At 61.8% G+C, this 109,691-nt stretch carries 121 protein-coding genes, 19 tRNA genes and 1 pseudogene (2 of these 141 cut by a window edge); 87 read left to right on the top strand and 54 right to left on the bottom strand.

Features of this window, described 5'->3' with window-relative positions; translation table 11 throughout:
- The 8 genes from sufB to JQ600_RS20585 form a co-directional block, all read left to right on the top strand.
- On the top strand, positions 1-486 hold the end of the coding sequence (gene sufB, locus JQ600_RS20620) for a Fe-S cluster assembly protein SufB (protein ID WP_211994964.1). The gene continues 996 nt to the left of window position 1, outside the view; only the last 486 of its 1,482 coding nucleotides appear in the window; the start codon falls outside the window, past its left edge; its stop codon occupies positions 484-486.
- Between the two features lie 5 nt (positions 487-491).
- Positions 492-695: a GlyGly-CTERM sorting domain-containing protein gene (locus tag JQ600_RS20615; protein WP_212261869.1), complete on the top strand. Its 204-nt coding sequence runs from the start codon at positions 492-494 to the stop codon at positions 693-695.
- A gap of 16 nt (positions 696-711) precedes the next feature.
- Positions 712-1,467, top strand: coding sequence for a Fe-S cluster assembly ATPase SufC (gene sufC, locus JQ600_RS20610; protein ID WP_212261867.1), 756 nt, complete (start codon positions 712-714; stop codon positions 1,465-1,467).
- Between the two features lie 20 nt (positions 1,468-1,487).
- Entirely contained in the window at positions 1,488-2,813 is a 1,326-nt protein-coding gene (sufD, locus tag JQ600_RS20605) for a Fe-S cluster assembly protein SufD (protein ID WP_212389729.1), read from the top strand.
- Complete coding sequence (locus tag JQ600_RS20600; protein WP_212389730.1) at positions 2,810-4,057, top strand: cysteine desulfurase; 1,248 nt, start codon at positions 2,810-2,812, stop codon at positions 4,055-4,057. The genes sufD and JQ600_RS20600 overlap by 4 nt, the downstream gene beginning before the upstream one ends.
- Positions 4,054-4,440 (top strand): SUF system Fe-S cluster assembly protein, encoded by a 387-nt coding sequence (locus JQ600_RS20595; RefSeq protein ID WP_192739476.1) that lies wholly within the window; start codon positions 4,054-4,056, stop codon positions 4,438-4,440. Before JQ600_RS20600 ends, JQ600_RS20595 begins: the two co-directional genes overlap by 4 nt.
- Before the next feature lie 60 nt (positions 4,441-4,500).
- Positions 4,501-4,905 carry an iron-sulfur cluster assembly accessory protein gene (locus tag JQ600_RS20590; RefSeq protein WP_212389731.1) on the top strand — a complete coding sequence of 135 codons (405 nt, stop codon included), beginning with the start codon at positions 4,501-4,503 and terminating at the stop codon, positions 4,903-4,905.
- Between the two features lie 172 nt (positions 4,906-5,077).
- The gene (locus tag JQ600_RS20585) at positions 5,078-5,527 is read left to right on the top strand and encodes a TfoX/Sxy family protein (RefSeq protein ID WP_212389732.1); all 450 of its coding nucleotides are present in this window, start codon (positions 5,078-5,080) and stop codon (positions 5,525-5,527) included.
- 73 nt (positions 5,528-5,600) lie between these two features.
- Here the strand turns inward: JQ600_RS20585 and JQ600_RS20580 are convergent, their stop codons facing one another.
- The 3 genes from JQ600_RS20580 to JQ600_RS20570 all read right to left on the bottom strand — a co-directional run bounded on the left by JQ600_RS20580 (position 5,601) and on the right by JQ600_RS20570 (position 9,696).
- Positions 5,601-6,668, bottom strand: a complete 1,068-nt coding sequence (locus tag JQ600_RS20580) for a GGDEF domain-containing protein (protein WP_212389733.1) — start codon at positions 6,666-6,668, stop codon at positions 5,601-5,603.
- 142 nt (positions 6,669-6,810) lie between these two features.
- Positions 6,811-8,340 carry a DEAD/DEAH box helicase gene (locus JQ600_RS20575; RefSeq protein WP_212389734.1) on the bottom strand — a complete coding sequence of 510 codons (1,530 nt, stop codon included), beginning with the start codon at positions 8,338-8,340 and terminating at the stop codon, positions 6,811-6,813.
- A 315-nt stretch (positions 8,341-8,655) separates the two neighbouring features.
- Positions 8,656-9,696, bottom strand: a complete 1,041-nt coding sequence (locus tag JQ600_RS20570) for an AraC family transcriptional regulator (protein WP_312011028.1) — start codon at positions 9,694-9,696, stop codon at positions 8,656-8,658.
- A gap of 159 nt (positions 9,697-9,855) precedes the next feature.
- Between JQ600_RS20570 and JQ600_RS20565 the strand changes: the two genes are divergently transcribed.
- The 5 genes from JQ600_RS20565 to JQ600_RS20545 all read left to right on the top strand — a co-directional run bounded on the left by JQ600_RS20565 (position 9,856) and on the right by JQ600_RS20545 (position 17,517).
- On the top strand, positions 9,856-11,739 hold the full coding sequence (locus JQ600_RS20565; RefSeq protein WP_212389735.1) for a winged helix-turn-helix domain-containing protein: 1,884 nt from the start codon (positions 9,856-9,858) through the stop codon (positions 11,737-11,739).
- A gap of 132 nt (positions 11,740-11,871) precedes the next feature.
- A complete protein-coding gene (locus tag JQ600_RS20560; RefSeq protein WP_212389736.1) occupies positions 11,872-13,401 on the top strand; it encodes a caspase family protein in 1,530 nt (509 codons plus the stop codon).
- A gap of 150 nt (positions 13,402-13,551) precedes the next feature.
- A complete protein-coding gene (locus JQ600_RS20555) occupies positions 13,552-14,811 on the top strand; it encodes an FAD-dependent oxidoreductase (protein ID WP_212389737.1) in 1,260 nt (419 codons plus the stop codon).
- 193 nt (positions 14,812-15,004) lie between these two features.
- Positions 15,005-15,790 (top strand): outer membrane protein, encoded by a 786-nt coding sequence (locus JQ600_RS20550; protein WP_212389738.1) that lies wholly within the window; start codon positions 15,005-15,007, stop codon positions 15,788-15,790.
- Positions 15,791-16,023: 233 nt separating this feature from the next.
- A complete protein-coding gene (locus tag JQ600_RS20545; RefSeq protein WP_212490067.1) occupies positions 16,024-17,517 on the top strand; it encodes an outer membrane protein in 1,494 nt (497 codons plus the stop codon).
- Between the two features lie 82 nt (positions 17,518-17,599).
- Here the strand turns inward: JQ600_RS20545 and JQ600_RS20540 are convergent, their stop codons facing one another.
- The 5 genes from JQ600_RS20540 to parE form a co-directional block, all read right to left on the bottom strand.
- Complete coding sequence (locus JQ600_RS20540; RefSeq protein ID WP_212389740.1) at positions 17,600-18,370, bottom strand: SDR family NAD(P)-dependent oxidoreductase; 771 nt, start codon at positions 18,368-18,370, stop codon at positions 17,600-17,602.
- A 37-nt stretch (positions 18,371-18,407) separates the two neighbouring features.
- Complete coding sequence (locus tag JQ600_RS20535) at positions 18,408-18,593, bottom strand: hypothetical protein (protein WP_212389741.1); 186 nt, start codon at positions 18,591-18,593, stop codon at positions 18,408-18,410.
- Positions 18,594-18,886: 293 nt separating this feature from the next.
- The gene (locus JQ600_RS20530) at positions 18,887-19,699 is read right to left on the bottom strand and encodes an outer membrane protein (RefSeq protein ID WP_212389742.1); all 813 of its coding nucleotides are present in this window, start codon (positions 19,697-19,699) and stop codon (positions 18,887-18,889) included.
- A 231-nt stretch (positions 19,700-19,930) separates the two neighbouring features.
- On the bottom strand, positions 19,931-20,815 hold the full coding sequence (locus tag JQ600_RS20525) for an outer membrane protein (RefSeq protein ID WP_212389743.1): 885 nt from the start codon (positions 20,813-20,815) through the stop codon (positions 19,931-19,933).
- A gap of 191 nt (positions 20,816-21,006) precedes the next feature.
- Entirely contained in the window at positions 21,007-23,064 is a 2,058-nt protein-coding gene (parE, locus tag JQ600_RS20520) for a DNA topoisomerase IV subunit B (RefSeq protein WP_212389744.1), read from the bottom strand.
- Between the two features lie 288 nt (positions 23,065-23,352).
- Between parE and JQ600_RS20515 the strand changes: the two genes are divergently transcribed.
- From JQ600_RS20515 to JQ600_RS20480, 8 genes are all read left to right on the top strand, one after another.
- A complete protein-coding gene (locus tag JQ600_RS20515; RefSeq protein ID WP_212031317.1) occupies positions 23,353-23,883 on the top strand; it encodes a DedA family protein in 531 nt (176 codons plus the stop codon).
- 215 nt (positions 23,884-24,098) lie between these two features.
- Complete coding sequence (locus tag JQ600_RS20510; RefSeq protein ID WP_212389745.1) at positions 24,099-25,088, top strand: MBL fold metallo-hydrolase; 990 nt, start codon at positions 24,099-24,101, stop codon at positions 25,086-25,088.
- Positions 25,089-25,368: 280 nt separating this feature from the next.
- A complete protein-coding gene (locus tag JQ600_RS20505) occupies positions 25,369-26,064 on the top strand; it encodes an FMN-binding negative transcriptional regulator (RefSeq protein ID WP_212389746.1) in 696 nt (231 codons plus the stop codon).
- Positions 26,061-27,038, top strand: a complete 978-nt coding sequence (argC, locus tag JQ600_RS20500) for an N-acetyl-gamma-glutamyl-phosphate reductase (protein ID WP_212389747.1) — start codon at positions 26,061-26,063, stop codon at positions 27,036-27,038. Before JQ600_RS20505 ends, argC begins: the two co-directional genes overlap by 4 nt.
- Before the next feature lie 188 nt (positions 27,039-27,226).
- A complete protein-coding gene (locus tag JQ600_RS20495) occupies positions 27,227-27,820 on the top strand; it encodes a bifunctional 2-polyprenyl-6-hydroxyphenol methylase/3-demethylubiquinol 3-O-methyltransferase UbiG (protein ID WP_212389748.1) in 594 nt (197 codons plus the stop codon).
- A gap of 4 nt (positions 27,821-27,824) precedes the next feature.
- Positions 27,825-29,030: an MFS transporter gene (locus JQ600_RS20490; protein WP_212261801.1), complete on the top strand. Its 1,206-nt coding sequence runs from the start codon at positions 27,825-27,827 to the stop codon at positions 29,028-29,030.
- A 231-nt stretch (positions 29,031-29,261) separates the two neighbouring features.
- Positions 29,262-31,052, top strand: coding sequence for a caspase family protein (locus JQ600_RS20485; protein ID WP_212490066.1), 1,791 nt, complete (start codon positions 29,262-29,264; stop codon positions 31,050-31,052).
- A complete protein-coding gene (locus JQ600_RS20480; protein ID WP_212261793.1) occupies positions 31,049-31,918 on the top strand; it encodes an alpha/beta fold hydrolase in 870 nt (289 codons plus the stop codon). The genes JQ600_RS20485 and JQ600_RS20480 overlap by 4 nt, the downstream gene beginning before the upstream one ends.
- A gap of 79 nt (positions 31,919-31,997) precedes the next feature.
- Here the strand turns inward: JQ600_RS20480 and JQ600_RS20475 are convergent, their stop codons facing one another.
- Positions 31,998-32,396 (bottom strand): MAPEG family protein, encoded by a 399-nt coding sequence (locus tag JQ600_RS20475; RefSeq protein ID WP_212261790.1) that lies wholly within the window; start codon positions 32,394-32,396, stop codon positions 31,998-32,000.
- A 70-nt stretch (positions 32,397-32,466) separates the two neighbouring features.
- The gene (locus JQ600_RS20470; RefSeq protein ID WP_212389750.1) at positions 32,467-34,272 is read right to left on the bottom strand and encodes an alpha/beta hydrolase; all 1,806 of its coding nucleotides are present in this window, start codon (positions 34,270-34,272) and stop codon (positions 32,467-32,469) included.
- 297 nt (positions 34,273-34,569) lie between these two features.
- Between JQ600_RS20470 and JQ600_RS20465 the strand changes: the two genes are divergently transcribed.
- The 6 genes from JQ600_RS20465 to JQ600_RS20440 all read left to right on the top strand — a co-directional run bounded on the left by JQ600_RS20465 (position 34,570) and on the right by JQ600_RS20440 (position 40,217).
- Positions 34,570-34,863, top strand: a complete 294-nt coding sequence (locus JQ600_RS20465; RefSeq protein WP_212389751.1) for a hypothetical protein — start codon at positions 34,570-34,572, stop codon at positions 34,861-34,863.
- A gap of 278 nt (positions 34,864-35,141) precedes the next feature.
- The gene (locus JQ600_RS20460; RefSeq protein WP_211995011.1) at positions 35,142-36,362 is read left to right on the top strand and encodes an LL-diaminopimelate aminotransferase; all 1,221 of its coding nucleotides are present in this window, start codon (positions 35,142-35,144) and stop codon (positions 36,360-36,362) included.
- 79 nt (positions 36,363-36,441) lie between these two features.
- Complete coding sequence (locus JQ600_RS20455) at positions 36,442-37,761, top strand: homoserine dehydrogenase (protein ID WP_211995012.1); 1,320 nt, start codon at positions 36,442-36,444, stop codon at positions 37,759-37,761.
- A 108-nt stretch (positions 37,762-37,869) separates the two neighbouring features.
- Positions 37,870-38,868, top strand: a complete 999-nt coding sequence (gene glpX / locus JQ600_RS20450) for a class II fructose-bisphosphatase (protein WP_212261782.1) — start codon at positions 37,870-37,872, stop codon at positions 38,866-38,868.
- Between the two features lie 132 nt (positions 38,869-39,000).
- Positions 39,001-39,450, top strand: a complete 450-nt coding sequence (locus tag JQ600_RS20445) for a GNAT family N-acetyltransferase (protein ID WP_212261779.1) — start codon at positions 39,001-39,003, stop codon at positions 39,448-39,450.
- Positions 39,451-39,497: 47 nt separating this feature from the next.
- Entirely contained in the window at positions 39,498-40,217 is a 720-nt protein-coding gene (locus tag JQ600_RS20440; RefSeq protein ID WP_212389752.1) for a haloacid dehalogenase type II, read from the top strand.
- Positions 40,218-40,323: 106 nt separating this feature from the next.
- Here the strand turns inward: JQ600_RS20440 and JQ600_RS20435 are convergent, their stop codons facing one another.
- Together JQ600_RS20435 and JQ600_RS37255 are read right to left on the bottom strand one after the other, a co-directional pair.
- Positions 40,324-41,406 carry a methyl-accepting chemotaxis protein gene (locus JQ600_RS20435; protein WP_212389753.1) on the bottom strand — a complete coding sequence of 361 codons (1,083 nt, stop codon included), beginning with the start codon at positions 41,404-41,406 and terminating at the stop codon, positions 40,324-40,326.
- A gap of 250 nt (positions 41,407-41,656) precedes the next feature.
- Positions 41,657-41,791 carry a hypothetical protein gene (locus JQ600_RS37255; RefSeq protein ID WP_283813379.1) on the bottom strand — a complete coding sequence of 45 codons (135 nt, stop codon included), beginning with the start codon at positions 41,789-41,791 and terminating at the stop codon, positions 41,657-41,659.
- A 283-nt stretch (positions 41,792-42,074) separates the two neighbouring features.
- Here JQ600_RS37255 and JQ600_RS20430 point away from each other — a divergent pair, with 283 nt between their 5' ends.
- The 3 genes from JQ600_RS20430 (at position 42,075) to JQ600_RS20420 (ending at position 44,914) form a co-directional block, all read left to right on the top strand.
- Positions 42,075-42,500, top strand: coding sequence for a hypothetical protein (locus JQ600_RS20430; protein ID WP_212261773.1), 426 nt, complete (start codon positions 42,075-42,077; stop codon positions 42,498-42,500).
- Between the two features lie 185 nt (positions 42,501-42,685).
- Positions 42,686-43,726 (top strand): HD-GYP domain-containing protein, encoded by a 1,041-nt coding sequence (locus JQ600_RS20425; RefSeq protein ID WP_212389754.1) that lies wholly within the window; start codon positions 42,686-42,688, stop codon positions 43,724-43,726.
- Positions 43,727-43,807: 81 nt separating this feature from the next.
- The gene (locus JQ600_RS20420) at positions 43,808-44,914 is read left to right on the top strand and encodes a DUF2336 domain-containing protein (protein ID WP_212261768.1); all 1,107 of its coding nucleotides are present in this window, start codon (positions 43,808-43,810) and stop codon (positions 44,912-44,914) included.
- Between the two features lie 15 nt (positions 44,915-44,929).
- Here the strand turns inward: JQ600_RS20420 and JQ600_RS20415 are convergent, their stop codons facing one another.
- Positions 44,930-45,805 (bottom strand): ornithine carbamoyltransferase, encoded by an 876-nt coding sequence (locus JQ600_RS20415; protein WP_212389755.1) that lies wholly within the window; start codon positions 45,803-45,805, stop codon positions 44,930-44,932.
- A 189-nt stretch (positions 45,806-45,994) separates the two neighbouring features.
- Here JQ600_RS20415 and JQ600_RS20410 point away from each other — a divergent pair, with 189 nt between their 5' ends.
- The gene (locus JQ600_RS20410) at positions 45,995-47,290 is read left to right on the top strand and encodes a hypothetical protein (protein ID WP_212389756.1); all 1,296 of its coding nucleotides are present in this window, start codon (positions 45,995-45,997) and stop codon (positions 47,288-47,290) included.
- A gap of 49 nt (positions 47,291-47,339) precedes the next feature.
- Here the strand turns inward: JQ600_RS20410 and JQ600_RS20405 are convergent, their stop codons facing one another.
- Complete coding sequence (locus tag JQ600_RS20405) at positions 47,340-47,552, bottom strand: dodecin (RefSeq protein WP_212261757.1); 213 nt, start codon at positions 47,550-47,552, stop codon at positions 47,340-47,342.
- Positions 47,553-48,323: 771 nt separating this feature from the next.
- Between JQ600_RS20405 and recJ the strand changes: the two genes are divergently transcribed.
- Both recJ and JQ600_RS20395 read left to right on the top strand, forming a co-directional pair.
- Positions 48,324-50,165: a single-stranded-DNA-specific exonuclease RecJ gene (gene recJ / locus JQ600_RS20400; protein ID WP_212389352.1), complete on the top strand. Its 1,842-nt coding sequence runs from the start codon at positions 48,324-48,326 to the stop codon at positions 50,163-50,165.
- 47 nt (positions 50,166-50,212) lie between these two features.
- Positions 50,213-51,025 (top strand): glucose 1-dehydrogenase, encoded by an 813-nt coding sequence (locus JQ600_RS20395; protein ID WP_212261752.1) that lies wholly within the window; start codon positions 50,213-50,215, stop codon positions 51,023-51,025.
- A gap of 116 nt (positions 51,026-51,141) precedes the next feature.
- On the opposite strand, the gene JQ600_RS20390 is transcribed toward JQ600_RS20395, so the two are convergent.
- Together JQ600_RS20390 and JQ600_RS20385 are read right to left on the bottom strand one after the other, a co-directional pair.
- Entirely contained in the window at positions 51,142-52,377 is a 1,236-nt protein-coding gene (locus JQ600_RS20390) for a lytic murein transglycosylase (RefSeq protein WP_212389351.1), read from the bottom strand.
- Positions 52,378-52,476: 99 nt separating this feature from the next.
- Entirely contained in the window at positions 52,477-52,935 is a 459-nt protein-coding gene (locus JQ600_RS20385) for a MarR family winged helix-turn-helix transcriptional regulator (protein ID WP_212389362.1), read from the bottom strand.
- A gap of 230 nt (positions 52,936-53,165) precedes the next feature.
- Between JQ600_RS20385 and JQ600_RS20380 the strand changes: the two genes are divergently transcribed.
- Positions 53,166-53,645: a carboxymuconolactone decarboxylase family protein gene (locus JQ600_RS20380; protein ID WP_212389350.1), complete on the top strand. Its 480-nt coding sequence runs from the start codon at positions 53,166-53,168 to the stop codon at positions 53,643-53,645.
- A gap of 68 nt (positions 53,646-53,713) precedes the next feature.
- On the opposite strand, the gene JQ600_RS20375 is transcribed toward JQ600_RS20380, so the two are convergent.
- The 3 genes from JQ600_RS20375 to JQ600_RS20365 all read right to left on the bottom strand — a co-directional run bounded on the left by JQ600_RS20375 (position 53,714) and on the right by JQ600_RS20365 (position 56,835).
- Positions 53,714-55,291 carry a M23 family peptidase gene (locus JQ600_RS20375; protein WP_249135989.1) on the bottom strand — a complete coding sequence of 526 codons (1,578 nt, stop codon included), beginning with the start codon at positions 55,289-55,291 and terminating at the stop codon, positions 53,714-53,716.
- Between the two features lie 64 nt (positions 55,292-55,355).
- Positions 55,356-55,922, bottom strand: coding sequence for an elongation factor P (gene efp, locus JQ600_RS20370; RefSeq protein WP_212261738.1), 567 nt, complete (start codon positions 55,920-55,922; stop codon positions 55,356-55,358).
- Between the two features lie 166 nt (positions 55,923-56,088).
- Positions 56,089-56,835 carry a hypothetical protein gene (locus JQ600_RS20365; protein ID WP_212389348.1) on the bottom strand — a complete coding sequence of 249 codons (747 nt, stop codon included), beginning with the start codon at positions 56,833-56,835 and terminating at the stop codon, positions 56,089-56,091.
- A gap of 278 nt (positions 56,836-57,113) precedes the next feature.
- On the opposite strand from JQ600_RS20365, the gene epmA reads away from it, so the two are divergent.
- From epmA to JQ600_RS20345, 4 genes are read left to right on the top strand one after another with little or no spacing between them, the layout of a single operon-like run.
- Positions 57,114-58,166, top strand: coding sequence for an EF-P lysine aminoacylase EpmA (gene epmA, locus JQ600_RS20360; RefSeq protein ID WP_212389347.1), 1,053 nt, complete (start codon positions 57,114-57,116; stop codon positions 58,164-58,166).
- Positions 58,163-59,254, top strand: a complete 1,092-nt coding sequence (locus JQ600_RS20355) for a lysine-2,3-aminomutase-like protein (RefSeq protein ID WP_212389346.1) — start codon at positions 58,163-58,165, stop codon at positions 59,252-59,254. Before epmA ends, JQ600_RS20355 begins: the two co-directional genes overlap by 4 nt.
- Positions 59,205-59,468, top strand: coding sequence for a hypothetical protein (locus JQ600_RS20350; RefSeq protein WP_212389363.1), 264 nt, complete (start codon positions 59,205-59,207; stop codon positions 59,466-59,468). The genes JQ600_RS20355 and JQ600_RS20350 overlap by 50 nt, the downstream gene beginning before the upstream one ends.
- Positions 59,469-59,494: 26 nt before the next feature.
- Positions 59,495-59,737 carry a hypothetical protein gene (locus tag JQ600_RS20345; RefSeq protein WP_212261727.1) on the top strand — a complete coding sequence of 81 codons (243 nt, stop codon included), beginning with the start codon at positions 59,495-59,497 and terminating at the stop codon, positions 59,735-59,737.
- Positions 59,738-59,849: 112 nt separating this feature from the next.
- Here the strand turns inward: JQ600_RS20345 and JQ600_RS20340 are convergent, their stop codons facing one another.
- A complete protein-coding gene (locus JQ600_RS20340; RefSeq protein ID WP_212389345.1) occupies positions 59,850-60,935 on the bottom strand; it encodes a 3-deoxy-7-phosphoheptulonate synthase in 1,086 nt (361 codons plus the stop codon).
- On the opposite strand from JQ600_RS20340, the gene JQ600_RS20335 reads away from it, so the two are divergent.
- The gene (locus JQ600_RS20335; protein WP_192735767.1) at positions 60,922-61,080 is read left to right on the top strand and encodes a hypothetical protein; all 159 of its coding nucleotides are present in this window, start codon (positions 60,922-60,924) and stop codon (positions 61,078-61,080) included. The two genes, JQ600_RS20340 and JQ600_RS20335, sit on opposite strands and share 14 nt — an antisense overlap.
- A 103-nt stretch (positions 61,081-61,183) precedes the next feature.
- Here JQ600_RS20335 and JQ600_RS20330 read toward each other — a convergent pair whose 3' ends face one another.
- Both JQ600_RS20330 and JQ600_RS20325 read right to left on the bottom strand, forming a co-directional pair.
- Positions 61,184-61,771, bottom strand: coding sequence for an HdeD family acid-resistance protein (locus JQ600_RS20330; RefSeq protein WP_212261721.1), 588 nt, complete (start codon positions 61,769-61,771; stop codon positions 61,184-61,186).
- Between the two features lie 110 nt (positions 61,772-61,881).
- Entirely contained in the window at positions 61,882-62,919 is a 1,038-nt protein-coding gene (locus JQ600_RS20325; protein ID WP_212389344.1) for a PrsW family glutamic-type intramembrane protease, read from the bottom strand.
- 277 nt (positions 62,920-63,196) lie between these two features.
- On the opposite strand from JQ600_RS20325, the gene JQ600_RS20320 reads away from it, so the two are divergent.
- Positions 63,197-63,973 (top strand): outer membrane protein, encoded by a 777-nt coding sequence (locus JQ600_RS20320; protein ID WP_212261715.1) that lies wholly within the window; start codon positions 63,197-63,199, stop codon positions 63,971-63,973.
- A 181-nt stretch (positions 63,974-64,154) separates the two neighbouring features.
- Here the strand turns inward: JQ600_RS20320 and JQ600_RS20315 are convergent, their stop codons facing one another.
- From JQ600_RS20315 to JQ600_RS20305, 3 genes are read right to left on the bottom strand one after another with little or no spacing between them, the layout of a single operon-like run.
- On the bottom strand, positions 64,155-65,387 hold the full coding sequence (locus tag JQ600_RS20315; protein ID WP_212389343.1) for a Zn-dependent hydrolase: 1,233 nt from the start codon (positions 65,385-65,387) through the stop codon (positions 64,155-64,157).
- 24 nt (positions 65,388-65,411) lie between these two features.
- Positions 65,412-65,807 (bottom strand): nuclear transport factor 2 family protein, encoded by a 396-nt coding sequence (locus tag JQ600_RS20310; RefSeq protein ID WP_212389342.1) that lies wholly within the window; start codon positions 65,805-65,807, stop codon positions 65,412-65,414.
- An 18-nt stretch (positions 65,808-65,825) separates the two neighbouring features.
- A complete protein-coding gene (locus JQ600_RS20305) occupies positions 65,826-66,020 on the bottom strand; it encodes a hypothetical protein (RefSeq protein ID WP_212261706.1) in 195 nt (64 codons plus the stop codon).
- Positions 66,021-66,267: 247 nt separating this feature from the next.
- Between JQ600_RS20305 and JQ600_RS20300 the strand changes: the two genes are divergently transcribed.
- The 17 genes from JQ600_RS20300 to JQ600_RS20220 all read left to right on the top strand — a co-directional run bounded on the left by JQ600_RS20300 (position 66,268) and on the right by JQ600_RS20220 (position 68,998).
- Positions 66,268-66,462, top strand: coding sequence for a hypothetical protein (locus JQ600_RS20300; protein ID WP_192735774.1), 195 nt, complete (start codon positions 66,268-66,270; stop codon positions 66,460-66,462).
- A 167-nt stretch (positions 66,463-66,629) separates the two neighbouring features.
- Positions 66,630-66,704 (top strand) — tRNA-Thr (locus JQ600_RS20295).
- A gap of 29 nt (positions 66,705-66,733) precedes the next feature.
- Positions 66,734-66,818: transfer RNA gene (locus tag JQ600_RS20290), tRNA-Leu, on the top strand.
- A gap of 4 nt (positions 66,819-66,822) precedes the next feature.
- A tRNA-Val gene (locus JQ600_RS20285) sits at positions 66,823-66,897 on the top strand.
- Positions 66,898-66,905: 8 nt separating this feature from the next.
- Positions 66,906-66,980 (top strand) — tRNA-Val (locus JQ600_RS20280).
- Between the two features lie 6 nt (positions 66,981-66,986).
- Positions 66,987-67,060: transfer RNA gene (locus JQ600_RS20275), tRNA-Ile, on the top strand.
- A gap of 16 nt (positions 67,061-67,076) precedes the next feature.
- The gene (locus JQ600_RS20270; RefSeq protein ID WP_212261703.1) at positions 67,077-67,220 is read left to right on the top strand and encodes a hypothetical protein; all 144 of its coding nucleotides are present in this window, start codon (positions 67,077-67,079) and stop codon (positions 67,218-67,220) included.
- A gap of 43 nt (positions 67,221-67,263) precedes the next feature.
- Positions 67,264-67,349: transfer RNA gene (locus JQ600_RS20265), tRNA-Lys, on the top strand.
- Positions 67,350-67,397: 48 nt separating this feature from the next.
- Positions 67,398-67,480 (top strand) — tRNA-Leu (locus tag JQ600_RS20260).
- Positions 67,481-67,505: 25 nt separating this feature from the next.
- A tRNA-Asp gene (locus JQ600_RS20255) sits at positions 67,506-67,581 on the top strand.
- Between the two features lie 55 nt (positions 67,582-67,636).
- Entirely contained in the window at positions 67,637-68,173 is a 537-nt protein-coding gene (locus JQ600_RS20250) for an HNH endonuclease (RefSeq protein WP_212261700.1), read from the top strand.
- Between the two features lie 25 nt (positions 68,174-68,198).
- Positions 68,199-68,274 (top strand) — tRNA-Arg (locus tag JQ600_RS20245).
- Positions 68,275-68,347: 73 nt separating this feature from the next.
- Positions 68,348-68,432 (top strand) — tRNA-Tyr (locus tag JQ600_RS20240).
- Between the two features lie 32 nt (positions 68,433-68,464).
- Positions 68,465-68,538, top strand: a tRNA-Gly gene (locus JQ600_RS20235).
- A 191-nt stretch (positions 68,539-68,729) separates the two neighbouring features.
- Positions 68,730-68,805, top strand: a tRNA-Asn gene (locus JQ600_RS20230).
- 28 nt (positions 68,806-68,833) lie between these two features.
- Positions 68,834-68,912: transfer RNA gene (locus JQ600_RS20225), tRNA-Arg, on the top strand.
- 7 nt (positions 68,913-68,919) lie between these two features.
- Positions 68,920-68,998, top strand: a tRNA-Pro gene (locus JQ600_RS20220).
- Positions 68,999-69,004: 6 nt separating this feature from the next.
- Here JQ600_RS20220 and JQ600_RS20215 read toward each other — a convergent pair.
- Positions 69,005-69,316: a hypothetical protein gene (locus tag JQ600_RS20215; RefSeq protein WP_212261698.1), complete on the bottom strand. Its 312-nt coding sequence runs from the start codon at positions 69,314-69,316 to the stop codon at positions 69,005-69,007.
- Positions 69,317-69,323: 7 nt separating this feature from the next.
- On the opposite strand from JQ600_RS20215, the gene JQ600_RS20210 reads away from it, so the two are divergent.
- The 4 genes from JQ600_RS20210 (at position 69,324) to JQ600_RS20195 (ending at position 70,478) form a co-directional block, all read left to right on the top strand.
- Positions 69,324-69,400 (top strand) — tRNA-Glu (locus JQ600_RS20210).
- A gap of 4 nt (positions 69,401-69,404) precedes the next feature.
- Positions 69,405-69,482 (top strand) — tRNA-Gln (locus JQ600_RS20205).
- 166 nt (positions 69,483-69,648) lie between these two features.
- Positions 69,649-69,724: transfer RNA gene (locus tag JQ600_RS20200), tRNA-Trp, on the top strand.
- Between the two features lie 454 nt (positions 69,725-70,178).
- Positions 70,179-70,478, top strand: coding sequence for a hypothetical protein (locus tag JQ600_RS20195; protein ID WP_212261696.1), 300 nt, complete (start codon positions 70,179-70,181; stop codon positions 70,476-70,478).
- Between the two features lie 152 nt (positions 70,479-70,630).
- Here JQ600_RS20195 and JQ600_RS20190 read toward each other — a convergent pair whose 3' ends face one another.
- A complete protein-coding gene (locus JQ600_RS20190; RefSeq protein WP_212490065.1) occupies positions 70,631-70,813 on the bottom strand; it encodes a hypothetical protein in 183 nt (60 codons plus the stop codon).
- A 1,223-nt stretch (positions 70,814-72,036) separates the two neighbouring features.
- On the opposite strand from JQ600_RS20190, the gene JQ600_RS20185 reads away from it, so the two are divergent.
- From JQ600_RS20185 to JQ600_RS20170, 4 genes are all read left to right on the top strand, one after another.
- Positions 72,037-72,531, top strand: coding sequence for a hypothetical protein (locus tag JQ600_RS20185; RefSeq protein ID WP_212490064.1), 495 nt, complete (start codon positions 72,037-72,039; stop codon positions 72,529-72,531).
- 32 nt (positions 72,532-72,563) lie between these two features.
- Entirely contained in the window at positions 72,564-72,977 is a 414-nt protein-coding gene (locus tag JQ600_RS20180; RefSeq protein ID WP_212490063.1) for a hypothetical protein, read from the top strand.
- A gap of 595 nt (positions 72,978-73,572) precedes the next feature.
- Complete coding sequence (locus tag JQ600_RS20175) at positions 73,573-73,833, top strand: hypothetical protein (RefSeq protein ID WP_212490062.1); 261 nt, start codon at positions 73,573-73,575, stop codon at positions 73,831-73,833.
- Positions 73,834-74,052: 219 nt separating this feature from the next.
- On the top strand, positions 74,053-74,355 hold the full coding sequence (locus tag JQ600_RS20170; protein WP_212490061.1) for a hypothetical protein: 303 nt from the start codon (positions 74,053-74,055) through the stop codon (positions 74,353-74,355).
- 50 nt (positions 74,356-74,405) lie between these two features.
- Here the strand turns inward: JQ600_RS20170 and JQ600_RS20165 are convergent, their stop codons facing one another.
- The 8 genes from JQ600_RS20165 to JQ600_RS20130 form a co-directional block, all read right to left on the bottom strand.
- Complete coding sequence (locus JQ600_RS20165) at positions 74,406-75,155, bottom strand: DUF5131 family protein (protein ID WP_212490060.1); 750 nt, start codon at positions 75,153-75,155, stop codon at positions 74,406-74,408.
- A 7-nt stretch (positions 75,156-75,162) separates the two neighbouring features.
- Entirely contained in the window at positions 75,163-75,996 is an 834-nt protein-coding gene (locus JQ600_RS20160; RefSeq protein WP_212490059.1) for a three-Cys-motif partner protein TcmP, read from the bottom strand.
- 174 nt (positions 75,997-76,170) lie between these two features.
- Positions 76,171-76,422, bottom strand: coding sequence for a hypothetical protein (locus JQ600_RS20155; RefSeq protein ID WP_212490058.1), 252 nt, complete (start codon positions 76,420-76,422; stop codon positions 76,171-76,173).
- Positions 76,422-76,748 carry a hypothetical protein gene (locus JQ600_RS20150; protein ID WP_212490057.1) on the bottom strand — a complete coding sequence of 109 codons (327 nt, stop codon included), beginning with the start codon at positions 76,746-76,748 and terminating at the stop codon, positions 76,422-76,424. Before JQ600_RS20150 ends, JQ600_RS20155 begins: the two co-directional genes overlap by 1 nt.
- Positions 76,749-76,751: 3 nt before the next feature.
- Complete coding sequence (locus JQ600_RS20145) at positions 76,752-77,849, bottom strand: phage major capsid protein (RefSeq protein ID WP_212490056.1); 1,098 nt, start codon at positions 77,847-77,849, stop codon at positions 76,752-76,754.
- A 507-nt stretch (positions 77,850-78,356) separates the two neighbouring features.
- Positions 78,357-79,016: a hypothetical protein gene (locus JQ600_RS20140; RefSeq protein WP_212490055.1), complete on the bottom strand. Its 660-nt coding sequence runs from the start codon at positions 79,014-79,016 to the stop codon at positions 78,357-78,359.
- Positions 78,979-79,302: a hypothetical protein gene (locus tag JQ600_RS20135; protein WP_212490054.1), complete on the bottom strand. Its 324-nt coding sequence runs from the start codon at positions 79,300-79,302 to the stop codon at positions 78,979-78,981. The genes JQ600_RS20140 and JQ600_RS20135 overlap by 38 nt, the downstream gene beginning before the upstream one ends.
- Before the next feature lie 125 nt (positions 79,303-79,427).
- Complete coding sequence (locus JQ600_RS20130) at positions 79,428-79,694, bottom strand: hypothetical protein (RefSeq protein ID WP_212490053.1); 267 nt, start codon at positions 79,692-79,694, stop codon at positions 79,428-79,430.
- A gap of 266 nt (positions 79,695-79,960) precedes the next feature.
- On the opposite strand from JQ600_RS20130, the gene JQ600_RS20125 reads away from it, so the two are divergent.
- On the top strand, positions 79,961-80,206 hold the full coding sequence (locus tag JQ600_RS20125) for a hypothetical protein (protein WP_212490084.1): 246 nt from the start codon (positions 79,961-79,963) through the stop codon (positions 80,204-80,206).
- Here JQ600_RS20125 and JQ600_RS37415 read toward each other — a convergent pair.
- Positions 80,161-81,450, bottom strand: a complete 1,290-nt coding sequence (locus tag JQ600_RS37415; RefSeq protein ID WP_212490052.1) for a tyrosine-type recombinase/integrase — start codon at positions 81,448-81,450, stop codon at positions 80,161-80,163. The genes JQ600_RS20125 and JQ600_RS37415 overlap by 46 nt on opposite strands.
- Positions 81,451-81,625: 175 nt before the next feature.
- A tRNA-Glu gene (locus JQ600_RS20115) sits at positions 81,626-81,700 on the bottom strand.
- 248 nt (positions 81,701-81,948) lie between these two features.
- On the opposite strand from JQ600_RS20115, the gene JQ600_RS20110 reads away from it, so the two are divergent.
- Both JQ600_RS20110 and JQ600_RS20105 read left to right on the top strand, forming a co-directional pair.
- Positions 81,949-82,206: a PilZ domain-containing protein gene (locus JQ600_RS20110; RefSeq protein WP_192735778.1), complete on the top strand. Its 258-nt coding sequence runs from the start codon at positions 81,949-81,951 to the stop codon at positions 82,204-82,206.
- A gap of 31 nt (positions 82,207-82,237) precedes the next feature.
- Positions 82,238-82,492 (top strand): porin, encoded by a 255-nt coding sequence (locus JQ600_RS20105; protein ID WP_212389339.1) that lies wholly within the window; start codon positions 82,238-82,240, stop codon positions 82,490-82,492.
- Positions 82,493-82,495: 3 nt separating this feature from the next.
- Here the strand turns inward: JQ600_RS20105 and JQ600_RS20100 are convergent, their stop codons facing one another.
- The 3 genes from JQ600_RS20100 to JQ600_RS20090 form a co-directional block, all read right to left on the bottom strand.
- A complete protein-coding gene (locus tag JQ600_RS20100; RefSeq protein WP_409363305.1) occupies positions 82,496-83,140 on the bottom strand; it encodes a glutathione S-transferase family protein in 645 nt (214 codons plus the stop codon).
- Between the two features lie 325 nt (positions 83,141-83,465).
- On the bottom strand, positions 83,466-83,693 hold the full coding sequence (locus JQ600_RS20095) for a hypothetical protein (RefSeq protein ID WP_212261684.1): 228 nt from the start codon (positions 83,691-83,693) through the stop codon (positions 83,466-83,468).
- Positions 83,694-83,743: 50 nt separating this feature from the next.
- Positions 83,744-84,196 (bottom strand): VOC family protein, encoded by a 453-nt coding sequence (locus tag JQ600_RS20090; protein WP_212389337.1) that lies wholly within the window; start codon positions 84,194-84,196, stop codon positions 83,744-83,746.
- Here JQ600_RS20090 and JQ600_RS20085 point away from each other — a divergent pair.
- The 4 genes from JQ600_RS20085 to JQ600_RS20070 all read left to right on the top strand — a co-directional run bounded on the left by JQ600_RS20085 (position 84,195) and on the right by JQ600_RS20070 (position 86,155).
- Positions 84,195-84,692: a hypothetical protein gene (locus JQ600_RS20085; RefSeq protein WP_212389336.1), complete on the top strand. Its 498-nt coding sequence runs from the start codon at positions 84,195-84,197 to the stop codon at positions 84,690-84,692. The two genes, JQ600_RS20090 and JQ600_RS20085, sit on opposite strands and share 2 nt — an antisense overlap.
- A gap of 151 nt (positions 84,693-84,843) precedes the next feature.
- Complete coding sequence (locus tag JQ600_RS20080) at positions 84,844-85,233, top strand: hypothetical protein (protein ID WP_212389335.1); 390 nt, start codon at positions 84,844-84,846, stop codon at positions 85,231-85,233.
- 332 nt (positions 85,234-85,565) lie between these two features.
- Positions 85,566-85,799: an antibiotic biosynthesis monooxygenase gene (locus JQ600_RS20075; RefSeq protein ID WP_212261674.1), complete on the top strand. Its 234-nt coding sequence runs from the start codon at positions 85,566-85,568 to the stop codon at positions 85,797-85,799.
- A 218-nt stretch (positions 85,800-86,017) separates the two neighbouring features.
- Positions 86,018-86,155: a hypothetical protein gene (locus JQ600_RS20070; protein WP_212389333.1), complete on the top strand. Its 138-nt coding sequence runs from the start codon at positions 86,018-86,020 to the stop codon at positions 86,153-86,155.
- A 330-nt stretch (positions 86,156-86,485) separates the two neighbouring features.
- Here JQ600_RS20070 and JQ600_RS20065 read toward each other — a convergent pair whose 3' ends face one another.
- A complete protein-coding gene (locus JQ600_RS20065) occupies positions 86,486-86,710 on the bottom strand; it encodes a hypothetical protein (protein ID WP_192735784.1) in 225 nt (74 codons plus the stop codon).
- Positions 86,711-87,220: 510 nt separating this feature from the next.
- Positions 87,221-87,418: a hypothetical protein gene (locus tag JQ600_RS20060; RefSeq protein ID WP_212389332.1), complete on the bottom strand. Its 198-nt coding sequence runs from the start codon at positions 87,416-87,418 to the stop codon at positions 87,221-87,223.
- Positions 87,419-87,555: 137 nt separating this feature from the next.
- Here JQ600_RS20060 and JQ600_RS20055 point away from each other — a divergent pair, with 137 nt between their 5' ends.
- On the top strand, positions 87,556-87,852 hold the full coding sequence (locus tag JQ600_RS20055; RefSeq protein ID WP_212389331.1) for a putative quinol monooxygenase: 297 nt from the start codon (positions 87,556-87,558) through the stop codon (positions 87,850-87,852).
- A gap of 51 nt (positions 87,853-87,903) precedes the next feature.
- Here JQ600_RS20055 and JQ600_RS20050 read toward each other — a convergent pair whose 3' ends face one another.
- Positions 87,904-88,050, bottom strand: a complete 147-nt coding sequence (locus JQ600_RS20050) for a hypothetical protein (RefSeq protein WP_212389330.1) — start codon at positions 88,048-88,050, stop codon at positions 87,904-87,906.
- A gap of 608 nt (positions 88,051-88,658) precedes the next feature.
- Here JQ600_RS20050 and JQ600_RS20045 point away from each other — a divergent pair.
- Complete coding sequence (locus tag JQ600_RS20045; protein ID WP_212209536.1) at positions 88,659-88,844, top strand: hypothetical protein; 186 nt, start codon at positions 88,659-88,661, stop codon at positions 88,842-88,844.
- Between the two features lie 428 nt (positions 88,845-89,272).
- Here JQ600_RS20045 and JQ600_RS20040 read toward each other — a convergent pair whose 3' ends face one another.
- Complete coding sequence (locus JQ600_RS20040) at positions 89,273-89,440, bottom strand: hypothetical protein (RefSeq protein ID WP_212261662.1); 168 nt, start codon at positions 89,438-89,440, stop codon at positions 89,273-89,275.
- A 193-nt stretch (positions 89,441-89,633) separates the two neighbouring features.
- Here JQ600_RS20040 and JQ600_RS20035 point away from each other — a divergent pair, with 193 nt between their 5' ends.
- The 5 genes from JQ600_RS20035 (at position 89,634) to JQ600_RS20015 (ending at position 92,568) form a co-directional block, all read left to right on the top strand.
- On the top strand, positions 89,634-89,870 hold the full coding sequence (locus tag JQ600_RS20035; RefSeq protein WP_212261659.1) for a hypothetical protein: 237 nt from the start codon (positions 89,634-89,636) through the stop codon (positions 89,868-89,870).
- Between the two features lie 165 nt (positions 89,871-90,035).
- Positions 90,036-90,797, top strand: coding sequence for a Sir2 family NAD-dependent protein deacetylase (locus JQ600_RS20030; protein WP_212389329.1), 762 nt, complete (start codon positions 90,036-90,038; stop codon positions 90,795-90,797).
- A gap of 200 nt (positions 90,798-90,997) precedes the next feature.
- Complete coding sequence (locus JQ600_RS20025; protein WP_212036625.1) at positions 90,998-91,663, top strand: cold-shock protein; 666 nt, start codon at positions 90,998-91,000, stop codon at positions 91,661-91,663.
- Between the two features lie 242 nt (positions 91,664-91,905).
- The gene (locus tag JQ600_RS20020; RefSeq protein ID WP_249133138.1) at positions 91,906-92,322 is read left to right on the top strand and encodes a DUF192 domain-containing protein; all 417 of its coding nucleotides are present in this window, start codon (positions 91,906-91,908) and stop codon (positions 92,320-92,322) included.
- A gap of 169 nt (positions 92,323-92,491) precedes the next feature.
- Positions 92,492-92,568: transfer RNA gene (locus JQ600_RS20015), tRNA-Pro, on the top strand.
- A 77-nt stretch (positions 92,569-92,645) separates the two neighbouring features.
- On the opposite strand, the gene JQ600_RS20010 is transcribed toward JQ600_RS20015, so the two are convergent.
- The 5 genes from JQ600_RS20010 to JQ600_RS19990 are packed head-to-tail and all read right to left on the bottom strand — an operon-like array spanning position 92,646 to position 96,632.
- Entirely contained in the window at positions 92,646-93,419 is a 774-nt protein-coding gene (locus JQ600_RS20010) for an ABC transporter permease (RefSeq protein ID WP_212261650.1), read from the bottom strand.
- The gene (locus JQ600_RS20005; protein ID WP_212389361.1) at positions 93,416-94,144 is read right to left on the bottom strand and encodes an ABC transporter permease; all 729 of its coding nucleotides are present in this window, start codon (positions 94,142-94,144) and stop codon (positions 93,416-93,418) included. Before JQ600_RS20005 ends, JQ600_RS20010 begins: the two co-directional genes overlap by 4 nt.
- Before the next feature lie 56 nt (positions 94,145-94,200).
- Positions 94,201-95,004 (bottom strand): ABC transporter ATP-binding protein, encoded by an 804-nt coding sequence (locus tag JQ600_RS20000; RefSeq protein WP_212389328.1) that lies wholly within the window; start codon positions 95,002-95,004, stop codon positions 94,201-94,203.
- 4 nt (positions 95,005-95,008) lie between these two features.
- Entirely contained in the window at positions 95,009-95,707 is a 699-nt protein-coding gene (locus tag JQ600_RS19995) for a GntR family transcriptional regulator (protein WP_212261643.1), read from the bottom strand.
- A gap of 10 nt (positions 95,708-95,717) precedes the next feature.
- Positions 95,718-96,632, bottom strand: a complete 915-nt coding sequence (locus tag JQ600_RS19990; protein WP_409363307.1) for an ABC transporter substrate-binding protein — start codon at positions 96,630-96,632, stop codon at positions 95,718-95,720.
- 98 nt (positions 96,633-96,730) lie between these two features.
- On the opposite strand from JQ600_RS19990, the gene JQ600_RS19985 reads away from it, so the two are divergent.
- Positions 96,731-97,714 (top strand): fumarylacetoacetate hydrolase family protein, encoded by a 984-nt coding sequence (locus JQ600_RS19985; protein WP_212389326.1) that lies wholly within the window; start codon positions 96,731-96,733, stop codon positions 97,712-97,714.
- 57 nt (positions 97,715-97,771) lie between these two features.
- A complete protein-coding gene (locus JQ600_RS19980; RefSeq protein WP_212389325.1) occupies positions 97,772-98,548 on the top strand; it encodes a cyclase family protein in 777 nt (258 codons plus the stop codon).
- A gap of 310 nt (positions 98,549-98,858) precedes the next feature.
- Here the strand turns inward: JQ600_RS19980 and JQ600_RS19975 are convergent, their stop codons facing one another.
- Positions 98,859-99,077, bottom strand: a complete 219-nt coding sequence (locus tag JQ600_RS19975; protein ID WP_212389324.1) for a hypothetical protein — start codon at positions 99,075-99,077, stop codon at positions 98,859-98,861.
- Between the two features lie 509 nt (positions 99,078-99,586).
- Between JQ600_RS19975 and JQ600_RS19970 the strand changes: the two genes are divergently transcribed.
- Complete coding sequence (locus tag JQ600_RS19970) at positions 99,587-101,395, top strand: carbamoyltransferase C-terminal domain-containing protein (RefSeq protein ID WP_212389323.1); 1,809 nt, start codon at positions 99,587-99,589, stop codon at positions 101,393-101,395.
- A gap of 40 nt (positions 101,396-101,435) precedes the next feature.
- On the top strand, positions 101,436-101,522 hold the full coding sequence (locus JQ600_RS37600; protein ID WP_409363306.1) for a hypothetical protein: 87 nt from the start codon (positions 101,436-101,438) through the stop codon (positions 101,520-101,522).
- On the opposite strand, the pseudogene JQ600_RS19965 reads toward JQ600_RS37600, so the two are convergent.
- A pseudogene (locus JQ600_RS19965) lies at positions 101,494-102,585 on the bottom strand (OpgC domain-containing protein); the annotation flags it as partial. The gene JQ600_RS37600 and the pseudogene JQ600_RS19965 overlap by 29 nt on opposite strands.
- 285 nt (positions 102,586-102,870) lie before the next feature.
- On the opposite strand from JQ600_RS19965, the gene JQ600_RS19960 reads away from it, so the two are divergent.
- Positions 102,871-103,176, top strand: coding sequence for an ETC complex I subunit (locus tag JQ600_RS19960; RefSeq protein ID WP_212261623.1), 306 nt, complete (start codon positions 102,871-102,873; stop codon positions 103,174-103,176).
- Between the two features lie 52 nt (positions 103,177-103,228).
- On the opposite strand, the gene JQ600_RS19955 is transcribed toward JQ600_RS19960, so the two are convergent.
- Together JQ600_RS19955 and JQ600_RS19950 are read right to left on the bottom strand one after the other, a co-directional pair.
- Positions 103,229-103,723 carry an Lrp/AsnC family transcriptional regulator gene (locus JQ600_RS19955; protein ID WP_212389322.1) on the bottom strand — a complete coding sequence of 165 codons (495 nt, stop codon included), beginning with the start codon at positions 103,721-103,723 and terminating at the stop codon, positions 103,229-103,231.
- A 33-nt stretch (positions 103,724-103,756) separates the two neighbouring features.
- The gene (locus JQ600_RS19950) at positions 103,757-104,404 is read right to left on the bottom strand and encodes a TetR/AcrR family transcriptional regulator (RefSeq protein WP_212490050.1); all 648 of its coding nucleotides are present in this window, start codon (positions 104,402-104,404) and stop codon (positions 103,757-103,759) included.
- 331 nt (positions 104,405-104,735) lie between these two features.
- Here JQ600_RS19950 and JQ600_RS19945 point away from each other — a divergent pair, with 331 nt between their 5' ends.
- From JQ600_RS19945 to JQ600_RS19935, 3 genes are read left to right on the top strand one after another with little or no spacing between them, the layout of a single operon-like run.
- Positions 104,736-106,340, top strand: a complete 1,605-nt coding sequence (locus JQ600_RS19945; protein ID WP_212490049.1) for a carboxyl transferase domain-containing protein — start codon at positions 104,736-104,738, stop codon at positions 106,338-106,340.
- Between the two features lie 14 nt (positions 106,341-106,354).
- Positions 106,355-108,361: an acetyl/propionyl/methylcrotonyl-CoA carboxylase subunit alpha gene (locus tag JQ600_RS19940; protein WP_212389319.1), complete on the top strand. Its 2,007-nt coding sequence runs from the start codon at positions 106,355-106,357 to the stop codon at positions 108,359-108,361.
- A gap of 7 nt (positions 108,362-108,368) precedes the next feature.
- Complete coding sequence (locus JQ600_RS19935) at positions 108,369-109,277, top strand: hydroxymethylglutaryl-CoA lyase (protein WP_212389318.1); 909 nt, start codon at positions 108,369-108,371, stop codon at positions 109,275-109,277.
- Positions 109,278-109,282: 5 nt separating this feature from the next.
- Here JQ600_RS19935 and JQ600_RS19930 read toward each other — a convergent pair whose 3' ends face one another.
- Positions 109,283-109,691, bottom strand: the 3' end of a protein-coding gene (locus JQ600_RS19930; protein ID WP_212389317.1) for a dihydrodipicolinate synthase family protein. Its footprint extends 518 nt past the window's final position; 409 of the gene's 927 nt are visible here — the last part of the coding sequence; its start codon lies off the right edge, out of view; the stop codon is at positions 109,283-109,285.

Raw genomic sequence — 109,691 nt, 5'->3', positions numbered from 1 at the left:
CGCGGCGACAATTCACGCGGCGAGTTCTATTCGATCGCGATCTCGAATGGTCACCAGCAGGTCGATTCCGGCACCAAGATGATTCATCTCGGCAAGAACACGACGAGCCGGATCATCTCCAAGGGCATCGCCGCCGGCGTCTCGCAAAACACCTATCGCGGCCTCGTCACCGCCCACAGGAAAGCAACAGGCGCGCGCAACTTCACCGCCTGCGACTCGCTCCTGATCGGCGATAAATGCGGCGCCCACACCGTGCCGTATGTCGAAGCCAAGAACTCCTCGGCGTTGTTCGAGCACGAAGCCACCACGTCGAAGATTTCGGAAGACGTGCTGTTCTACTGCGTGCAGCGCGGGCTCAGCCAGGAAGAAGCCGTCGGCCTCGTGGTCAACGGTTTTGTGAAGGATGTGCTGCAGCAACTGCCGATGGAATTCGCGGTGGAAGCGCAGAAGCTGATCTCGATCTCGCTGGAGGGCAGCGTCGGGTAACCCGGATGGTTCGAAACATCTTCTACTTCATTCGGTTTGCGCCGCTCGGGCTGTTTTTGATGATTGCCATCGTCGGATTGTTTGCCGTGTTGATCGGGAGTTTGGCGGGATCGGTTGAAGCTACCGAATTCGGCAAACTGGCTGCAGGTGGTGGATCTCTGGGGTTTTTTGCCTGGCTTTTTTTGCCAGTTCTAGTTCGGGCGTTTTAGGCCAGAAGGAAAGAATATGACTGCGTTACTTGAAGTGAAAGACCTGAAAGTCCGTGTCGAGGAGCGTGAGATTCTCCACGGGCTGTCGCTCACGGTAAATCCGGGCGAGGTGCATGCGATCATGGGGCCGAACGGCTCCGGCAAATCGACGCTGTCGCACGTCATCGCCGGCAAGCCCGGCTATGAAGTCACCGGCGGCGAAATCCTGTTTAGGGGCGAGGATCTCCTTGAGATGTCGCCGGATGAGCGCGCCGCCAAGGGCGTGTTCCTGGCGTTCCAGTATCCGGTCGAAATTCCCGGCGTCGCCACCATGAACTTCCTGCACGTGGCGCTGAACGCGCAGCGCAAGGCGCGCGGCGAGAGCCAGCTGACGACGCCGGAATTCCTGAAGAAGGCCTATGCCGCGGCGGCCAGCCTGAACATTCCGCGCGACATGCTCAAGCGCGGCGTCAATGTCGGGTTTTCCGGCGGCGAGAAGAAGCGCAACGAGATTCTGCAGATGGCGCTGTTCGAGCCGGCCGTCTGCATCCTCGACGAAATGGATTCCGGCCTCGACATCGACGCCCTGCGCGTCGCAGCCGACGGCGTCAACGCGCTGCGTTCGCAGGGCAGGGCCATGGTCGTCATCACCCACTACCAGCGGCTGCTCAACTACATCGTGCCGGATTTCGTGCACGTGATGTCCAAGGGCCGCGTCGTCAAAAGCGGCGGCAAGGAACTGGCGCTGGAGCTCGAGGCTTCCGGCTACGCCCAGTTCGAAGACGCAGCCTGAGGCGGGATACGGATTTTGTGATGAATGTGGCTTTGGTAAAAAATGAGACCGGGAGCGCGCTGAGCGACAGCTTTGCGATCGCGCGCGACCGGCTTCCGGGCGCCGGCAAGGTTGCTGCGGCGCGCGAGGCGGCTTTCGCTGCCTATGCGCAAGCGGGCCTGCCGCATCGCCGGATCGAGGACTGGAAATACACCGATTTGCGCGCGCTGATGCGCGAGGTGCTGCCGCTGGCGCCCGCGCCGGATACGGCGGAATTTTCGCGAGCTGCCAGCGCCGCCAAGCTGCACGCCATCGAAGGCGTCCGCCGGCTGGTGCTGGTCGACGGCGTGTTTGCGCCAAAGCTTTCCGAACTCGGCGGTCTTGAGAAGGGCCTTGGCATCCGCACCCTGCGCGAGGCGCTGGAAACCGGCGACGCTGCGCTGCAGGCGCTGTTGTTCACGCCTGACAATGCCAATCCGATGGTGGCGCTGAACAGCGCGATGATGACCGACGGTGTGGTGATCGATGTCGCCGACGGTGTCGTGCTGTCGCAGCCGCTGCACATCGTCCATATCGCCAGCGGTACCGTGCCGGCGGCGATGTTCACGCGCTCGCTGCTGAGGCTCGGCAAGGATGCCGGTGCGACCCTGGTCGAAAGCTATATCGCGGCCGAGGGCGCCAAGGCCTATCAGGTCCACGATTCCCTGATCATTTCGATCGGCAATAATTCACGCCTCGACCATGTCCGCCTCAACGAAGACGGTCGCGACGCCTTCAATATTTCCTCTGGTGTGGTGAGCCTCGGCGCGCACGCGCATTTCAACACCTTTGGCATGATGTCGGGCGCCGGCGTCAGCCGCTACCAGGCGACCATCGCGTTTGCCGGGGAGGGCTCCAGGGTCGAGACCAACGGCGTCAATCTGCTCAACGGCAAGCAGCACGCCGACACCACGCTGTTCATGGACCACGCGGTGCCGCACTGCGACAGCCGCGAAATCTTCCGGGCCGTCGTCGATGACCGCGCCCATTCGGTATTCCAGGGCCGCATCATCGTGCGTCCGCATGCCCAGAAGACCGACGCCAAGATGATGACGCGGGCGCTGCTGCTGTCCGACGAAGCCGAGGCCGACAACAAGCCGGAGCTCGAGATCTTTGCCGACGACGTCACCTGCGGCCATGGCGCCACCACCGGCGCGCTCGACGAGAGCCTGCTGTTTTACCTGCGCGCGCGCGGCCTTTCCGAGAAGGAAGCCCAGGCGCTGCTGATCCAGGCCTTCGTCGGCGAGGCGATTGAATCGATTGTGAATGACGGCCTGCGCGAGCTTGCGATCGCAGCGGCGCAGCGCTGGCTGGAGGCGAGGGGTTGACCATGCATCCGGCGGTGAAAAATGGCGCCTATGACGTGGCGCGGGTGCGGGAGGATTTTCCGGCGCTGGCGATGAAGGTTTATGGCAAGCCGCTGGTCTATCTCGACAACGCCGCTTCCGCCCAGAAGCCCACCGCCGTGCTCGATCGCATGACGGAAGCCTACAAAAGCGAATACGCCAACGTGCATCGCGGGCTGCACTATCTCGCCAACGCCGCGACCGAAGCCTATGAAGGCGGCCGCGCCAAGGTGGCAAAATTCCTTAACGCCGGACGCACTGAAGAGATCATCTTCACCCGCAATGCCACCGAGGCGATCAACCTCGTGGCGTCGTCCTGGGGTGAGCCGAACATCGGGGACGGCGACGAGATCATCATCTCGATCATGGAGCACCATTCCAACATCGTGCCCTGGCATTTCCTTCGGGAGCGTCACGGCGCGGTCATCAAATGGGCGCCGGTCGACGACGAAGGCAATTTCCTGATCGAGGAATTCGAAAAGCTTTTGACGGACCGTACCAAACTGGTCGCGGTCACGCAGATGTCGAACGCACTCGGCACCATCGTGCCGGTCAAGGACGTCGTGAGGCTGGCGCACGCCCGCGGCATTCCGGTGCTGATCGACGGCAGCCAGGCCGCCGTCCACATGACGATCGACGTGCAGGACATCGACGCGGACTTCTACGTCTTCACCGGTCACAAGCTGTACGGCCCGACCGGCATCGGCGTGCTCTATGCCAAGCACGAGCATCTGGTCGCGATGCGCCCCTTCAACGGCGGCGGCGAGATGATCCGCGAAGTCGCCCGGGACTGGGTCACCTATGGCGATCCCCCGCATAAATTCGAGGCCGGCACGCCCGCGATCGTGGAATCGATCGGGCTGGGGGCGGCGATCGACTACGTCAATTCGATCGGCAAGGAGCGCATCCTCGCCCATGAGCACGACCTCGTGACCTACGCCCAGGATCGCCTGCGCGAAATCAATTCGCTGCGCCTGATCGGCACCGCGCGCGGCAAGGGACCGGTGATCTCGTTCGAGATGAAGGGCGCGCATGCCCACGATATCGCGACCGTGATCGACCGCCAGGGCATCGCGGTGCGCGCCGGCACCCATTGCGTGATGCCGCTTTTAGAGCGGTTCAATGTCACAGCCACCTGCCGAGCGTCATTTGGGATGTATAATACCCGTGAAGAAGTCGACCATCTGGTGCAGGCGCTGATCAAGGCGCAGGATTTGTTTTCATGACCGACACAGCCGAAGTCAAAACCGCCAACGAAGTCAAAGCCAATATGGAAACCCAGTCGGCGCTGCCGCCGGAGGAGACCGAGCGTCTCGGCGGCGAGATCGTGGCGGCGCTGAAAACGGTGTTCGACCCGGAAATTCCGGCCGACATCTACGAACTCGGCCTGATCTACAAGGTCGATTTCAAGGACGACCGCAGCGTCGATGTGATGATGACGCTGACCACGCCGAACTGCCCGGCGGCGGGCGAACTGCCGACCATGGTGGAGAACGCCGTCGCCAGCGTTCCCGGCGTCGGCGTCGTCAATGTCAATCTGGTGTGGGAGCCGGCCTGGACGCCGGATCGCATGTCCGACGAGGCCCGCCTCGTGCTCAACATGTGGTGATGCGCGTTAACAGTTTTACGGGAAAATAACCGGCATTGATTTGCCGCTGGGATTGACCACATGAATGACATGACGCCATCAGCCCCCACGCCCGCATCCAAGCCGAAGCCGCGGCCGCGCCCGCAGGTCATGAAACTGACCGAGGCGGCCGCGCAGCGTATTACGGAACTGACCAAGCGCGCCGATTCCGAGATCGTGGGCCTGCGCGTGGGGATCAAGAACGGCGGCTGCGCCGGGCAATCCTACACGGTCGAATACGCCCATGACGTCCGTCCCACCGACGAGGTGGTCGAAGACCGCGGCGTCAAGATCCTGGTCGATCCCAAGGCCGTGTTGTTCCTGCTCGGCACCGAAATGGACTACAAGGCCGACAAGATGCAGGCCCAGTTCATCTTCAACAACCCGAACCAGGTCTCCGCCTGTGGTTGCGGCGAGTCGGTGCAGCTGACGGCTGCGAAGATCTGATCGTCGCCCCGGCCTTGAGCTCAGATGCGCAATTGCGCATCGGGGGGCCCATAACCACCGGCGGCAGTTGGTTTGCGCGCTAGTCGTTATCTTCCTTTTACAACAACACGGGCCGCGGCGTATGGGTCCCGGCGCCTGATGCGCAATTGCGCACTAGGCCGGGACGACTGAGATGGATCGCGATTTCCTGATCGACCTGTTTTCTGATTTCGGTCCGGTGACGATCCGCCGGATGTTTTCCGGCTTCGGCATTTCCGCTGACGGCACCAACTTCGCACTCGCGCTGCGCGCCGGGCTGTATTTCCGGGCAGATGAGACGACGATACCGCTGTTCGAGGCGGAGGGATCGCAGCCGTTTTCGTATCAAACCCGCACCAAAACCGTGACCGTGAATTCGTATTGGCAATTGCCGGCGCGGCTGTTCGACGATTCGGAAGAGCTGAGCAATTGGGCGAGGGCGGCGCTGGCTGCCGCGCAGCGCGCGGCGTTGCGCAAGCGTCCGAAGGCGCGCAAGGCCGCGAAGAAAGTTGCAAAGAAAGCTGTGGTGAAAAAGCCGGCGGCCAAGAAGAAACCGGCAACTCGTAGGGTGGGCAAAGCGAAGCGTGCCCAACAATCCAGATAAGGAACGGACGTTGTTGGGCACGGCGTAAAAACGCCTTTGCCCAACCTACGGGCTCACCAAGAAGGGCTGAACGTCAGGCCACCTGGCTGCGCTGGTCGGCGGCGTATTCGGGGTCGACTTCGCAGATCACGCGGTTGCGGCCGTTGCGCTTGGCGGCGTAGAGGCAGGCATCGGCTCGTTCGATCAGCGAATCCGTGTCGTCGCCCGCTTTCAGCATCGACACGCCGACCGAGATGGTGACGCGGCCGAGGATTTCGCCGGTGGATTTCTTCTTCAATTCCTTCGCCATCACGGCGCGGCGGATGTGATCGGCAACCGTCAGCGCCTGGCGCAGCGCGGTGTTGGGCAGCACGACCGCGAATTCCTCGCCGCCATAACGCGCGGTGATGTCCTGTCCCTTGATGGTCTGCTTCAAGGACATGCCGACGAGACGCAGCACCTGATCGCCGGTGAGGTGGCCGTAGGAATCGTTGAACGATTTGAAATGATCGATATCGAACATCATTAACGACAACGGCTCGCCGTTGGCCTGCGCCGCCTGCACGGCCATTTCGATCGAGCGGTCGAAATATTTGCGGTTGCCGAGGCCGGTGAGCGGATCGGTCAGGCTCTCGGCGCGGATGGCTTCCAGGCTGTGCTGGAGATTGCTGATCTCGTTCTTGGACAGCGACAGCCGGTTCTCCAGCGCCTTGTTGGTGTCACGCATCTCGCGGGTGGATTTCACCAGCTGTTCGATCACCGCCTTGACCTGGTCGGGGCTCTGCGCGGTCGACAGTTTCTGGCTGGCGCCGCTCAGGCTGGCGTCGTAGCTCGCCGACATGCCCAGCGCCTCGGTGATCAGCGTCATCACGTCGTCGATCTCGCCGATCACGCGCGCGCCGACCTTGTCGATGCGGTCGGAGGTTTTGATGTGGGAGAGGTACGTTTCGTAGATCTGTTCGAGGTCGGCTTCGCTCAGCCTGCCGTTGCGTGCCAGCGTCTCGTTGATGATCTTGTTGAGCGGGGCGTTGTAACCGGTGGCGTAGACGTACCAGATTTCATAATTGCGGGGTACGGCGGTCTGCCGAAGCGATTTGATCTGGCCCATCGCGACTTCGGCGAAGGCCAGCGTGCGTTCGTGTTCGTCCAGCAGTTTCACCACTGATCCGTCCCTAATAGCGAGCAACGCTTCGCGCCGCCCAGCAGGCAATAACTAAAATTATCGCCGTGAAGTTAAGGGAGGAGAATGAACGCCCGGTAAACAGGGTTGTACCCTGTTCACCGCGTGGACGGCGTTGAAAGCGTTAAACGCGGGCGCGCACGGGACGCAGCAAAAACGCCGGAAGATGCGAGTGATCGGCAGGCTCGGATTCGACCTCGCGCTGGGCGCGCCGCGGCTCGGCCCGGCCGATCGAGGGTACGCGGGAGGCCGGTGCCGGCGTTGGCGGCGTGAACGCTTCGGTCGCTGCCTGCGGCTGCGGGCCGGAGTTGCGCTCGCCTCCCTTGGCGTGGCGCGGTTCGCGCTCACCGTTGCGCGGCTCGCGCTCACGTCGCGGCTTGCGTCCGCCACGCGAACCTTCTCTCGAACCTTCCTTGACGCTTTCCCTGGAGCCTTCTTTCGCACCGTGGCGGGAGCCTCCGCGAGAGCCTTCTCTGCCGCGCGCCTCGCGCGGCGGGTCGATATCCCCTGACGCTTCCGATCGCACGGAATAGTCGCCTTCCGCACGGGGAATGGATTTTCCGATCAGCCGTTCGATCGCGGCCAGCGATTTGGTGTCGAGCGATGTGACGATCGAGATCGCGGTGCCGGCGCGGCCGGCGCGACCGGTTCGGCCGATGCGGTGGACGTAGTCGTCGGCATGATGCGGCACGTCGAAATTGAATACGTGGCTGACGGTGGGAATATCGAGGCCGCGGGCGGCGACATCGGAGGCCACCAGTATCGGGATTTCGCCGGAGCGGAATTGGTCGAGGGCGGCGGTGCGGGCCGACTGATCCATATCGCCATGCAGGGCACCGACACTGAAGCCGTGCTTTTGCAGCGACTTGTAGACGACGGCGACTTCGCGCTTGCGGTTGCAGAAGATCAGCGCGTTCTGGAGGTCTTTGGCGTCGCGCAGCAGGCGGCGCAGGATCTCGCGCTTCTCGTGCACCTCGCGCCCGCAGGCGACCTGGAACTGAGATACGCCCACCGCCGTGGTCGCAGGCTTGGAGACTTCGATACGTTCGGGATTGTGCAGGAAGGCTTCGCTGATGCGGCTGATTTCGGGCGGCATCGTCGCGGTAAAGAACAGGGTCTGTCGCGTGAACGGGACCAGCTTGCAGACCCGTTCGATGTCGGGAATGAAGCCCATGTCCAGCATGCGGTCGGCTTCGTCGATGACCAGGAGTTCGACGCCGGTGAGCAGCAGCCCGCCGCGCTCGGTATGGTCGAGCAGCCGGCCCGGGGTCGCGATCAAGACGTCGACGCCGCGGGTCAATTTGGTGTCCTGATCGCCGAACGAGACGCCGCCGATCAGCAGGGCGACATTGAGTTTCTGGCCAATGCCGTATTTGTCGAAATTCTCTTTGACCTGGGCCGCCAGTTCGCGGGTCGGCTCCAGGATCAGGGTGCGGGGCATCCGTGCCCGGGCGCGGCCCTTTTCCAGCATGGTAAGCATGGGCAGGACGAAGGCAGCGGTCTTGCCGGTGCCCGTCTGGGCGATGCCGAGAACGTCACGGCGGGCCAGAACGTGGGGGATCGCCTGTTCCTGAATGGGCGTAGGGGTGGTGTAGCCGGTGGCCGCAACAGCGGCGAGAACCTTGTCGGAAAGTCCGAGATGGGAAAAAGACATTGAGCCTCTAGTCGACACCGCCGTTCGGAATCGAGGGTAATAAGGCTGTCGCGTTCAACCCCGAAACGGCGCGCTTTAAAAAGCTGGGGGCTCTGACTTACGCTGACGAGCGGCTAACCCAGGGGAATCGCGTGTCGATCCAGGGCCGCGTTGGCCGGAACATAGGCGCGAAACGGCCAAAGTCAATCTGGGAACCAGCCAAATGGCCGAAAAAGCTTAATGTTTTCGCACAAATAACGGCCAAACCGTCATTGGCGGTCAAATGCGTCGAGCTTGCCGAGCCTGCTGCGGCGCGACCGGTCGCGCGCTCATACCCTATTTCCTTGTCGCCGCTTCCCTGAAATCGCCGGGCGTGATGCCCTGAACCGCGCGAAACACGCGATAAAATGTTGCGAGGCTGTCGAAGCCGCTGGCGAAGACGATCTCGGCAATGGTCATGGCCGGCGCCTCGCGCAACAGGCGGCGGCTTCGCTCGATGCGCAGCGCGGTGACGGTTTGCGAGAAGCTCATGCTGGATTCTTCGAACAGCACGTGCAGATGACGAACCGAGATCGCGAGCTGACTTGCGACGAACGCTGGCGACAGTTGCGGCTCGGCAATGTGGCGGGCCATCAATCGCCGCGCCAGGGACAGGCGGCCGGCCCGAACCGCGTACTGCGCAACCCGACTGGTCGGCCGGACAACGCCGCGCTCGATCAATGTGAGGTGCGTGAGCGCCTGCACCAGCGCCTTCGTTGTCGCCGGATCGCTGTCGTTATCCGCTTCGGTCAGGTCGGTGAAACAGGATTCCAGCAGCGGGGTGAGGGTGGCGCGGTCGGTAAACGGTTTTGGGACGAGGTCGTGCAGGCCGGGTAGCGGCAGCAGAATGTCGGCCACCGGTACCTTCAGAATGCGAAGATCGAAGCCTTCAGCGGCGATCGGGACCGTGTGGTAGGGCAGATCCGAATAGCTCGTCGCAAACGTTCCGCCGGCGACTTGGAAGTCATCGACATTGCGGACCCTGAACCAGCCGCCGCCGCCAAGCTGCTGGCAGATGCAAAGGCTGTCGCTGGGTGCGTTGGCGATATCGGTCGCACTGCGCTCGACGTGGTAGCTTGAGGCGCGCAGTCCGACCAGTCCCGCGGAGCCGATCTTTCGAAGCGAGAATTCTCCGGAGAACTTTGGGCGGTGCTCCCGGTCGAGTTCGGCGGTCGCCCCAAAAAGCCCCTTGGAGCGCACCTCGCGCCAATAGTCGAACCGGTCCTTCGGATCGACCTGATCGGTGGACCATCTAAAGGCAGAGGTACCCTGATCTCCAGGAGGGGCATAGGCGACCGGCGCCAGACATGCCGCTCCTCTTAAAGCCGAAATAGCCACCCCCAGGACTCCTCCCCAAGATATGCCGCGGTGCGACAAATCACTCGGGAATCATGCCACGGCGGAGGAACCCGGTCCTGATGGGACGGCGGTGACTTTCTGAAATTTCTCTGATATTCGCTGTGCGCAGACCAGCCCTGAGAAGATTGCGGACATAAGTTGCTCTGTTTCGCCGGATTTGAACTTGACCCGGAACGCGCCAGGCTCCGCGGGCCCGGTGGCGAAGCGATCCGGCTGCGCCCGAAATCCTTCGACATGCTGCAGCTGTTTGTGACCAACGCCGGGCGCGTTCTCAGCAAGCAGGACCTGATTGACGCGATTTGGCCGAACGTCCATGTGGGCGACGACAGCCTTTTCCAATGCGTCCGCGAAATCCGCGCCGCGCTTGGCGACGACCAGCGCCAATTGATCAAGCTGGTTTCCGGCCGCGGTTACCTGTTCGACGGGCAAGTGACGGTCGGGCCGGGCGGCCTTGGCGCGGCTGATCAAGCACCGCCTCCGGTCGCGACGGCCGACGCCGATCCTGTCGCCGCGGCGTCACCCAAGCTCGCGGCAGAGCCCGTCCGGAAACGGCTCCGCTTCGGCTTGCGCGCCGCGCTTGCGACGGCGGCCGGGCTCGGTGCTGTCATCGGCCTAGCCGTCGGCGCGCCGATCTTCGTGCCCGATTTCATCTTCGCGCGAAAACCCCCCACCGTTGCCGCAGAGCAGCTCGTTGGGGTGGGTGAGGGCCAGAAACTTGCCGAGTTGGCGGCGAGCGTGGCTGACCGCCTCAGCGCGGCCGTCAGCCTTGCCGCCGCAGCACCGGTGCTCACGCCCGATTCCATGTTCCCACGAAAGTCTCCGACCATCGCCATGATGCCGATCGTCGGCGTCGGTGATAGCCAGTTGGTTGCCGAGATGGCGGGGGACGTGACCGACCGGCTCACCGACGGCTTGGCGAGGATCGACAAGTTGCGCGTGCTGGCGCCGCGATCTCAAACGGCTTCGGCGGTGCCCCAGCCCGTCGCCGCGCAGCCGGAGGCCGACTTCGTGGTGAGCGGCGAGTTACGGTTGGAAGGCGGGGCCTGGACCATCCAGGCGCGCATGAGCAATGGCGCCACTGGCGAGGTACGCTGGAGCAACTCGGTTTCGGTCGGCATCGAGAAGTCGGACATGACGCTTCAGCAGATCCGGCTCGCCGCGGGCGTCGGCCATCCGCTGGCGCTTCGCATCAATGCGATGATCAATGCCGGCCCGGCCGCGACCGACGACGAACTGGCTGGCGGCGCCGCCAAGGTCGTTATCGAGCAGGCGATGGCCTCGATCAACCAGACAACGCCGGAGCGTTTCAAGGCTGCGCAAACCATGCTGGAGAAAGCCATCGCGGCCGATCCCGGCAATGTCGATCTTGCCGCCGCGTTGGCCGCGCACTTGCTGCGCGGCATCCAGATGACCTGGTACAACAAGGCCGATGTTGCCGAGACTCAACGCGCCGCGCAGTCGATGCTCGAGCAGGCGCTGCGGGCGAAGCAGACCTACATCCCCGTGCTGGAGGCGTATTGCCGCCTCCTCAACACGACAAACCAGTTCATCGAAAGCCTGGTGGCCTGCGGCAGGGTGTTGACCTTCGATCCCTGGGACGGGCTCGCGATCTACAACCTGGGCCTCGGGCAGCTTCGGCTCGGGCGGTTCGAGGACGCGCTGGCGACGTTCAAACTAGCCGAACAATTCGATACGCCGCGAACGGCGCGCTGGACCTGGCTGCTGGGAGCAGGGCTGACCTTGGTGGTGATGGAGCGCGACGAAGAGGCGATCCCCTATCTCACGAAATCGATTGCGATCACGCCGGCCACCGGACGATCGCATGCGGTGCTGGCAATTGCCTACCAGCGCACGGGCCGCACGGACGAGGCCAAGGCAGCCTTGGCCAAGACCATGGAACTGCGGCCCGGCTCCACGGTCGCCAACATCAGGCTTGATCCCAGGAATGCCAGCCCCGTGTATAACGAAGCTGCCAAGCGTGTGGAGGATACTCTCCTGGCGCTTGGTATGGCGGCGAAATAGCGGTCTCGCATCTGACTTACGTGGCGGAAATGGGGCTCTGGTCCTGCCTGCAGCATTGAACCGCCGGCGTGGCTTTATCGACTACGACAAAAGCGGTCCCGCGCGGCCGCGCATCATTGCGGGGAACTGATTATGACGAGCTGGTTACGGCCCAAGGCGCGGTCCAAAGCCGGGCGGCTTTCCGGACTGGCATTCGGCATTGTCGCCTCGTTGCTGGCGTTCGCTGCCCCCGCTTATGCCGAAAAACGCGTCGCGCTGGTGATCGGCAATAACGACTACCGGAACGTGCCGAAGCTGCAGAAGGCCGTCAACGACGCCCGCACCATGGGCGATACGCTGAAGCAACTCGGTTTCACCGTCATGGTCGCCGAGAACCAGACGCGCCAGGCTTTCAGCCAGAGCCTGCTCGCGTTCGACAAGGCGGTCGGCAAGGGCGACACCGCGTTCTTCTTCTATGCGGGCCACGGCTTTGAAATCGCCGGCCAGAACTTCCTGCTGCCGACCGACGTGCCGGCGGCAACCGAAGGCCAGGAGGAACTGGTGCGCGACGCTTCCATCCTCGCGGACCGCATCATCGAGCGTTTGCAGAACAAGGGCGCGCGAACCGCCATTCTGGTGTTCGACGCCTGCCGCAACAATCCGTTCGAGCGCTCCGGCACCCGCGCCGTCGCCGGTGGCGGCGGCCTCGCGCCGATGACGCAATTGCCGGAAGGCGTGTTCTCGATATTTTCAGCGGGACCGCGGCAGACCGCGCTGGACCGCCTGTCGAACGACGATGCCAATCCCAATTCCGTGTTCACCCGGACCTTTACCAAGGAACTGACGCAGCCCGGCGTCAACCTCGTGCAGGTCGCGCAACGCACGCGGCGGCTGGTCAGCGAGCTGGCGGAGACCGTGCGCCACAAGCAGATCCCGGTCTATTTCGACCAGATGGTCGATGACGTATTCCTGAGCGGCACGGCGAAGGCCGCGCCCGAGGTCGCCGTCGCCAAGCCTGCGGAGCCATTGCAGAAGGTTGCAGCGTTGCCGCCGGTGCACCGGCTGGCGCCGTCGAACGATTCCGTCAACGCGCCGATCGCGATGTTCTCGCGCCATAATAGCGGCTGGACCGTGGTGTTCTCGATCGCCGATCCGACGCTCGGGATTTCCTGGCGGATGGGCGAGGCCGGCGATTTCCGCGAGACCGGCTTCATCGACACGCTCGATCCGCGGACCCGCAAGCGGATGCCGAACCCGTCGATCGAGCTTCCGGCCGACGCGCCGGCCGCCACGATCCAGGTGCGCTATGTCGATACCAATGGCGAAGTGCAGGGGCCGTTTCCGATCCGCTTCGATCCCGAGGCGGCGCTGATCCGCGACCAGCGCAAGGTACTCGACATGACCGCGACCAGCTGGCTGTCGTTTCGTGAATTCAACGGGCTCCTGGTCTATTACACCCATCTGATGTCGTACCGCTGCGCGATCCGCGAGGTGCGCGTTGGCATCGACAGCGCCGTGCCCGACCAGGTCCTGAAAATGCCGCCGTGCGATCCCAAAGATCCCAGCGTCATCCCGCGCGAGGCGCAGCCCTACCTCAAGCTTGCGCCGGCGACCAAGTCGGTTTCGGTCGAGCTGGTCTACCGCGACGGCAGCGTGTCCGAGATCAAGAGCTTCCGGCGCTAAAGCGTTTTCGAGCGAAGTGGATACCGGTTCGCGTCGAGAAAACGCGTCAAATCAAGAATCTAGAGCCCCGTTCCGATTCCATCGGAACGGAAAAGGCTCTAATCCAGCCAGCGTCGTCCGATTGAGCTACAGTCCGCTCGGAGGTCGATCATGGACGCAGGCAGTTTTTCGCGGCAGCCCCCGGGGCGCACGATGAAGGTTCGCTGCTGCATCGTTGGCGGCGGGCCCGCCGGTATGATGCTCGGATATCTCCTGGGCCGCGCCGGGATCGATGTCGTGGTGCTGGAAAAGCACGCCGACTTCTTTCGCGATTTTCGCGGCGACACCGTGCATCCCTCGACCCTGCAGGTGATGGACGAACTCGGATTGATCGACGGATTTCTGAAGCTGCCGCATCAGCGGTTGCAGAAGATGGAGGGGCTGTTCGGCGGCGCATCGGTGCGGATCGCCGATCTCAGCCGGCTCAAGGTGAAATACCCCTTCATCGCCTTCATGCCGCAATGGGATTTTCTCAATTTCCTGCGCGAAAGCGGCAAGCGGTTTGCCTCGCTCAAGGTGATGATGAGCACCGAAGCGACCGATCTAATTGAGGACGGCGGCCGCGTCGCGGGCGTGCGCGCAAACACGCCAGAGGGCATGATCGACATCGAGGCGGATCTCACCGTCGCCTGCGATGGCCGCCATTCGCTGGTGCGCGAGCGCGCGGGCCTTGCGGTCGAGGAAATCGGCGCGCCGATGGACGTGCTGTGGTTCCGCGCGGGAAAACGCGCGAATGAAACCGAAAGCCTGTTTGCGCGCGTCGAGCCCGGCAGGATGATGGTGATGTTCGATCGCGGCGATTACTGGCAATGCGCCTATATCATCGCCAAGGGTGAGTACGACGCCGTCAGGGCGAGGGGCCTGCCGGCGTTTCTGGACGACGTCGCGCGGGTCGCGCCGATCCTCAAATCCGGCCTTGCCGACGTCAAAAGCTGGGATGATGTCAAGCTGCTCACGGTTGCGATCAACCGTCTGCCGCGCTGGACGCGGCCGGGCTTGCTGTGCATCGGCGATGCCGCGCATGCGATGTCGCCGATGGGTGGTGTCGGCGTCAATCTTGCAGTTCAGGACGCGGTCGCGACCGCCAATCTTCTCGCGGCCAAGCTCGTGAACGGCTGCCCGCCGGAGAACGAACTGGATGCGGTGCGCCAGCGCCGCGAATTCCCGGTGCGGATGACGCAGCGGATGCAGGTCGTGGCGCAAGACAACATCGTCAGCGCCGCGCTGAAGCCCGGCAATCAGCCGCTGAAAGCGCCACTGGTGATGCGCCTGATCACGGCGGTGCCGTGGCTGCAGGGTATCACGGCGCGCTTCATCGGGCTCGGCGTCCGGCCCGAGCATGTGCAGTCGCCGGCATCTGCGGAATACTGAACAAGCTGGCTGCGGCTACGACATCACGCGGTGAGTCTGTAGCGGCCCCGCCACAGTAAGTGACAATCCGCCTGGTTCGCGACGTTGTAGCCCTCGCAGTGCCCACAGCGACAAGCCCGGTGCCAACCAGGACACGTCAGGATTTCGGTTGTCGATGTACGCTCCCCAATTCTGATAGAGGGGATTATTCAAAGTGAAGAAACTGGTACTCGCAGCTGCGATCCTTGCCGCCAGCGTGGTGAGCGCGTTCGCCGCCGACATGGCGGCCCGCCCGTACACCAAGGCACCCGTTGCACCTCCGGTTATCACCTATGACTGGTCCGGTATCTATATCGGCGGCGCTGTCGGCGGCGCATGGGACACCACCGATGGCGTTCTCTACAATGCTGTTCCCGGCGCTTTCTGGAGGACGGATAGCCAGAGTCGGTTGATTTACGGCGGCTTTGCCGGAATCCAGAAGCAGTGGGGCAACGTTGTTCTCGGTATCGAAGGCGGCTGGAACGGCCTGGACAATGGCTTCAACAACACCCGTGGCACTGGTGTCCTCGGCCCAGGCTGCATTTACGGCGGTGGGGCGTCGTGCCAAAGCCGCATCAATGACATCGGCTACATCGGCGGCCGGCTCGGCTATGCCTGGAATCGCTTTATGGTGTACGGCCAGGGCGGCTACGCCCGGGCTGACATCGATACCCAAGTCTACCTCCCCGCGGCCAACCTTACGATCGCGGCGGCCAGCGCCGCTCATGGCGGCTGGTATGCCGGCGTCGGCGGCGAATACGCGGTTCTGGACAACCTCGTTCTCGGCATCGACTACAAGCACTACGAGTTCGACAGCGAGCAGCACAATTGTAACCGGGCTGTAGTCGGCTGCACCGTGGTGGACCTCCGTAATGTCTCGGCGAAGGTCGATTCGGTGATGGGGCGGGTGAGCTTCAAGTTCAATCCGTGGTCGACCGGACCGGTCGTCGCCAGGTACTGAGAGTAGCTGCCTGCTTAAAACGGAATACTGAACAAGCTGGCCGCGGCTACGACATCACGCGGTGAGTCTGTAGCGGCCCCGCCACAGTAAGTGACAATCCGCCTGGTTCGCGACGCTGTAGCCCTCGCAGTGCCCACAGCGACAAGCCCGGTGCCAACCAGGACACGTCAGGATTTCGGTTGTCGATGTACTCTGCCCAACTCTGATAGAGGGGATTATTCAAAGTGAAGAAATTGGCGCTCGCCCTGTCCACGGTTGCGGCATTTGCCGCCCCGGCTTTCGCGGCGGATCTTCCCGCCCGCACCTATTCCAAGGCGCCAGCAATGGCGGTGACGGTGACAAGCTGGACCGGCTGCTATGTCGGCGGTGGCGGCGGCTACGGCATGTGGAACCAGGAAAACTCGACCTCGGGCTTCGGTCCGCCCCCCATTCCGGTTGGCGATACCGTAACGACGGGCGGTCGCGGTTATTTCGGAACGGTGCAGGTCGGTTGCGACTATCAGTTTGCGGCGGCGGGTGGAAACTTTGTCGTCGGCGCCTTCGGCGACTACGACTTCGCTAGCCTCAAGGGAACGCTCGCTCCCTCCGGTTTCTCCATGGTTGGTGATGAAAAGATGAGTTCGGCCTGGGCGGTCGGCGGCCGTCTCGGCTGGCTGGCTACCCCCAGCTTCCTGACCTATTTCTCGGCCGGCTACACCGAGGCGACCTTCGACCGCACCAACTTTAACTCCAACTTCCCGCCCTTTGGTGTTTCGGCGGGCTTTTTCCAGGATAAGCGCACTTACAAAGGCTGGTTCATCGGCACCGGCAACGAATACGCGCTGGATATCCTGCCCGGCCTGTTCTGGAAAAACGAATATCGCTTCTCGGAATTCGACGCGGAGTCCAATCCCATTCGGTTCACCGCAACGGGCTTGCCATCAGCCATCTCGGAGGATTCCAAAAAGTTCGTCCATACCGTTCGTAGTGAGCTGGTCTACCGCTTCAACTCGGGCGGATCGGCCCCGGCCAAGGCTTACGTCAAGGCTCCTGCCGCGCCCGTGGTGAACTGGACCGGGTGCTATGTCGGCGGCGGCGGCGGCTATGGCCTTTGGAACCAGGAAAACACCACTTACGATGACGGTCCGCCCCGGACCCGGTTCAGCGAGTCGGCGACCACGGGGGGCCGTGGCTATCTTGGAACGGTGCAAGGCGGCTGCGACTACCAGCTGGCCGCTGCAGGCGCGCGCTTTGTCGTTGGCGCCTTCGGCGATTACGATTTCAGCAGCCTCAAGGGAAATCTCAATCCGCAGCGTGTTAACGGCGTTGGCGACGAGAAGATGAGTTCGGCCTGGTCGGCTGGCGGCCGTCTCGGTTGGTTGGCGCTGCCCAACCTTCTGACTTATGTCTCGGTCGGCTATACCGAAGCGACCTTCGACCGCACTGATTTTACCGGCATCTCTGCCCCCTTCGGTGTTCCGGCCGGCCTCTTTACGGACAAGCGCACCTACAAGGGCTGGTTCATCGGCGCCGGCGACGAATATGCGCTGAACTTCCTGCCTGGCCTGTTCTGGAAAAACGAGTATCGCTTCTCGGAGTTCGATGTGGCGACCAATCCCATTCGGATCACTGCAACGGGCCTGCCGACTGGCGTCTCGATCGATTCCGAGAAATACACCCACACCGTTCGCAGCCAGCTGGTCTACCGCTTCAACTGGGGTGGCGGTGCGGTCGTTGCGAAGTACTGATTGCTGCTCAATCGGCAGCCGAAAAAGCCCCGGCATGTCCGGGGCTTTTTCGTTGCGGAAGTGCGTCAGTGTGACGTCGGCGCTATCCCATGACCGAGAAACCGCCGTCGATCGGGATCGCGGTGCCGGTGGTGAAGTCGGAGGCGGGCGAAGACAGAAACACCGCAATGCCGGCGAAATCGTCGATCACGCCCCAACGCGCCGCCGGCGTGCGCGCCAGCACCTTGTCGTGCAGCCCGTCGATCTGCGCGCGGGCGCCCCTGGTGAGATCGGTGTCGATCCAGCCCGGCAGCACCGCGTTGACCTGGATGTTGTCCGGGGCCCAGGCCACCGCGCAGGCGCGCGTGAACTGCACGATGCCGCCCTTGCTCGCCGCGTAGGCTGACGCAAAACTGGCGCCGAAGATCGACATCATCGAACCGATATTAATGACCTTGCCGCCGCCCGCTTGCTTCATCGCAGGGTAGACCGCCTGCGAGACCAGGAAGGCGCTGGTGAGGTTGGTCTGGATCACGCTGTTCCACTCGGCGAGATCGAGCACGTGCGGTGGTTTGCGGATGCTGATGCCCGCATTGTTGACGAGGATGTCGATCCGCCCGAGTTCGCCGGCCACGCGCGCGGCCATGGCGTCAACCGCCGCCTTGTCGGTGACATCTGCGACCACCGAAATGGCCTTGGCGCCGCTGCGCGTGAGCTCGGCGGCTGCGGCAACCGATTTGGCTTCATTGCGCCCGACAACCGCAATCGCGGCGCCGGCGTCCGCCAAACCGCGGGCCATGCCGAGCCCGATGCCGCCATTGCCGCCGGTGACGATGGCCACCTTGCCGCTGAGATCGAAAAGTTTTGCTTTCATTGTTGTTGTCCCATTGTTGTTATCGACAGAGCCGCGATCAGCTCTTGCCTTGCCAGATCAGGATCAGGCCGACGGCGCCGAGCACGGCACCATAGCCCGCCCATTGCAGCTGGTTGACCATGAAGCTCGATTGCGGCCAGGTGATCGCGCCGGTGCCCTGGCCGATCCAGAGCAGGCCGACGGCGAGCGCTAGAAAGCCAACGATCAAGAGCAATCTGGCCATGGATACTCCCCGCTGCCGCTTTCGAACGGCTTGACCGGCGTCCCCGGAAACCATTGCCGAGGCCGACCGAGGCTGTCGATCGAATACAAAGCGGGCGGCTTCGGCAAGGGCGGAAATGATCAGGAGACTGATGATCGGGGGCAGGCTGCGCCGCGCTTACCAGCAGCTCAAGACTGCAACTCGGGCCAGGAGCATGCGGGCGCGGCAACGACCTCACGCAACCAGACACAAAAAAAGCCCCGGATGATGCCGGGGCTTTTGAGCTGCTGATTTAGCAGAGATCAATATGTCGATCAGTACTTGGCGACGACCGGGCCACCCCAGTTGAAGCGGTAGACCAGCGAGGTGCTGATGGTCTGCACGAAAGGCTTGAACGTGATATCGCGGCCAAACAGGGCGTTGGTGCCATCAAGGCGTTCCGAGAGACGCTTGCTGTCGAGATAGGCAGCGCGATATTCAGTTTTCATGAACCAGCCCGGCGCGGTGATACCGAAGATGTTCAGGTTGTTCTCGACGCCGCCGCCGACGAACGCGCCACCGGTGTTGAAGCGATCGGTGTGCAGACCGGAAGCAGTACCGGTGTCCGAATTCAGCAGCGTGCTGCCCGTCCAATACGTTCCGGTGTAACCGGCGTTGACGTAGGACAGAACGTTCGGGGCGACGAGATAGCCGAGGCGAGCACCGACGGCCCAGGCGGTTTCCATCTTGGTGGTACCGACGATACCCCCGGTAATCGAACCTGCGCCGATCACGCCCGCATCGCCGATATTGCCCTTGAGGCTGCCAAACGTGCCGTCGCCGAACACGCCGAACACCCACGATGGGCTCGCTTGCCAGTCATAACCAACGCCGACAGTGCCGAACCATCCATCACCACCCGTCCGGGTGTTCGTGCAAATAATGCAAGTACCGGTCGCGGTAGCATCGACGCCTCCGTTGGCATCCCAGACGCCGCCGCCGCCACCGCCGAAAATGTAAAAGCCCGTCCAGCTCGGAGCCATCGCCACCGGAGCCGGAGCCTTGGCATAGCGGGGGGCCATGTCGGCTGCGAGAGCCGGAGCGCTGAATGCCGCAACTGCGGTCAGAGCGATCGCTAATTTCTTCATTATTCAAACCCTCAATCTTAAGCGTCGTAAACCGACCGCCCAAATGGTGCGCTTGCACCGATTCCCGAAACCCAGTGTCAGGACTATACGCAGTTCCGCCTGAAATGCTGTTGCAGAGCGGCCACATGCCTGGAAAAACCGATCAGCTGCCCTACCGAACCTGTTGGCTGCCTTGCGCACAAAAAAGCCCCGGACGATGCCGGGGCTTTTGAGTTGCTGATTTAGCAAAGATCAGTACTTCGCAACGACCGGGCCACCCCAGTTGAAGCGATAAACCAGCTCGGTCTTCGCGGTGTAGACGACCATTTTCCGTGAGTCGATGTTGCCGAACGGGTCGGTACCAAGATCAGCAGCGCCGCACCGGCCGCCAACAGCCGTACAGGTGAGGCGCGAGTCCTTGCGATCGTACCAGGAAGCGCGACCTTCGCTCTTTACGAACAGGCCCGGCAGGAAGTCGAGCTGATATTCGAAGCCGCTGCCGACGAAGAATCCATCGAAGGTCCGGCCCGGAACCGTAAGGCCGGTTGCGGTGGCCGTAGTGATCTCTCGCAAATTATAGGCTTCGGTATGAGCCTGCGTGTAGCCGGCGTTGAAGTAGGTCAGGAACGACGGGGTCACGAGATAACCGATGCGACCGCCAACAGCCCAGTTCCAATCCATCTTCGATTCGCCGACGAAGGTCGCGCTGGGACCGAACACGCGCCAAGCGTGGTCACCCTTGATGTCGGAGTAGGTGCCGTCGGCGAACGCGCCGACAACCCAGCGACCGCTGAACTGATAATCGCAGCCGGCCCCAGCCGTTGCCAACCAGCCATCCGAACCGGACGTGTTGTTCAGCACGTTGAGGGCGTTCGGCGCAGCAAAATCGCGCGAGTCGCGGTCGGTACGGGAGATGCCGTAACCGCCACCGCCGCTGATCCAGCAGCCGGTCCAGCTTACGGCCGGTACAACCGGAGCCGGAGCCTTGGCATAACGGGGAGCCATGTCGGCCGCCAGAGCCGGGGCAGTCAATGCTGCCAGCGCGGTCAGAGCGATCACAAATTTCTTCATTGTCGAAACCCTCAAAATTAAGCGTCGTAAACGACCGCCCAAACGGTGCGCTTGCACCGATTCCATAAACCCAGTACCGGGAATATACGCGGTTCCATCTAAAATGCTGTTGCGGGGAGAACACATCCGCTCGAAAAGGAACCGCGGGAAAGAGCCTGAAAAATAGGCACGATCAGGTGCCCCATGGGGTGAAACAGGCCGAATGATGGCTGGCAAAGCCCGACAATCGCGTGCCGTCGCCGAGATCGCCCCGGAGGTCACACGTCCAGCAGATCCTCGCTGGCAAACTCCGCCTTGTCGGTGATGAAGGCGAATCGGGCCTCTGCCTTGGTGCCCATCAGCCGCTCGACCGAATCGGCGGTGCCTTCGCGGTCGTCGGCCAGCAGCACCACGCGCAGCAGGGTGCGCTTGGCCGGATCCATCGTGGTTTCCTTGAGCTGCGCCGGCATCATCTCGCCGAGGCCTTTGAAGCGGCCGACATCGACCTTGGCATTGGCGTTGAATTCGCTTCTGAGCAGCGCGTCCTTGTGGGCGTCGTCACGGGCGTAGACCGTCTTGGCGCCGTGGGTGAGCCGGTAGAGCGGCGGCACTGCGAGATAGAGATGGCCCTCGTCGATCAGCCGCGGCGTCTGCCGGTAGAAGAAAGTGATCAGCAGCGAGGCGATATGGGCACCGTCGACGTCGGCGTCGGTCATGATGATGATGCGGGAATAGCGCAAATCTTCTTCACGGTATTGCGCGAGCGTGCCGCAGCCGATCGCCTGCATCAGGTCGGAGAGCTGGGCGTTGGCGGTGAGCTTGTCCTTGCCGGCGGAGGCGACGTTGAGGATCTTTCCGCGCAAGGGCAGCACGGCCTGGGTCTTGCGGTCGCGCGCCTGCTTGGCGCTGCCGCCGGCCGAGTCGCCCTCGACGATGAACAGCTCGGAGCCTTCGGTCGCGGTGTTGGTGCAGTCGGCGAGCTTGCCGGGCAGCCGCAGCTTCTTCACTGCGGTCTTGCGCGAGGTCTCTTTCTCGGCGCGGCGGCGCAGCCGCTCGTCGGCGCGCTCGACGACGAAATCCAGCAGCTTGTTGGCCTGCTGCGGATTGCCGGACAGCCAATGGTCGAACGGGTCCTTGATCGCCTGTTCGACGATCTTCTGGGCCTCGGCGGTGGCGAGGCGGTCCTTGGTCTGGCCCTGGAATTCCGGCTCGCGCACGAACACGCTGAGCATCACGGCCGCGCCCACCATCACGTCTTCCGAGGTGATCGGAGCGGCGCGCTTGCCCTGGCCGATACGCTCGGCGTGATCCTTCAGGCCGCGCAACATCGCGCTGCGCATGCCGGATTCGTGGGTGCCGCCGTCGGGCGTCGGCACGGTGTTGCAATAGGAGGAGAGGAAGCCGTCGGCGTCCGCCGTCCAGGCCACCGCCCATTCGCAGGCACCGTGGGCGCCGTTGCGTCCCGATTTGCCGGAGAAGATATCCGGGTGCACCAGCGTGTCGGCATGGATCGCGGCGGCCAGATAATCCTTCAAACCCCCGGGGAAGTGGAATTCGTCCTCGGCCGGCACCTCTTCGAGGCCGCGCAGCAATTCAGGATCGCAGCGCCAGCGGATCTTCACGCCACCGAACAGGTAGGCCTTCGAGCGCGCCATCTTGAACAACCGTTGCGGCTTGAAGGCCGCCTTGGCGCCGAAAATCTCGGTGTCGGGCTTGAAGCGGATGGTGGTGCCGCGGCGGTTGTTGATCTTGCCGAGCTCCTGGAGCTTGCCCTTGGGATGACCACGCTCGAAGGTCATCTTGTAGAGTTTTTGTTCGCGTGCGACCTCGACCTCGAGGAGCGAGGAGAGGGCGTTGACCACAGAGACGCCGACGCCGTGCAGGCCGCCCGAGGTCTCATAGACCTTGGAGTCGAACTTGCCGCCGGAATGCAGCGTGCACATGATGACTTCGAGCGCGGATTTCTTCGGAAATTTCGGATGCGGATCGACGGGAATGCCGCGGCCATTGTCGGTCACGGTCAAAAAGCCGTCGGCGCCGAGTTCGACCTCGATGAAGGAGGCATGGCCTGCCAGCGCCTCGTCCATGGCGTTGTCGATGACTTCGGCGAACAGATGGTGCAGCGCCTTTTCATCGGTGCCGCCGATATACATGCCGGGCCGGCGCCGGACCGGCTCCAGACCTTCGAGCACCTCGATATCGGCCGCGGTATAGCCGGCTTCGGCGCTGTTGGACCTGGCGGCGACCTTCAGCGAGGCGCGGCCCTTTGATTCATCGGCCCCGAACAAGTCGCTGGCGGATTTAGTTTTGGCAGCTGTTTTCAATGGCTTGGGCATGGTTCTTCATGTGATGCGCGCAACCTGGCGCAGCGAATCGATCTGTCTGACTATGCCACGGATGGGCTTAAAAAGTGACGGCCGGGCCGAACGCTGCAACCGCTCGGGCCGGCCGTACCACGAGATAAGTGCTGTTGTCAGGGCGGAACACGGGAGAGGGGGTAAATCACGCACCGCGTCCGCCTTTGTGACTTGAAGTCACGCAACGGGCTGGCGTACCTGTTCCAAGGCCATGGGCTCGCGGGTTTGATTCAATGGCCGGATTGGGGCTGGGAAGGCGTTTAAGGGATGCAAGATTTTGCGCGCGCCCTGGCTGATTTCGTGCGCGATCATCAGGCCTGGGCAGCACCGGTTGTGCTGCTGCTGGCGTTCGGCGAATCGCTGGCGTTCGTCTCACTGGTCGTTCCGGCCTGGGGGGCTCTGGTCGCGATCGGCGCCCTGATGGGCGTCAGCGGCATCAACTTCTGGCCGATCTGGATTGCCGGCGGCATTGGCGCGGGGCTCGGTGACTGGGTCTCCTATTGGTTCGGCTTCAAATACAAGGAGCAGGTCGCTCAGATCTGGCCGCTGTCGCGCTATCCGGAAATCCTGCCGCGCGGCGAGGCCTTTGTAAAAAAGTGGGGCGTGCCCTCCATTTTCATCGGGCGGTTCTTTGGACCGCTGCGGGCGTCGGTGCCGCTCGCAGCCGGCATTTTCGAGATGCCGTATTGGCCATTCCAGATCGCCAATTTCGTCTCCGCGCTGGTCTGGTCGGCAGCGTTGTTGCTGTTTGGCGACGTGATCGCGCACATCATCGAATGGGTGTGGCGGTTGTTGTGACGCAAGCTCGCCCTGCCGGAATAAGCCGCCGGGGGCAGGGGTTAGCTCTCATGATGGGGAACACCGGGCTGCCTGCCGTCGCACCGGCGTCATCGCGCCAGCACTTAAGGGCTGGTAGAAGCGGCGGCAACCAGGGCCGAGAACACGTCACACGGACACGTCGATAAGCGGAAAATCCCGCGAACCGCATTCATCGTCTCACTGGAGGACATCACATGGATTTGACACGACGTTACGCACTCGCCGGTGCCGCGGCTCTCGCTGCTTCGCCTCTGTTGCCCAGCATGCCGGCCAAGGCGGCCGCGCCGATGGCCGACAAACAGGCGCCGAGCTTCTATCGTTACAAAGTGGGGGACGCGCAGGTGACCGTCATTTCCGACGGTGTGAACACGTTTGCGCTCGGCGATAGCTTCATCACCAACGTGAAGAAGGAGGAGGTCGCCGCGGCGCTCGAGAAAGCCCACATGCCGAAAGACAAGGTCAGCATCCAGTTCGGACCGCTGGTCATCAACTCCGGCGGCAAGCTGATCGTTCTCGACACCGGTAACGGCCCGGGCGCCTTCGCCTCCAGCAAGGGCGCGGTCGGCCAGTTCGCAACCAATATGGCCGCGGCCGGCATCGATCCGAAGTCCGTCGACATGGTGGTGATCTCGCATTTCCACGGTGATCACATCAACGGACTTCTGACCGCGGAGAACGTGTTGGCATTCCCCAACGCCGAGGTGTTGGTGCCCGCCACTGAATGGAAATATTTCATGGACGACGGCGAGATGGGCAAGCAGACCACTGAACGCATGAAGGGTGTGTTCGCGAATGCCCGTCGCGTTTTCGACGCAGGCCTCAAGAAGAAGGTGACACCGTACGAGTGGGGCAAGGACGTTGTCCCTGGTCTGCTCGCCGTGGAAACCGCCGGCCACACCCCGGGTCACACCTCCTATGTATTGTCGTCGGGTTCGGGGAAGGTGTTCGTCCAGTCGGATGTCACCAACATCCCCTATCTCTTCGCCGCCAATCCGGGCTGGCACGCCTTCTTCGACCAGGACGCCGCCATGGCCGAGAAGGCCCGGCGCAAGACCTACGACATGGTCGTGGCGGAAAAGCTCATGGTGCAGGGCTTCCACTATCCGTTCCCGGGCCTTGGGAATGTGGAGAAGGACGGCAGTGGGTATCGCGTGGTGCCAGCGCATTGGAACCCGGTGATTTAGGCTTTCCTTGCCCCAACGATCGAGCCAAGGCCGCCCTTCGGGGCGGCCGTTGTGTTCTTCCCCGGTGTTTTGGCTTGACGGTGGAACCGCGCGGCCCTATAGGCACGCCCATGATCAACGCTTCGACCAGCATCATCGCCTGCCGCCGCCGCATTGTCGCGGTATGGGCGGTTGTCTGCGTTTAAGATCATCGCCTCTGCCGCCGGATACGATCCGCGGCTCTTTCCCTTCAAGACACGCGGTTTGATCTGGCGGCTCCTACGTCAAGCAGGAGTTTGAAATGTATACGCCGCCTCCGTTCAAGCCCGACCGTGCCGCCAGCCTGGCGTTTGCGGAAGCGCGCGGCTTTGGCCTCGTCTGCGCGTGGGATGGCGCCAAGCCGATTGCCTCACCGCTGCCGTTCTATCTCGGCTTTGCCGATGACGGGACGCCGCGCGCGCTGTTTCATGTTGCCCGTCATAATCCGCTGGTAAAGCTTGCCGGCGGGACCTCGTCCTGGCTGCTGGCCGTGAACGGCGCGGATGCCTATGTGTCGCCCGACTGGTACGTCTCGCCCGATCAAGTGCCGACCTGGCTCTATCAGGCCGTGCACCTGACGGGCACGGTACGGGCACTGTCCGACGACGAACTGGCCGAGCAGATCGAGACGCTCAGCGCCAAGTTCGAAAACTGGCTGTTGCCGAAGAAGCCCTGGTTGTCGTCGAAAATGACGGCCGGGCGGCTGGACGCCATGAAGAAGGCGATCGTGGGACTGGTGATGACGGTTGAAGAGATCGAGGGCAGCTTCAAATTGAACCAGCACAAATCCGACGCCGACTACTCAGCCATCAGCAATGCGCTGGCGTCACAGGGTGAAGCTGATGCAGCCGAGATTGCGGGCCTGATGCGCGAGGCGCGCCCGCAGGCTTTCATGACCGACATTACCGACACAGCAGCAACGAACGAAGCGACGACGCTTGAAAGGAACGCGCCATGACCCTGACCGATATCAAGCCGCAAACGATCGGCGACACCAGGAAGCCCACCATCTTTGTCGATGGCGCGTCCGGAACGACGGGCCTTGGTATTCAGGAGCGGCTGCGCCTGCAGGGCGACGTCGCGCTGAAGAGCATTGCCGAGGACAAGCGCAAGGACGCCGGCGCCAAGCGGGCGCTGATGGAGGAGGTGGATCTCGTGATCCTCTGCCTGCCGGACGATGCGGCGAAGGAAACCGTGGCGCTGATCGACGGCATGGGCGCCAAGGGACCCAAGGTGCTCGACGCCTCGACGGCGTTTCGCGTCGCGCCCGACTGGACCTACGGTTTTGCGGAACTCGCGCCTGACCAGGCCGACAAGATCCGGAGCGCACGGAAAGTCTCAAACCCGGGTTGCTATCCGACCGGCGGGATCGCGCTGCTGCGGCCACTCGTGGATGCCGGTCTGCTGCCGGCGGACTATCCGATCACCATCAATGCCGTCAGCGGTTATTCCGGCGGCGGCAAGTCGATGATCGAAAGTTTCGAGGCCGGCACCGCGCCGTCCTTCGAGCTCTATGGCCTTGGCTTCGAGCACAAACATCTGCCGGAGACGCAGCTTTACTCGCGCCTGACGCGGCGGCCGATTTTCGTTCCGTCGGTCGGCAACTACCGGCAGGGCATGCTGGTGTCGGTGCCGTTGCATCTCGACGCGCTTCCGGCCAAGCCCGATGGCGCCCAACTGCATGCCGCACTCGCAAAGCGGTACGCGGGCAGCAAATATGTTTCCGTGATGCCGCTCGAATACGCGACGTCAAAAACCGGACGCATCGAACCCGAGGCGCTGAACGAGACCAACAAGCTCGAACTGTACGTCTTCGCGAGCGAGCAATATCCGCAAGCCGTTCTCGTCGCGCGTCTCGACAATCTCGGCAAGGGCGCCTCCGGAGCCGCCGTGCAGAACATGCGGCTGATGCTGGGGTTGGCCGACAGTTAGGCCAAAGCCTTACGCTCAAGCCGGCATCACGCCATCAGCGCGATGCCGGCGCTGCCCGTTCGGCCGTCGGGGGCTTGCGAGCGCATCCCAGAACCGCAGAATCCATAGTTGCGTCCGGCGAAGGCGGGTCTACTGTTTTACCGCAACACGCGGCTGATGCTGAGCCTCGCCGACAGCGAGAGGAATTCGTGGACGAGGCGACGCTTCAATTCTACCGCGGCCATGCCGAGGCTTACGCGGCGCGCGAGATCACCTCGCGTCGGGCAAGGCTGGAGGCGTTCCTCTCGCTGCTTCCGCCTGGTGCTGCCATTCTTGAACTCGGATGTGGCGCCGGCGGCGACACCGCTGAAATGCTGGCGCGGGGCTTTGACGTGTCGCCGACGGATGGATCGCCGGAAATGGCCGAGGTGGCCTCGCGCCGTCTCGGCCGCCCGGTCGGGACGCTGCTGTTCCATGACATCGACGCGGTCGAGACTTATGACGGCGTGTGGGCCAATGCCTGCCTGCTGCACGTTCCGCGCGATGAACTAACGCAGGTGCTATCGCTGATCTGGCGCGCGCTGAAACCCGGCGGCGCTTTCTTTGCCAGCTTCAAGACCGGTGACGCTGAAGGCCGCGACACGCTGGGCCGCTACTACAATTACCCGTCGCCGGATTGGCTGCGCGAAACCTACGCCAGCGCGGGCAACTGGAATTCACTTGAAATCGAGACCGGCGAGGTCATGGGCTTCGACAACCAGTGGGCACCGATGCTGTTTGTCGTGGCCCGGAAAAGCCTCTGATCCGATGGTCCTTCAGTCCGGCAAGACAATTTTCCGCGTCCTGATCGTTCTCGCGATTGCGCAGGTCATCGGATGGGGCACGATCGGGCTTCTTGCGGTCGTGGGCGGGCAGGTCGCCGCCGATCTTCACATGGACATCTCGGCGGTGTTTGCCGGCAACTCGATCTTCTATGTCCTGATGGGTCTGTGCGCTCCGATCCTGGCAAGGCCGTTCACGCAATTTGGCGCCCGCCGGGTGATGATCGCGGGGACCATCATCGGTGCGCCAGGCTTCGTCCTGCTCTCGCTCGCACACGGCCCGATACAGTTTTTCGCTGCGTGGGTGATCCTCGGCACGGCCGGCAGCGCCACGCTGGCCACGGCCGCCTACATCATGCTCAACGAGATCGCCGGGCGGGATGCGAAGCGCGGCATCGGCGCCATGATGCTGGTGACCGGGCTTTCCAGCAGTGTTTTTTGGCCCACCACGTCGTTTCTGTCAGATGTTATGGGCTGGCGCGGAACCTGTCTGGTCTATTCCGGGATGCTGCTGCTGTTGTGCCTTCCGCTCTATTATTTCGGATTGCCGCGTCGAACCGAACCAAAAGATGAGGCGATTTTCGCGGCGCAGCCGGCGGGCACGTCACCTATCGTGAAAAAAAGCACGTTCTTGCTCATCCTGGCTGCGCTCGCGCTCAATGCATTCGTCGCCTTCGGATTCAGCGCCGTGCTGATCGAGCTTCTGAAGGTGGAGGGCCTGTCGCCGGCCACGGCCGTTACCTTCGGCTCGATGCTGGGCGTGATTCAGGTCAGTGCCCGGGGATTGGATTTTCTTGGCGGCGGGCGGTGGGATGGGATCACGACGGGGCTGTTTGCCGGCTCAGCTATCCCTGTGGCGATGTTTCTGCTGATGATCGGCGGCGGATCGCATTGGGCGATCGCGGCCTTCATTCTGCTGTATGGCATGGGCAGCGGCGCGTTCGCAGTCGCCCGGGCGACCATACCCTTGGTGTTCTACGACCAGGCCGAATTCGCCAAGGCGACCTCGCGCATTGCGCTGCCGCTCAACCTCATTTCCGCAGCTTCGCCTCCGGTTCTTGTTGGCTTGCTGACGAATTTCGGCAGCAACGCGCTGCTTGGCCTTGCGATGGCATGTTCGTGCGGGGCTCTCCTGATCCTGCTCTGGCTCAGGAAATTGCGTCCGACGACCGGGGCGATGGCCGCGAACTGATCGGGATGCAGGGGGTGCCGGTATCAGAGGCAGTGGAAGATCGCCAGCGCCAGCACGGCCCGTGCGGGGCAGCCGACGGTGACGGCCAGGGTGGCGGAACACCGGTGGTGGGACTTGAGCAGATCGCGCTGTTTCCCGTGATTCGACGGTCGCCAGTATTGACCGGCATTGCGACCTTTAGTTGAATGACCCACCGCGTCATGGCACACAGCCGTGGCGGATGGGGGCAGGATGTCGCGTATTGCGATCGTCATCGGGGTCAACAAACCGAAAGCGCCTGCGCCTCTGCAAGGCGCGGTGAACGACGCCAAGGCATTTTCCGACTGGATCGCCAAGCAGGGTTTTGAAGTAAGGACCTTCACCGACGACAAGGGGCCGGTCGCATTCGCCAGCATTTTTAACGAGGTCGATCGCGTCGTTGACGCGGCCACCTATTCGCAGGTCGTCTTTTACTTCGCCGGCCATGGCTTTCAGAACGGCAGTTCGGAGATCTGGTTGCTCTCGGGCGCTCCGAACAACGCCAGCGAAGCGATATCTGTGGAAGCCTCGGTGATGGCGGCCCGGGAAAGCGGGCTCAAGAACGTGGTGTTCATCTCGGACGCCTGCCGGTCGATCCCCTCGCGAATGCAGGATAGCCGCGTCGATGGCGGCTCGATCTTTCCCAACGTGCCGCTTAAACGGCGTACGCGACCGGAGATTGATCGCGTGTTCGCAACGCTGCCGTCGCTGGTGGCGGTGGAAGCCGCGAAGGCGGACGACAACGCGCGCCTGGGAGGCATCTTCACGAAGGTGTTTATGGCGGGCTATCTCAATCCGCCGCCGGCCTTCATCGATAAGGTCCCGGAGAACGGCGGACTCATCGAGGTTGTGACAAACCGTAAACTCAAGGAGTTGATTTACGAACGGGTCCAGGATGCGGCCTCGGAAGAAATGCCAAAGGCAGGGCAAACTCCGGAGTTCATCCTGGAATCGGTACAGGCCTATGTTGGTCGTGTTGCGCGCGTTACCAGCCCGTTGAATGAGACGGGCTCGGGATTGGAGACCCTCGGTCCCCGAAGACGACCGGCCATGCGGAAACGTCTCCGGCGTGAGGCGCCCGTCCCGTCGGTGGCTGCACTGGCACTCCAGGCAATCGAAGCGGCTGCTCAGGGGCAGGGTGCCCGGGACGCGGCCGCGGCCGTTCGGAAAATCGGCCATGGCGCCAGCATATCCGACGTGATCGACCGCTATCTGGTTGACGCCCCGGTCGACCATTTTGAGACTCAGACCGGCTTTGCGGTGACCGGTGCGCAGGTTGTCGGGGCAACCTCGCCGCAATTTCCAGCCGAAATTCTAGGAACACAACTTGTACGCCTTCATCCGGCACGTATCGACGTTCCCTCGACAAGCGTGCTGATCGAATTCGACGGCGGCAGCGGCACGGTGTTGCCGGGATTGCGCGGTTACATCGGGCACGTCTTCGTCGACGGCGGCAGGGTAAGCAACGTCAATTACGTGCCATCGACGAACAGCAAACGGTGGAGCGAGTACCAGAACGTGCGCCGGGATATAGAGGCATTGCGCGCCGCCGTTGCGGCTGCCGCCAGCCTCGGCGTGTTTCGGATTGCGCCTCAGGAAGCACAGGCATTCGCCAACAATGTAAGACAACTCAAGGTATTCGATCCCGCGCTTGGTCTGTATGCCGCGTACGCCTTTGCCAGTGCCGGTATCGACGATCAGGTCGAATCGGTACTCGAGTACATGCGCCGGGACTTGGTCGCGGAACTGTTTGACGTTGCAATGCTGGCGCGCCGAGGAGTTCGGCCGCGCGAAGCCGGCGCAGATGCCGCAACCGATCTTCCGATCCTGCCGTTCTGTCCGATGTTGCGGCAGGGCTGGTCATTGCTGGCAGTGCGAGACGCCCAATTGCCGGATGCCGTGCGCAAGGCACGCGATTGGTTGCTACCGGCCCTATGGACCACTTTCGCGCCGCAAGGCGTCGAGCTTTTACGCGAGGCAATAAAGCGGGGCGATTTGCAATGAGACTGCTGCTGATCCATGGCCGGGCGCAAGAAGGCAAGTCGTCGAAGGTCATCGAGGACGAGTGGATGGCCGCGCTTGGTCGCGGATTCTCGGGTATCGGCGTCAGAATGCCAGCCGGCCTGCAGATCGACGCACCTTTCTACGGCGACGAACTCCTGAAGCAACTGGCGCGTCACGACCTGCCTCCCGCCGACGGCGTCGCGACACGCGGCGGTGCCATGAACGACGAATATGCGGCATTCCTGGAAGATGTGGCGATCCAGCTCAGGAGCGATGACAAGGTTACGCATCGCGAGGTCGAAGAGGAAATGGGGCCGGTACCGCAGCCGCGTGGTCCCGAAAACTGGGAATGGGTTCAGGCCATCATTCGCGTCATCGATCGCCGCACCCCCGGCGTTTCAAACTACAGCATCGGACAATTGCTTCGTGACGTGTTCATCTACGCCAACGATTCCAAAACCCGGCGCGAGATCAACAAGATTGTGGCGGCTCAACTGACGAACGAGCCCACCGTAATTGTCGCCCACTCGCTTGGCTCCGTCGTTGCTTATGAGGTGCTGCGAGAGCATGCCGGCAACTCCGTGCCGCGGCTCGTCACGGTCGGATCTCCGCTTGGAATCCGCGCAATTCGCGACAAGCTCGCAACGCCGCTCACGATGCCGACCGGGATTCGGGACTGGTACAACGCATTCGATGACCGCGATGTCGTCGCGCTCTATCCGCTCAATGCCGAGAATTTTGCTATCAAGCCGCCGATCAAGAACTACCCGTTTGTGAATAATCACACCGACAATCGGCACGGCATCGCCGGGTATCTCGATGATGCCGATGTCGCCACTCAGATCGCCGCGGCGCTCGGCGCCTGACGGACCTACGCACGACCTGACAGGGCACGCTTCCGTGAAGAAGCCGTGCGGTGGATGCACGTAACGTTCGGGATGCCTTTCAAAGCACCTGGAAGATCGCCAGCGCCAGCACGGCTTGCGCGAGGAAGCCGACGGTGAAGGCCAGGGTGCGGAACACCGGCAGGCCCAGCGTGTAGACGATCAGATGGGCGACGCGGGACCAGAAATAGACCATGCAGGCCATCACGGTCCATTTGGTGGAATAGTCGGCCGCGTTGAGGATCAGGACCAGGGGGGCGAAGATGATGAGGTTTTCGACCGCGTTGTCATGCGCGAACATCAGCCGGTTGGCCCATTCCGAATGCGGCTTGTCGTTGCGCGAGGGATTGGCCATGGCGCCGGAGAGGCCGCGGATCTGACAGCGATTGATGATGTAGGGGACCCACAGCAGACCGGTCAAAATCACGGTCAGCGTCAGCCAGAACAGTTCACGCGTCATCGTTTCCCCCTCGCTCGATTTCGATTCCCGATACGGGATATCAGCTTATAGCCAACCCTGCGGGCTTGCGCTACGCGCGGACGCGAACGTAGCTGCCGGGCGCATCCTCGATCGGCGGCATCGCCTCGGAGCCGACCGCGCGCGCGGGCACCATCTCGGCGTCGAGGCCCTCCAGCCATTGACGCCAGTCCGGCCACCACGATCCCTTGTGCTCGGTGGCGTTCTTGAGCCACTCGGCCAGCGTGACGTCCTTGATGTTGTCGTTGGTCCAGTACTGATATTTTCCCGACGCCGGCGGATTGACCACGCCGGCGATGTGGCCGGATCCGGACAGCACGTATTTGACCGGCCCGCCGAAGAACTGCGAGCCGTACAGCACCGAATCCGCGGGCGCGATGTGATCTTCGCGCGTCGCCAGATTATAGACCGGCACCTTCACCTTCGAGAGGTCGAGCAGCGTGTTATCAAGCACCATGCTGCCGGTGGACAGCCGGTTCTCCAGGTAGCAATTGCGTAAGTAGAAGGAATGGTTGGCTGCCGGCATCCGCGTCGCGTCGGAATTCCAGTGCAGCAGGTCGAAGGAGGAGGGCGGTTGTCCCTTCAGGTAATTGCTGATGACGTAGGACCAGATCAGGTCGTTCGAGCGCAGCATATTGAAGGCCATCGCCATCTTGCTGCCTTCGAGCACGCCGGCCGCCTGCATGTCGCGCTCGAGCGCCGAGATCTGGTCTTCGTCGACGAACACAAGCAGATCGCCGGCATGGGTGAAGTCGACCTGGGCTGCAAAGAACGTCGCCGAGGTGACGCGCACGCGGCGCTTTTCGGCGAGCCACGCCAGCGTCGAGGCGAGCAGGGTGCCGCCGACGCAATAACCCGCGGTATGAACCTTCATCTCGCCCGTGACCTTTTCGATGACGTCCATCGCGGTCAGCGGTCCCTGCCTCATGTAGTCGTCAAACGTCTTCTTGCCGAGTTCCTTGTCCGGATTGACCCAGGAGATCACGAACACGGTGACGCCCTGATCGACGCACCATTTGATGTAGGATTTTTCGGGCTTGAGATCGAGGATGTAGAACTTGTTGATCCAGGGCGGCACGATCAGCAGCGGCGTGCGCAGCACGGTCTCCGTGGTGGGCGTGTACTGGATCAGCTGCATCAGCTCGTTCTGAAAGATCACCTTGCCCGGCGTCGTCGCCATGTTGACGCCGACGACGAGGTTGGAGGGATCGGACTGGCGAATGCGCAACGTGCCGCGGCCGGCTTCGATGTCCTCGGCCAGCATCTTCATGCCGCGCACCAGATTGTCGCCGTTCGACGCCAGCGTCTCGCGCAGCACTTCCGGATTGGTGAAGACGAAATTCGACGGCGAGATCGCATTGCTGATCTGCTGGACGTAGAATTCGGCCTTCTTGCGCGTATGCGGATCGATGCCTTCGGCGTTCTTCACCAGTTCCTGCGCCCATTGCGTGGTGAGCAGGTAAAGCTGCATCACGAAGTCGAAGAACTTGTTGGTCTTCCACTCCGGATCCTTGAAGCGCTTGTCGCGCGGCGACGGCTCGATCGCGGGCGGGGCCTCTTCGCCGGCCATGCGGCGCACCGTCGAACCCCAGAGATCGAGATAGGCTTTGGCCATCTTGACCTGCAGATCGGACGCCCGCTCCTTGTCCGAAAGCCAGTATTCGGCGACCGTGCCGAAAGTCTTGATCACCTCGGCGATCTCATTCGGCGGTTTGTCCTTCGGCTCACCGTTTTCGCGCGGCTTCAGGTAGGCCGCGAGCGCCTGGCCACTGCTCTCCATGGCCCTGGCGATATTCATGGCGAAGGCTTCAGCGTTGAAGGATTTCGCAGCGTGGATTTCGGTGTTAACGTCGGTCATGTCTGGGACACTATAACTTCATTTCGAGTTCGTCACCGCGCCGATTGGCGGCGGTAGGTTTGGGTTAATCCTGTTGCACTGCGATAAAATTTCTCCGTTCGGACACATTGAAGCCGCACCGTTTGAGTTACCTGTTCTGGCTTTAATCGTTTCGGGCGACAATGGTTTGAAGGGTTGCGGAGAATTTGACGCAGCTCGACGATCCAGCGCTGCAAGGCGCATACCAACAGCTCTTGCCAGCGCGCGCTGTGCACACGATCTAAGGCAACGGGACAGGTATTGGGGACTTCCGGACGGATGCCGGTGGATCGGATCATAAGGCTGTGGTCGATGGCCGCGCTGCTCGCCGCCGCGCTCGCGGTCAGCGGCTGCTCGACGTCGATCGCGGATTTGCCAGGTGTCGGCGTGCCGGGCGACGCGCCCGCGCGTCCGAAGGAAGCCGGCGGCTATCTGCCGGTCCACGACCTGCCGCCGGAGCGCGACGAGGCGGTCATCAAGCCGGCGGAGCAGGCCAAGATCGAGGCCGAACTGCGTGCCGCGCGGGATCGTCAGGCGGCCGCGGCCGCTGCGCCAAACCCTGCTGCCAAATAACCTGTCTGTCTTGACGCGTTCGTGACGCGATCCTGCCGCCGCCCCGGATCAAGTCCGGGGCAGGCTTTCGCTTGAAAACGCTATAGTCTCTGGCGCTGCGGGACGCCCGTGCTAAAAGAGCCTTAATTCAACCGCATCACGGTCCGGCACTCAGGATCCTGCGCCTGAATTCGCTCTAAATCATTGATTGAGCGCGAGTTTTGGACGAGGCCGAATTCGGCTTCGAAAACCGCAGATTCTATCGATTCTGTCCCGCTGGTCGTCGGAGCAAGGGTCCCATGGAAGATTTCTACCGCATCCGCCGTCTGCCGCCTTACGTGTTCGAACAGGTCAACCGGGCCAAGGCGGCCGCGCGGAACGCGGGTGCCGACATCATCGACCTCGGCATGGGCAACCCGGATTTGCCGACGCCGGCCCATGTGATCGAGAAGCTGAAGGATACGCTGGGCAAGCCGCGGACCGACCGCTATTCGGCCTCGCGCGGCATTACCGGGCTCCGCAAGGCGCAGGCCGCCTATTACGCGCGCCGGTTCGGCGTCAAGCTCAATCCGGAAACCCAGGTCGTAGCGACCCTGGGCTCCAAGGAAGGCTTCGCCAATGTGGCGCAGGCGATCACCGCGCCCGGTGACGTCGTGCTGTGCCCCAATCCGAGCTATCCCATTCACGCCTTCGGCTTCCTGATGGCGGGCGGCGTGATCCGCTCGGTACCCTCGGAGCCGACGCCGCAATTCTTCGAAGCGGTGGAGCGCGCGATCATCCATTCGATCCCGAAGCCGATCGCGCTGATCGTCTGCTATCCCTCCAATCCGACCGCCTATGTCGCCGACCTCGATTTCTACAAGGATCTGGTGGCGTTCGCGAAGAAGCACGAGATCTTCATCCTGTCGGATCTGGCCTATGCCGAAGTCTATTTCGACGACAAGAACCCGCCGCCCTCGGTGTTGCAGGTTCCCGGCGCGATCGACGTCACAGTCGAATTCACCTCGATGTCGAAGACGTTTTCGATGGCGGGCTGGCGCATGGGCTTTGCCGTCGGCAATGAGCGGATCATCGCCGCGCTGGCGCGGGTGAAATCCTATCTCGACTACGGCGCGTTCACGCCGGTCCAGGTCGCGGCCACCGCAGCCCTGAACGGACCGGATGACTGCATTCGCGAGATGCGCGACACCTACCGCAAGCGCCGCGACGCGCTGGTGGAAAGTTTTGGCCGCGCGGGATGGGATATTCCGCCGCCAGCCGCCTCGATGTTCGCCTGGGCGCCGCTGCCGAAGGCCTTTGAGGGCGTCGGCAGCATGCAGTTCGCCACCCTGATGGTGGAGAAATCGGGCGTGGTAGTGTCGCCGGGCGTCGCCTTTGGCGAGCACGGCGAGGGCTATGTCCGCATCGCCATGGTGGAAAACGAGCAGCGTATTCGCCAGGCCGCGCGCGGCGTGCGCCGCTTCCTTGAAAGCGGCATTGAAACGTTGCACAACGTGGTTCCTCTCGCCAACCGGCGGTAGGCATGATCCCGAAAAGCGGACTTCCGGTTTTCGGAACCAGATCGTGCTTGGTTAGCTCTCTTCGGCAGGTTTTTTGGTCATGGTCGCACCCCTGAAAGTGGGCATCGCGGGGCTCGGCACTGTTGGCGCCGAAGTCGTCCGCCTCATCGAAGCGCAGGCGCGGACCTTGTCGGCGCGCAGTGGTCGCGGCGTGCGCGTCGTCGCCGTCACCGCACGCTCCAAGGTGAAGAAGCGCAAGCTCGATCTGCGCGGCATCGAATGGGTCAAAAGCCCGCTGGCGTTGGCCAATCACCCCGGCATCGATTGCTTCGTCGAACTGATGGGCGGTTCCGGCGATCCGGCGCTGTCGGCGATCGAGGCGGCGCTCAAATCAGGCAAATCAGTGGTGACAGCCAACAAGGCGCTGATCGCCAAGCACGGCGTGCGGCTGGCGAAGGCCGCCGAGAAGCATGGCGGCGCGCTGAACTACGAAGCGGCGGTGGGGGCTGCGATCCCCGTCATCAAGACCCTGCGCGAGGGGCTGGCCGGCACGTCAGTCAATCGCGTCTATGGCATCCTCAACGGCACCTGCAATTACATCCTGACCCGGATGGAGCAGGAGGGCCTGTCGTTCGCCGAATGCCTGAAGGACGCCCAGCGGCTCGGCTATGCCGAGGCCAATCCGTCGTTCGACGTCGATGGCCACGACACCGCCCAAAAGCTTGCGATCCTGGCCAGCCTCGCGTTCGGCACGAAGGTTGCACAGAGCGCGGTGTACGTCGAAGGAATCTCCTCGATCGCGCCGGAAGATCTGCGCGCCGCTGAGGAACTCGGCTATCGGGTCAAATTGCTTGGGGTCGCGGTGCGGACGGCGAAGGGAATTGAACAGCGCGTGCATCCGACCATGGTGCCGAAATCATCCTCGATTGCGCAAGTGATGGGCGTCACCAATGCCGTCACCATCGACGGCGAGGGCATTCCGCCAATCACGCTGGTCGGCCCGGGCGCCGGAGGTGCGGCCACCGCGTCCGCCGTCGTTGCAGACATCGCCGATGTGGCGCGCGGGATTCGCGCCAAGCCGTTCGGACGCCCGGTTGAGCGCCTGCGCGCGACCACAAAAGCGCCGATGGAACGCCATGAGGGCGGCTATTATATCCGCCTGATGGCGCGCGACCTCGCTGGAACCGCTGCCACCATCGCGACCCGTCTGGCGGAACAGAAGATATCGCTGGAATCGATCGTGCAGCGTCATCCCGACGGCGTTGATGCCAACGGGTCGACCAAGAAAGCGTCACCGGTTCCGGTTATTCTGATTACCTATGCAACCTCTGAAGATGCGGTCTATCGTGCGCTGGAAGCGGTGCAGCGCGACAAAGTGATCAGCGGCCGGCCGCAGGTGATACGGATTGAGAAGAACTAGCGCGCAATCCCCCGGTTCGCGCACATGCGCGATCCCCAGATTGTGCGCCACAAGAAACTGATATGCGGACCGAATGGTCCGCTGTGAAGACTCAAAGGAGTGCTTGTTATGTCGACCCATATTTCCGTTCCGCCGCAACTGTTGCTCGAGCGCATTCTCACGCTTGAAATCGTGCGGGTAACGGAACGCGCTGCGGTTTCGGCCGCGCGCTTGCGCGGCCACGGCCAGGAAAAGGCGGCCGACCAGGCCGCGGTCGACGCGATGCGGCGCGAGCTCAACAAGCTGCCGATCGAAGGCACTATCGTGATCGGCGAGGGCGAGCGCGACGAGGCGCCGATGCTGTTCATCGGCGAGAAGGTCGGCCTCAACGCCGGCCCGCAGGTCGATATCGCGGTCGATCCGCTCGAAGGCACCACGCTGTGCGCCAAGAACATGCCGGGCGCGATCGCGACCATGGCGATGGCCGATGGCGGCACGCTGCTGCACGCGCCTGACGTCTACATGCAAAAGCTGGCGGTCGGTCCCGGTTACGCCAAGGGCGTGGTCGAACTGGACGCTTCGCCCGCCGACAATGTGCGCCGGCTCGCCAAAGCAAAAGGCGTCGATCCCGCAGCAATCACCGTGCTGGTGCTCGATCGTCCGCGCCACGCCGACATCATTGCCGGCGTTCGCAGCACGGGCGCCGCGGTGCGCCTGATCACCGACGGCGACGTCGCCGGCGTGATTCATTGCGCCGACCCCGACAATACCGGCGTCGACATGTATATCGGCACCGGCGGTGCGCCCGAGGGCGTGCTGGCGGCGGCCGCGTTGCGCTGCATCGGCGGCCAGATGCAGTGCCGCCTGATCCTCGACTCCGAGGAAAAGCGCGAGCGCGCCTACAAGATGGGCGTCACCGATCCCAAGATGATTTACGGCATCGAGGACATGGCGCGGGGCGACTGCCTGTTCGCGGCGACCGGCGTTACCACTGGTTCCCTGCTGTCCGGCGTCAAGTTCCGCAAGGACGTCATCGAAACCGAAACCGTCGTGATGCGTTCGGTCACTGGTACTGTCCGCTACATCAAGGCCGAGCACCGGCAACTGGACAAGTTCCACCTCGATTAGAGACTCGATTGGAGCCGTTGGCTCTGATTGAAATCAGAGCCAACGCTCTAATCTCCTTGATTGTTCTGACGCGTTTTCTTGACGCGAACCGGTACCCACTTCGCTTGAAAACGCTTTGTGAGGAACATGGAAATGGCTGGAGAAATCATCATCCGGCCGATCGGCGAAGACGAACGTGCGGCGTGGAATCCGCTGTGGGACGGCTATCTCGCCTTCTACAAGACGGCGCTGACGCAGGACGTCAGCGATCTCGCCTGGTCGCGGTTTCACGATCCGGACGAGACGATGTTTGCGCTCGGCGGCTATGTCGATGGCCGGCTCGCCGGGTTCGCGCATTACCTGTTCCATCGCTCGACCTGGGCGCCGAAGCGATATTGTTACCTCGAAGATCTGTACGTCGCGGATGACGTGCGCCGCCATGGGCTGGGGCGTGCGCTGATCGAGGCGGTGTATCAAAAGGCCGAGGCGGCGGGGGCAAGCCGGGTCTATTGGCTGACGCAATCGAATAATGCGCAGGCGCGTGCGCTCTACGACAAGGTTGCCGACAATCTCGGATTCATCCAATACCGTAAGGTGCTTTAATCGTCGCGTCCGACCAATCAAGAACAACAAGGGCAGGGGGAGCAAGCATGTCTGATATTTCGGCGGTCAAAGCGCTGGTGTTCGATGTCTTCGGCACCGTCGTCGACTGGCGCAGCAGCCTGATCGCGGATTTCACCAAATGGTCGCAGACACGGGGCATCAAGGCGGATTGGACCGCGCTCGTTGACGGCTGGCGCGCGGTCTATTCGGCCTCGATGGATGAAGTGAGAAAACATCCCGAACGCGGCTACATGATCCTCGACACGCTGCACCGGCAATCGCTGGAAAAGCTGGTCGCGCAGCTCGGAATATCAGGGCTCAACGACGCCGATTTGCATTACCTCACCATGGGCTGGCACCGCCTGCATCCCTGGCCGGACAGCGTCGCGGGCATGACGCGGCTGAAGACAAAATACATCATCTCGCCGCTCTCCAACGGCAATGTTGCGCTATTGACCAACATGGCGAAGTTCGCCGGGCTGCCGTGGGACCTTATCATGTCGGCCGAATTGTTCGAGCATTACAAGCCCGATCCCGAAACCTATCTCGGCGCGGCAAAATTGCTGTGCCTGCCGCCGGAGCAGGTCATGATGGTCGCCGCGCATAACCAGGATTTGAAAGCCGCACAGAAATACGGTTTGAAGACCGCCTTCGTCGCGCGCCCGACCGAATACGGCCCCCTGCAGAAATACGATTTCGAAGCCAAGGGCGACTGGGACATCGTGGCGAAAGATTTTGGCGGCATTGCCGACCGGATGGGGTGTTAGCAGCTGCGGCCTGTAGCCCGCATGAGCGGAGCGATATGCGGGTGTCAGTACGAGAGAACCCCGGATGTCGCTGCGCTCATCCGGGCTACGCTGGCCACTTCCGCAACTACGCGGCGCTCAATATCACCCCGTACCAGCCAAGTCCCCGATACGTCTCGTAGCCCGGCGTCGCGTGAAACGCGACCAGCGTGCCTGATCGGTCCTGGTAGAAGCCGCTGCGCCGTCCATCCAGTGAAAGCTGCACGCGCTCGGTGAGGATGCCTTGGCCGTCGGAGGCCGCGATGACGCGGAATTGCGAATCGACCAGCAGCACGCGGGCCTTGTCGGCGGCACCGACGCGCACGCCCTGGACGATGGCGCGGGCCTGCGCTTCCCAATCGAAATGGATCGCGAGAATGCCGGTCGCGGCGGCGTTCGCCTTGCCACCGGCGCGCACGCTGGCGCAATAAGTGGCGACTTGGGCGTGGCCGAGCAGGGGCTGGGATTCAACGTCGCCCGCGACATAGTCGTCGCCCGAGCGCAAAGCCCGCGCGTCGCGAAACCATTTGGTCGACGCCACGTTCTGGCCGACGACGCCATAGCGATCCGCCCGGCCGTTGGCCAGCACATTGCCGTCGAGGTCGCAGAGCCACAGATCCAGATACACGGTATAGGCGCCAAGAATCACCGCGAGCCGCTCCGACACATGCGCGACAGCCGAAGCATCGGGGGAGGCGGCGCAGTCGACGATGGCTGAATCGGTGGCCCACCAGCGCACGTCGCAGGTGCGCTCATAGAGGTTGCGGTCGATCAGCTCGATGGCGTTCAGCGACAGATCCACCATGCGCTCGCCGCGCGACCGGTCGCTCATCCGCGCGATCGAGTTCATCAAATTGCCGGTGCGGTTGGTGAGCTGGCTTTCCAGCTCGCGGGCAATGGTTTCGACCTGCTGGCCGACGTTGCGGACTTCCTGCGCAACCACGGCAAAACCGGCGCCCTGCGCGCCGGCGCGCGAGCTTTCGATCAGCGCGTTCAGCGCCAGCATCTTCATCTGGTTGGTGATTTTCTGGATCGATTTGGTCTTGTCGCAGGCGACCTGGTTGACCTCGGCGGTGAGGCGGGAGATCAGCGCGGAGATGTCGGATTCATCCTCGTCGGTCGCTGAATGGGCCGCGGTTTTGGCGGTCGACCTTGCAAGCGCGACGGACATCTGGAACTTCCTCTGCCTTCGCCCCCTCGATCGATCTCCTGCAGAGCGAATCGGGATTTAGGTGGGCGCACGTTCCATCCGTTGTCGCGAATCTTGCCTAATAGCGGGTTTAAATTCCGGGTCGCCTTGCGTAGTTGTACGGAGGCGAGGTGCACGTTGTTTGTGCAGGTCATTTTTTAGGCAGCGACGGGGCTCCGCAGCGAAACGACGCGAACCCCGACGGGTGAGGTCGGGGGTCGCCGGCGCTGGCTCAGTAGGTCTTCTTCGGGACCGAGGGCGGGGAAAAGGGGTTGAAGGGCAGGGTGCCGTTGCCCAACTTGCCGCCGGTCACCGCGTCCAGTTCTTTTGCCGTCAGTTCGATCGACTTTTCGTTCGCGCGTTCCATGTTGCTTCTCCTGTTGCTGTCCCGGTGCAACATTGCATCGGTCTGATCAGGACAATGACGGATCGGCGATGGCGGCGCTGTTCCCCGGGTGACAACCGAAACGGCAACAGTCGACAGGGCGGATTGGAGCCGACGTCTCCGACGCCGCTCGCAGAAGGCGCAGTCCGCGCCGCGTGCTACTCCGACGAAAGCCCAATAGTGTCGAAGCTATCTTCCGGCGGATATTGCGGTAAGCTTCCGAAGGAAAAACCCTCGCCCGCCGGGCCAAGAAGGGGTGTCGATAATGCCAGATCCCGTCGCCTTGTTCGCCACCGTCGTCCTGCTGTTTCCGATGGGTTATTTCCTGCTGGCGGCGCCGGCCTTTCTGCTGGTGTCGCTCGACATTCCGCCGGTCACCCAGCTGTTGCGCGGCATGTTCAGCTCCTATTTCCTGATGGTGGCCATTGCCGGCGCCATTGGGACGGTCGCCGTTGCCATGACGGGCCGGCTGTTTGTCGCCATTGGAATTGCCTTGATCGCGGCCTTCGCGGTCTGGGCGCGTCGCTGGTTTCTGCAGCGGTGGGATGCGCAGCTTCGTGCCAGGGATGCCGGCGACGCCGGTGCGGTGCGCCGGCTGCGGCGGCTGCATTGGGGCGGCATGCTGTGCAATGCGGTCGAGCTGGCGGTTATCTTGATCAGCATTCCCTACGTCGTCGTCACGCCGGCCTGATCAGCGCGGCAGGGCGGACCCCTCACCCAACAAGGTTACGTAGAAGTCCGGAGAAAAACCGGCATGGCGGCAATCTCCCGTTAGGGAGGTTTGCGTACGATTATCCGTTATTGCTTGGAATGATTGTTCACCATTGCGTTCGCTGAACCGGAGAGACCGCAGAGTCGGCTTTCACAGGTGGCACCATGCTTGTTCATTTCGTTACCGATGAACCCACGAAGATTCCAGCCATCCGCGCGATGCTGGAGCCGCAATATGACGTTCAGCCCCAATTGCTGGGGACCGGCAACGCGAGGATCAGCTCAGGCGGCGTATTGATGGTTGACGCCGACCTGCGCAAGCCAGTCCCCGTGGAACAGATCAAGCGTGTCCTGCAGGACCTGCGTTGCGCTTCTGAAAAGCTGTTTGTCGTTCAGAACCATCTGCACCACATGGTGGCTCAGGCGTATGCACTTGGCGCGACAGCCGTGGTTTCGCGTCCAAAGGAAATCATATCGAAACTGCAGCAAATCGATGTCGCCCAGAGGGCCGCGCAGGCCGGCATTGCCGTCGCATCAACCGAGATCACCGATGGTGCGGCAGCCTTCGCATCCATGTTTGCGGCGATACGGGAGGGCAAACCGCTAACGCTTTCGAGTGCCGAGGACGCCACATCGGAGATCGTCAACGGTATCGAGCAGAACGGACTTGGCGTCTGGCTTGACGACGTGCGCCGCTATCACCAGGGCACCTTCCAGCACTGCCTGCTGGTCACGGGAGTGGCGGTCGGCTTCGCCCTGAGTATCAAGTTCTCCAATGCCGACGTAAAGCGGCTCGGACTGGCCGCCACTCTGCACGATGTCGGAAAGGCACGCATTCCCCTGGCTATTCTCGACAAGCCCGGACGTCTTGACCCGGGCGAAGAAGAGATCATGAAACGCCATCCGATTATCGGATACGAATTATTGAAGGCTCTGCCGGGAATTAGCCCGGAGACTCTTGATGGCGTGAGGCACCACCACGAGTTTCTGGATGGTTCCGGTTATCCCGATGGGCTGACGGCGCCGGAGATTTCCGACCTCGTACGATTGCTGACGATATCCGACATTTTCGCCGCGCTCATCGAGTCGCGGCCGTACAGACCGGCAATGTCCCGGCAGGATGCCTACAAGATCCTGTGCGCCATGGATGGAAAGCTGGAACGGTCGCTCGTGAAGGCGTTTCAGAACGTGGCGCTAACGGCATGACCCAAAACTGCGGAATGAGGTTTGCGACGTTTTCTGCAAGACAATTTCAGCCCGGACTTCTCATATGGAGCTAGACTAGCCATGGTGGCCGCAGCATCGCCGGATTCTATCGCGGGACTGACCGGGGCCGCAAAGGATGAGTCGGCTCAGCGGGATGCCCGAATTCTGAAGCAGGTGGCGGCCCTGTTCTTGTCCAATGTCGATCGCCTCCGTGAATCCCAGATAGCTGCGTTCGATGGCGTCCTTGTGCCCCTGATCGGGCGGATCGAGGCAGCAACCCTGGTCCACCTGAGCGAAGCCCTGTCCACGACGGATCTCGCGCCGTGCGAGACCATCCGCAAGCTTGCGTTTCACGATGATCCCTTGGTGGCTGCGCCCGTTCTGCGAAACTCCAATCGTCTGTCGGAAGCGGACCTTATTGAAATCGTCAAGACCCGTAGCCAGCAGCATTTGTTGGCAATCTCCGGCAGAAATACTCTCAGCGAAACGCTGACCGATGCGCTGATGAGGCTTGGCGATGTCAACGTCTCCAACGCGCTCGCGCGAAATGCGGGAGCGCGGTTCTCCGAATGCGGTTACGCGACGCTTGTCGGAAGGGCCGAGCGTGACGAAAGCCTCACCGAAAAGCTCGGCCTCCGACTGGACATTCCTGCGAATTTGCTGCGAGAGCTGCTCACAAAGGCGACCGACATCGTGCGGGCGCGATTTTTGACGGCACCGCGGCCGGTTGTGCAGGCGCGTGGGACGAACGCCAAACCGATCAACGCCGCTCCGCGAAAGAAGATTGACTACACCCAGGCGCAGGCCGAGGTCCTGGCGCTCAATCGCTCCGGCAAGCTCAACGATTCAACGGTGAACCGGTTTGCGGTTCGGAGCGAATACGTCCACGTGGTGGCAGCGCTCTCATTGTTGTCTGAGGTGAAGATCGAGGCAATTGAGCCATTGATGGAGCCAGAGCGGTTGTATGGACTGATCGTGGCGTGCAGAGCCAGCAGGTTAAGCTGGTCGACAATGACGATGATCATCCGCAATCGGCCAGGTTGCGCGCCGCCGACGCAACGCGAGCTCGATCAAGCTCACGAGGTATTTGACACCTTATTGCTGTCTGTGGCGCAGTGGACGGCGCGGTTCGGAGCCGATCGAATGGCGGCGAAAAAGATTAATTGTGCAGCTGCGGCACGGCAGTAGAAATCTGCGCTGACGTCAGGAGACGTCGAATGCCCACGCCAGAACTGCATTTTGGGCGTGGAGCAGAAAGGCTTTGGCTTCAATAACGCGACATGCCCGATGCGTCATGGCATCGGCGGATACCTCTTTGCCACGGGATACCGGAGGGCAGGGCACGAAGTCGGCCTCCGGGTGGAGCCTGTCCAGCAGTGTGGGCGTGACCTGATATTCAAGCAACTCCTCGGGTTCAGCATCGGCTGCCCAGCAATCGGTGACGACAAGGTCGGCATCAACAAGTTCGTTCATATCGGCGCTGGTGCGAAAGCGCAGCGTGGAAGCCGCGGCATCCTGGTCGAGCCATTTGTCGGGATGGACCTGGACGACGTTGATCGGCAGGACCGCCGCAGCCTCGATCCACGATCCCAGAATGTTGGATTTTGGAGCGACAACCCCGACCTTGATCCCCTCGATACGGCCGTGCCGGTGGAGGTGAAAGGCCAGATCGCCGAGCGTTTCGCAGGGATGGTTTTGCCGGGTACGGGCGTTGATGACAGGTGCGCGCGCCGAATGGGCAAGAGATCGCATGACGGCCAGATCCGGCGCACGGGTGACAATTCCGTCGAACCAATTGTCGAGATAGGCGGCGAGATCAGGCAAATCCTCCCGCGTATCCCACCGCAATGGCGCATGGGTGCAAATGCCGCCCATGGCCTGGATGCCGAGGTCAAAGGCCGTCGTGTTCCTCCAGCCGGAGTCGTTCACCACGAGCACGATCCGACGGCCGGCCAGGCTTTGAGCCATCCGCCGCTGGCGCCAGAACGCCGCCATGTCCTGGGCGCGCTCGATGATCGCCATCGCGTCGGAGGCATTCAGATCGCTGATCGCCAGAAGATCGCGGACTTTCTCGTTCATGGTTCTCTTGCTTTTAATTTCTAGGCCCGTCCCATCCAGACCGTGCGCCCGGCGCGGGCGGCGTGGAACTACTTCTTCGGCTCCAATCCTACGGGCTTGTTTACAACCTTGGCTCGAGTGTCTCTAATGCATTCGGGGCTCAAGCGAACAATCGCATTGTTGTTCCGGTTTCCCTGAGGCGGTTCCTCAATGGCGAATGCTGGTGTGATGTCGACTGCGGCCGCAGATCTCGTCCGTAAGGCCGTCCTCCTTGCCTCTTCGTTGTTGTTCTTGGCCGCCCTGTCAGGCTGCCAGCCCGGTACGTCCGAAGGCATCAAGTTCGGCTGGTTTTACCGGATGGTCGTCGAACTGTCGCATGGCGGCGAGCCGCTCAATATGGAAGTCATTATCGGCTGCGGCTCGCAGGTCAGGCAAATCCCCGGCGAAGGGCGAAGCGCGCGCGCGATTTGGGCGCCTTACATCTTCGGAGTTCGCACAAAAAACGGCGAGGGCGTTTTGGTGCAGAGCCCGAATATCTGCGACCGGGATGTTGTCAAGGAGCCGGTGCCTGCCGATTTCCTTCCCGTTGTGTTCTGGGCGCCGGATGCTGGCAACCTGGAGTTTCTCGTCGCTTATCTTCACGAGAGCGCCTACGAGCAGCCGGTCTCGAAGCTGAAATTCCATCGCGCCACTATTACCGAAGCAACCGAAGCCGATTACAGGGCGTGGCGCGAGACCAAGTGGAAGGACAACATTGTCCCGATCGGAAGTCGGCGTGAAGATCACGTCAACGGGCGAAGCTATTTCCGTGGCGAAGGGTTTTTCCCCAAGGAAGATCCGCGCAACAAACTGTTGTTGCGCATGTCTTGCTATTCCTTTCTCCGGGTCCCCATTCCCTCCGATCTGCAGGAACTGATCAGGGCGCAATGGCCGCCGACTCATCCCCATTATTGGCTGCTTGGGTGGCCAATCGCGTGGCCGATCCTGTTCGAGGAAAAGCCGGACGTCACGCATTACTGGGAGAAATTTCGTGCCGAGGCCAGGCGGCGGGGACTCCTGGATCGCGAGGAGCCGCGCGGTCTTGCCACCTTCTATGAAGGCAAGGGAGTCAACCGCCGCTCCGGGGTGGGTCATCTCGAGCGCAATCCAAAATCGCTGGCCTCCGGTCAGGGGTTACGAATCCCGGTTCGCGTTGAGACAGGTTTTCCTTGGGCAACCGAGCGGATGAAGACACAAGGCGCGTTCGACCTTCGCGCCGACACCGCGAACGGCGCTGACCAGGGTTTTGCTTACTGCTACCGCGACTTGTTTGGCTACTACTTCTCCCAGCCGCCGGTTGGAGAACTACGGGCGGCCGATCATCGCATCCTTATCGACGGCAAACTGATCGGAATCTGGCCGGAAGCAAAAACCATGGCTCCGGGCGCCGTCATCGTCGAGCGCGACGAATATCTCTGGCTCAAAAACGATTTCCCGCTGACGCATGAACTCGCGAGGATGCAATGAAAGCCGTCGGGCGGATTGAGCCGGAGGCGCAATCCGCCGTCACTGTCAGCTATTGCGTCTCCAGCGTAAACCCGATTTTGAGGGTCACCTGATAGTGAGCAATCTTGCCGTCCTTGATGTGCCCCCGAGTTTCGACGACTTCAAACCAATCCATGTTTCGGATCGTCTTGCCGGCCAGTTCGACGGCCGTATTGATGGCGTCCTCGATGCTGGTTTCAGACGAGCCGACGATTTCAAGAATCTTGTAAACGTGATTCTTCATTTTAGACCCTCCCGGCCGATTGCACCCCTTGATGCATCCTTTCGCCCCGACCGAAGGCGACGATGCGACAACGACAAGGGATGTCGTGATTTCGCAGACAATAACCAGATGCAACCGGAGTGGTTCCCGATCGGCAAGTCATGAGCCAATCGCCCGACGAACTGCGACAAAACAACCCGACGGGCAAATCAGTTCTGCTTTTCGGAAATCATGTCAAGTGCAAAATTTCCGAAAATCAAAAACATTTCCCTTTCCTTCGACCCAAATCACCGGCACATTCTTGCCATCCCGTCCCACTCAGAGGGGCGTCGGCCGTCGTCACGACGAGGGGCGGGTTGCGGTGGACGCTGAGGTTGCGATTGACGGTCGCGGCTGATGCGTACGGCGAAAGCGTGTGGTCCTGGCGCCCGTAACGGCGTCAAGTCTTTCGGGAGCTAACGCTTCCGAGGGGCGACGGTGGCAATAGAGGCCGTCTCACCGGGGAGAGCGCGTCATAAGCCGTAAAGCCACTGCGCAGGGAATGTCGGATGCTCTCCGCTGCCCTGTATGCTCGTGTGCAGCATTCTTATGCACAATCGCACACGAGACCGCGGGTGCAGCGCGCATCCGGCATTCCCTGCGCCCTCTGTCTTCGAGGGCGAAGAATTTGATAGCAAACCTCGGGCGACCAGCGCCGCGAGCTGTTGACGCACGTCTGCTTTGCTTTGACATTGATTTGGGAAGTGCGCAGAGATGGCGGGCTGACCCCAGGCCCGCTAGACCGAAAGCCCTATGACGCCTCCCGCCACCGCTTTTCCCGTTGAATTGCCGCCGGCGTTCCTCGGCGTGTCGCAATCGGCGACCGGCAAATTGTGGCGCGACCGGCTCGATGCGCGGGGGGCGGCGAAGGCGCTGGCGATCGTGCAGCGCTACCAGCTGCCGGAGATGCTGGCACGGGTGATCGCGGGCCGCGATGTCGAGATCGACGCCGTCGAGGATTTCCTCGATCCGACCATCCGCAAATTGATGCCGGATCCCCACACCGTGACGCAGATGGAGACCGCGGCCAAACGCATCGCGGACGCGGCCACACGCGGCGAGAAAGTCGCGATCTTCGGCGATTACGATGTCGACGGCGCCACGTCTGCGGCGCTGCTGACCTGGCACTTGCGCCATTGCGGGCTCGACCCCTTGATCCATATTCCCGACCGCATCTTCGAAGGCTACGGGCCCAATGTGGAGGCCGTGCGCGCGCTTGCAGGTCGCGGCGCGACGCTGCTGGTGACAGTCGATTGCGGCACCACCAGCATCGAGCCACTGGCGGAAGCACGAAAGCTCGGCATGTCCGTCGTCGTCATCGATCACCATCAAACCGGCGACGAACTGCCCGAGGTCGACGCGTTGGTGAATCCGAACCGGGCAGATGATCTTTCCGGCCTCGGTTATCTCGCCGCCGTCGGCCTCGTGCTGGTGACGCTGGTCGCCGTTAACAGGGAATTGCGCGGCCGCGGCTTCTGGAACAGCGAACGGCCGGAGCCGGATTTGCTCGGCATGCTGCATCACGTGGCGCTCGGCACCGTCGCCGATGTCGCGCCGCTGACCGGGCTCAACCGTGCCTTCGTCGCCAAGGGCCTGATCGCGATGCGCCGCCGCGACCATGTCGGGCACACCGCGCTGATGGACGTGTCGCGGCTCAATGGCCCGCCCGAGGCCTGGCATCTCGGCTTCATGCTGGGGCCGCGCATCAATGCCGGCGGCCGCATCGGCCGGGCTGATTTGGGCGTGCGGCTGTTGCTGGAAGGCGATATCTCCGAGGCCGCGCGGATCGCCGCCGAGCTGGATCGGCTGAACTCCGAGCGCCGCATCATCGAGCAGGCGGCGGAAGCGCAGGCCGAAGCCGAGGCGCTGGCTTCGCTCGGGCTCGAGGACAAGGGGTCGGTCATCGTCACGGCCTCCGAAGGCTGGCATCCCGGCGTCGTCGGCCTCGTCGCCTCGCGGCTGAAGGAGAAATTCGCGCGGCCGGCGTTTGCGATCGCATTGGAGCCGGGCGGCATCGGCACCGGTTCGGGCCGCTCGATTTCGGGCGTCGACCTCGGCAAGGCGGTGCGGCAGGCGGTGAAGGAAAAACTGCTGATGAAAGGCGGTGGCCACGCCATGGCCGCGGGCGTGACGCTGCGCAAGGAAAAGCTCGCGGAGTTTCGCGCCTATATGGAAAGCGCGCTCGCCGAAGACGTCGCCAGTTCCCGTCACGAAAACGAGCTGTTTATCGACGGTGCGGTGAGCGCCCGCAGCGTGACACCGGAATTCGCAGGTATCCTGAACCGCGCCGGGCCGTTCGGCGCCGGCAATCCGGAGCCTGTGATCGCGCTGCCGGCGCATCAGCTGGTCTATGCCGACGAAGTTGGGCAGGCGCATCTGCGCGTGCGCTTCAAGTCCGGCGACGGCGTCATCGTCAACGGCATCGCGTTCCGGTCCGTCGGGCAAAAGCTCGGCCACGCACTGACGCAAAACCGCGGCCAGCCGCTGCATGTCGCAGGATCGCTCGCGGTCGATCGCTACCAGGGCACCGAGCGCGTGCAATTGCGCGTGATCGATGTCGCCGTGCCCGATCAGGGACCGGCCGTGATCAGGTAGGTTCATCCACCAGACGACAAAACCAACAACCAAAAACGGGAGCAGACATGACAGGACAGGTTCAGGGAAAAGTCGCGCTCGTAACCGGCGGCGCATCCGGCATCGGCGCGGCATGTGCCGAATTGCTGGCGCGCGAAGGCGCTTCGGTTGCGGTCACCGATGTCGACGAGCTCAGGGGGCCGGAGGTTGTCGCCGGGATCAAGAAGGCCGGCAACGAGGCTGTCTTCCTGCAGCAGGACGTCACCAGCGAAGCGCGCTGGATCGATGTCGTAGCCGAGGTGATGAAGCGCTATGGCCGGCTCGACGTGCTGGTTTCCAACGCGGGCATCGGCATCGCGGTGCCCTCGATCACGGAGATGTCGCTGGAAGACTGGCGGCGGCAGACCGCGATCAATCTCGACGGCGTGTTCCTGTCGGTGAAGCACTGCCTGCCGGCGATGCGCAAGACCGGCGGCGGCTCCGTGATCATGATGTCGTCGCTCGCCGGCATTCGCGGCGCGGCCAGCCTGTCCGGCTATTGCGCCACCAAGGGCGGCGTCCGGCTGTTTGCGAAAGCGATCGCGATGGAATGTGCCACGTTCGGCGACGGCATCCGCGTCAACTCGGTACATCCGGGGATCATCGACACGCCGATCTGGGGCAAGATCCCGACCGAGGCGACGGGGCGCGGCCAGAACGCGCCGATCGATCCCGAGGAGCGGGCGAAGTTCGCGACGCCGCTGGCCCGCGCCGGCCATGCCATGGACATCGCGAAAGGCGTTTTGTATCTCGCCTCCGATGCGTCGAGCTACGTGACCGGAACTGAACTCGTCATTGACGGCGGTATGAACGCTGGCGGGGTCGCGCGGCCGGGGGCGTGACTATGTTTGTCCGTCATTCCGGGATGGTCCGAAGGACCAGACCTCAGATGCGCAATTGCGCATCGGGGAATCTCGAGATTCCGGGTTCACGCTTCGCGTGCCCCGGAATGACCGGACTAACCGCCTTGCCGCAGCCGCGCCAGCACCTTGAGCCCGCCATAGCCATCGGCCGGCAACAGGCCCATCTTGGTCTGGTAATCCCGGACCGCCTTCATGGTGTCATTCCCGACGCGGCCGTCGGTGCCGCCGGTGTCGAAGCCGGCTTTTGTCAGCCGCGTCTGCATCTCCTGCACCTCGGCCAGCGTCAGCGCGCGTTCGGAGCCCGGGAAGGGATGAATGAACGGCGGCGCGCCGAGAATGCGGTCGCCGAGATGGCAGATCGCAAGCGCGTAATTCATCGACGGATTGTAGCTGCGCACCGCATAGAAATTCGGCCCGAGCAGGAACGCCGGTCCGCCGGCGACCGGCACCCACAATTGCGCGGATGCATTCGGTTGCGGGAACGGCTTGCCGTCGGCGCGGGTGACGCCGGCGCCGGCCCACGCCGCATAGGTGCGGTTGCCGCTGCCGGACGCGCCGCCGGCGCGGACCTCATAACCCCAGTGTTCGCCGCGGTGGTACTTGCCGCGATTGACCAGATAGCGCGCGCTCGAGCCCAGCGCATCGTCCGGCCTGCCGAACGGCGAGACGCGGCCGTCCTTGTCGTAGTCCATGCCGACATTGAGCCAGACTTCCGGCATCCACTGGGTATGCCCCATCGCGCCGGCCCACGATCCCCGCATTTCCTCCGGCGTGCCCCAGCCGCGGTCGACGATCTTCAGCGCGTTGATCAGTTCGGTTTCCCAATAGGCGCGGCGGCGCGGCTCGTTCCAGGCCAGCGCTGCGAGCGAGGGAAAGATCGGGCGCATATGGTTCTGCTGCACCAAGGGATCGCCAAAGGCGGATTCAACGCCCCACAGCGCCAGCAATGTGCCGCGCTCGACGCCAAAGTCCTGCTCGATCCGAGTGAACAGCGCCTCGTTCTTCCGCAGCGCTTCCTTGCCCGCCGTGATGCGCCAGTCCGAGGCGCGGCGATTGACGTATTGCCAGATCTGCTCGTGGAATTCCGGCTGCTTCTGCATCTGCCGGAACACGGACATGTCGGGCTCGATCCGGCCCATCACGCGGCTCCAGGTCGCGTCCGATATGCCTTTTGCCAGCGCGCGAGCGCGGAAGGTATCGCGCCACTGGTCGAAGCCGGGCGGCGCCGCGGCCAACGCGGCAAGCGGATTGGCGAGCACAGCTGCGGCGCCGATGCCGGCTTGCAGCAGGGCGCGGCGGGTCGGCGATCTCAGAGAATCGAAGGGTTCCATGGCGGTATTGTACGGGGCAGGGTGCGCTCACCAAAGCGCATTTGCATGGCGCCGTCGTCGCAGCCGGAACGCGGAACTCCGGAAGGTAGAATAGCTGCCCTAGGCCTGCTGAAAGTCCGCGGCAATCCGTGCGAGCCAACGCCGGACGGTCGCCTGCGCGGAGGCCGAGAACCCGGCCGCCAGCCGCCGCTCCACCGCCTGGACGTGACGGCGGCATTTGTCGAGCAGGACCGTGCCGCGCCGGGTCAGTGTCCACTGCAGCACCCGGCCATGGATCGGGTGCGGGGTCTTCCGGATGGCGCCGTCGCGTTCCAAATTGCGGATGATGACGCCGACGGTTTGCGGAGTCAGCAGGGCGACCCGCGCGAGATCGGCGCCCGACAGGCCGGGATAGGCCCGCAGCATCGTCAGCACCACGAATTGCGGCGTGGTGACACCGAGTTCGGCGAGCGCCCGCTCCAGTGTCAGCCGGGTCGCGGCCTGGGCCTGCCGCAGCAAATAGGCGAGGTGGCCTTGTTCGCCGCGCTTGCCTTCGCCCGGCGGCGGCGGGCGGATCATCGCGAGCACGGGATTGGCGGCGGGTTTTTTCCGGCGCTGGTGAGGGTTTTTGCGAGAGGATTTCCGGCGCGCAGGCTTTTTTGCGACGGTGGCCTTCTTGGATTTTTTCGGCTTTTTGGCCGCCGCTTTTTGCGGCCCGCGCGGTTTGGACTTTACCGAAGCTCTGATCTTGCGCGCCATATAAGGGCTCTTATAATAACTCAGTGCACTGATAACATAAGGCGATGAACATGTCACATGCCCGCAAGGAATATAAGGATTTCATGGCGCTGGCGCCCGAGGCCTATGAGGTCGTGCTGGCGCTCGGCAAGGTCGCCGCCGCGGCGGGCATCGACAAGCAACTGCTCGAACTGATCAAGCTGCGCGCCTCGCAGATCAACGGCTGCGCGTTTTGCGTGCAGTATCACATCCTGCAAAGCGAGAGCCTCGGCATGTCGGCCGACAAGCTCAATCTGGTCGTGGTGTGGCGCGAGGCGCCGCAATTCTCGCCCCGCGAACGCGCGGCCTTGGCATGGACGGAAGCGCTGACCTTGCTCAGCGGCGGCGTCAGCGACGAGGTCTATGCGCAGGCGAGCGCCGAATTCTCGGAAAAGGAACTGGCCTATCTCACCTCGGCGATTGCCTCGATCAACGTCTGGAACAGATTCGGCGCCGCTTTCCGCTGGACCCCGCCGGCGCGGCAAAAGCCGGTCGGTGCTGCTGCGTCCTAGCGAACGGCCACAGCGTTTTCGAGCGAAGTGGAACCCGGTTCGCGTGAAGAAAACGCGTGAACAAGAGCCTAGTTGCCGCTCTCGCCACCTTCCTGCGGATCGGGCCGGATCACGTCTAGCGGCTGGGCGTGGGCGACAGCGGCCGGCGCGACAGGGTCCGTGCCGAGCTCGCGCCCGCGACCGCGCAGCAGGCGCTCATAGGCCGAGATCAGCGTGGTGTAGGGATTGACCCAGATCCAGCCGTCCCGCGTGAACACCTGCACGTCGAAATGCAGATGCAGCGAGGTGCCGTTGGGAAAGTCGAGATAGTTCGAAGCCACGCCGATTTTTTCGCCCTCAGTGACCTGGCGGCCATTGAGGATGCCGTCCGCGTCCAGGCTGGACGGATTCATGTGCATGTAGCGGAAGCGGATATGTTCGTTACGGGTGTTGACCTGCAGGGTCGCCGCCTGCTGTTTCAGCGAACGGATCAAGATGCCGTCGCGAACCGCGACGACCGCCTGCTGCTTCGGATCGCAACTGCCCGGGCTTTCGCTGTTTTGCGCCATGCACGCGCCGGGACGGATGTCCTGCCCCTGATGGCCGAAACCGGCGGCGCACTGGCCAACCTCGAAACTGCGCGCCTCGCAGAAATTGTCCTGCCAGGGATATCCGCGTTCGTCGGGTTTGCGTTTGCCGAAGGATTGCGAGCGGGCGAAGGCGGGCGCCTTTTCCAGCGGAAACCGGATTTGCGAATAGGCGGTGAGATCGGCGCGGCCGCCGCGCTTGCGCGAGCCGCTGTTGGCGACGATGTCGCCGCTCGGGCGATAGGTGAAGTCGGGCGAGGGCACCATCGGCCGCTCGGCAATCTCGGACGAAATATCCCGGCGCGGCCGCGACGGCTGGCCGCCGGCGATGCGCAGCGCCTTGAGGAAACGTTCCGCGACCGGATAGGCCTCGCGGCAGGCCAGCCGCCGCGGGCGCGGCGTCGAGTCGAGGCACTGGATCGACACCACATAGGGCACGCCGAAACGCGTGAAGGCGTAGCGCACATAGCCTTCGCGGATGAAGCGCCGCAGGTCCGGGAATTGCGCCGCCAGCGCCTTGACCGGCTCGCCCTTGCCGGCGAGCGGATCGGCGAGGTCGTAGGTCAGGATCGAGCCGGTGATCTGCACCTCGATCGGCTTGGCGTAAGTCCGCTGCGGCATGCCGTCGCCCGCGCCCGGCTCGAACGAAAACATCGCGTCGTAGCCGGCGGCGCCGGCGTGGAACAGATCGGCGGGGCGGAAGTCGGCTTGATAGCGCGATACCGAGATTGTATCGGGGACGCCGTTCTGGCGGGCATCGAGATAGCTTGCGGTGTCGAACGGCAACAGCACCGGAACAGGACTGCGTCCGATCCCGGGGAAGACGGGGGAAGTGATCGCGTTCAGTTGCACCAGCGCCGGCATCGAGCGCGGGTCCCAGCGGGGCGCCCGCCGCTGGCTGGCAAAGGTGAAGGCGGACGCAACCGCGGGCTGGGTATTGATCTCGGAGCGGAGCTGATCCAGCACCGCGCGCCATTCAACGCGGATGGCCGAGATCGAAGGTGTCCGGAACTCGTCGGCCGAAGCACCGATGGCGCAGGCGGGAAGCACGCAAAAGGCTGCCAGCCAGCGTCTCAGCAAGCGGACAGCCTTGGTACCCAATGCATCGCCCCCCGGCGCATGCCCCGATGTCTAACTCTGGCGCCTAGTCCTTGGCGCGCTCGACGTAGGAGCCGTCCTCGGTCATGACCACGATCCGCGTTCCCGTTCCGACGTGCGGCGGCACGTTGGTGCGTACGCCGTTGGAAAGGATAGCAGGTTTGTAGGACGAAGACGCGGTCTGGCCCTTGGTGACCGGCTCGGTTTCGACAACTTCCAGCGTCGCGCGCTGCGGCATCTGGATCGCGACTGGAACCATGTCGTGCAGCGAGAGCTTCACCGACATGTTTTCCTGCAGATACGGCGCGGCCGAACCGATGATTTCCTTGGACACCTGGACCTGGTCGTAGGTCTCGCCGTTCATGAAATGGAAGCCATCGGTGTCCTCGTAGAGGTAGTTGAAATTGTGATCCTCGATCGTCGCCTTCTCGACCTGGTCGGTGGTCTTGTAGCGTTCCGAAATCTTCACGCCGTCGCCGATCCGGCGCATTTCGATCTGACTGACCGGAGTTCCCTTGCCGGGATGGATGTTCTCGGCGGTCAGAACCACATAGAGCTTGCCGTCCTGCTCGATGACGTTGCCCTTGCGAATTGAACTGGCGATGACTTTCAAAGCGGTTTTCCTGAATTTCTGGCCTCCGACCTGTCAGGACAATTGTGTCCCGCGGCCAATGAGGCGGTTTCGGGCTGCAACATACTGATTTGCCCTCCAGATACCAGCCTTTTGCGGCCCGTTCCGGCAGGTTACGGGCTGGCCGGATCGACGGTCCGTGCGGCGGCTATTTCCGCTTGGGGCGAGGGGACGTGAAGGCCTGGGCGTTGTGCTCGGCAAAGGCGGCGGGCACCGTAAATGTCCCGGTTTTCAGGTCATAGGCGCACCACCAGTCCTCGATATAGGGCCGCGGCTTGTCTTCGCCCTGGGCGTCGAAGGAGAGGCTGATCACGACGTAGCGGCTGTCGGGCCAATGCAGGCCCAACCCAGCGTAATTGTCGTCCATTCCTTTGACGAGGGCGGCAAATACGTGACTGAGCGAATCGCGGTCCTTGGGGGCGCGACGCAGCTTTTTGGCTGCCGGCGAGCCCCAGAAATAATCCCAGGCCATCTCGCTCAGCGGCTTCGGCGTGGCGGAGGAAAATTGAAATCCGTTCCGCCGGTACAGAAACAGCGCTTGGAAACCGGCACCGGTTTTCTGCATGCGTACCAGCCACTGGCTGTTCGGGGTAAAGCGAAAGGCAGCGGGGTAGCCCGCGAGATCGATGCCTTCGCCAGTATTCAGCAGCGAGGGGTGTCGACGCCCCTCGTCGAAGGTCCAGAACTGGAACAGAAAACCTTCATCGCCCTTGTCCGCGGCATATTGCTCAACCCGAATTTGCCTGTCGGGTGAGGTGAAAATGTCATCCGCATCCGTCTTCAGTTTGAAGTCAGACCCGGGGCCGGTCGCGCTGGCGGGCGTTGGCGTGGTGACGACGAGCAACAGCATACCTGCCAGCAGAAGCGCTGTTCGTCGTAACCAACCGCCAGACATGTGTGCATTCCGTTCCATTTTGCTGCCCATTGGACGCGCCAATGGCCGCGAGGTTCAGGGCGCAACTTCAAGTTCGCGGCGCCGATCGCGCGAATGGACAAGACGTGCGTCTTTCGACATGACAGACGGACCGGACGCGGGGTATCCGCGGTGTTCCCGGCATGGCTGCTTTCCAGCGGAGAAAGTTGAATAGTGTCAATGGTATCCGGCGATATCCTGAACGTTTTCATGGGCTCGTACGCCGCTGCAGGCGCGCGTGCCGCTCCGGCTGGTTGCTGATGGCCGGGATCGACCAGCCATCGCCATGGTGGTCGCCGGCGCGGCATGCGGACCGGAAGCCGTTCCTGATGGCGCGGGCCGCGATCACGAAGGACTTGCGGGCCTGGTTCGACGAGCAGGGATTCGCCGAGGCCGAGACGGGCATCCTGCAGGTCTCGCCGGGCAACGAGACGCATCTGCACGCGCCCCGGACCGAACTGACCGGCGGAGACGGAACCCGCGCGCTGCGCTATTTGCGGACTTCACCGGAGTTCGCTGCCAAGAAACTGCTCGCGGCGGGCGAAGACAAGATATTCGAGTTTGCACGCGTGTTCCGCGACCGCGAGCGCGGCGATCTTCATTTGCCTGAATTCACCATGCTGGAATGGTACCGCGCCAACGCGGCATATGACGCCATTATGGCCGACACGATTGTGGTGATCGCCCATGCGGCGCAGGCGACGGGCATCGGGCAATTCTCGTTTCGCGGCCGCATCACCGATCCCTTCGCCGAGCCTGAATTGCTGACGGTCGCGACCGCGTTCGAACAGTTCGCCCGGATCGACTTGCTGGCGACGGTCGCGGGTGGCGAAGGGGATCGCAGGGCGCTCGCCGAGGCGTCAAAATCGCGGGTGCGGATTGCAGACGACGACACCTGGTCCGATATCTTCAGCAAGGTCCTGGTCGAGCATATCGAACCAAATCTCGGGCAGGGGTGTTTGACGGTATTATTTGAGTATCCGGTGCCGGAGGCAGCGCTGGCGCGCGCGAAAGCGTCCGATCCGCGCGTGGCCGAGCGGTTTGAGGTCTACGCTTGCGGCGTCGAGCTTGCGAACGGGTTTGGCGAATTGACCGATGCTGCCGAACAGCGCCGCCGTTTTGCGCAGGCGATGGACGAGAAAGCGCGGCGTTACGGCGAACGCTATCCGCTCGACGAGGATTTCCTGCAGGCGGTCGCCGTGATGCCGCAGGCCAGCGGTGTCGCGCTCGGTTTTGACCGGCTGGTGATGCTGGCAAGCGGTGCGCTCAGGGTGGATCAGGTGGTATGGACACCACCGGCGGGAGAAGCATGAACAGGATCGATCCGAAATTGGCGGCGACGTTGCGGCAACCGGCGGAACTCGTCGATTGCGGGCTGGCGCCTGCGGCTGAACTGGCCGATCTCGAACAGGTGGCCGCGCGCTACGCGATTGCGGTGACGCCGGATATCGCCGCGCTGATCGATAAAGATGATCCAGACGACCCGATCGCGCGGCAGTTCGTTCCAAGCACGCTGGAACTGGTGCAGGAGGCCGGCGAGCGCGCCGATCCGATCGGCGATGACGCCCATTCACCGGTCGCCGGCATCGTTCATCGCTATCCGGATCGTGTGCTGTTCAAACTGGTTCACGTTTGCGCGGTGTATTGCCGCTTCTGTTTTCGCCGCGAGATGGTCGGCCCCGGCAAGGCGACGGCGCTGTCGGACAACGCCTATCGTGACGCGCTCGACTATATCCGCGTGCATCCCGAGATCTGGGAAGTCATCCTGACCGGCGGCGATCCCCTGATGCTGTCGCAGCGCCGGTTGGCCGAGATCATGGCCGACATCGCCGCCATCGATCACGTCAAAATCATCCGCCTTCACACCCGCGTGCCGGTCGCGGCCCCCGCGCGCATCAGCGACGAGATGGTCGCAGCGTTGAGGGTTGGTGGCGCCACGACCTGGGTCGCGGTTCACGCCAACCATCCGCGTGAGCTGACGGTGGAAGCCCGCGCCGCTTGCGCCCGGTTGGTCGATGCCGGCATCCCCCTGGTGAGCCAGTCGGTGCTGCTCCGCGGTGTCAATGACGATGCGGCGACGCTGGAAGCCCTGATGCGGTCCTTCGTCGAATGCCGGATCAAGCCGTATTACCTGCACCATGGCGATCTCGCGCCGGGCACCTCGCATCTGCGCACCACGATCGAGCGCGGACAGGAACTGATGCGCGGCTTGCGCGGACGCGTTTCCGGGCTATGTCAGCCCGATTACGTGCTCGATATTCCCGGCGGCCACGGCAAGGCGCCGATCGGCCCGCATTATTTGTCGCATCCAAATTCCCGGGAACGTGAACTATCCTCGGAAACGCGTTATCGTGTCGTCGATTATTGCGGTGACGTTCACCTCTATCCGCCGAAGCCGTGAACCGGCGATGACGGACGGGGATCAGGGAGGGCAGAAGCCGCCGGAAGACGAGAGCAGCCGCGCGATCGAAAACGCGGTAATGCTGGCTTTCTTCGCGGTGCTGGTAGCAGCCGGTATCTGGTTGCTCAGCACCATGGCCGATGTACGAAAGGCGCAGGATTGCGCGGCCCAGGGGCGTCGCAATTGTGGAACGATCGATGTTCCGGCGCGATAACAAGAAATGAGAGCGGGAGAACCAAAATGCGAAAATTGATCCTGTCGGTGGCGCTTCTGGTTCTGACCGGTAGTCCGGACGTGTTCGCGCAAGGCTCAACGGTGCCGAAAAATTCAGACAAGCCGGTGATCCAGGCGCCAATCGGTCATCGCCAGCCACGCGCCAGCGACGTTCCCAGCGAGAAAAATTTGAACGATCCGAACGATCCCCTGAGCAAGGAAAATGCTCTCCTCGACAAAAAGATCAAGAGCATCTGCCGCGGCTGCTAGGCGCGGGGCACAAAGGCCGCTCCACACCACGATTGATCGGCTTGACCGGCCAGAGTCTGCTTCATCAGCTTGAGCAGACTCTGGCTGTAACGTTTTGGTCGACCATCGATTCTTAAGCCGACCGTTCATTGAACGGCCGGCGCGCCAAGCTCCGTCTCGCCTCGACGGCGTCGGCCAGGACGTTGAGCGCCTGCACGGTGGTTTCCCAGTCGATGCAGCCGTCCGTGATGCTCTGACCATAGGTGAGCGGCTTGCCCGGCACCACATCCTGGCGGCCCGCGACGAGATTGCTCTCCATCATCACGCCCGTGATGCGTGTTTCACCAGCGGATATCTGCTGCGCGATGTCGGCCGCAACCAATGGCTGGTTCTCGGGCTTCTTGCTGCTGTTGGCGTGGCTGGTGTCGATCATGATCCGCGGTGTCACGCCTGAACGGGTGAGTTCGGCCGAAGCGGCACCGACGCTGTCAGCGGCATAGTTCGGCTTGCTGCCGCCGCGCAGGATGATGTGGCAGTCATCATTGCCGGTCGTAGCGGCGATCGCCGAGCGTCCGCCCTTGGTGACCGCCATGAAATGGTGGGGATGCGACGCCGACTTCACGGCCTCGGCCGCGATGCGCACATTGCCGTCGGTGCCGTTCTTGAAGCCGACCGCGCAGGAAAGTCCGGACGCGAGTTCGCGATGGATCTGGCTTTCCGTGGTTCGCGCGCCGATCGCCGCCCACGCCACCAGGTCGGCGATGTATTGCGGCGTCGTCATGTCGAGGAATTCGGTGCCGGCCGGCAGACCAAGATTGTTCACCGCTGAAAGCACGTTGCGGGCGAGACGCAGGCCCCTGTTGATGTCGAAGCTGCCGTCGAGGCCGGGATCGTTGATCAATCCCTTCCAGCCGACTGTCGTGCGCGGCTTCTCGAAATAGACGCGCATCACGATCTCGAGGCGGTCGGCCAGCCGCTCGCGCAGGGCGACGAGGCGTTCGGCGTATTCCACGGCAGCAGCGGGATCGTGCACCGAGCAGGGGCCGACAACGACCAGAAGCCGGTCATCGGTTCCGTTCAGGATCGCGTGGATGGCGTTGCGCGCCGCCATCACGATGCGCGTGGCGGTCAAAGTGCGCGGTATCTCGCGCATGACCTCTTGCGGCGTCGTCAGCTCTTTCAGTTCGCTTATTCGAAGGTCGTCGGTGGTGCTCAACACGGCTCTGGCTCCTGTTTTGAAGAACCTGCCGGCCAATAAAAAAGCCGCCAGGATTTGGCGGCTGTTCGGATTATTTGCTGCAATTATTCAGATTGCGCGTGATCCTCCCACCGCCAGCGAGCTGTCGAAGCTAAAATACCAATAGTTGCTGGCGGCGATCATGATCATGGCCGGCTCTATAGCTCACGCATCCGGACTTGTCATCCCCCAATCGGCGGTGGAATTGGCTCGCGCAGCGCCAGCCCGTGTCAGGCCTTGCGCGCGGCGAGCGCCATGCCGACCAGCGACGCACCGCCAAGCACCAGGTTGATCCCGACCAGGAGACCGATCGCCCATTCCGCTGAACCCGGAAGGCCGGCAATGATCAGGAACGAGATCAGGATGTCCATCAGTCCGGAGACCAGCAGCCAGGACCAGCGCCCGGACAATTCGCGGCGGTGCTCCAGCGCGTACATGATGGTGGTGACGCCTTCGATCAGAAAGTAGGCGCCGACGACGATGGTCAGCGTCAGCACGCCCTGCATCGGCCGCGCCAACAGCACGAGGCCGGCAAGCACGGCCAGCGCTGCGGAAAACAGCGACCACCAGAAGCCCGGCATCTGCCGGGCCCAATAGGTGACGACCAGCCCGGCGATCCCGCTGATCAGGAACATCCAGCCGAGGAATATGGTCACCGCCAGGCTTGCCAGCGGCGGCACGATCATTGCGGCCAGGCCGAGCACCGCCAGCAGAATGCCTTCGAACAGGAAGGCTTTCCAATGCGCCTTCACGGCGGCGCCCATGTCGGACTGCAATTTGGCGATGTCCTTGGGAAGCATATCTTGGGGAAGGGTCATCACAGCTCTCCCGCTACGCACGGGCCGATACTAGAGCGTTTTCGAGCGAACAGGAATGGTTGGCGCAAGGAATTGGCGGGATGAAAACGCGTCCAATTTTAGCTGAGGCGCTAACCAGCCTCGCTCGCCGACGAAAAGCCCTCCGACGTCGTGCGCATCCGGTTACGGCCAAAGACGTAGACTGCCGTGGTTGCGACCAGCAGTGCGAGGCCGATCAGGATCGATGTGAAACCGATCGGGATCAGCACCAGCGAGGCGTTGCGTTCCGGGTTGATGAACCAGTGGTGCAGCGAGGTCAGCAGGAACGACACGCCCGCAAAGCCGGCACCGCCGCCCACGACCAGCAGCGCCCACATCCGCCGCAACTGGCTCAGCCGCTCGCGCGCGATCTCGGTGCGCGGCGCGTGATGGCGGCCGACGCGCCGCACCAGCCGCGCCGCAAATCCGATCGAGCTGAAGCCGATGATCAGGCTGGCCGTTCCCAGCAACATCCGCGTGGTGGAGCCGAGATCAGGATGTTTTTGCAGAATCAGCAGCGGAAAATCGAACGCCGCATGCAGCGCGACCGGCGCAAACAGGGCCAGCATCCAGCTCGAGATGCGGGCGAGGTCGCGATTGTGCCGGTTGGCACCGAGTGCCGTGCCGGCACGTGCGATCGCGATATAGGCGCCGGCGATAATGCCGAGCGCACCGTGGAACGGCACGGTGAGGACGCTGCGCAGTGCCGCCAGCGATCGCCACATGTCGGCGTGTTGCACCAGGTAAGCGAGATTTTCGTAGGCTGCGAATCCTAGGCCCGCGGCTGCGCCGTAAACGACGGTGTCCATCGGATCGGCATAGGTGCGGCGCTTCCACGACACCGCGATGATCACGATCACCTTGACGATCTCCTCAGGCGCGGCAACGCCGAACACCGAGCGGAGCCCCTGGGTCATCCAGGGATTTCCGGGGACCGCGAGAATCGCTGCAAACGGCGCCCGTGCGATTCCGAGCAGCGAAATACTGGCCGCGCCCAGCACGAATGCGATCCACACCTGCGCAGGCGGGCCGGGGCGCTCGTCAGCGGCGATGACCAGCCACAGCAAAAGCAACGCGGGCGCGATCGCGGCGACGCCGATGACGGTCGGGAGGGATTGAAGCAGAAGCATTTAGGGGACTTTGTTCGGATGGATCGAAAATGGCCGTAAATTCAGCGCTTTGCAAGGAAGGCAAACGCGACTTGTTGTCGCCAAAAGGCGAGGGGCGGACTGGCTAATTGTTACGTTTCGAGATGGGTTTCCCAGCAATTCGGGAGCGGGCAAGGGCGTTGATCGCGGGAACTTCGATCCCAACTCTTTCCTCCTGACTGTGACCGCCGCGCCACAGCATTAGCTGCCTAATTCCTCTACAATCATTGGCAGCAATATTGGCCCAAGGGGAATCAACATGAAGAAATTTGCACTGGGAATGCTTGCTGCGGTTGCAATGACTGGATCGGCTGTCGCGGCCGATATGGCTCCCCGTTATGCCAAGGCGCCGCCTCCGGCTCCGGTCGTGGTGTACAACTGGACCGGCTGCTACATCGGCGGCAACATCGGCGGCGGCTGGGCACGAACCTCGCAGGAACGCACCGAAGTCATCGGTGTCGGACTGGTTGTTCCGGCGACCAATTACGGTTCAAGCGACGGCAGTGATTTCGTCGGCGGCGCGCAGATCGGCTGCGACTACCAGTTTGCGGGCAATTGGGTGCTCGGCATCCAGGGCATGTACAACTACGCGCGCATCGACCACTCGCATTTCCTGACGGCGTTCCCGACCTTCAGGTCCGATGTCACCACCAAGGACATCTTCACGGTAACGGGCCGCTTGGGCTACCTGTTCACGCCCCAGTTGCTCGGCTACATCAAGGGTGGTGGCGCCTGGACCAAGTCTGACTATGAGATCTTCCAGCCGGGTGGCGTGCTGCTGTCCGAAACCGCTTACGGCGTCAGCCGCAGTGGCTGGACCATCGGCGGCGGTCTCGAATGGATGTTCGCTCCGGGCTGGTCGGTGTTCGGCGAATACAACTACATGGACTTCGGTCACAAGGACGTCGCGTTTACGACTGCGCCCGCCGCTGTCGGATTCCCGGACCGTGTCCGCACGAAGCTGGAAGTTTCCACCGCACTGGTTGGTGTGAACTACAAGTTCAACTGGGGTGGCCCGGTCGTCGCCAGGTACTGAGCCTTCACGGACTGAGCTGGTACCACGTACTGAGTTCTTCCCGAGACCAATTAAAAGCCCCGGCATCGTCCGGGGCTTTTTTTTGTGACGAGAGCAGACGCACCGAGATGACCGTCGTGCAATCGGCTTGGCGCACTGCCAGGCCGATTTCGACCCTCAGGCGCAATGAGCGTACGCGCGCTCAGCCCGCCAAGAGGCGCCGGCAGGCGTCGACAAACACCTCGGCGCCGGTGACGATGTCGGCGTCATCAGTGTTCTCGGTCCAGTGATGGCTGATGCCGCCGATCGAGGGCACGAACAGCATGCCTGATGGCATGATGGTCGAGAGAATCTGGGCGTCGTGACCGGCGGCGCTGGGCATGCGGATCGACCTGCCGCCGGCAAGCGCCTTGCTCGCAGCTTCGATCGCTTGCTGGAACGAGGCGTCCATCATCGCGGGCGCGCCGGTGCGAATGCGCTCCACCGCAACCGTGCAGGGGCCGCGCGCGCTGACGTCCGTGGCCATGATTCGCAGCAGTTCCTCCAGGCCATCGATCACAGCGGGGTCGTCGTCGCGTATCTGGAACAGCATTTCCGCAGATCCCGGGATGATGCTCGGCGCACCCGGATCGAGCCTGATCGAGCCGGTGGTCCACACCGTGCGCTGGCCACAGGCTTTTGGAAAACGTTCGTCGATATCGACGCAGAATTTTGCCAGCGCGAGGCCAGCGTCCTTGCGCACGGCCATCCGCGTCGTGCCGGCGTGGTTTTGCTCGCCGGTGAAGGTGATTCGGTATTGCCAGATACCGACGATGGAGGTGACGACGCCGATATTGAGCGCGCCGCCCTCGAGGGTCTGACCCTGTTCGATATGTGCCTCGAGATATCCGATGTGGCGCCCGCGTTCGGCAGTGGCGCGCGGGCGGCCGGCGAGGCCGACTTCGCGCAGCGCCTCGCGCATGGTGCGATCGCTGTTGCGGTCGCGCGCGGCGTCGACGTCAGCCTCGGTGAGCGCGCCGACATAGGAACGGCTGCCGAGGAAATTGCCGAAATGGCCTTCCTCATCGCACCAGGATGCGACCTCGACGGCGCCCTTGATGCTTGGATCGGAATTGATGACGCGGGCGGCTTCAAGCGCATAGATGACACCCAGCGGGCCGTCGAGCCAGCCCGCGTAATTCTGGCTTTCGAGATGCGAGCCCGCCAACAGCTTCGGGCCCGGTTTCGTGCTGGTGCCCAGCACGTTGCCGATGCCGTCGACCTCGGCCGCCAGTCCCGCCTCGGGGAGCCGCTGCACCAGCCATTCCAGCGAGCGCATATGCGGCTCAGAGAAGGTCGGCTTGTGCACGCCGCTCTTGTAAGCGCCGATGGCGCGCAATGCGTTGAGGTCGGCGAGGACGCGGGCACCGTCGAAGGGCAGGGTCTTGTCGGGCATCAGGTGCCTCTCCTTGATTGACAGTCAGGGTGCGGTCGGCTTGCGATAGACATCCTTGGTCGCGAGCCTTCCATTGCGAAACGTATAACACTCGACGCCGCGTTGTTCGCGCTGCTCGCCGGTGGCTCGCACGGTTTCGCTGACGCGGAACGTCATGAAGGTCATATCACCGGCGTGATGATAGGATATGTCATGGAAGCGTTGCGCCGAGACCAGGCCCTTTTGCTCGGCGAGATGTTCGGCAATGGCGGCGGCGCCGGCGAGAGATTTGGTTACCGCCAGGCCATCGTGAAAGGTCCAGAGAAAGTCAGGCGTCACCACGGAATAGAGCGCAACCATGTCTCCCTTGAACAGGGCGCGGGCGAAGCCTTTGAACAGATCGTCGCGTTCGGTGGAGGAGGGCGCCATGATTTTATTCACGCTCCAACAATCCCTGGCTTAGAAAGTGTACCGGCTGATGAGCATTTTTTCGATCACGTTCGGCAGCAGAGCGAACCGGCGCGAACGAGTCAAATCTCCATTATTTTGAGGCGGTTGTCCCGCACCGACGCGGCGAGATGATCCAACAAGCGCGATGCCGTTCAGAAAAATGTTTGCTTCGATCCCTTGACGAATTTTCAATCTTCTGCGCATACCAACGCCCCTTCGCCGGAATCCGCCGGCGCTCTTAAGGACCGAAGCCATGTTGAGCCTACGCTCACATATCGTCGCGAAAGCCGCCGCCGCGCTGCCGTTTATTCGGCCGTGCGATTGGTCGCGCATGTGCGTGGCGAAGCAAGGTCCGAGCTATCTGGCGCCCGAAAATCTCGGGACCACCAGGACAGCGAGAGCGTAAATCGGCAGCGGGAATCTACCCTCTGCCTCAAGGCAGAGAGCGAAGATGACCCGCGACAGCACCACAGGACTCGAGGACCGTGACCGCCAGAGGATTTTGTCCTCGCCGGTGGCGCATGCCTTCGTGCGCATCGTGACGCAGCGCCGCGGCATCTCCGAGGCCGAGGCCGAGCAAGTCTATCTCGATTACATCAACCGAGCGCAGCCGGCGGACAATTGCCGGCGTCGTGAGGACGCTTGATCATTTCAAGCGATTTCGAATTCAGGATGGCCGTCCCTGCAAGGACATAAGACGGCCCGCTGATCCGGTACTGGTCCCCTTTGGTGGGGCGGCAAACGGTGGTTTCAGGGCAGCGAAGCAATTTCTGTTGGCCGGGGTTGTCCCGGCCGTTTGTAAATTTTTCTAGAGCTGGCGTAGCTCAGATGGAGAGCAGCGGTTTTGTAAACCGAAGCGCGGAGACTCGAGCCCTCCCGCCAGCACCAATCGTCGAGTGTGATCTTCAATACGTAACGCGAGCGTGGCGAAACTGGTAGACGCACGGCACTCAGACTGCGACGGGCTTGCCCGTGGGGGTTCAATTCCCTCCGCTCGCACCATCACGCTCCCGTAGCCAAGCGGTAAGGCATCGGTCTTACGCACCGACATACGCTCGTTCGATCGGAGCCGGGGGCACCACCAATCATGCGCACTTAGCTCAGTGGCAGAGTACCGCCGTGACATGGCGGTTGTCCGCGGTTCGGTTCCGTGAAGGCGCACCAATTCACGCTCTTGTAGCACAATGGCAGTGCGACCGCTCGATAAGCGGTTGATGCAGGTTCGATTCCTGACGGGAGCACCAATCAAAGGAAGCCAACATGATCATCGTTTTTTCGCCTGTGACGGAACGCAACGATGCCTTCAAGGCACACCTCGCGAAACCGGCGCGGCTGGTCGCCGCAAACCATCGAGACGATGGATCCGGAGCGTTAAACCTGACTGGAGATGGGGCGGCCTTTTAAGCCGTGCGCAAGTGGTTCGAAACCACCCGGATTCTCCAATCAAGGACCAGTGCCCCCAGCGGCCAAGGGAGCGGATTCTTAATCCGTCGACGCAAGTCACCGTCGGTTCGAGTCCGACCTGGTCCTCCACTTCGAAAGAGATTCCCGACCGGGTCAGGAACACAAGAAATCAACGCTGCGGCTGTGGTGGAACGGTAGACACCCGCGCTTGAGGGGCGTGCGCCTTGTGCATCCGAGTTCGAGTCTCGGCGGCCGCACCATTTTGCAGAATTTCTCTCTCAAACCGCTCCTGGACCCAGCTGGCGACGGGGCTCGACTGTCGATCGAGTTTTGGCGAGTTCGATTCTCGTCAGGGGCGCCACTGCGAATTCACCTTGAAAGAATTCCGTGATCAGCATCAACGCGAGGAGGTTTTCATGTTCCAGTATTGCTCCGCGCTGGTGCTCAACGCGGATTTCCAGCCGCTGAGTTACTTCCCGCTCAGCCTGTTCGGCTGGGAGGACGCCATCAAGGCGGTCGTCAAGGGATCTCACGTCGTCGTCGCTGAATACGACGAGGTCGCCCGGAGCCCGTCGATCCAGATGAAATTGCCGTCGGTGATCGCGCTGCGCTGTTATGTGCGGCCGCCGACCAGGGTTGCCTTCACCCGGTTCAACGTGTTCCTCCGGGATCACTTCGTTTGCCAGTACTGCGCCGTCCAGCACCGCCCGAGCGATCTCACCTTCGACCATGTCCTGCCGCGCGCCGGCGGCGGCGTGACATCATGGGAGAACATCGCCACGGCATGCAGCCCCTGCAATATGCGGAAAGACACGCGACTGCAGAAACCCCGCCGGAAGCCGTTCGAGCCCACGGTGCATCAGCTTATGGCTGCGCAGCGGCACTTCCCGCCGAACTTCCTGCACGAGACCTGGCGCGACTTCCTGTACTGGGATGTCGAACTCGAGAAATAAGCCGCCGGCCACGGCCGGCGGTAATCACCACGTAGCTCAACTGGATGAGCGCGACCATCCGAAGGTTGAGGATGTAGGTTCGAGTCCTATCGTGGTGGCCAGGATTGATGTCCAGAACGTGCGGCTCCTGCCAGCGCACAGCTTCGGTTCTACGGCAGGCCTTCGGGACATTTGGGGTAACGCCAAGTCTGGTGACTGAGCGGGCCTGTAAAGCCTGCGCCTTTGCGCACGCGCGGTTCAATTCCGCGGTTACCCACCATCCCCTGGATTCGCCAACAGCCGTCTAAACCCGCGGACCTGGTATATTGGGAGTGCCATGCGCTGCCCGCGCATTGATAGCGGTTCGATTCCGCTGGTCCGCGCCATCTTGCGAAACTGCGCGCGTTACGCAGTTCGCCGTCCAGGAAGCTAATCCAGTGAAAGCATCGGTTTGAAACGCCGAGGAGGTCAGGGCGGCACTGACTCTGGACACCATCACGGGGAGTGCACAAGGGTGCATTTGATCCTTGCAAGATCGAAGCGGCCGGGGCGGTACCGGCACTCTCCACCACCTCATTCCCGCCGAGCCATCTCGGTGAGGGCACCCGGCTGTTAACCGGGGTAGCGCGGTTCGAAACCGTGGGCGGGAGCCAATGCCGTTTGTCGGCCGATTACCATCGTTGACCTGTAGCTCAGTTGGATTCAGAGCGCCGCGCTACGAACGCGGAGGGCGGGGGTTCAAGTCCCTTCAGGTCGGCCAAAGTTGACAGTCTGTAGGGGAGCCTGGCCGTCCCTACCTGCCTTGGAAGCAGGGGATCGCTGGTTCGAATCCAGTCAGACTGACCACGCCAATCACAGATCAGCCGCCTTCCTGGCTGCCGCGACGCTGTCCTTGATACCATTGGAGTTGAGAATCCCATCTTCGAATGCGATTCGCGCTGCGGTGAGCCTTCGGTTCAGTTGCAGCTTGGGTCCGGCTCCAAATAGCCGGTCGATCTCCGAGGTTATCTGAAGCATTTGCGCGGCGGCTTCATGGCTGACACCAAGCTCATCAAGCCGTGCAGCGACCGACTTTTCCCGTTGCGTTAGCGGCCGTTTCTTTACCGATTTCGGTTTCCACTTTTTCGCGATCGCCCTTTTGGTCTTCTTCGCTTTCTTTATCACCGTAGCCGCTCCCTTCGTCTGGCGGTCCAGGATAACACCCATTCACGGTGAAGGTCACCGGTTTGAATCCGGTAGGGAGCGCCATTGCGGGCGCGTCGCCAAGTTGGTCTAAGGCGCCGGATTTTGATTCCGGTGACCGCTGGTTCGAATCCAGCCGCGCTCACCAAATCCATCGCTCGGCCTCTCGGGAGGGCTTGCTGCTCATAACGGCGAACAGGACGGTTCGAAACCGTTACGAGCGACCATTGCCCTTCCGACCTCGTCTATCAGCTAGGACGCTTGCTTGTGGCGCAGGAAAACACGGGGCAGCACCGTGGGTCGGGACCAAGCTGGGGAGTGAAGCTCAAGTGGACGAGCGCTGGTCTCCAAAACCAGAGGTTCCAGGTTCGAGGCTTGGTTCTCCCGCCATTTTTTCCGTGGCATTGAGAAATGATTGCCGCGCCCAGGAATGAATTCGTTTGCGCGCGGTGGGCGCCCACCAGCGATCGCAATCGAGTGGCTCCGAGTTCACTCATCTTGAAGCGAGCGCGGCCGCGCGGGGAAATTCCGTCCGTGGCAGTCGCTTCCTCGGACGGGGTTTCGGGTTTGATGCAGGCGTAATCTATCAAACCCGGCGCTCAGCGGGAGCGCCGATCAAAGGCTAACAGTCGGTCAGATTGCAGAAAAGTAGAGTCGGGAAAACTTGGTAGTTGTACGCATTTCGTAGCTCAAATACGTCTGGAGGCGAGCGAATTTCGGAAAGCGGCAATGGGCCGGCTTGCTTGATCTGGGTCAAGGTTTGCGGAGTTTCTGGGATCAGCATTGCGCTGCAATGCATTCGTGCTTTTCACCCTTTCCAAGATAAATCCTAAGGGAGGTTTCGATGATTTTGGTTCAGAGGAGTGTTAGCGTCGCGCCTGGAATGTTGTCGGCAGCAATGGCATTCGCAAACGAGATCAGTACCCAAGTAAAAACAACTACGGGCATCGATCTGAAAATAGCTGTTCCAGTTGGAGGTAATGCTGCTCGCATGGCTTGGATTGCCAACTACGAGAACTTGGCCCAGTACGAGGCTATGGGGCTGAAGCTTCTTGGTGATCAAAAATACCTGGAGCTGATCAAGAAGGCGGCGGGCCTCTTTGTGCCCAACACGCTCCATGATGAGATTTGGCGAACGCTCTAAAGGCGCGCGTAAGCCGCCCCGAGGGGCCTGGCAAATCGCTGGAAATGCTTAGTCCCATCCTCCTCGGTCTCTTGCCTCAAGGACTGAGCGTTCAGATCATCGAAAGAGGCCGCCAGCGGGGCGGCCTCTCGAGCGTCTTAAAACTCAAACTGTCAGCCAAAATAGCCGTAGTAGTCGGTTGGATTGTTGCGGGCATACGCCGCGGTAAGCTGTTGCTGCAACGCGATCCGCTGATCTGTCCGCACCCCGAAGCCTGTAATGACACCGCCGCCGCTTACAGCCTCAAGCTGCTCGTCCATCATTTCGGTTGCCTCAATCTGATAATCCGATTTCATGTCGCTCTCCTGGTCCCTTTTCCCGATGGCACCATTGCCTCGGCTGATTGCGACATTGACGGATAAATTCTCGTGGCGCTGTTCCCTACGGAACAGGCCAAAAGGTCGCGCGAATTCGGTTGAACTAGTCGCAGCGTTAATTGGCGCCGATCCGCTCCCTCAAGACGGAACCCGGTGTCCACGAAGTTGGATGATCCACGTCTAACGAAGCGGCCAAACTCAAAACCGGTTCGGCGCTGGCGCCCGACCGAAATGGCGGCCTTCGAGGCTCGCTCGCCTCTCGGAACAAAGCAGCGGACTGCTTACGAGTTGATGCTCAACGTCGGCACGGCAAGGGTCGACGTCCACATGATGACGTGGGCGCAGACCGACGCCGACGGCGTTCAGTACACGCGCAGAGGCGCAGCGAGCGATGTGCGATCGAGCAGCTGGACGACCATAGGGAGAACAGACTTAGCCAAACCGAATCTGAGCGTTTGAGAAAAGAGGTCAAATCGTGAGGAAGATCAAAATGACACGAAAGCGACTGGCGCTCCCTAGCGGGGCCAAACCAATTTTCGGACAGTAGATTTTCAAATTATTTCAATCGGTTAGGGTTTGAGAATCAAAGATATATAGGACGTTTTGTAGGACGTTTTTGATTCGGGCACGCCTGGATTTTGGCGGAAGCCCAAACCGAGACGAGGGGAGGACCGCGCCAGCGCCTCGGTGCTGCACTCGGCCATATCCCCTGCGCCGGGGCGGTGGCCTGCGGGGCTGGAAAGCGGGCTAGGAGGGGCGCATATTCTGCGAGCGGCCGACTTGCGGTCGGGAGGGCAAAAATTGGCGAAAAAGTCCCACACGTTCGAGGTGACGGTAAGCAAGAAGCGCGACATCGAAGCGGTTCGATACCTCGTGAAGCATCTGAATCGGGCCGCAGGCGGCCTGCGTGCAGCTAGGACGAAGCGGACGAAGGGCGGGAAAAAGTAAGCCAGTACCCACCCCAAGCGCCCCGCGAGGGGCGACCTTTGGCCCGGCGCGGGCGCTTGTCGTACCCCCGACTTATCCTCAGCCGCGACTGCATGTGGCTCGCTACGGCTGGCAGCCCCAACCGATGGACAATGTGCCTAGCCGCTGGTGGTGGCGCGTCAATGGGCCATGCCCGAGTCCGGCCCTGTGGATACCGATGAACAGCACGCCCGCCGCCAGCGAACAGAGTCTACGCTGTGATGGGGGACAGCAATATGAAGCCTTCACTGTGGTTGCTCTTGGGGATCGTGGTCGGTGGGAGCGCAGGATGGTTTGTGCGCGGCCTTACTGAGCAAGACGTTCGCGCCAGCACAAACTTCACCTTCAACGATAAACTGGCGGACCGGCAGTATCCCTATCTTAGCGTGAGGGGTAGTTGGCGAGGTAGCGACTTAGCCAACAAGGTCAATGCCGTTCACATCCTCTGCGATGCGTCTCAAAAAAACTGTGATCTACAGCAAGCCGACGTGATGTCGCTGGGCGGCGGGCCGTCGCTTTCTTTGTACAGCAAGTCATTCCGCATCACGAAGGTTGATGAACAGAGCGTGGTTGCCGAATCGTTGCCTGACGTGTGCATTCGCCAGACGCTGACATTCGACCGTGTGGCTAAGGCTGTGACGATGGTGAGAACCAAAATCAACCGAGAAGATGCCTGTTCAATTGTGCAGGATGCACCACTATCCCTCTATCTCGGAGGGCCGCTGCGCTGAGCGGGCACGCGTCACTAAAACGGGCGGGAGCGATGAAACGAGCAGCAACAGTTATCGCCTTGAGCGCGAATCTGATGATCAGCCTGTCCGGCCACGCTGTCGGTCAAAACGGTCATGGCTTGCGCCTTCAGTGTGATTGGTCATCCACCTTGGATGTCGCAACTATGAGAACAAGCCCAACGTCGGGATCAAAGCTGATCACCGTGGAAATACTCCAAGGTCGCTCTGGCCGTCTTAAGAAGGAAGGTTTAGGGGCTGAATTTGCAGCAGTCGTCACCGACGAGCAGATAGAAGCAGAGACCGAGTACCAGATTGGAGCCTTGCGGCACCGCGAGCGCATTACGATCAACCGCTACACGGGCAAGATCGAAAACTTCGTTGTCATTGGGAAGGGCGAGCTGGTGCATCACGGGGTTTGCAAGCAACTGCCCGGTCGGATGTTCTGACCTTCCCGCTCGCTTAGAAAAAGTAAGGCCGCCTCAGTTGGCGACCTCTTTCATTTGAACAGCGCTTTCCACACCCCGACAGGCTGTAGCTTCGCGCCCTCCCGATCCCCAAGGGATTGATAATTTGCCGCATGACACGGGCCGCGCTTCAATATGCCATGCCCGCACTCACCCGCCGCGCTCACCCCGAACGCTCCGACACTTGGCACGTCTATTACGATGACGTTCAGGTTGGCACGATTGCAATCCAATCGGGCTTGCCGACGCACGCGAGGCAATGGCGCTGGGATTGCGGCTTCTATCCGCTGTCACATCGGGGACGGTCTCGCTCGGGCTACGCTGCAACCTTCGAACAGGCGCGGGCTGGCTTCGAAGCCGCGTGGAAAGATTACTTGCCACGGTGCACCCAAGCCGACTTCATCGAGTACCGGCGCGAGCGTGCCTGGACGGCTTGGAAATACGCTATGCATGCCGCTGGCCTGCCGTTACCCACGCAATCGACCAGTGGACAGGCACGCTGTTTCTGTGGCGCCACGATCGGGATAGCGGTAACCGACCGTCACGTTCACGATGCACATATGGATTCGCAGCGCACATGAAGCTCAGCACCGACCGCCCGTATGCCGATCCTGAAAAGGCCGCGCGCAAGCTGCTGGAGATCGCCAACGCGACCGAGTCGGTAGACGGAAAGATTTACATCGAGAAGATAAACGCGCCGATGCTGTACTTGGAGCGCGCCACCCCGGCCGAATACAAAGCCGGGCTTGATCTAGCGATCTCGCGCGGCTGGCTGTTGCTGCACGAGAGCGGCACCTTCGTGAAGTTCACACCGGCCGGGGCGGAACTTTTCGCCTGAGAACGCGAAAAGCCGCACCCTTCGGCTATAGTACGCCCACAAAGGCAGAGACGATCAAGATTGCCGCGCCCACCGCTAGGATTATCACATCAACTGTTATGCGTCGCTTGGCAGATTCGGTCATGGCTGAACTCTCCATCCACGGGAAACCGCGTTGTCTGACCTATCGCCACCGAGCACTGTGCGTCAGCTCACATACATATCGGGAAAGTTCACCCAGTGCCTGACGGTTGGCAACGCAAGTTCGATGAACCCATCGAGACGCCAGACGGCAACCAGCTTCGCACGCTGCGTGAGGCAGTCGCCTACCTCGCCAAGACCGTCCCCAAGTCAGAGCGCGATATGCCAGCGGTCACGACGGCAGCGGAGATGCTGACGTATGCGGCGGAACGCGGCACTGCCTGGATGTTCTTGGCCCGCATGGCCACGCTGAAGGCGATACACCGTCATGAGGTGCGGCAGTTCAACCCCGATGCCAAAGAGCATCACTGGGGACGACGAAAACTGAAGAGGGACGAATGACGGACATGTAATCGGCAAAGCGGCCGAGTCTGGGGACGACCCTCCGCCGTCTATATCGCGACGGTTCGCGGCATCTCGTCGAACGTGCGCCCGCGATAGTGCCTGCCTGTGCTCTTCTTGCGAACGCCGCCCCACTGCTTGAAGAAAAACGCTGCTCTTGCCTTGCGGCATGCGGCCTCGATCTCGCCGACCCATTCTTCCGCCATTGGTCGTGAACGCGGACCACTCTCGCCTCCGACAATCGCCCAATGGATTCCCGTCAGGTCGGCTTTGGCCACTGACCCTAGCAGGGGTTCGAACGAAATAAATCTGACGGCGGCCCTAACCTTGCGCAGATCATCGATGCGCGTGAGGTAGTCGGCACTCTCGACACTTGTTCCAAGCCAGACATTTTTCAGCACCGGCAGCGATGCGGTGATCTCTGCCATCCGATCCGGTCGTTTCGTCAGGATTTGATATGTGTGCTGTGGCGTTTCCTGCATCGATGCCCACACGGCGGCGACGAATTCTGAGGGCACGCCTTCGTGAAACAGGTCTGACATCGAATTCACAAAAATCCGGCGCGGCTTTTTCCAGCTCGCCGGTATATCGAGCGCCTTCTGATCGAGCCTAACCTTACCAGTCCAGACCGCCCGCTTGCCGCTCTTGCGTGTCAGTCCGCGATATTTCTTCATCCCCATCGCATCGAGCCGTGCTGCCATCCGCATGGCATAACAATTCGTGCAGCCCGGAGAGACCACAGTGCAGCCAGCAACTGGATTCCAAGTCGCGTCGGTCCATTCGATTGAAGTGTCAGCCATTGTTGCCTCAAAGCAGTCGAGTTTGGACGTTTATATTACGGATGTCTTCCCATAGCTTCCGGCCAAGTGGATGCGCGCTTACGAACACCAGCCAGTAGAGTCGCTGACCTCCCGGCCCGGAAACAAGTTCAATGCCTTCTGCTGGACTCGTTCCCAACTTCCTGATTTCTCCCAACCAATAATCGAGAAGATCGGTGCGCAAACCGTGGTCCGTGCGATTCACGTCAACAGAACCACGCCAATTCGGCATGAATGAGTCGAGAACGTCTCCCTCCGCCACATAACGACGCAAATTGCGTTGAAGATCGAACACACTAACATGAATCAGCATATCCATTTTCGGGATCGCGGCGAGCTTGCGAATAATCGAGAATGGCAACACTTCGAGTTTGTAAGGATCGAGGAATGCAAAGTGCAATCCCGTCGGGTTGAGCGCATCCACAATCTTATCCACGACTGCGTCCGCAGCCTGACTATAAAAATGGCCAGCACCGCCTAGCGCGGCAATTCGCTTTTCCAGCGCCGACGATTTGTCAGGGTCGAGATCATTAAAGTGAAGGTCGGAGAAACGAGTACGGCTTTGCTGCGCCGCCTTGTACGCAACGATGGGGCTGCCGTCGATGAATTCGTTGCTTCCCTTGAGTCGCGACCGGCCCGGGCCAGAGAACAGCTCAATATAGCCAGCGCCACCGGTACCTTTTGGCGGGAGGTACAGTGCACGGACGCTTCTGTATGCGTCGATGTACTTTCTCAGCCGGTCGTGCTTTTCGGCGGCCCACGCGCCAACTTCGTCAACTATCAACCCATCACTAGGGTCCAAATCGGTTGGTTTTTTGGCCATAGCTGATTCCCAAAAGGGCATTAAACCATATCGCTACAACTTACGGGTTAACGCCTTACGGTGGTGGAGGAGAGTCGGGGAGTAGGTGCCGGTCGCACGATCCGGGAGGGCTGGCAGCCGTGGCCGTGGTCCCCGGACCGGGCGCATTACAAGCGATTCCTCGTGCTTGCACGGTCATTGCCGCACCAACCGCTTGCCCGAGAAGAAGCGTTCATAGCCGGCGGAATCGAAGCTTGCGGCACCCCACGGCCAATCAAACGAACAAAGTGACCCGTCGCCGTGCCACGAATAGTAAACGGACACCGTGTTGCCGCCGCCGTCGTCAGACTCGATGTGCAGCTGCCAGTCGGTGACATCGGCAAGCGTCATGTTGAGCGCGGCCAGATGTTCGATGATCCTGCGCTTTGCTTCGCTGGCAGTTCTCATCAGCGCCCTCCCGATTTGACCGCCAAAGTCCATGCCGTTGAGGTGCCGGGCTTGTCGCGTGTTGAGTCAGCGTTGCAGTGGAAAAGGCCGCCGCTGTAAGTCGCCATCATGCCGCGCCGATATTCGCGCGCTGCCTGCCACGTGCCTTCGTAGCGAATGCCGCCTTTCTCCAATTCCAGGATGCGCGCCCGGAGCGGCGCTGTCGCTCGCTCGACGAATTCGCCGATGGTCGGTGCGATGGTTGCCATCAGCTCTGCTAGGTCTGCGACCCGCAGCGGCCTCGCGAGCTGCGCCGCGCTAAGTTCGGGCTTCGCGACTTTTTCCATTTGCTAACCGCCGTAGTTGACGCCCGTCAGATAGGCGACGGCACCGGAACGCCGGGGCTGCCAACGAATGTAGCGCTTCACCAAAAGCGCAACCAAGTTCGATTGCCAGAGTGACCGCAACACCGTCGAGGCTGTCGGGGGAGAGTCCGGCACTGACGACATTTCAACGATGGTGTTTTCGGACGCATCGAGTTCGATCCCGCCTTCGTTCATGAAAACTTCGGCGGCATCGATCAGAATAATTAGATCATCGCCCGGCGAGTCTGCGTCGCTCGGAGTGTTCGCCGACACAATGACAGGGATGCCCGCGACGTCGCCGCCTTTAGCGGAAATGTTCTTCAGCAGATTGGACGAGTCGCCCAGGCTCGCCAAGGCGATGGCCGTTGTCGGCTTCATCACTAGATACGGCGCGATCATGTTCGACGTGACCAGATTGCAGAGCGCGCGGAAATCATCGCGAAACGCGGCGGCAGTGGTGCCCGTCGACACGACGGATGGCGAGCCGTAAGTGATCGAAGCCGGTGACACGTCGTCAACCTCAGCAAGCGCAGGGTTGAGGAAATTGTGATCGCTAAACTGTGCGACGGCCGCCGCAAGGTCTTGGCGGATCAGTTGCGCCGAGTCGGGGTCGCCAGCGAGTGCTAGTTCTTTCGTCAGCACAACGATGCCGCCGACTTTGGAAGTCTTGAACGTCATCGCCTCAAAGTTCATGTCGGATACGATCATCGGCCGGCCTTGACCGATCCAGCCCACCGCACTGCCGGATGTGGCGCGCGGCGCGCGAACGTTGAACGGCATGGCGCGGAATCCGGTCATCCGACCGATCACGGTCAACGGTCGCAAGTAGTCGACAAATGCCTCGCCAAGCGATGCCAGGGGCGAGAGCGGCGCGCCCCAAGCCGAGTCGGTGGTGGTGCCCGGCAGGACGGCAGACTTGCGAACCATTTCCAGCGCGCGCGAATTCGGATGGCGCTTCTCGAAGGTGGCCGCCGCCTGCATCACGTCACCGCGCGCCAATGCAAGCACGGCGGCATAGCTCGCAAATTGCAGCGCCATGCCGTCGCGCTGAATACGCCCGGCGCTTTCGATCGGATTTCCCATTTTGGATTGTTCTCGATGGTGCAGCATGCGCCACCGTGACAGATACCGAGCCGTCGCGGCGTTAGACGCGCATTCTGGTGAGAATTGCTTTGCCGCAGGTTTCGATTCGGCAATGCCGCTGCGGAGAGCTGGAAGGGCTGGCGCGTCTGGATGGTTAAATCTTTCCACGCGACAAGCGAGCGGCGACAGCCGTCTCGCGCGCTTGTCACTGCAGGATACCGCAATTGCGGTTTCTGTGCCCGATGGCGCCGAGAGCTGGCCTCGGTGGCGCGGAAGTCTCGCGCGCGCGGTACCGGAAAGACTCTCACCATCGAGTCCAGCTTAAATCACCTGTAATAACTCTATCGAGAGAGCGTGTTCGGCGCTCTCGCTAGTAATTATAGGTGGGACTCTATCCTCTAGCTCTTACTTCCTTCTTTCCGTAAGGAAAGGTTCAGGTCAGCCACAGACCCTTTTAGCGCACTGTCGTCGATAGCTAAAAGGTCAGCCACAGACCCTTTTAGCGCGTCAGCTAAACACCACTTTTCTCCGCTTCCGGTGTGCGGCGAAGCGGGCCTTCCTGCGCGCCGCCGCGACATCATCGGGCAACGGTTTCATCAACTTCCGATACCTCGTTGAATGCCCGCGCCCGGCCGTACCGCGCTCGACGACGATGACGTGGCCGTCAGCTTCAAGCAATTCTGCCATCGCCACCGCCGTCCCTTTCGACATGCCGCAGCTTGCCCCAAGCGTCGCCAATGATGGGAACGCGCTGCCGTCGTCGTCAGCAAAATGCAGCGACATCGCCTGCGCGATACGGTGATAGCCGGGCGGACGATCAGGTGTCTTGCCAACCTGCAACACGAGCCAATCGTACATCGCGGCACGCGCCGCTTCGGACATCGGCCCAAGCGCTGTCGATCTAGGCTTGGTTGTCGACGATTTGCGCCGCGCTTTTGGCGTCGGCTTAATTGTGATCGCCTCGGATTCGGATGCTGCTTGCGCCTTGGCGCGAGCGGGACTATGACGCATCTTAACGCCTGCTCTTGGTCGGGGTTGGCGGGAATCGAAAAATTCCGCCCCGTTGCAGAGTGATCGCTGCGACGGGGCTTCGTTTGTCAGCGTGATCAGGAAGTGGCGCGCGGGCAAATCACGTTGATGCGCCCGAAAATGCATCAAGGTCCGCAAGGATATCTTCGGCCGCATCTAACTCGGCCACGACAGCGTCCTCGTCATCGAAGCGATCCTCTTCGATGTTCTCGGCCATACGCAGGAGCCTCGCCTTATCGACGCACGCGAGCGCCTTCGACAGCCGAAGTCTGGTAACGTCCGGTGCAGGCGCGGCAGGCGCGAGGCGCTGGCAGCAATCCGAGCTTGCAGCTTCGAGTTCCGAGCGGTCGTAAACCTTGATCGCCTCATCGCTGAAGGGATGGACGAAGCAAGCCTTGACGATTGGCGGCGACGTCTCTCCCATGCGCGACTCGTAGGCTGCCCGTGAGAGCTTCACACCGCGCGCGAGATCGAGATGATCCGACGTGCAATGGCAAGTCATGCGGGTCGTGACGCCATCGGCGAACTGGGCAACGAAAGTTGGAGATGTCATGACGTGATCTCCGCATCAGCGGCAGGCGAGGCGGCTTTTGGGTTGCCGGGCTTGTTCTTGCCAACCTTGCGGGCACCAGGGATTAACCGGGGCAGGGAAGCCTGATAGGCGTCAACGCAGTCGGCATCGACCATGGTCTTACCGTCTTGCGTGTAGGCAATGAGCTTGCCTGCATTGATCAGCTCGTAGGCCTTGGTGCGTCCGCAACTAAGCTTGCGAATTGCAGCCTTCAATGGGATTAGGTTACGCGTTACAACTGACATTGATCTGGCTCGCTGTTTGAGAATTCCCCCCAGCGCGATGATGTCAGGGTTTTCGGATTTGTCCGGTCCTGTGCGGCAGCCGTCGTCGGTTTATCCACACATGGTCGCTGTTTGGTGTTCTCTTTTAGACACCAGCACCGGATGATGATGGACGGGGAAGACCGCGCCGTGCTTGGGGAAAACTGAGAGGGTGCCCAAGGCCGATTTGACGGCGGCCTGAATCCCCGATGGAAATCTATCCCGTAAGTGTTGCGTGAGTGCGGGTCATGGGCAGCGGCAAAAAATGCGACTGTCATCAGGACGAGGTGACGTTAGAGAGTCTCCTGCAAGAGCAGGCGGCCGTCGCATATTGCATGCTGATGGATGGGCCGATCTACGCGCCAATTCTCGAACGCTATGAGCGTGAGATCGCCGCGTTGATCGCCCGCGATGACGCGATGTCGCGGGCACGGCGTATCTTGGAAGGTCACGCCGCCTTGGCGACGGGTGGCGATGTGAAAGCAATCGCCTGAATGTTCTTTAGTTTGAGCCTCAGGCCGTAACCGTCACCATACTTCGGCTTGTCGATTTTGTGGCCCATCAGTTCGTCAATCATTTCCTCCGGGGCCTCGACATCCTTCAATCGATCCTTGAACGAATGGCGAAGCGAATAGACCGTGTGTTTCGGAGTCGGTAGCAGTTTCCATTTTCTGAAATGCTTGTTGGCCGCAGCCGAGAAATTATCAGCACGGTCGAAGTAGCGCGCGAACCCGTCAGGATGTCGGCGCATCGCTTCCAATGCCAAGCCGACAAGCGGGATGTCACGTTTGCTCTGGACGGTTTTCAGTTCGCGGCCGGGTGCATCGTCATCGCGTTCCTGCGCCTCGACACGGACATGAGGAATGACGGCGTCCAGTCTGATCTGGTCCGTTTTCAGGTTTACAAGTTCGCTCGGCCGCGCACCGGTTTCCATGATCAGGAGAACGATATCGCGCGCATCGCCGTTCAACTTGTCGAGTGCGCCCGGTGCGAGAATGACATCGCGAATGAACTCGGTCGGGAAGGGCGGCCGACTGCCATCCTTGCCGCCTTCCTGACGAAGGCCAGCGAACGGATTGTCAAACCGAAACTTGTTACGCTTGATCACCGCGCGAAACATCGAACTCAGGTGACCAAGGTTCTTGTTCATAGTGTTGATCTCGATGCCGTCAATGAGAACGCGCTGTTCCCACCACTCCGCATAAGTCACGGCGTCGTCGCGACTGACATCTTCAAGCGGCTTGTCGCCGATCTGATCGATGAAGATTTGCGCCGCGCGCTGATACTGCGTCGTCCATTTTTGCCGCTGGCGCTCCGACTTGTCAGCGATGGCAACGCTCTGGATCGTTGCGTATGTCGAGAACAGCGACGACAGCATAATCCGGGGTTTCTCAACCCCGCCCATGATGGCTCTGCGCTTTGCTGGATCGTCGATGTGCCCATTGGCCATGACCGTTTGAACGCGCGCGCGGACCTCGTGGAAGGGCCTCGCAGCCGATTCGGTCGGCGTCTGGTAGTCCACACCAAGCGAGCGGGCGAGTTTTACCGCGTCGTCATAGGTGCGCACGGCGTCGGCCGCGTTCTGTTCGGACAGTCCGCGCCAGTAGGCTTCCGTTGTCTCGTTGAGGCGGGCGGCGATACGGCTGGCTTTGCTGCCGGTGCGATCCTTGGCGACTCTGATCTTGGTCGAGAGCTTGACGATGCCGCGCTTGTCGAGATGGGTGAAGTTGCTGGGCACGCGCCGCTGGTAGTGCCAGACGCCTTTGCGGATGGTCAGATATTGGCCCGACTCGTTCATGGTTGACCCGCCAGTGTAGGACGTTTTGTAGGACGTTTTTGTCCCACAGACTGGCCGTGATGGTCAATGAATTAAGCTATCGTATTGAAATGGTGGGACTTTTAGGAGGGCGTTGTGGCGCTCCCTAGCGGAATCGAACCGCTCTCTCCACCGTGAAAGGGTGGCGTCCTAACCGATAGACGAAGGGAGCAAAAACAACCGGAAAATCAGTGCTTTACAGCATGATGCACCGTGTTGGTCGCCGTTAATCGGGTTGGATCAGGCCAGCGACCGGCGAACGTATAGTGGCGTTTTGCCGGGCGGGCAAGCGGCCTGAAACTGCCTTTTTCCGGGCGCTTCCGGCCCGCACCGGCAAGGGGGACCGGCCAAAACAACCGATGTTTTGCAACGGATTTTAAAGCCGCCTGGAGTAGGGCTGGTGGCAGGGGAACTTCTGACATGGCCTTGGGCACCAAAAAGCGCGAGTCGCGCAAATCGCTGCATCAATCCGGGTGGATCACGCTGGACGGCGGCTTCGCGGCGCGCCCATGCGTGGTGCAGGACATGTCCACGACGGGCGCCAAGGTCACGATCGACGATCCCAACACGCTGCCCGCCAAATTGAAGCTGGCGTTTTCGCGCGACGCCCGGACCGGGCGAAACTGCGAAGTGGTCTGGCGCCGCGGCAAGTCGGTCGGCATCAAGTTCGTCCGCTAGCGCCTGATGGCGCGGGACGATAAAAGGCGGGATGCGAAAATCCCTCCTTGCGATCCCGGTTCTGGTGCTGACTGGCGTGGCGGCGTTGGCCGCCGAACCATCCGGCCATCAGAAGTCCGGCAAGACCGCCCCGTCGGGCAAGCTGCTTCCGCTGAAGGGAGCGACATCAAGCAACTCATGCGCGGCATATGGGGCGGGATTCGTCAGGGTCGAGGGCACCGAGACCTGCGCGAAGATTGGCGGTGCCGTCAGTATCGGCGCCGGCACATCGGCCGGATCGCGCTGAGCGTCAGGTCATCGGTGGCGCGATAAACTTCACAAATCCGGGGCGCTCCGAGATCTGCGCGAACCACCGCTCGAGGTTCGGAAGTTTCGGTTTTGTGATGCCCTCGACGCCGAACCAGCGCCGCGCAAAAGCGCCGAGCGCGATATCGGCGATCGTGAACTGATCGCCTTCGATATAGCGGCGCGTTGCCACTTGTGCGTCGACGATCCGCCATTGCACGGCCTCGGCGTCGGCGTCCTTCTGGACCTGGACCATGTCGCGTTTTTCCGGCGCCGTGCGCACCAGCGCCCAGAACACCGGCCGGTCGACCGGTTGCAGGGTCGACAGCGTCCAGTCCAGCCAGCGGTCGACGGCCGCGCGTCCTTGCGGACTTTGCGGATAGATCGGCGAGTTCTGGCCGTAGGCGAGGCAGAGATAGCGCATCACCGAATTGGATTCCCACAGCACGAAATCGCCATCGATCAGCGTCGGCACGCGGCCATTGGGATTCATCGCAAGGTAGGGCGCTTCATTATTCTTGCCGAACTGCATGCCGGCATCGATGCGGTCATAGGCGAGCTCGAGCTCGCGCAGGCACCACAGCACTTTTTGAACATTGACCGAATTGGCCCGGCCCCAGATGGTGAGTTGTTGTTTGTTGTCAGCCACGTGTTTTGCTCCCAGCGGTTTCTTGCGGTGATCTTCTTGCAACCGGTTCATAGCGGAAGATCGGCAAAAAAGCGCGGGCTGCCTTGGCCTGGACTAAACAAAAAAACAGGCTCCGCCGCGTCGCGACGGAGCCTGTCACCCACGCTTGCCGTCAGCGGCCGAAGAACAACCACAACAGAAGGATTATCGGTATCGGCACGCCCAACAGCCACAACAAAATTCCTCGTCCCATCCTCGTATCCTCCAAAATATCAATCGAGGAGAGAACGTGTGGGCGAGTGTCTTGTTCCTTTGCGCGGACCGAAACTGCGCACGCGGTGCCGCGTTATGATTGTGGAATATCGGAGAGCGACAGTCCGATTCGAAACAGCGAATAGCCGTCTCGATCGACGGCGTCGCGCACCTCGGCGTTGACGTCGCCGGCCTCGCGGCTACGCGTCAACTTCCATTCGTCTTCCGAGGTGCCTGAGGGAAACGGCACGTCCGCTTTCGTCACCAGCCGGTAGCTGGGATGGCGGACGTGCACGAAGAAGTTGTACCGTAGCGTTTTCAAGCGAAGTGGATGCCGGTTCGCGTCAAGAAAACGCGTCAAAACAAAGAGGCCTACCAGTGGCCGGTGTTCGGCATCGAGGTCCACGGCTCGGCCGGCGGCTTCGGGTCACCCTTCTGCAAGAGCTCGATCGAATGCAGATCCGGTGAGCGGACGAACGCCATGTTGCCGTCGCGCGGTGGGCGATTGATGGTGATGCCCATCTTCATCAGCCGGTCGCAGGTGGCGTAAATGTCGTCGACCTCATAGGCGAGGTGACCGAAATAGCGGTCTTCGCCGTATTTCTCTTCGTCCCAATTGTAGGTGAGTTCGACAAGCGGCGCGCCGCGGCTGGCCGGCGAGGCCTTGAGCAGGCCTTCGTCTTCGGCGGCGCACAGGAACACCAGCGTGAAGCGGCCCTTGTCGTTGTCGATCCGGCGCACTTCCTTCAGCCCGAGCGCATCGTGATAGAATTTCATCGCGGCATCGAGATTGCGGACGCGCAGCATGGTGTGGAGAAAACGCATGTTTCTTGGCTCCCTTTGCGAGGCTTGGTTTTTGGTTCGGGGCTTGAATAGCAGCAAAATTCGCCACGGGGCAGGGGGCATGATGCTGTTTGGGCGCTACCCCGGGTCCTTTACATGGCGGTGTGGCTGGGAAAGTGATGGCAGCATGAAATACCTGCTTGGCGCTCTTCTGATCTCCGGCACGGCTCATGCAGCCGACCAACTTCCCAACAGCATGCTGGGGAAGTGGGCCTCTGACGCCGCTGCGTGCACAGAGCAGTCCAGCGAATCCGGGATGACGGTCGAACCGCGGACAGTGCTGTTTTACGAGCATGGCTTTCAAATCAAGCGCATTACCCGGCTAAAGGACGGCTCACTAAAGGGAACAGGGTATGGTTTTGCAGACGATGGTCGGTCCAACGGTTCAATCACGCTTAAGCTGATTGATCCCAACAAGCTTCAGGCCAAGGGAGAGATCTATTTTCGGTGTGAAAAGCAAAGCGGAGGCGCACGTTGAGTGGATCCGAAGCGGGCGGCTTTGCTGCGACTCAAGCGAAAGCCCCGCCTGGGGAAGCGGGGCTCTCTGAGAGAAGCGGAGATGGGGACAAATCTCGACGCTTCGATAGTTAGACGCGCGAGGCCATCAAAGGTTCAATGATGAATGAGCTGTGGAAATTGACGGCTTGAAGCGAGTTCTGATCTCGGGACTGCTGGTTCTGTTCCAGGACACGGCCCACGCGAACGTACTGCCGAAATCGGTCCAGGGATTGTGGGCCTTCGAGGCTGCCGACTGCTCGAATGCCGAAAGTGATGGGCTGCTGAAAATCGGAGCGAACACGGTTACGTTTTTTGCCTCCGCCCATGACATCAAGCGTGTCGTGCGTCGGCCTGACGGTTCGCTGAGCGCGTCGGGCTTCGTTTCGAACGAAGGCGAAGAAGGCCGCGGTCCGGGTTCGTTGACCCTGAAGCTGATTTCGCCGGACAAGCTTCTTGTGCTCGACCACAGCTATCACCGTTGCGGGAAAGGTGAGCGCGCCGGGCGGGCCAAGCGCCGCTGATTCCCGGAAGTCGATCGCGAAACGAGACGAATGCCGGCGCGTCTGAACTGTGGGTAATTCGTCCGTGGGCTGGACAGGCAAGCCCGTCCGCACATTATGCGTCGCGAGACGGAATCTCTGGAGGGCCTAGGGGGACAGTCTCGCTGAAGGCCACGCGGCGTAACGCCCGCGTGGTCTTTTGTTTTCCAATTATTTACGATTGCTCGTCCGCAAAATTGCGGACTCTGTTCGTTCTCCGAGAACAAAAGCGGAGCCGAGGTCCCCCTTTGAAGGTTGGTCGCGGATGAAAACTCGACGCGAGAGCCTCTCCTCGATGTTGCGAACTCGTCAAATTGCTGGACGAGGCGACTGATAAGGTCATGAAGCGTCAGCCGGGATTCGTCTCTGCCAACATTCAACGCAGCCTTAGCGGCAAGCACGTCGCGAATTATGCCCAATGGCGATCGAAAGAGTATTTCGAGGCCATGCAGCGCAATCCCGAATGCAAAGAGCATATGATGGCTGCAGGCAAGCTCGCGGAAAAATTCGAGCCCGAGCTTTATGCGGTGGCCAGCATCCACGATTAGCAAGACGTGCACGCGCGGGGTTACAGCTACACAAGCGAAAGCCCCGCTCGGGGGAAGCAGGGCTTTCTGATGGGGATGAGTGTCTGGGGGACTACTCATCCATAAGTCGCTGCAACGCGCAATTGGTCCAAACCGATTTCCGCGCGCATCTGATCCACGGAGCACTTGCGAAAATGTTCTTGTTATGTTCTATTCAATCATTCCCTGGAGGTTGATTCATGGACATCGAGAAACAACGCGAAATCATCAGGCTCTGGAACCGCATGCGCCGGGTCGAAGGCCCGATCGCCGAGGAAATCCGCATCCAGATCCTGGAATATTTTGCGCATCAGGACCGTCCGAAACGCGCGGCCTGATGAGGTTTGCTCGCGCGCGTCGCCACGGCGTTAAAGCGCGGGCGTCGAGAGCGTGATCCCGCACAGATATTCGCGCGGCTTCTTCCGTCATTGCTGGGTAAACGGAGGAGCCAGCGAATTGCCTGATCGTGCTCGCGATCATGTTCTTCGTCGTTCTGCCGATCGCGGATACCGAAACGGCGCGGATGAAAGTGTCCGTCGCCCAGGAGCCTGGGTGCGTTGCTGGCCGTATCGGTGATCGCGCCGCATCTGATGCATTGACGGCGGGCCGTTGCGCCATGCCCAACGTAACGCGGATGCGTCGACCAAGCCTTGCAGCTCAGGTCGCGGTTACGCTTCTTCCCGGTGGCCGTCAGAGCCGCGGTTGAACACGCCGTAATGGCTCGACTTCTGGCCGTCGCCATCCGTCGGTGCGACCGTCAATCCCAACCGCAACAGCTCGCGTACCGCCGCCGCGCGGGTTGGCATCCGGTGCTTGAAGCGGAAGTCGTCGAGAACGGTCATTTCTTCGGGAGAGAGCATGATTTGTAAGCGTTCGCCCCGCATGTCGGTCATGTGCCTGCCTCAACTTTAGACAAATGAGTAAGTGCCTAACTCGGAGCAGTTCGCTTTGGTTCCTCAAAATGCCGAGAGAAAGTCATTTTAGTAAAATATACAAATAAAATCAATAAGTTAAGTGTTGATATAAGATGTGCTCGGAAGTAGATTCCATGACAAGGAGAGTGCGGTCATGGAAAAGGAAATCAAGCTTCCGAAACTTCCGAAGGGATCAAAACCTCCCAAGCGCGCGAGCCATGACAGGGTGATCGAAAACCTGGAAAAATGGGCCACGAGCGCGGGCCTTCAGCCGCCAAAATAGGCTGCACGGCAGGGCACCTCATCGGGACTGAAAGGCCCGCGCCGGATTGGCGAACGGCGGACGCAGTATCCCAGCACAGAGCGCGGGTCGACAATGGCCGTCGCTCCGCATTAAACGCAGAAAATGAAATTGTCGGTCGAACGAGCCCTGTCCCCCGGCGGCACGTCGCCGGCAGCGCGGAGGGACCAAGCTCACTCCCCAATGGGTTAGGCCTTGACGTCGACCAAGGTGGTTGGCTCGGCCTGGGCGTGTTGTTCGATCTGCGCTTGCTGCGCCAGCGCCTTGGCGTCGTAGACGGCCTTCAGGTCTTCGTTGATCGTATTGGGCGGCGCCTTGGCGGTTTGGTCGACAAGGAGCTGGACTCTGGCCTGCGTCACTTCAACAGGTACGGGATAAACAAGCATGAGATTATCCTCCTGACCAAAAGCTGTCAGGCGGTCGTTTACACTTTGTAAAGAGATTGGGTTAACGGCGAATTGGGTTAATGGCGGAGCGGACCGGTACCGGGCAGGGACCGGCGAGATGTGCAGGGGATGCCGAGATGATCTTGGTGACAGGGAGTATTCTGGCGCGCGAGGACAGCTTTGATGAGGTGCTGGCCGCCTGCCTTGATCATGTCGAGCGCTCGCGGACGGAACCCGGCTGCATCTCGCATGACGTGCGTGTCGACTGCCAAAATCCGATGAGCCTGTTTTTCTTCGAGCAATGGGCGGACGAGGCAGCCCTGCGCGCCCACTTCGCCGTTGAAGGTTCGAAAGCGTTCGTCAGATCGCTCAAGGGCCGTATCGTCGAAACCACCGGGACCAGGATCTATCGCGCGGAATCAATTCCGCGGTAGCCGCGCTGCAAGCCGTGACGCGCAAGCACCGCTTCTTGTCGCCTGCGGGCCTTAGAGGATCTTCTCCAGCCGTTCGGCATAGAGCCGGAATTCCTCGGCCATCTCGTTGAACTTCTTTGAGGCCTCGGGATCCTTGGCGGCGCGGGCCAAACGCTTGGCTCGGTTGGACTGGTCGCGGTAGTGATCTGCCTGGGTCATGTCAGCACCTTTTCGGATAGGTCCAAATCGCGCCAAAAAGGTTCGATCGCGACGATGCGAACAGCATCGTGTCCGGAGCGCTCCGATCAGGCCGGCCTGTCGGGAGAGCCACGATGCGGTTTGCCATCGGCGAGCGCTCGCGAAGTAACCCGATCTTAAGGGGCGGCCGGTCCGGAAAACGCGCCCCCTGTTCGTTCTTCGAAGAACAAAAGGAGTCTTGCTTCGATATTTCGGATTCGCTTGCGCAGCGCTTCACGTGTCTCCCCAACTCCTGGCCAGATCCATTTGACCATGTTGGGCTAGTCCGAGCTGTGCCGGTGCGTGTTCTGCTCGAAGAGAAAGCTCGATGCCTTCTGTCCGCCGGGGTGTGGACGGGTGCGCAGCAAGCATTGGGCGCAACGCCTGAAAACCCGTTTTGCGGCCTGTGATTTGGCTGTGGATTTGCTGCGGACAAGTACGTGCGTACACGATCGGTGCGGGTGCGCGCGCCAACCGGCGAGGTCAACGATCCCTTTCCGGAGCTCCAATAACCCTATTCAGTTAGGTTAAGAGGGGGATTGCGTTGTGCTTATCAGAGGTTGCGCTAGGGATGGCTGGAGGAAGCTGCCATGGTCCCTTCGTTTCATAACGCCGACAAGCCGACCCACCGACGCGTGATGGTGGTCGGGCTGCTGTTTTGCCTGGCCTTCGTCGGCATCAGTTTTTCACTGCGGTCGCAACCGGAAACCGGACATGTGCTGGTCAAAGCTGACAGGCTGGTCCGGACGGCGGGCGAGCCGCACAAGGCGAACTAGGATCCCCTAGCGGTCCGGTAATTTTTCGCCGCGCGGTTTGTGATATTTGGCGATGCCGATAAAGCCGGCAAACGCGATCACGTTCAGCAGAACTTCCAGCCATGGGGGCATCGTTGCACCTCTTTCGGGAACAAATTCCCGGGGCCGCAATTGGTTCCTTCGTGCTGGTTTGGCGTGGATTTTGCGGGCAGGGCCTGCCAGCCGCGAAATGAAAAACCCCGCCAGCCTCCGAAGACGCTGACGGGGTCTTTCATGCTTTCACCTCTGGCAAGGTTGCTGCACTTGAGCTGAGAATGCGCATCCGCAGGGTTCGTTCCCGGCGCTCCGAAAACTTTTTGGCGAAAATGGCTTGCCGGTTCCGCCCGGTGGCGGACTTACAAAAAAGCCCGGAGCATCGCCCCGGGCTTTTTGCTGATCGGACTTTGGCGCTAGCTCCAGAACGATGGGCGGTTAAATCCGCTCCAGGCTTTGCCGAGCGTGGTGGCGTAATATTCCTCGCGCTCGCGTTCGAATTTTTCCTGCGTGGCCTTGAAGCTCGCGACCCGTGCTGCGATTTCCTCGCGCGCACGCGCGAGCCTGTCGTCCTGTTCGTTCATTGCCCATCCTTTTTGGAGTCGTGTTTTTGAGTCGTCCCGGTTGCCATTGACGGTTGCGATTGGGGCGTGAATTGGGAAGCCGCGTTGCGGGATTGTGGTCGTCTGTTTGCAAAGCGATGGCGGTGGATAAGGCCCGTGCGCCGCTTGTTGCTTGCGCACCTTCCCGGTAGCGACAAGCAAACCGGAGGTTCCAATGGCAAAGATCGATCTGGATTCACTGAGCATCGAAGAACTCGCCGCACTGCGCGAGCACGCCACCGACAAGCTGTTCGAGAAGGTCGCTGTGCGCCGCGCCGAGCTCGAGGCGGAACTGGAAAAACTCGCGCAATACGGCAAGCCTGCGAAGAAAACGGAGAGCGCGCCCGTCGCCAAGGTCAAGAAGACCGACGAGGTGCGGGAACCCAAGGAGCCCGTCGCCAAAGCCGCCTGATGATGCCTACTTGGTGACGCGCGGCGACGTTTGGTTGTGCGGGGGCCGACCGAACAGCCAATCCGATTGGCCGCGCTATCGTCGACGCGGCCAATTTTGTTTGACGTGTTTTCCGTTGCGGGGCAGGCTTCCGCTTGCAAACGCTTTGAAAAATCGGATGTTGACGTGATCGCACCAGACCTTCGCAGCGGCGTCGAACAGCTCGGCAGCATGATCGCCGAGGCATCGTCCATCGTTCCCTTTACCGGCGCCGGCATCTCGACCGAATGCGGCATTCCCGATTTCCGCTCGCCTGGTGGATTGTGGACTCGCAATCGTCCGATTCCGTTCGACGAGTTTGTCGCCAGTTCCGACGCCCGTGACGAGGCTTGGCGGCGGCGCTTTGCGATGGAGCCGACCTTTGCCGCGGCGAAACCCGGCCGTGGGCATCGGGCGCTGGCGTCGCTCTACAAGGACGGCAAGATCCCCGCGATCATCACCCAGAACATCGACAATCTGCACCAGGCGTCCGGTTTCAAGGCCGACGACGTGGTCGAACTGCACGGCAACACGACCTACGCCCGCTGCATCGGCTGTGGGCAGGCCTACGATCTGCCCTGGGTCAAAGCGCGCTTTGACGAGACCGGCGGCGCGCCCGATTGCACGGTTTGCGACGAACCGGTCAAGACCGCGACCATTTCGTTTGGACAGGCGATGCCGGACGACGCGATGCGCCGCGCCACGGAACTGGCCCAGCATTGCGACCTGTTCCTCGCCATCGGATCCTCGCTAGTGGTTTGGCCGGCCGCAGGTTTTCCGCTGATGGCCAAGAACTGCGGCGCCAAGCTCGTCATCATCAATAACGAGCCGACCGAACAGGACGATGTCGCCGATCTCGTGATCCGGCACGACATCGGAGAGACGCTTGGACCATTTGTAGGCAATTGATCTGCAATTGATTCGAAGCTGTGCAAGCCTGTTCATAGTTCCCGCCTGAATTGTTTTTTTAGCTATGCGCCGCATGCGGGAGTGTTATCTTTTGATTCGAGAGATTCGCGCGGCGTTATCATGAGTGGTCATGGATGGGCGCGTGTTCCGGTCCGCTACGGCGATAGCGGGCCGCAAATGAATGTGTGAGGTCCGGGGTCATGGGGTCGGACGGATTTGAGTCCAAGAAGCTCGGGGGGCCGCCGTCAGGCGGGACGGGGCAGAACAGGCTTGGACCAGGTGAATTCTCTGCCGGCGCCGAGCGCGATCCGGCGATGGATGCTCTTTCGGGTCTTGGCGATGCGGCCGCCAACCTTGTCGAAATATCCGGCGTCATCAAATGGTTTGACGCCTCGAAAGGCTACGGCTTCATCGTTCCCGACAATGGCTGGCCCGACGTGCTGCTGCACGTCACGGTGCTGCGCCGCGATGGCTATCAGACCGCGTATGAAGGTGCGCGGCTGGTGGTCGAGTGCGTGCAACGCGCCAAGGGCTATCAGGCCTTCCGCATCGTCTCGATGGATGAGTCCACTGCGATCCATCCGGCGCAGATGCTGCCGCCGCGGACCCATGTCAGCGTTACGCCGACCTCAGGTCTGGAGCGCGCGCAGGTCAAATGGTTCAACCGGCTGCGCGGTTTCGGCTTCCTGACCTGCGGCGAGGGGACGCCTGACATCTTCGTGCATATGGAGACGCTGCGCCGCTTCGGCATGACCGAGCTGCGGCCTGGCCAGTACGTGCTGGTGCGGTTCGGGCCCGGCTCCAAGGGCATGATGGCCGCGGAGATCCACCCCGAGACCGGGCCGTCGGCGCTGTCGTCGCACTAACCGCCCGTATCCGCTGTCCGGGCCTGTCACCTGACGGAATCGTGAGCCGCTCGGTGCCTGTGCGTGCGCCGGCCTCTGGCCTTTGCCGCAATCATCGGGTTAGGATTTCCCGGCAATGGCCCCCTAAATCCTCCTGGATCATCCTGATGTCCGGCGTGAGTGTTGTTATGAATTTGGTTTCGATGGTTGCGCGGACCGGTCGGCGCGGACGGTTGGTGACGTCGCTGATCGTCGGGCTCGGCATGTTGGCAAGCCTTGGCGCAACCGCGCAGGCAGCGAGCTTCCATCCGCTCGAGATCGCCACCAAGTCCGGCGTGCAGGTGTTTTCGGTCGAGATGGCGACCACCGAAGAGGAGAAGACCACCGGGCTGATGCACCGCAAGGAATTGCCCGACGGCAAAGGCATGCTGTTCGATTTCTCCCCCGAACAGCAGATCTCGATGTGGATGAAGAACACCTACATCTCGCTCGACATGATCTTCATCCGCGCCGATGGCCGCATCCTGAGGATCGCGGAAAATACCGAGCCGATGTCGACCAAGATCATCTCGTCGGGCGGGCTCGCCAAGGGCGTGCTGGAGGTGATCGCCGGCACGGCGCAAAAATACGGCATCAGGCCCGGCGACCGGGTGGCGCACCCCCTGTTCAACGGCCGCTGACAAGCTGCCCGGCGCCTCTGCGGCGGCCATCGCAGGGTCCGGACAAAAAATCTCGAAAACAACCCCATGCAAAGTAGAATGGGGCCACCATTTGAACCTGAGCTTGGGGCCTCCAGTGCCTTGCTGGCGAGGTCCCAAGCGTGTATCGACGTCCATTCCCAGCACCAATCGGGGTATAGCGCAGCCTGGTAGCGCGGCAGTTTTGGGTACTGCAGGTCGTTGGTTCGAATCCAGCTGCCCCGACCAACTAACCCTTTGAAATTACTCAAAGTGATTCTGACGTTTTCCTCGCGATTCTGGCCCGTGGTTCTTACGCTGTTCCGTTACCGCTGCGAGGCCTGCCATGCCAGCAGGCGATGTTCGGCCATCGACATCGCCACCGACGTTACATAACCGGTCACGCCGAGCAGGATGACGCCGGCGAACAGATCGGCCGAGCGGAAGGCTCTGGCCGAGAGCAGCACCCAATGGCCGAGACCGTCGAGGCCGGCGAGGATTTCGCAGACCACCGACAGGATCAGCGCCACCGTCAGGCTGAGGCGCATGCCGGCGAGAATGTCGGGGCTGGCGGACGGCAGCGCGATCTTGAGGATGACCGCCAGCCGCGACATCTGCAGCGAGCGCGCCACCTCGTAGAGGCGGGGTTCGACCGCCGCAAAGCCGTGGATCGTCGCCAGCATGATCGGCCAGATCGCACCGAAGGCGATCACGAACAGCGCCATCGCCTGGGTCAGCCCCAGCATCGCAATCGCGACCGGGATGATGGCCGATACCGGCAACGGCCGCAAAAACTCCAGCGACGGTGCCACATAGGTCCGCATTATCCGCGACGAACCGATGATCGCGCCGATCGCGATACCGGCGATCGATGCGGCGAGCCAGCCATAGGCCATGTGCTCGAGCGTGCCGGCGAGCTTGCTCCAGAGATCGCCGTTGGAAAATCCGCGCATCAGCGAGGCCCAGGCACGGTCCGGGCCCGGCAGGAACACCGGCGAGACCAGCTTCAGATTGGCGATCAATTGCCACAGCGCAATGAAGGAAGCGGCGACTGCAAAGCTTGCGGCGCGCCAGAGCCAGATCGTCGCGATACGGTTCATGCGCTGTCTCCGCTCAACGCGGCGCGGCCGAACAGGCGGTGCTGCGCCACCACCAGCAGGATGTTCAGGGCGTAGCCAATGACGCCGATCCAGACCAGATAGGCCAGCATCAGGTCGGGGCGCAGCGCCTGCTGCGCCAGCATGATGCCGGCACCCAGCCCCAGTGGATTGATCGCGATTTCGACCGTGACGGCTACGATCAGCGCGATACCGGCCGACAGCCGGAACGCCACGAAGATCCGCGGCAGCGCTGCGGGGATAATGATCTTCCAGACCCGCTGCGCGGCGGGTAGCCGCAGCGCCCGCGATACTTCCATCAGCCGCGGTTCGATACTGCGTACCGCCGCCCGGCTCAGGATCAGGATCGGCCAGACGCAGGCGAACGCCACGATCACGATTTCCATGCGATAGCCGAACCCGAGTGCAATCAGCGCGATCGGCAGCAAGGCGATCGACGGGATCGGTCGGATTGCCTCGACCGTAACTTCCATCAGGCGGTTGAGCGTGTCTGAAATCCCAAAGGCAATGCCGAGCGCCAGCCCGATGACGGTGCCGATCGCAAGGCCGGCAAAGGTCGAGAACAACGTGTCGCGCGTCGCTGTGAGGATTGAGAAGTCGGCAAAGGCGCCGGCGAGCGCCATCGCGATCTCGCTTGGTGGCGCCAGGCTGTCGCTTTGCAGATGCGTCGCGCGCGCCCAGGCCTCGAAGGCGAGCAGCACCGCCATCGGCAGCAACAGCGCCTTAACTTTTTCCTTGGCCTTTTCCTTGGCCTTATCCGTCGTCACTGTTCGGTCGCCTTGATGAAGTCGAACAACTGCCGCCGCAAGCGCAGGAATTCCGGGTGTTCGCGGGTCGAAAGCTGATCGCGCGGCCGCGGCAGATTGACCGCAAGCTCGATGCCGATCCGACCGGGATGCGGCAACAGGCCGATGACGCGGTCGCCGAGATAGATGGCTTCGTCCAGATCATGCGTCACGAAGATCACGGTGGCGCCGCTTGCAGCCACCAGTGCCAGCACCTCGTCCTGCAAGCCCTGCCGCGTCATCGCGTCCAGCGCGCCGAACGGCTCGTCCATCAATAGCGTCTTCGGCTCCTGCGCCAGGCATCGTGCGATCTGCAGCCGCTGCTGCATGCCGCCGGACATTTCGGCGGGATATTTTCCGGCATGGCCGGGCAGGCCCACCGTGCGCAGCAATTCCTCGATACGGGCAGGGCGCTCGGCGGCCGGCATTCCGCCGGCTTCGAGCGCCAGCGACACATTGCCGGCCGCGGTGCGCCACGGCAGCAGCGCCTTGCCGTAATCCTGGAAGACGATGGCGATCTCGCGCCGCGGATGCAGCATCGGCTGGCCGTCGAAATCCACCTTGCCGCTGGTCGGCTGGTAGAGCCCCGCCGCCAGCCGCAGCGCGGTGGTCTTGCCGCAACCGGACGCACCGACGACGCAGAGGAATTCGCCGGGCCGGACGCCAAGGCTCAAATTCTCGATGATGGTCTTGCCACCGAGCCGGAGCGTAACGCCGCTGAACGCGATCTGCGGTCTCGGCTGGCCGGGAATGACTTCGAAGCGTTTTGCAGCGTTTGCCATGGCGTCAGCTCTCGCTTCCAGTGGGATAGACGATGTCGATCGTCGAACGCAGATGCGCCTCCAGCATCGCCTGCGCGCCGGCGATATCGCGGGAAAGAACGCGGTCGGCGAGCAATTGGTGGACGCGCACGAATTTCTTGCCGCTCTCGAGGGAGCGCATCATCACGCGGCGATAGCGGTAGGCCTGGTCGTAGAGATCGGAATGCGCTGATAGCAGCCGCTTGGAGCCGCAGCCGGTCAGTAGCGCGGTGTGGAAACCCTTGTGCAGCCGGTCGAAATCCTCGGCGCCTTCGCGGAATTCATCGCCGGTCCGCTCGATGTGCCGGCGCATCTGGTGCAGCGTGCTGACGATGCCGGCCTCCCAGGCATCGTCGCCATGGGTAATCGCCAGCCTGATGGCCTCGATCTCGACCGCGGTCCGCATCACGGTGATATCGTGCAGATCTTCGCGGCTGACGTCCGCAACGCGAAAGCCTCGCTGTCCGGTTCCGACGATCAGCCCGCGCGACATCAGCCGCGACAATCCTTCGCGCAGCGGCGTCGCGCCGATCTCATAGCGCTGAACCAGATCGATGATCCCAAGCCGCGATCCCGGCGCGAGATGCCCGGCCAGTATGTCGTGCTCGACCAGCGTGGCGGCGCGCTCGCTTAAGGTTGCGGCCTCAGTCGCGGGTTGGGTCGAATTGCGCTCGGTAGTCGACATTGCAACAGCCTCACTTCAGGACCAGTTTGGCGGTATCGAGCCTGGATTGCAGCATTTTCTGCGACGACATCACCTCGATCCACCAGCTCAACTGCTCGGGCTTAAGCACCGGCTCGGATTGGTTCGGGGGCGTCGCCTTGACCAATTCGATCGGCTGCTTGGTGAATTTGGCAATCGACGCGGAGGCCTTGTCGCGATCGCCATTGACGATCAGCGCAGATTCAGCGATCGCATCGCGAAATTTCTTGATCGCGACGGCGTTCTTGTCGGCCCATTCGCGGGATGCCGCGTAGAAAATGATCGGCTCGGTGCGCGCGAGCTCGGCTGCATAACGCGCGCCGACCGAGCCCAATCCTGCGTTCAGCATACGCGTCACGAACGGCTCGGCCGTGAGCACGGCATCGACGCCGCCGGACTTGATGATGTCGGCCATGGTCGGGAAGGTGACCTCGACGAAATTGACGCGTCTGGGATCGACACCTTTGTCCACCAGCCACTTTACGAACAGCACATGCAGGAAGGCGTTGAGGCCGGGCGCACCGACTTTCTTGCCGACGAAATCCTTCGGCTCCTTGATGGTAATGCCGTTGCGGACGAAGGCGGCGATGCTGTCCTGGTTCACCGGGCTCATCACGCTCGCGCCGGCGATGGCGACGAGGTCGAGGCCGCCGTCGACGGCCTGCAGGAACACGGTCGAGGTTGGACCACCGATCTGAATCGAGTTGGAAAGGATCGCGGCGGGGATGTTCGAATTGATGCCGATCGGCGTCATCTCGACTTCAAGCCCGTGCTTTTTGAAGATGCCTTCGTCGATCGCCACCATGGCGGAGGCGCAATCCGACGTCGCCGTGCAACCGACCTGAATCTTGGCCTGTGCGACGGCAGCTCCCGCCAGCGCCAGGCTGACCGCAAAGGTTGCAAGGATCGTTTTCACCGCCATCTCCCCGGTTTACATTTTTGGTGCTTGATTATCGATATTTTTTTTGATCATATATTTCATCCAAAAGCAAGAGGCGGCACACAATGAAACTCGCAACATTCAAATCCGACGGTCGGGAAAAGCTCGGGATCGTGCACTCCGGTGACGGCAAATTGTTCGATCTCGCCGCGGCCGCCAGCCGGAACGGCGCCGCCAATCCGGCCTTCGTTTCCATGCTTGCCCTGATCGATGCCGGCGAAGGCGCGCTCGAACAGGCATCGGCCGTGTTCGACAAGCACGGCAAGGACGAAACCTTGTCGGTATCCGCTGCAACGGCCGATATCCTCGCCCCGATCCCGGAGCCGCGGCAGATGCGGGACGGCATGTCGTTCCCGCTGCACATTCTCCAGGCCCCGCGCGGCCAGCTCAAGCTCGCCGCACGCGCCAGGAACGACATGGCGGAACTGGCGCGGATCGAGGCCGAGCCGCTCGGCGAATTGCCGGAGGTCTATCGCAAGCAGCCGATCTATTACATCACCAACCGCTTCAGCGTCCGCGGCACCAACACCACCGTAAAGTGGCCGCGCTACAGTCAGGTGATGGATTATGAATGCGAATTCGGCATCATCACCAAGAACAAGGGTGCCGATATTTCCGCCGCAAAAGCCAAGGATCACATCTTCGGTTATACGATCTTCAACGATTTTTCCGCGCGCGACGCCCAGCGTATCGAAATGGAGGGGCGGCTCGGCCCCGCAAAAGGCAAGAGTTTCGATGGCGGCAATGTGATGGGACCGTGGATCATCACGCCGGACGAAATCGGAGACCCCTACAAGCTCAAGATGGAAGTGCGCGTCAACGGCAAGATGCGCTCGCAAGGGGTTTCCGATGGAATGCTGTTTTCATTCGAGGAGATTATCGCCCATGTCACCAAGGACGAGACCCTGATGCCCGGCGAATTCATCGGCTCCGGCACGGTCGGCAATGGCTGCGGACTGGAACTCGGCTGGTATCTCGAACACGGCGACAGCATCGAGCTTGAAGTCGAAAAGATCGGTATCCTGAAGAACCGCGTCGAACGGCAATAGGCCGCCGCGACCACGCCACCACAACAAGAACCAAAAACATTCAGTGAGGAAACGCCAATGGCGCGTAAGTTGATCGATATCTCCGTTCCCCTGCAAAACGATGTACCCGCCGATCCGCCGGGCGGTCACCCGACCATCCAGTACATCGACCACCAGCAGGGCCTGCCGCGCATGCTGCCGTTCTTTGACGGGCTGAAGGCCGAAGACCTGCCGGACGGGCAGGGCTGGGCGGTCGAACAGGTGCAGCTCTCGACCCACAACGGCACCCACCTGGATGCGCCCTGGCACTTCCATCCCACCATGAACCGGGGCGAGCGATCCTGGACCATCGACGAAGTGCCGCTGGAATGGTGCCTGCAGCCGGGGGTGAAGCTCGACTTCCGGCATTTTGCCGACGGCTATGTGGCGACCGCCAAGGACGTGGAGAACGAGCTCAAGCGTATCGGTCATACGCTGTCGCCGCTGGAAATCGTGGTGGTTAACACCAGCGCCGGCATGAAATATGGCCAACAGGATTACGTCACCTCGGGCTGCGGCATGGGCTATGAGGCGACGATGTATCTTCTGGAGCGCGGCGTGCGGCTGACCGGCATCGACGGCTGGAGCTGGGATGCGCCGTTCGTCTACACCGCGCAGAAATATGCCGAGACCAAGGACGCCAGCCTGATCTGGGAAGGCCACAAGGCCGGCCGTCACATCGGCTATTGCCACATCGAGAAGTTGCACAACCTCGAGCAACTGCCATCGACCGGGTTCATGGTGTCCTGCTTCCCGGTGAAGATCGAACGCGCCTCGGCGGGCTGGACCCGGGCCGTCGCTATTCTCGACGGATAGATCCATCGCCAGCGAGAAAGGCCGAGAGGAATTCATGATGGAATTGCGTCCAGCCCGTTGGCGGATGCTTCTGCGGGAGTGAGTCCGCTTCGTCGATCTCAACCCCGCCGCGGCTTCATCCTCGGTGCCGGCGCGCTGACACTTACAACAGCGGTCGCGCGCGCAACGCAGAGACTGCGCATATCGATTGAGCGCAGCGCGCTCATACCGAACACGTGGCTATCGAGCTAGCCACATATCGCGCAGTGGAGGTGTCAAATTGGCGGCAAAGAAAAAGGCGTGCCGGTTGTCCGGCACACCTGATTATTGTTTAGACCGTGGCGTAAATTTCGCCGATCAGTCCGGTATCAATAATACCTGCAGACGCGAACGCCGTAGGCATTCCACCAGCAACGCGGTCCGCCACGAACCACGGGAACACCGTAGAAGCCATAGCCTCGGCCACGGCCATATCCACGACCCCAGCCACCGCCGCGATAGAAACCACGACCACCGCCGCGGCCCCATCCGCCGCCACGGCCTCTTCCACCGCGGGCTTCCGCCGGCGAGGTCGTTGCACCTACCAGAATGGCAGACGTACTGGCGACGTAGACGAACAACAGGGCGAGCGCTGCAAGACAACGCGTCAGGATATTGTAGCGTTTAGCCATTCTAGAATCTCCCGGTCACTTTCAAAACCACCTGGACTTTTCCGCACTATCAAACTTAGACGCTCGAAAATGCTTTCGGTTCAGATGAGCTAAGATAATATCTTTACTAAGGTTCTTCCGGCAATTCGGGACTTTATTAAGATGGAAAGATAAGGTCAAGTTACACTCCGGCTTGCGACGAATTCTCGCGTCGCGCCGTTAATCTTTGTTCATCTTTGTTCATCTTCGTTCATCTTTCTGTCCGACGATTGTGCACTGCAGAATTACCGAAACGAAAACTCGGCACGACAAACCAGCCGAGAAATCAGGCAAGAAACCGAACAAGCCCACGCCAACAACTTGAAGTCGACATCTCGCGCACGACGGTCCCCCGCCTTAAAGAGTATCCATGCCCAAACAGCACACCTATGTTCTCGGCCTGAACACCTACGACCATGATGTGAGCGCCTGCCTGTTGCGTGACGGCGTCATCGCATTCGCGATCGCCAAGGAGCGGATCACGCGGGTCAAGCATGCGTCCGGCTTTTACAAGGAGGTGATCGATTATTGCCTCGAGGCTGAAGGCATCACGCTGGATGATATCGATCTGATCGTTCGCAATTGCTACATCATGCCGGTGGGGGAAATGGAAGAACGGCTGGTCTATTTTGACGCGCCGGGCTTCCTTCCCGAATTTGAACGGGACGACGCGGCCAAGCACCCGTTGTACCTGTCGCGTCAGGACAAGGTGGTGACGATCTCCCACCATCTGGCGCACGCCTACAGCGCGTTCGCGGTATCGCCGTTCGAGGAAGGCGTGGTGATGATCGTCGATGGCGTCGGCAGCTATCAGTCCGATGTCATGGAGTCCTATCCCTCGAGCGACACCGCAACGCCGCTCGCGCGCGAATCCGAGAGCTATTACAAGTTCAAGGGATCGACGCTCGAATGCCTGAAGAAGGTTTTCATGGAGCCGGACCGCGGCTTCCTGAGCGATGAATTCTACAACATGCCGGGGATGGGCGCGCTCTACAGCCGGGCGTCGACCTACATTTTCGGCGACTGGAATAAATGCGGCGAGCTGATGGGGCTCGCGCCCTATGGCCGCCACAACCAGGTCAAGAGCCTGATGGGGCTGACCGACGGCACGCTGCAGGTACCGCACTGGACCACCGATCTCAAGCAGCCCTACATCCAGGACGGCAGCAACTGGGAAAAGAGCCCGGCGATGCGGCACTGGGAGGATTTGGCCTGGCGGGTGCAGGACGATACCGAGAACGTGCTGCTCGCGCGCGCCCGCTGGCTTCGCGAAACGACCGGCGCCAAGAACCTGACGATGGCCGGTGGTGTCGCCCTGAACTGCGTGGCCAATGGCCGGCTCGCCCGTGAAGCCGGTTTCGACAATATCTGGATCCAGCCGGCGACCGGCGATGACGGCATTGCGATCGGCTGCGCGTATTATGGCTGGCTCGAGATCCTGAAGCAGCGCCGCAACTTCGTCATGGAGCATTCCTATATCGGCAAGCCCTATAGCGATGCGGATGTCGCGGCTGCGCTGCAGCGGTTTCTGGTGCGCATCCAGATCGACGCGAGACGCAGCGACAATATTTGCCGCGATACCGCGAAGTTGCTCGCGGATCAGCGGGTGATCGGCTGGTTTCAGGGCGGCTCGGAGTTCGGCCCGCGGGCGCTCGGCAACCGCAGCCTGCTCGGTGATCCCCGCAAGCCCGAGATGAAGGACATCCTGAACAGCCGCGTCAAGCACCGCCAGGCGTTCCGCCCGTTCGCGCCGATCGTATTGGCCGAGCGGATGAAGGACATTTTCGAGGGCGACGCGGATTCGCCGTTCATGCTGCTTGCGAAACCGGTTCGCCCTGAATGGCGCGACAAGATTCCGGCGATCGTGCATGTCGACGGTACGGCGCGCGTCCAGACCGTGCGCGAAGCGACCAATCCGAGGCTGTACCAGTTGCTGAAGGAGTTCGACGCGCTGACCGGCGTTCCCGTGCTGATCAACACGTCATACAACATCAAGGGCGAGCCGATCGTCGAAACGCCGCGCGATGCTGTGGCCTGCTTCCTGACCACGGGGGTCGACCATCTGATCATGCACGACACGGTGGTATCGAAGACCGCCATGCACAAGATCGTCGGACCGCTGGTCGATACCTACGACGACGTGAGGAACCTGGTGTCAGCGACCGCCCGGCCGGCCTAAAGGTGGCCGTTTTGTAAGGCACCCGGATCAAGCCGCCTCGATCAGGCGGCTTTCGGCGCCACCGGCTTGGGCAGCGGCTTGTCCTGCCGTTTCGACCAGGAAATGTAGTAGGCGACGATGGTCATGATCGCAATGCCGGTTACGCTGACGAAGATCTGCGCGAACAGCGAACCGGAACTTAGCGACAGCTGGAAGTGCCCGACGAACGAGAGGAACACGCCGACGCAGAACACCGCGAGCGATTGCTGGCCGCAGACCACCAGCGGATCGAATATTCTCCATTCCAGCGCCGGCCAATCCTTCGGGATGAACCGGATCACCATGATCACGATCACCACGAAATGGATGAAGCGGTAGGGCGCCAGATTGGTCTTGTCGTTCGGATTGAACATCGAATAGAGCCAATGCGGGAACATGTTTCCGAAATCCGGAAACCTGCCGGCCATCGTCATGACCAGCCCCAACAGCAGGTAGGCGATACAGAAATACAGCGTCAGCGGGTGATTGATTACCGCCGCCGACCGCCGGGCGCCGCCGAGCGCGCACCAGGAGCCGAACACGAACAACACCTGCCAGGCGAACGGGTTGAAGTACCAGGTTCCGGCGGGATAGGCCGCCAGGTTCCAGCCGGTCTGCCGCGACACCAGCCACAGCACGATCGCGGCGACCATGGTCCAGTTGGGCTGGCGCAGCATCATCCACAGCACCGGCGGGAACAGCCCCATCAGCACGATGTAGAGCGGCAGCACGTCGAGATTTACCGGCTTGAACTTCAGGAACAAGCCTTGGCGCAACGTTTCGGTTGCGTTGTCGACCAGGCCGACGACGTTGAACTCGTTGACGAGCTCGGAATCGCCAAACCGCAGCGCGAGGTAGCTGATCGAGGCGATATAGATCACGAACAGGATGATATGGGCGACGTAGAGCTGCCAGACGCGCTTGGTCAGCCGCGTGGCGCCGACGATGAAGCCGCGGTCGAGCATCATCCGGGCATAGACGAAGGAGGCAGTATATCCGGAAATGAAAACGAACAGGTCGGCCGCGTCGCTGAAGCCGTAGTTGCGGGTCGTGATCCAGTTCACCACGTTGTCCGGGATGTGATCCAGATAGATCGCCCAGTTCGCAACCCCGCGAAACAGGTCGAGCCGGAGGTCGCGTCCTTTTTCGGGCAGGGTGGCGTTGATTTTCATGGGAGCCGCTTCGATGTGATGCTGTCGGGACGATCGCGCCGCAGGACCAAGCCTTGAATCTGGCCTCGAACCATACCCTGGCCGCAGGGCGGACGAAGATTGTCACAGTGCAGCATAATGACTATACCGGTCCGGAAATGGTACATCCGGGGTTATGGAATCACCGATCAAATCCCTGAAAGGTGTATTTATACTATCCCGGCGGTTTCCGCCAAAACTCTCCAAGTACCCCTGTCGTTAAGTCGCATGTCGTTAAGTCGCATATCTCTGAGGACCCGGCCATCCATGACCGCACGCATTTTTAAACCTGCCAAAAACGCGATGCAATCGGGGAGGGCCAAGACCCGGGAGTGGCAGCTCGACTATGAGCCCGAGCAGCCCCGGGCCATTGAACCGCTGATGGGGTGGACCTCATCCGGCGACATGAAGCAGCAGCTCACGCTCCGCTTCGATACCAAGGAAGACGCGGTGGCCTATTGCGAGCGCAAGGGCATTCCCTATCAGGTGATCGAACCCAAGGACTCCGCGCACCGGCAGGTCGCCTATGCCGATAATTTCGCGTTCCGGCGCGGCGAGCCCTGGACCCACTAAGTCCTGAAGCCACCAAGTCCTGAACCCATTAAGTCCTGAACCCATTGAAGCGTTAGGGATCGGTTCGGGGCGTCGGATCCCCCGGGATCGGCAAGGGCGCATCCTTCGCGACGCCAAGGACCGGCAGGCTTCTGATGGTCCGGACCTCGGGCATGGCGGCGAACTGCCGAAGCTGCTGATGCATCCCCTCGACATCGGGCGCAACGCATTTGAGTAAAAAGTCCGCTTCTCCCGAGATGCGCCAGCTTTGCAGAACCAGCGGCAAGGTCGCAATCGAGGCTTCGAACGCTTCCAGCGTCGCCTTGGCCTGGCTCGCCAGCTGGATCGATACGAACGACACGACCTCGTAGCCGAGCACCTTCTCGTCGATCGTGGCGCGGATCGCCTTGATCACGCCGCGGCTGCGCAGGGAGCGCACGCGCCGCAGGCAAGGCGGCAGGGAGAGGCCGACACGACTGGCCAGTTCGTTGATCCGGATGCGTCCATCCTTCTGGAGCTCGGACAATATCTTCAGGTCGATGTCGTCGAGCTTGTGATTGGCTGCCATGGCTGCTCGTTCGCGCTCAAGAGTCCGCCGCTGCTAGACGGCTGCAACGCGCCGTGGCTTGCGGATGCTGCGGGCAGGGGCGCTCGCGGCCTGCGGCGTCACGCCCGACAGCACGAGTTTCTCATGGGCGGCGATGATCGCGTCCCTGGTCAGGCGTCCGCCCGGCCGGTACCAGGTGCAGAGGCCGGTCAGGAGCGCCAGGATCGCAAACGTCGCCACCTTCACGTCAACGACTTCGAAGGCGCCTTCGGAAACGCCGTCCGAGAGGATACGCGCCAGCCGCGCCTCATAGGCGCTGCGCAGCGCCACGATCGCCTCATAGTTCTTCGGCTCCAGGCTGCGCAGCTCGGAATTGGCGATGAAGACCTCGCGCTTGCGGCTCATGTGGTAGGTGACGTGGAATGCGACGAAGGCGCGGAGCTTTTCCTCCGGACTTTGCTTTCCTTCCAGCGCGAGATCGAGCTGACGAATGAGCTCGTTGACGTGGTCCTGCACCAGCTCGAACAGCAGTTCCTGCTTGGTGCTGATATGATTGTACAGCGACCCCACCTGGATCCCGACCTCGGCGGCGAGGTCGCGCAGGCTCATCGCGGAATAGCCCTGTTCGAAGATCAGGCGCAGTCCGGCCTTGCGGATCGCTTCCAGCGTCTTCGGGCCATAAGAGCCGATCGTGCGTGCCATTTTGGTCCCCGGGCGGTCGAATAAGTCGCCTGTAAAGATACAAACGACCGTATGTTTATTGCATGAGATGTGAGGAATTTCAACGGCATAACGTGACATTTTGGCGGAAAATCGAAAATGATGACCATCCTCTTGCGGCTCCATTAAAAAAACGTATGATCGTTTTTAATTCGGAGGAGACATCATCCTGCAAACGGGCCGTCAATCGCGGCTGCCGGGACACTTCACCGCAAAGATGGTACAGCCTGTCGCGCCGTTTCGCGAGAGGTCTTGTCCCGTTAGTCCTAGAGGCCCACGCACCACCGCCCGTCACTCAAAGAAACGATAGGCCATGTCGCTTCATTCAACGATCGATCCCACATCCGCCGATTTTGCCCGCAACGCTGAAGTGATGCGCGGCCTCGTCGCCGACCTCCGTGAAAAACTCAAGGTGGTTGCCGGCGGCGGCGGCAAGACCTCGCGCGCGCGGCATACCTCGCGCGGCAAAATGCTGGCGCGCCAGCGTGTCGACCTACTGGTCGATCCCGGGACCGCGTTCCTCGAATTGTCGCCGCTGGCCGCCCACGGCCTCTATGGCGGCGACGTCCATTCCGCCAGCGTCATCACCGGGGTAGGGCGCATCTCGGGCCGCGAATGCGTCATCGTCGCCAACGACGCCACCATCAAGGGCGGCACCTATTATCCGATGACCGTGAAGAAGCATCTGCGCGCGCAGGACATCGCGCGGCAGAACAATCTGCCCTGCGTCTACATGGTCGATTCCGGCGGCGCGTTCCTGCCGCTGCAGGACGAGATCTTTCCCGACGAGCGGCATTTCGGCCGCATCTTCTACAACCAGGCGCAGATGTCGGCGCAAGGCATTCCGCAGATCGCCATTGTGATGGGCTCCTGCACGGCCGGCGGCGCCTATGTGCCCGCGATGTCGGACGAGAGCATCATCGTGCGTAACCAGGGCACGATCTTTCTCGGCGGACCGCCGCTGGTGAAGGCCGCGACCGGCGAGGTGGTCACGGCCGAAGAGCTCGGCGGCGCCGACGTGCATTCGCGGCAGTCCGGCGTCACCGACCATTACGCGCAGAACGACGCCCATGCGATCGGGATCGCGCGTCGCATCGTCGCCACGTTGAAGCCGCCGACGCGCGCCGCACTCAACATGCGCGAGCCGCGCGAGCCGCTGTTCCCGGCGGAGGAAATCTACGGCGTGGTTTCCGCCGACGGCCGCAAGCCGTTCGACGTTCATGACGTCATCGCGCGGATCGTCGATGGTTCCGAATTCGACGAGTTCAAGAAACTTTACGGTACGACCCTGATCTGCGGCTTTGCCCATATCTGGGGCTATCCGGTCGGTATCATCGCCAACAACGGCATCCTGTTCAGCGAGAGCTCGCTGAAGGGCGCGCACTTCATCGAATTGTGCTGCCAGCGCAATATTCCGCTGGTGTTCCTGCAGAACATTACCGGCTTCATGGTCGGCAAGAAATACGAGGCCGGCGGCATCGCGCGCGACGGCGCCAAGCTGGTGACGGCGGTGGCGACCGCCGGGGTGCCGAAATTCACCGTCGTGATCGGCGGCTCCTATGGCGCCGGCAATTACGGCATGTCGGGGCGGGCCTACAGCCCGCGCTTCCTCTGGATGTGGCCGAACGCCCGCATTTCGGTGATGGGCGGCGAGCAGGCGTCGATGGTTCTGGCCCAGGTGCGGCGCGACGGTATCGAGGCGAAGGGCGACACCTGGTCGGCCGAAGAGGACGAGAAGTTTCGTGCGCCGATTCGTGCTCAGTATGAGAGCCAGGGCAGTCCTTATTATGCCACCGCGCGGCTGTGGGACGATGGGGTGATCGATCCCGCCGACACGCGGCTGGTGCTCGGCCTTGGATTATCCGCGGCTGCCAACGCGCCGATCGAACCGACGAAATTCGGCCTGTTCAGGATGTGATGCAGGAACTCATGATGGACCGCTCGAAACTATACCGGCGTTTTCGCACGCTCTTGATCGCCAACCGCGGCGAGATCGCCTGCCGCGTGATCCGCTCCGCCCGCGCCATGGGGCTGCGCACCGTGGCCGTCTATTCCGAAGCCGACCGCGACGCCATGCATGTCGCCATGGCCGATGAGGCCGTGCTGCTGGGGCCGGCGCGGGCCCGCGACAGCTACCTCAACGTCGAGCGGGTCATTGAGGCCGCGCGCCAGACCGGCGCCGAAGCGGTGCACCCCGGCTATGGGTTCCTGTCTGAAAATGCCGAGTTCGCGCAAGCCTGCCTCGACGCCGGCCTGGTGTTCGTCGGTCCGACCGCCGCGATGATGACGGCAATGGGCTCCAAATCCGGCTCCAAGGCGCTGATGGAAAAGGCCGGCGTGCCGCTGGTGCCCGGCTATCACGGCGAGGCCCAGGACGAGGCGACGCTGGCGCAGGCCGCCGACAAGATCGGCTTCCCGGTGCTGGTCAAGGCCTCGGCCGGTGGCGGCGGGCGCGGCATGCGCGTGGTCAATTCGGCCGGTGAACTGGCGGCGGCCATCGTCAGTGCCAAGCGCGAAGCAAAAGCCGCGTTCGGCGACGATCGCATGCTGATCGAAAAATTCGTCCTCAACCCGCGTCACATCGAGGTGCAGATCATCGGCGACAGCCACGGCAATCTGCTGTCGCTGTTCGAGCGCGAATGCACGCTGCAGCGGCGCCATCAGAAGGTGATCGAGGAGGCGCCGTCGCCGACGCTGAACGCCACCCAGCGCGAGGCGGTTTGCGCCGCCGCGCGCAAGGCGGCCGGCGCGGTCAATTATGTCGGCGCCGGCACCATCGAATTCGTCTCCGACGGCAAGGACGTGTTCTTCATCGAGATGAACACGCGCCTGCAGGTCGAGCATCCCGTGACCGAATTGATCACCGGCGTCGACCTGGTGGAATGGCAGTTGCGGGTGGCGTTCGGCGAAAAGCTGCCGCTGACGCAAAATGAGATCAAGCTGAACGGCCATGCCATCGAGGCGCGGGTTTATGCGGAAAACCCGCAGAAGAATTTTATGCCCTCGGTCGGCCGGATCAAGACATGGAGCACGCCTGACGCCGTTGACGGCCTGCGGATCGATGCCGGCTATCGCAGCGGCGATGCGGTATCGCCCTATTACGACGCCATGCTCGCCAAAGTGATCGCGTGGGCGCCGACGCGGCAGGCCGCGATTGAGAGGCTCAACCGCGGACTGGAAGAGACCGACGTCCGCGGCATCGTGACCAACATCCCGTTCCTGTCGGCGCTGGTGACGCATCCGCAGGTTCGGGCGAATACCATCGACACCAGTTTTATTGAACGCGAATTGAAGGGCCTGACGGACCCGAAACACGCGTGCGGCCATCTTGAACTCTGTGCAGCGATCGCCGCTATCGTCGTCGAAGAGCGCAAGGTCGCAGCCAAGGAGGCCCATTCGCCGTGGCAGGCCTTTGGCTGGCAGCCGGTCGGCCAGCGGCAGCGGGTGTTCGCGCTTCGCCAGGGCCAGGGCGCCGAGCAGAAGGTCACGCTGGACTATGGCAACGGGGCGTCGACGCTGTCGATCGGCGAGCGCCAATTCGTTTTCACCACGACGCCGGCGGATGATGGTGGTTTTGATCTGACGCTCGACGGCATTAAATCTCATGTCGTTGCCGTGATCGAGGGCCACGAACTCTATCTGCGCACCCGCAACGGCCGCTTTGATCTGCATTGGGTCGATCCGTTCGGCGGCGAGACCGAGGAGCATGTCGGCGAGGACAAGATCGTGGCGCCCTTGCCGGGCACCGTGGTGGCGTTGCTGGCCGAGGAGGGCGCGACGCTGGAGAAGGGGGCTGCGATCCTGACGCTGGAAGTCATGAAGATGGAGCAGACCCTGCGCGCGCCGTTTGCCGGCGTGTTGAAGAAGATCAAATGCAAGGTCGGCGATATCGTTGGCGAAGGCGTCGAACTCGCCGAAGTCGAACCTGCAGCCTCGTGAGGCCGAAATGAGCGACGCTGTCCGTATCATTGAAGTAGGGCCGCGCGACGGGCTGCAGAACGAGAAGATCCCGATCAGCGTCGCGGACCGCATCGCCTTCATCGAGGCTTTGATCGGTGCAGGATTGCACACCGTCGAGGTCGGCGCCTTCGTGTCGCCGAAAGCGATCCCGCAGATGGTCGGCTCGGACCAGGTGTTGCGCGGCGTCAGCCATATCGGGGGCAGTGAATTCCACGTGCTGGTGCCGAACGAAAAGGGCTACGAGGCCTCGCAAGCGGCCGGCGCCAAGGTCATTGCCGTGTTCGCCTCGGCCTCGGAAGGATTTTCGCGCGCCAACATCAATTGCTCGGTCGCGGAATCGATCGAGCGCTTCAAGCCGGTGGTCGCCCGCGCCAAGGCCGATGGCATCAGGGTGCGCGGCTATATTTCCTGCGTGCTCGGCTGTCCCTTTGATGGCGAGGTGAAGCCGCAAGCGGTCGTCGACGTCGCCAAAATGCTGTGGGACCTCGGCTGTTACGAGGTCTCGCTCGGCGACACCATCGGCGTCGGTACGCCGATGAAGGCGCGGCAGCTGCTGCGTGCGGTGGCCGGCAGCGTGCCGATGGAAAAGCTCGCGATGCATTTCCATGACACCTATGGGCAGGCGCTGGCTAACCTCTATGCGGGGATGGAAGAGGGCGCGCGCGTGATCGATTCCGCCGCCGGCGGTCTCGGCGGCTGCCCCTACGCCCCCGGCGCGACCGGTAATGTCGCGACCGAGGACGTGATCTACATGCTCGAGGGCTTGGGGATGAAAACCGGCGTGGACATGACAAAGCTGCTCGCGGCGACCAATGAGGTCAGGCGCTTGATTGGCAGGCCTCCAGTCAGCCGCGTCGCGTCGGCATTGAACGCAAAGATGCGCACCGCGAAATAGACCGCTTAGGCGGCCTTCAAGCCGACATTCGGCAGCATCGGCCGGTTCTTCAGCGCCGTGGACATGATGGCTTCGACCTCCGCCTTTTCGTGCGGCAGCAATGCCAGCCGCGGCGGACGGGTCAGCGCAGTACCGCGGCCAATGATGTGCTCGCAAAGCTTGATGCACTGGACAAGGTCCGGACGGGCATCGAGATGCAGCAGCGGCATGAACCATTCGTAGAGCGGCATGGCTTCGGCGTAGCGTCCGGCCTTTGCGAGGCGGAACAAGGTTTCCCCTTCGCGCGGGAAGGCATTTGACATGCCCGATACCCAGCCGACCGCACCCATGGCCACGCTCTCGACGATGACGTCGTCGAGGCCGGCGAACAGCACGAAGCGATCGCCGACCATGTTGCGGGTGTCGATGAAACGC

The sequence above is a fragment of the Bradyrhizobium sp. AUGA SZCCT0176 genome, assembly GCF_018130145.1.
GTDB lineage: Bacteria > Pseudomonadota > Alphaproteobacteria > Rhizobiales > Xanthobacteraceae > Bradyrhizobium.
Note: the sequence above shows the minus strand (reverse complement) of the source record. Positions and strands in the feature narration are given on the sequence as shown.

Bases quoted from the DNA above. Each gene is read 5' to 3' on its own strand.
- JQ600_RS20475 (WP_212261790.1), bottom strand. From the start codon at position 32,396: ATGACGCGTGAACTGTTCTGGCTGACGCTGACCGTGATTTTGACCGGT.
- JQ600_RS20420 (WP_212261768.1), top strand. From the start codon at position 43,808: ATGGTGGCCGCAGCATCGCCGGATTCTATCGCGGGACTGACCGGGGCC.
- JQ600_RS19985 (WP_212389326.1), top strand. From the start codon at position 96,731: ATGAAACTCGCAACATTCAAATCCGACGGTCGGGAAAAGCTCGGGATC.
- JQ600_RS37255 (WP_283813379.1), bottom strand. From the start codon at position 41,791: ATGGAACGCGCGAACGAAAAGTCGATCGAACTGACGGCAAAAGAACTG.
- JQ600_RS20445 (WP_212261779.1), top strand. From the start codon at position 39,001: ATGGCTGGAGAAATCATCATCCGGCCGATCGGCGAAGACGAACGTGCG.
- JQ600_RS20020 (WP_249133138.1), top strand. From the start codon at position 91,906: ATGTTGGCAAGCCTTGGCGCAACCGCGCAGGCAGCGAGCTTCCATCCG.
- sufC (WP_212261867.1), top strand. From the start codon at position 712: ATGACTGCGTTACTTGAAGTGAAAGACCTGAAAGTCCGTGTCGAGGAG.
- JQ600_RS20490 (WP_212261801.1), top strand. From the start codon at position 27,825: ATGGTCCTTCAGTCCGGCAAGACAATTTTCCGCGTCCTGATCGTTCTC.
- JQ600_RS20595 (WP_192739476.1), top strand. From the start codon at position 4,054: ATGACCGACACAGCCGAAGTCAAAACCGCCAACGAAGTCAAAGCCAAT.
- JQ600_RS19940 (WP_212389319.1), top strand. From the start codon at position 106,355: ATGGACCGCTCGAAACTATACCGGCGTTTTCGCACGCTCTTGATCGCC.
- JQ600_RS19960 (WP_212261623.1), top strand. From the start codon at position 102,871: ATGACCGCACGCATTTTTAAACCTGCCAAAAACGCGATGCAATCGGGG.
- JQ600_RS20055 (WP_212389331.1), top strand. From the start codon at position 87,556: ATGATCTTGGTGACAGGGAGTATTCTGGCGCGCGAGGACAGCTTTGAT.
- JQ600_RS19935 (WP_212389318.1), top strand. From the start codon at position 108,369: ATGAGCGACGCTGTCCGTATCATTGAAGTAGGGCCGCGCGACGGGCTG.
- JQ600_RS20560 (WP_212389736.1), top strand. From the start codon at position 11,872: ATGACGAGCTGGTTACGGCCCAAGGCGCGGTCCAAAGCCGGGCGGCTT.
- JQ600_RS20385 (WP_212389362.1), bottom strand. From the start codon at position 52,935: ATGATCCGCCCGCCGCCGCCGGGCGAAGGCAAGCGCGGCGAACAAGGC.
- sufD (WP_212389729.1), top strand. From the start codon at position 1,488: ATGAATGTGGCTTTGGTAAAAAATGAGACCGGGAGCGCGCTGAGCGAC.
- JQ600_RS20090 (WP_212389337.1), bottom strand. From the start codon at position 84,196: ATGCGTTTTCTCCACACCATGCTGCGCGTCCGCAATCTCGATGCCGCG.
- JQ600_RS20415 (WP_212389755.1), bottom strand. From the start codon at position 45,805: ATGAACGAGAAAGTCCGCGATCTTCTGGCGATCAGCGATCTGAATGCC.
- JQ600_RS20125 (WP_212490084.1), top strand. From the start codon at position 79,961: ATGGGCAGCGGCAAAAAATGCGACTGTCATCAGGACGAGGTGACGTTA.
- JQ600_RS20155 (WP_212490058.1), bottom strand. From the start codon at position 76,422: ATGAGAACTGCCAGCGAAGCAAAGCGCAGGATCATCGAACATCTGGCC.
- JQ600_RS20485 (WP_212490066.1), top strand. From the start codon at position 29,262: ATGTCGCGTATTGCGATCGTCATCGGGGTCAACAAACCGAAAGCGCCT.
- JQ600_RS20510 (WP_212389745.1), top strand. From the start codon at position 24,099: ATGGATTTGACACGACGTTACGCACTCGCCGGTGCCGCGGCTCTCGCT.
- JQ600_RS20525 (WP_212389743.1), bottom strand. From the start codon at position 20,815: ATGGAATCGGTGCAAGCGCACCGTTTGGGCGGTCGTTTACGACGCTTA.
- JQ600_RS20150 (WP_212490057.1), bottom strand. From the start codon at position 76,748: ATGGAAAAAGTCGCGAAGCCCGAACTTAGCGCGGCGCAGCTCGCGAGG.
- JQ600_RS20325 (WP_212389344.1), bottom strand. From the start codon at position 62,919: ATGCTTCTGCTTCAATCCCTCCCGACCGTCATCGGCGTCGCCGCGATC.
- JQ600_RS20175 (WP_212490062.1), top strand. From the start codon at position 73,573: ATGAAGCTCAGCACCGACCGCCCGTATGCCGATCCTGAAAAGGCCGCG.
- JQ600_RS20305 (WP_212261706.1), bottom strand. From the start codon at position 66,020: ATGCGCAGAAGATTGAAAATTCGTCAAGGGATCGAAGCAAACATTTTT.
- JQ600_RS20455 (WP_211995012.1), top strand. From the start codon at position 36,442: ATGGTCGCACCCCTGAAAGTGGGCATCGCGGGGCTCGGCACTGTTGGC.
- JQ600_RS19945 (WP_212490049.1), top strand. From the start codon at position 104,736: ATGTCGCTTCATTCAACGATCGATCCCACATCCGCCGATTTTGCCCGC.
- JQ600_RS20000 (WP_212389328.1), bottom strand. From the start codon at position 95,004: ATGGCAAACGCTGCAAAACGCTTCGAAGTCATTCCCGGCCAGCCGAGA.
- epmA (WP_212389347.1), top strand. From the start codon at position 57,114: ATGGCCGGGATCGACCAGCCATCGCCATGGTGGTCGCCGGCGCGGCAT.
- JQ600_RS20540 (WP_212389740.1), bottom strand. From the start codon at position 18,370: ATGAAAGCAAAACTTTTCGATCTCAGCGGCAAGGTGGCCATCGTCACC.
- JQ600_RS20440 (WP_212389752.1), top strand. From the start codon at position 39,498: ATGTCTGATATTTCGGCGGTCAAAGCGCTGGTGTTCGATGTCTTCGGC.
- JQ600_RS20430 (WP_212261773.1), top strand. From the start codon at position 42,075: ATGCCAGATCCCGTCGCCTTGTTCGCCACCGTCGTCCTGCTGTTTCCG.
- JQ600_RS20160 (WP_212490059.1), bottom strand. From the start codon at position 75,996: ATGGCCAAAAAACCAACCGATTTGGACCCTAGTGATGGGTTGATAGTT.
- JQ600_RS19995 (WP_212261643.1), bottom strand. From the start codon at position 95,707: ATGTCGACTACCGAGCGCAATTCGACCCAACCCGCGACTGAGGCCGCA.
- JQ600_RS20355 (WP_212389346.1), top strand. From the start codon at position 58,163: ATGAACAGGATCGATCCGAAATTGGCGGCGACGTTGCGGCAACCGGCG.
- JQ600_RS20590 (WP_212389731.1), top strand. From the start codon at position 4,501: ATGAATGACATGACGCCATCAGCCCCCACGCCCGCATCCAAGCCGAAG.
- JQ600_RS20460 (WP_211995011.1), top strand. From the start codon at position 35,142: ATGGAAGATTTCTACCGCATCCGCCGTCTGCCGCCTTACGTGTTCGAA.
- JQ600_RS20535 (WP_212389741.1), bottom strand. From the start codon at position 18,593: ATGGCCAGATTGCTCTTGATCGTTGGCTTTCTAGCGCTCGCCGTCGGC.
- JQ600_RS20505 (WP_212389746.1), top strand. From the start codon at position 25,369: ATGTATACGCCGCCTCCGTTCAAGCCCGACCGTGCCGCCAGCCTGGCG.
- JQ600_RS20365 (WP_212389348.1), bottom strand. From the start codon at position 56,835: ATGTCTGGCGGTTGGTTACGACGAACAGCGCTTCTGCTGGCAGGTATG.
- JQ600_RS19955 (WP_212389322.1), bottom strand. From the start codon at position 103,723: ATGGCAGCCAATCACAAGCTCGACGACATCGACCTGAAGATATTGTCC.
- JQ600_RS20405 (WP_212261757.1), bottom strand. From the start codon at position 47,552: ATGAAGAATCACGTTTACAAGATTCTTGAAATCGTCGGCTCGTCTGAA.
- JQ600_RS20380 (WP_212389350.1), top strand. From the start codon at position 53,166: ATGTCACATGCCCGCAAGGAATATAAGGATTTCATGGCGCTGGCGCCC.
- recJ (WP_212389352.1), top strand. From the start codon at position 48,324: ATGACGCCTCCCGCCACCGCTTTTCCCGTTGAATTGCCGCCGGCGTTC.
- JQ600_RS20515 (WP_212031317.1), top strand. From the start codon at position 23,353: ATGCAAGATTTTGCGCGCGCCCTGGCTGATTTCGTGCGCGATCATCAG.
- glpX (WP_212261782.1), top strand. From the start codon at position 37,870: ATGTCGACCCATATTTCCGTTCCGCCGCAACTGTTGCTCGAGCGCATT.
- JQ600_RS20005 (WP_212389361.1), bottom strand. From the start codon at position 94,144: ATGGCGGTGCTGCTCGCCTTCGAGGCCTGGGCGCGCGCGACGCATCTG.
- JQ600_RS20315 (WP_212389343.1), bottom strand. From the start codon at position 65,387: ATGCCCGACAAGACCCTGCCCTTCGACGGTGCCCGCGTCCTCGCCGAC.
- JQ600_RS20270 (WP_212261703.1), top strand. From the start codon at position 67,077: ATGATCATCGTTTTTTCGCCTGTGACGGAACGCAACGATGCCTTCAAG.
- JQ600_RS20435 (WP_212389753.1), bottom strand. From the start codon at position 41,406: ATGTCCGTCGCGCTTGCAAGGTCGACCGCCAAAACCGCGGCCCATTCA.
- JQ600_RS20480 (WP_212261793.1), top strand. From the start codon at position 31,049: ATGAGACTGCTGCTGATCCATGGCCGGGCGCAAGAAGGCAAGTCGTCG.
- JQ600_RS20330 (WP_212261721.1), bottom strand. From the start codon at position 61,771: ATGACCCTTCCCCAAGATATGCTTCCCAAGGACATCGCCAAATTGCAG.
- JQ600_RS20165 (WP_212490060.1), bottom strand. From the start codon at position 75,155: ATGGCTGACACTTCAATCGAATGGACCGACGCGACTTGGAATCCAGTT.
- JQ600_RS20110 (WP_192735778.1), top strand. From the start codon at position 81,949: ATGGCCTTGGGCACCAAAAAGCGCGAGTCGCGCAAATCGCTGCATCAA.
- argC (WP_212389747.1), top strand. From the start codon at position 26,061: ATGACCCTGACCGATATCAAGCCGCAAACGATCGGCGACACCAGGAAG.
- JQ600_RS20145 (WP_212490056.1), bottom strand. From the start codon at position 77,849: ATGGGAAATCCGATCGAAAGCGCCGGGCGTATTCAGCGCGACGGCATG.
- JQ600_RS20060 (WP_212389332.1), bottom strand. From the start codon at position 87,418: ATGCTTGTTTATCCCGTACCTGTTGAAGTGACGCAGGCCAGAGTCCAG.
- JQ600_RS20025 (WP_212036625.1), top strand. From the start codon at position 90,998: ATGGGGTCGGACGGATTTGAGTCCAAGAAGCTCGGGGGGCCGCCGTCA.
- JQ600_RS20135 (WP_212490054.1), bottom strand. From the start codon at position 79,302: ATGGGAGAGACGTCGCCGCCAATCGTCAAGGCTTGCTTCGTCCATCCC.
- JQ600_RS19970 (WP_212389323.1), top strand. From the start codon at position 99,587: ATGCCCAAACAGCACACCTATGTTCTCGGCCTGAACACCTACGACCAT.
- JQ600_RS20010 (WP_212261650.1), bottom strand. From the start codon at position 93,419: ATGAACCGTATCGCGACGATCTGGCTCTGGCGCGCCGCAAGCTTTGCA.
- JQ600_RS20555 (WP_212389737.1), top strand. From the start codon at position 13,552: ATGGACGCAGGCAGTTTTTCGCGGCAGCCCCCGGGGCGCACGATGAAG.
- JQ600_RS20470 (WP_212389750.1), bottom strand. From the start codon at position 34,272: ATGACCGACGTTAACACCGAAATCCACGCTGCGAAATCCTTCAACGCT.
- JQ600_RS20070 (WP_212389333.1), top strand. From the start codon at position 86,018: ATGGACATCGAGAAACAACGCGAAATCATCAGGCTCTGGAACCGCATG.
- JQ600_RS20045 (WP_212209536.1), top strand. From the start codon at position 88,659: ATGGTCCCTTCGTTTCATAACGCCGACAAGCCGACCCACCGACGCGTG.
- JQ600_RS20040 (WP_212261662.1), bottom strand. From the start codon at position 89,440: ATGAACGAACAGGACGACAGGCTCGCGCGTGCGCGCGAGGAAATCGCA.
- JQ600_RS20585 (WP_212389732.1), top strand. From the start codon at position 5,078: ATGGATCGCGATTTCCTGATCGACCTGTTTTCTGATTTCGGTCCGGTG.
- JQ600_RS20395 (WP_212261752.1), top strand. From the start codon at position 50,213: ATGACAGGACAGGTTCAGGGAAAAGTCGCGCTCGTAACCGGCGGCGCA.
- JQ600_RS20465 (WP_212389751.1), top strand. From the start codon at position 34,570: ATGCCGGTGGATCGGATCATAAGGCTGTGGTCGATGGCCGCGCTGCTC.
- JQ600_RS20345 (WP_212261727.1), top strand. From the start codon at position 59,495: ATGCGAAAATTGATCCTGTCGGTGGCGCTTCTGGTTCTGACCGGTAGT.
- JQ600_RS20085 (WP_212389336.1), top strand. From the start codon at position 84,195: ATGTTTCTTGGCTCCCTTTGCGAGGCTTGGTTTTTGGTTCGGGGCTTG.
- parE (WP_212389744.1), bottom strand. From the start codon at position 23,064: ATGCCCAAGCCATTGAAAACAGCTGCCAAAACTAAATCCGCCAGCGAC.
- JQ600_RS20410 (WP_212389756.1), top strand. From the start codon at position 45,995: ATGGCGAATGCTGGTGTGATGTCGACTGCGGCCGCAGATCTCGTCCGT.
- JQ600_RS20300 (WP_192735774.1), top strand. From the start codon at position 66,268: ATGACCCGCGACAGCACCACAGGACTCGAGGACCGTGACCGCCAGAGG.
- JQ600_RS20320 (WP_212261715.1), top strand. From the start codon at position 63,197: ATGAAGAAATTTGCACTGGGAATGCTTGCTGCGGTTGCAATGACTGGA.
- JQ600_RS20615 (WP_212261869.1), top strand. From the start codon at position 492: ATGGTTCGAAACATCTTCTACTTCATTCGGTTTGCGCCGCTCGGGCTG.
- JQ600_RS20050 (WP_212389330.1), bottom strand. From the start codon at position 88,050: ATGACCCAGGCAGATCACTACCGCGACCAGTCCAACCGAGCCAAGCGT.
- JQ600_RS20180 (WP_212490063.1), top strand. From the start codon at position 72,564: ATGAAACGAGCAGCAACAGTTATCGCCTTGAGCGCGAATCTGATGATC.
- JQ600_RS19950 (WP_212490050.1), bottom strand. From the start codon at position 104,404: ATGGCACGCACGATCGGCTCTTATGGCCCGAAGACGCTGGAAGCGATC.
- JQ600_RS20575 (WP_212389734.1), bottom strand. From the start codon at position 8,340: ATGTCTTTTTCCCATCTCGGACTTTCCGACAAGGTTCTCGCCGCTGTT.
- JQ600_RS20130 (WP_212490053.1), bottom strand. From the start codon at position 79,694: ATGTCAGTTGTAACGCGTAACCTAATCCCATTGAAGGCTGCAATTCGC.
- JQ600_RS19980 (WP_212389325.1), top strand. From the start codon at position 97,772: ATGGCGCGTAAGTTGATCGATATCTCCGTTCCCCTGCAAAACGATGTA.
- JQ600_RS20425 (WP_212389754.1), top strand. From the start codon at position 42,686: ATGCTTGTTCATTTCGTTACCGATGAACCCACGAAGATTCCAGCCATC.
- JQ600_RS20530 (WP_212389742.1), bottom strand. From the start codon at position 19,699: ATGAAGAAATTAGCGATCGCTCTGACCGCAGTTGCGGCATTCAGCGCT.
- JQ600_RS20190 (WP_212490065.1), bottom strand. From the start codon at position 70,813: ATGAAATCGGATTATCAGATTGAGGCAACCGAAATGATGGACGAGCAG.
- JQ600_RS20105 (WP_212389339.1), top strand. From the start codon at position 82,238: ATGCGAAAATCCCTCCTTGCGATCCCGGTTCTGGTGCTGACTGGCGTG.
- JQ600_RS20390 (WP_212389351.1), bottom strand. From the start codon at position 52,377: ATGGAACCCTTCGATTCTCTGAGATCGCCGACCCGCCGCGCCCTGCTG.
- JQ600_RS20185 (WP_212490064.1), top strand. From the start codon at position 72,037: ATGAAGCCTTCACTGTGGTTGCTCTTGGGGATCGTGGTCGGTGGGAGC.
- JQ600_RS20065 (WP_192735784.1), bottom strand. From the start codon at position 86,710: ATGACCGACATGCGGGGCGAACGCTTACAAATCATGCTCTCTCCCGAA.
- JQ600_RS20035 (WP_212261659.1), top strand. From the start codon at position 89,634: ATGGCAAAGATCGATCTGGATTCACTGAGCATCGAAGAACTCGCCGCA.
- JQ600_RS20195 (WP_212261696.1), top strand. From the start codon at position 70,179: ATGATTTTGGTTCAGAGGAGTGTTAGCGTCGCGCCTGGAATGTTGTCG.
- JQ600_RS20250 (WP_212261700.1), top strand. From the start codon at position 67,637: ATGTTCCAGTATTGCTCCGCGCTGGTGCTCAACGCGGATTTCCAGCCG.